Origin of the sequence: Microbacterium sp. LMC-P-041 (genome assembly GCF_030209555.1) — a bacterium.
GTDB lineage: Bacteria > Actinomycetota > Actinomycetes > Actinomycetales > Microbacteriaceae > Microbacterium.
Genome location: NZ_JARVRV010000004.1, coordinates 55,686 through 166,789, shown reverse-complemented (window position 1 = coordinate 166,789; position 111,104 = coordinate 55,686). Strand labels below are relative to the sequence as shown.

The 111,104-nt window shown below is 68.8% G+C and carries 116 protein-coding genes (2 of these 116 cut by a window edge); 73 read left to right on the top strand and 43 right to left on the bottom strand.

The genetic code is table 11. The annotated features are described in order from the left end of the window. Both QRN21_RS07195 and QRN21_RS07190 read right to left on the bottom strand, forming a co-directional pair. Window positions 1-1,394, bottom strand: partial view of a catalase gene (locus QRN21_RS07195; RefSeq protein ID WP_053098174.1) — the 5' portion only. The gene continues 58 nt to the left of window position 1, outside the view; the window shows 1,394 of its 1,452 coding nt (coding positions 1-1,394); the start codon lies at window positions 1,392-1,394; its stop codon lies beyond the left edge, outside the window. Between the two features lie 63 nt (window positions 1,395-1,457). Continuing rightward, window positions 1,458-1,880, bottom strand: coding sequence for a Fur family transcriptional regulator (locus QRN21_RS07190; protein WP_053098173.1), 423 nt, complete (start codon window positions 1,878-1,880; stop codon window positions 1,458-1,460). A gap of 94 nt (window positions 1,881-1,974) precedes the next feature. On the opposite strand from QRN21_RS07190, the gene QRN21_RS07185 reads away from it, so the two are divergent. Next, a complete protein-coding gene (locus QRN21_RS07185; RefSeq protein WP_072592121.1) occupies window positions 1,975-2,505 on the top strand; it encodes a hypothetical protein in 531 nt (176 codons plus the stop codon). A gap of 30 nt (window positions 2,506-2,535) precedes the next feature. On the opposite strand, the gene QRN21_RS07180 is transcribed toward QRN21_RS07185, so the two are convergent. From QRN21_RS07180 to cycA, 11 genes are all read right to left on the bottom strand, one after another. Next, a complete protein-coding gene (locus QRN21_RS07180; protein ID WP_082298058.1) occupies window positions 2,536-3,201 on the bottom strand; it encodes a histidine phosphatase family protein in 666 nt (221 codons plus the stop codon). A gap of 47 nt (window positions 3,202-3,248) precedes the next feature. Further along, window positions 3,249-5,288, bottom strand: a complete 2,040-nt coding sequence (locus QRN21_RS07175; RefSeq protein ID WP_285363521.1) for a hypothetical protein — start codon at window positions 5,286-5,288, stop codon at window positions 3,249-3,251. Between the two features lie 4 nt (window positions 5,289-5,292). Continuing rightward, window positions 5,293-6,276, bottom strand: a complete 984-nt coding sequence (locus QRN21_RS07170; protein WP_285363520.1) for a glycoside hydrolase family 130 protein — start codon at window positions 6,274-6,276, stop codon at window positions 5,293-5,295. Between the two features lie 15 nt (window positions 6,277-6,291). Next, window positions 6,292-7,131 (bottom strand): carbohydrate ABC transporter permease, encoded by an 840-nt coding sequence (locus tag QRN21_RS07165; RefSeq protein ID WP_053098169.1) that lies wholly within the window; start codon window positions 7,129-7,131, stop codon window positions 6,292-6,294. 2 nt (window positions 7,132-7,133) lie between these two features. Continuing rightward, on the bottom strand, window positions 7,134-8,099 hold the full coding sequence (locus tag QRN21_RS07160) for a carbohydrate ABC transporter permease (RefSeq protein WP_082586444.1): 966 nt from the start codon (window positions 8,097-8,099) through the stop codon (window positions 7,134-7,136). A gap of 10 nt (window positions 8,100-8,109) precedes the next feature. Continuing rightward, window positions 8,110-9,378: an extracellular solute-binding protein gene (locus tag QRN21_RS07155; RefSeq protein WP_285363519.1), complete on the bottom strand. Its 1,269-nt coding sequence runs from the start codon at window positions 9,376-9,378 to the stop codon at window positions 8,110-8,112. 35 nt (window positions 9,379-9,413) lie between these two features. Continuing rightward, the gene (locus QRN21_RS07150) at window positions 9,414-10,406 is read right to left on the bottom strand and encodes a LacI family DNA-binding transcriptional regulator (RefSeq protein WP_053098166.1); all 993 of its coding nucleotides are present in this window, start codon (window positions 10,404-10,406) and stop codon (window positions 9,414-9,416) included. Between the two features lie 150 nt (window positions 10,407-10,556). After that, window positions 10,557-11,486 (bottom strand): J domain-containing protein, encoded by a 930-nt coding sequence (locus tag QRN21_RS07145; protein ID WP_053098165.1) that lies wholly within the window; start codon window positions 11,484-11,486, stop codon window positions 10,557-10,559. 51 nt (window positions 11,487-11,537) lie between these two features. Continuing rightward, entirely contained in the window at window positions 11,538-12,191 is a 654-nt protein-coding gene (locus tag QRN21_RS07140; RefSeq protein ID WP_187249197.1) for an IMPACT family protein, read from the bottom strand. A gap of 31 nt (window positions 12,192-12,222) precedes the next feature. Then, the gene (locus tag QRN21_RS07135) at window positions 12,223-13,209 is read right to left on the bottom strand and encodes an aldo/keto reductase (protein ID WP_285363518.1); all 987 of its coding nucleotides are present in this window, start codon (window positions 13,207-13,209) and stop codon (window positions 12,223-12,225) included. 184 nt (window positions 13,210-13,393) lie between these two features. Further along, window positions 13,394-14,854 (bottom strand): D-serine/D-alanine/glycine transporter, encoded by a 1,461-nt coding sequence (cycA, locus tag QRN21_RS07130; RefSeq protein ID WP_053098162.1) that lies wholly within the window; start codon window positions 14,852-14,854, stop codon window positions 13,394-13,396. Window positions 14,855-15,000: 146 nt separating this feature from the next. On the opposite strand from cycA, the gene QRN21_RS07125 reads away from it, so the two are divergent. Both QRN21_RS07125 and QRN21_RS07120 read left to right on the top strand, forming a co-directional pair. Next, window positions 15,001-16,473 (top strand): MATE family efflux transporter, encoded by a 1,473-nt coding sequence (locus tag QRN21_RS07125; protein WP_072592114.1) that lies wholly within the window; start codon window positions 15,001-15,003, stop codon window positions 16,471-16,473. Window positions 16,474-16,592: 119 nt separating this feature from the next. Beyond that, window positions 16,593-16,985, top strand: a complete 393-nt coding sequence (locus tag QRN21_RS07120; RefSeq protein ID WP_150115131.1) for a hypothetical protein — start codon at window positions 16,593-16,595, stop codon at window positions 16,983-16,985. A gap of 7 nt (window positions 16,986-16,992) precedes the next feature. Here the strand turns inward: QRN21_RS07120 and QRN21_RS07115 are convergent, their stop codons facing one another. Then, complete coding sequence (locus tag QRN21_RS07115; RefSeq protein ID WP_285363515.1) at window positions 16,993-18,702, bottom strand: AMP-binding protein; 1,710 nt, start codon at window positions 18,700-18,702, stop codon at window positions 16,993-16,995. A 191-nt stretch (window positions 18,703-18,893) separates the two neighbouring features. Beyond that, window positions 18,894-19,361, bottom strand: coding sequence for an acyl-CoA thioesterase (locus QRN21_RS07110; protein WP_072592111.1), 468 nt, complete (start codon window positions 19,359-19,361; stop codon window positions 18,894-18,896). A 169-nt stretch (window positions 19,362-19,530) separates the two neighbouring features. On the opposite strand from QRN21_RS07110, the gene QRN21_RS07105 reads away from it, so the two are divergent. Further along, window positions 19,531-20,145 (top strand): ClpP family protease, encoded by a 615-nt coding sequence (locus tag QRN21_RS07105; protein WP_285363513.1) that lies wholly within the window; start codon window positions 19,531-19,533, stop codon window positions 20,143-20,145. Further along, entirely contained in the window at window positions 20,142-20,735 is a 594-nt protein-coding gene (locus QRN21_RS07100; protein WP_056275458.1) for a ClpP family protease, read from the top strand. The genes QRN21_RS07105 and QRN21_RS07100 overlap by 4 nt, the downstream gene beginning before the upstream one ends. 161 nt (window positions 20,736-20,896) lie before the next feature. Here QRN21_RS07100 and QRN21_RS07095 read toward each other — a convergent pair whose 3' ends face one another. Beyond that, window positions 20,897-21,253: a helix-turn-helix domain-containing protein gene (locus QRN21_RS07095; RefSeq protein ID WP_053098156.1), complete on the bottom strand. Its 357-nt coding sequence runs from the start codon at window positions 21,251-21,253 to the stop codon at window positions 20,897-20,899. Between the two features lie 57 nt (window positions 21,254-21,310). Continuing rightward, the gene (locus QRN21_RS07090) at window positions 21,311-22,198 is read right to left on the bottom strand and encodes a helix-turn-helix transcriptional regulator (RefSeq protein WP_285363512.1); all 888 of its coding nucleotides are present in this window, start codon (window positions 22,196-22,198) and stop codon (window positions 21,311-21,313) included. A 92-nt stretch (window positions 22,199-22,290) separates the two neighbouring features. On the opposite strand from QRN21_RS07090, the gene QRN21_RS07085 reads away from it, so the two are divergent. Next, window positions 22,291-23,163: an aldo/keto reductase gene (locus QRN21_RS07085; protein WP_285363898.1), complete on the top strand. Its 873-nt coding sequence runs from the start codon at window positions 22,291-22,293 to the stop codon at window positions 23,161-23,163. A gap of 1 nt (window position 23,164) precedes the next feature. On the opposite strand, the gene QRN21_RS07080 is transcribed toward QRN21_RS07085, so the two are convergent. The 3 genes from QRN21_RS07080 to QRN21_RS07070 are packed head-to-tail and all read right to left on the bottom strand — an operon-like array spanning window position 23,165 to window position 25,229. Further along, complete coding sequence (locus QRN21_RS07080; RefSeq protein ID WP_053098153.1) at window positions 23,165-23,638, bottom strand: MarR family winged helix-turn-helix transcriptional regulator; 474 nt, start codon at window positions 23,636-23,638, stop codon at window positions 23,165-23,167. Further along, window positions 23,638-24,297 (bottom strand): GTP cyclohydrolase II, encoded by a 660-nt coding sequence (locus tag QRN21_RS07075; protein ID WP_285363511.1) that lies wholly within the window; start codon window positions 24,295-24,297, stop codon window positions 23,638-23,640. Before QRN21_RS07075 ends, QRN21_RS07080 begins: the two co-directional genes overlap by 1 nt. Window positions 24,298-24,341: 44 nt before the next feature. Continuing rightward, on the bottom strand, window positions 24,342-25,229 hold the full coding sequence (locus QRN21_RS07070; RefSeq protein WP_285363510.1) for a DMT family transporter: 888 nt from the start codon (window positions 25,227-25,229) through the stop codon (window positions 24,342-24,344). A gap of 134 nt (window positions 25,230-25,363) precedes the next feature. On the opposite strand from QRN21_RS07070, the gene QRN21_RS07065 reads away from it, so the two are divergent. Continuing rightward, window positions 25,364-26,200: a sulfurtransferase gene (locus QRN21_RS07065; protein ID WP_285363509.1), complete on the top strand. Its 837-nt coding sequence runs from the start codon at window positions 25,364-25,366 to the stop codon at window positions 26,198-26,200. A 33-nt stretch (window positions 26,201-26,233) separates the two neighbouring features. Here QRN21_RS07065 and QRN21_RS07060 read toward each other — a convergent pair whose 3' ends face one another. After that, window positions 26,234-27,142 (bottom strand): hypothetical protein, encoded by a 909-nt coding sequence (locus QRN21_RS07060; protein ID WP_056275446.1) that lies wholly within the window; start codon window positions 27,140-27,142, stop codon window positions 26,234-26,236. A 304-nt stretch (window positions 27,143-27,446) separates the two neighbouring features. Here QRN21_RS07060 and QRN21_RS07055 point away from each other — a divergent pair, with 304 nt between their 5' ends. The 3 genes from QRN21_RS07055 to QRN21_RS07045 all read left to right on the top strand — a co-directional run bounded on the left by QRN21_RS07055 (window position 27,447) and on the right by QRN21_RS07045 (window position 29,944). Next, window positions 27,447-28,097 carry a hypothetical protein gene (locus tag QRN21_RS07055; protein ID WP_053098148.1) on the top strand — a complete coding sequence of 217 codons (651 nt, stop codon included), beginning with the start codon at window positions 27,447-27,449 and terminating at the stop codon, window positions 28,095-28,097. After that, window positions 28,094-28,447 (top strand): hypothetical protein, encoded by a 354-nt coding sequence (locus QRN21_RS07050; RefSeq protein WP_053098147.1) that lies wholly within the window; start codon window positions 28,094-28,096, stop codon window positions 28,445-28,447. The genes QRN21_RS07055 and QRN21_RS07050 overlap by 4 nt, the downstream gene beginning before the upstream one ends. Before the next feature lie 63 nt (window positions 28,448-28,510). Continuing rightward, complete coding sequence (locus tag QRN21_RS07045; protein WP_187249206.1) at window positions 28,511-29,944, top strand: MFS transporter; 1,434 nt, start codon at window positions 28,511-28,513, stop codon at window positions 29,942-29,944. Between the two features lie 196 nt (window positions 29,945-30,140). Here QRN21_RS07045 and purB read toward each other — a convergent pair whose 3' ends face one another. Together purB and QRN21_RS07035 are read right to left on the bottom strand one after the other, a co-directional pair. Further along, window positions 30,141-31,523 carry an adenylosuccinate lyase gene (purB, locus tag QRN21_RS07040; RefSeq protein WP_056275439.1) on the bottom strand — a complete coding sequence of 461 codons (1,383 nt, stop codon included), beginning with the start codon at window positions 31,521-31,523 and terminating at the stop codon, window positions 30,141-30,143. Then, window positions 31,520-31,996: a low molecular weight protein-tyrosine-phosphatase gene (locus QRN21_RS07035; protein ID WP_230100954.1), complete on the bottom strand. Its 477-nt coding sequence runs from the start codon at window positions 31,994-31,996 to the stop codon at window positions 31,520-31,522. Before QRN21_RS07035 ends, purB begins: the two co-directional genes overlap by 4 nt. Before the next feature lie 230 nt (window positions 31,997-32,226). Between QRN21_RS07035 and QRN21_RS07030 the strand changes: the two genes are divergently transcribed. Both QRN21_RS07030 and QRN21_RS07025 read left to right on the top strand, forming a co-directional pair. Then, the gene (locus QRN21_RS07030; protein ID WP_072592106.1) at window positions 32,227-32,490 is read left to right on the top strand and encodes a hypothetical protein; all 264 of its coding nucleotides are present in this window, start codon (window positions 32,227-32,229) and stop codon (window positions 32,488-32,490) included. Beyond that, window positions 32,487-33,764, top strand: a complete 1,278-nt coding sequence (locus QRN21_RS07025; protein WP_230100913.1) for a hypothetical protein — start codon at window positions 32,487-32,489, stop codon at window positions 33,762-33,764. The genes QRN21_RS07030 and QRN21_RS07025 overlap by 4 nt, the downstream gene beginning before the upstream one ends. 27 nt (window positions 33,765-33,791) lie before the next feature. Here QRN21_RS07025 and QRN21_RS07020 read toward each other — a convergent pair whose 3' ends face one another. Then, complete coding sequence (locus QRN21_RS07020; RefSeq protein ID WP_053098140.1) at window positions 33,792-34,196, bottom strand: phage holin family protein; 405 nt, start codon at window positions 34,194-34,196, stop codon at window positions 33,792-33,794. A gap of 52 nt (window positions 34,197-34,248) precedes the next feature. Between QRN21_RS07020 and QRN21_RS07015 the strand changes: the two genes are divergently transcribed. The 5 genes from QRN21_RS07015 to QRN21_RS06995 all read left to right on the top strand — a co-directional run bounded on the left by QRN21_RS07015 (window position 34,249) and on the right by QRN21_RS06995 (window position 40,016). After that, window positions 34,249-35,322 (top strand): histidinol-phosphate transaminase, encoded by a 1,074-nt coding sequence (locus QRN21_RS07015; protein ID WP_171821958.1) that lies wholly within the window; start codon window positions 34,249-34,251, stop codon window positions 35,320-35,322. A gap of 96 nt (window positions 35,323-35,418) precedes the next feature. After that, complete coding sequence (gene pdhA, locus QRN21_RS07010; RefSeq protein ID WP_053099303.1) at window positions 35,419-36,546, top strand: pyruvate dehydrogenase (acetyl-transferring) E1 component subunit alpha; 1,128 nt, start codon at window positions 35,419-35,421, stop codon at window positions 36,544-36,546. A 115-nt stretch (window positions 36,547-36,661) separates the two neighbouring features. After that, window positions 36,662-37,642 carry an alpha-ketoacid dehydrogenase subunit beta gene (locus QRN21_RS07005; RefSeq protein ID WP_053099302.1) on the top strand — a complete coding sequence of 327 codons (981 nt, stop codon included), beginning with the start codon at window positions 36,662-36,664 and terminating at the stop codon, window positions 37,640-37,642. A gap of 36 nt (window positions 37,643-37,678) precedes the next feature. Next, a complete protein-coding gene (locus tag QRN21_RS07000; protein ID WP_285363508.1) occupies window positions 37,679-39,034 on the top strand; it encodes a dihydrolipoamide acetyltransferase family protein in 1,356 nt (451 codons plus the stop codon). 67 nt (window positions 39,035-39,101) lie between these two features. After that, window positions 39,102-40,016 (top strand): aldo/keto reductase, encoded by a 915-nt coding sequence (locus QRN21_RS06995; RefSeq protein WP_285363507.1) that lies wholly within the window; start codon window positions 39,102-39,104, stop codon window positions 40,014-40,016. On the opposite strand, the gene QRN21_RS06990 is transcribed toward QRN21_RS06995, so the two are convergent. Together QRN21_RS06990 and QRN21_RS06985 are read right to left on the bottom strand one after the other, a co-directional pair. Next, entirely contained in the window at window positions 40,007-40,546 is a 540-nt protein-coding gene (locus tag QRN21_RS06990) for a 2'-5' RNA ligase family protein (RefSeq protein ID WP_285363506.1), read from the bottom strand. The two genes, QRN21_RS06995 and QRN21_RS06990, sit on opposite strands and share 10 nt — an antisense overlap. Before the next feature lie 4 nt (window positions 40,547-40,550). Beyond that, window positions 40,551-41,771 (bottom strand): ROK family protein, encoded by a 1,221-nt coding sequence (locus QRN21_RS06985; protein WP_056275423.1) that lies wholly within the window; start codon window positions 41,769-41,771, stop codon window positions 40,551-40,553. A gap of 101 nt (window positions 41,772-41,872) precedes the next feature. Between QRN21_RS06985 and QRN21_RS06980 the strand changes: the two genes are divergently transcribed. The 12 genes from QRN21_RS06980 (at window position 41,873) to QRN21_RS06925 (ending at window position 54,556) form a co-directional block, all read left to right on the top strand. Continuing rightward, the gene (locus QRN21_RS06980; protein ID WP_083569407.1) at window positions 41,873-43,216 is read left to right on the top strand and encodes an ABC transporter substrate-binding protein; all 1,344 of its coding nucleotides are present in this window, start codon (window positions 41,873-41,875) and stop codon (window positions 43,214-43,216) included. Beyond that, window positions 43,213-44,214, top strand: a complete 1,002-nt coding sequence (locus QRN21_RS06975; RefSeq protein ID WP_230100920.1) for a carbohydrate ABC transporter permease — start codon at window positions 43,213-43,215, stop codon at window positions 44,212-44,214. The genes QRN21_RS06980 and QRN21_RS06975 overlap by 4 nt, the downstream gene beginning before the upstream one ends. Continuing rightward, the gene (locus tag QRN21_RS06970) at window positions 44,214-45,092 is read left to right on the top strand and encodes a carbohydrate ABC transporter permease (protein ID WP_053098134.1); all 879 of its coding nucleotides are present in this window, start codon (window positions 44,214-44,216) and stop codon (window positions 45,090-45,092) included. Before QRN21_RS06975 ends, QRN21_RS06970 begins: the two co-directional genes overlap by 1 nt. Before the next feature lie 45 nt (window positions 45,093-45,137). Continuing rightward, window positions 45,138-46,817, top strand: a complete 1,680-nt coding sequence (locus QRN21_RS06965; RefSeq protein ID WP_285363505.1) for a glycoside hydrolase family 13 protein — start codon at window positions 45,138-45,140, stop codon at window positions 46,815-46,817. Window positions 46,818-46,970: 153 nt separating this feature from the next. After that, window positions 46,971-47,966 carry a metal ABC transporter solute-binding protein, Zn/Mn family gene (locus QRN21_RS06960; protein ID WP_285363504.1) on the top strand — a complete coding sequence of 332 codons (996 nt, stop codon included), beginning with the start codon at window positions 46,971-46,973 and terminating at the stop codon, window positions 47,964-47,966. After that, window positions 47,963-48,817: a metal ABC transporter ATP-binding protein gene (locus tag QRN21_RS06955; protein WP_056275410.1), complete on the top strand. Its 855-nt coding sequence runs from the start codon at window positions 47,963-47,965 to the stop codon at window positions 48,815-48,817. The genes QRN21_RS06960 and QRN21_RS06955 overlap by 4 nt, the downstream gene beginning before the upstream one ends. After that, window positions 48,814-49,692 (top strand): metal ABC transporter permease, encoded by an 879-nt coding sequence (locus QRN21_RS06950; RefSeq protein ID WP_198032352.1) that lies wholly within the window; start codon window positions 48,814-48,816, stop codon window positions 49,690-49,692. Before QRN21_RS06955 ends, QRN21_RS06950 begins: the two co-directional genes overlap by 4 nt. A gap of 44 nt (window positions 49,693-49,736) precedes the next feature. Next, the gene (locus QRN21_RS06945; protein ID WP_042540517.1) at window positions 49,737-50,153 is read left to right on the top strand and encodes a Fur family transcriptional regulator; all 417 of its coding nucleotides are present in this window, start codon (window positions 49,737-49,739) and stop codon (window positions 50,151-50,153) included. Beyond that, window positions 50,150-51,184, top strand: coding sequence for a permease (locus QRN21_RS06940; protein ID WP_150115130.1), 1,035 nt, complete (start codon window positions 50,150-50,152; stop codon window positions 51,182-51,184). Before QRN21_RS06945 ends, QRN21_RS06940 begins: the two co-directional genes overlap by 4 nt. Then, a complete protein-coding gene (locus QRN21_RS06935; protein WP_285363503.1) occupies window positions 51,177-51,974 on the top strand; it encodes a TIGR03943 family putative permease subunit in 798 nt (265 codons plus the stop codon). Before QRN21_RS06940 ends, QRN21_RS06935 begins: the two co-directional genes overlap by 8 nt. Continuing rightward, window positions 51,964-53,823 (top strand): Ig-like domain-containing protein, encoded by a 1,860-nt coding sequence (locus QRN21_RS06930; protein WP_285363502.1) that lies wholly within the window; start codon window positions 51,964-51,966, stop codon window positions 53,821-53,823. The genes QRN21_RS06935 and QRN21_RS06930 overlap by 11 nt, the downstream gene beginning before the upstream one ends. Window positions 53,824-53,827: 4 nt before the next feature. Further along, a complete protein-coding gene (locus tag QRN21_RS06925) occupies window positions 53,828-54,556 on the top strand; it encodes a DNA-3-methyladenine glycosylase (RefSeq protein WP_285363501.1) in 729 nt (242 codons plus the stop codon). On the opposite strand, the gene QRN21_RS06920 is transcribed toward QRN21_RS06925, so the two are convergent. After that, entirely contained in the window at window positions 54,496-55,506 is a 1,011-nt protein-coding gene (locus QRN21_RS06920) for a LacI family DNA-binding transcriptional regulator (RefSeq protein ID WP_285363500.1), read from the bottom strand. The genes QRN21_RS06925 and QRN21_RS06920 overlap by 61 nt on opposite strands. A gap of 140 nt (window positions 55,507-55,646) precedes the next feature. Between QRN21_RS06920 and QRN21_RS06915 the strand changes: the two genes are divergently transcribed. The 9 genes from QRN21_RS06915 (at window position 55,647) to QRN21_RS06875 (ending at window position 65,036) form a co-directional block, all read left to right on the top strand. Continuing rightward, on the top strand, window positions 55,647-57,656 hold the full coding sequence (locus QRN21_RS06915; RefSeq protein ID WP_285363499.1) for a beta-galactosidase: 2,010 nt from the start codon (window positions 55,647-55,649) through the stop codon (window positions 57,654-57,656). Beyond that, complete coding sequence (locus QRN21_RS06910) at window positions 57,653-58,582, top strand: carbohydrate ABC transporter permease (RefSeq protein ID WP_053098126.1); 930 nt, start codon at window positions 57,653-57,655, stop codon at window positions 58,580-58,582. The genes QRN21_RS06915 and QRN21_RS06910 overlap by 4 nt, the downstream gene beginning before the upstream one ends. Continuing rightward, complete coding sequence (locus tag QRN21_RS06905) at window positions 58,579-59,484, top strand: carbohydrate ABC transporter permease (RefSeq protein ID WP_372984668.1); 906 nt, start codon at window positions 58,579-58,581, stop codon at window positions 59,482-59,484. The genes QRN21_RS06910 and QRN21_RS06905 overlap by 4 nt, the downstream gene beginning before the upstream one ends. An 88-nt stretch (window positions 59,485-59,572) precedes the next feature. Then, window positions 59,573-60,904 carry an ABC transporter substrate-binding protein gene (locus tag QRN21_RS06900; protein ID WP_056275394.1) on the top strand — a complete coding sequence of 444 codons (1,332 nt, stop codon included), beginning with the start codon at window positions 59,573-59,575 and terminating at the stop codon, window positions 60,902-60,904. Window positions 60,905-60,967: 63 nt separating this feature from the next. Beyond that, on the top strand, window positions 60,968-63,088 hold the full coding sequence (locus QRN21_RS06895; protein WP_285363498.1) for an alpha-galactosidase: 2,121 nt from the start codon (window positions 60,968-60,970) through the stop codon (window positions 63,086-63,088). 160 nt (window positions 63,089-63,248) lie between these two features. Further along, complete coding sequence (gene rpmB, locus QRN21_RS06890; RefSeq protein ID WP_042540533.1) at window positions 63,249-63,485, top strand: 50S ribosomal protein L28; 237 nt, start codon at window positions 63,249-63,251, stop codon at window positions 63,483-63,485. Further along, window positions 63,485-63,655 carry a 50S ribosomal protein L33 gene (gene rpmG, locus QRN21_RS06885; RefSeq protein ID WP_017203558.1) on the top strand — a complete coding sequence of 57 codons (171 nt, stop codon included), beginning with the start codon at window positions 63,485-63,487 and terminating at the stop codon, window positions 63,653-63,655. The genes rpmB and rpmG overlap by 1 nt, the downstream gene beginning before the upstream one ends. Window positions 63,656-63,658: 3 nt before the next feature. Continuing rightward, complete coding sequence (gene rpsN / locus QRN21_RS06880) at window positions 63,659-63,964, top strand: 30S ribosomal protein S14 (protein WP_042540535.1); 306 nt, start codon at window positions 63,659-63,661, stop codon at window positions 63,962-63,964. A gap of 247 nt (window positions 63,965-64,211) precedes the next feature. Then, window positions 64,212-65,036: an endonuclease domain-containing protein gene (locus QRN21_RS06875; RefSeq protein ID WP_285363497.1), complete on the top strand. Its 825-nt coding sequence runs from the start codon at window positions 64,212-64,214 to the stop codon at window positions 65,034-65,036. Window positions 65,037-65,177: 141 nt separating this feature from the next. On the opposite strand, the gene QRN21_RS06870 is transcribed toward QRN21_RS06875, so the two are convergent. Beyond that, a complete protein-coding gene (locus QRN21_RS06870) occupies window positions 65,178-66,005 on the bottom strand; it encodes an alpha/beta hydrolase (protein ID WP_072592093.1) in 828 nt (275 codons plus the stop codon). A gap of 125 nt (window positions 66,006-66,130) precedes the next feature. Here QRN21_RS06870 and QRN21_RS06865 point away from each other — a divergent pair, with 125 nt between their 5' ends. The 4 genes from QRN21_RS06865 to QRN21_RS06850 all read left to right on the top strand — a co-directional run bounded on the left by QRN21_RS06865 (window position 66,131) and on the right by QRN21_RS06850 (window position 70,101). Beyond that, entirely contained in the window at window positions 66,131-66,739 is a 609-nt protein-coding gene (locus QRN21_RS06865; protein WP_285363496.1) for a TetR/AcrR family transcriptional regulator, read from the top strand. Between the two features lie 111 nt (window positions 66,740-66,850). Continuing rightward, window positions 66,851-67,396: a helix-turn-helix domain-containing protein gene (locus tag QRN21_RS06860; protein ID WP_285363495.1), complete on the top strand. Its 546-nt coding sequence runs from the start codon at window positions 66,851-66,853 to the stop codon at window positions 67,394-67,396. Window positions 67,397-67,718: 322 nt separating this feature from the next. Continuing rightward, window positions 67,719-68,006 (top strand): HU family DNA-binding protein, encoded by a 288-nt coding sequence (locus tag QRN21_RS06855; RefSeq protein WP_042541574.1) that lies wholly within the window; start codon window positions 67,719-67,721, stop codon window positions 68,004-68,006. 85 nt (window positions 68,007-68,091) lie between these two features. After that, a complete protein-coding gene (locus QRN21_RS06850) occupies window positions 68,092-70,101 on the top strand; it encodes a bifunctional copper resistance protein CopD/cytochrome c oxidase assembly protein (protein ID WP_285363494.1) in 2,010 nt (669 codons plus the stop codon). 18 nt (window positions 70,102-70,119) lie between these two features. Here the strand turns inward: QRN21_RS06850 and QRN21_RS06845 are convergent, their stop codons facing one another. After that, a complete protein-coding gene (locus QRN21_RS06845) occupies window positions 70,120-71,193 on the bottom strand; it encodes a hypothetical protein (RefSeq protein ID WP_285363493.1) in 1,074 nt (357 codons plus the stop codon). Window positions 71,194-71,352: 159 nt separating this feature from the next. Between QRN21_RS06845 and QRN21_RS06840 the strand changes: the two genes are divergently transcribed. Continuing rightward, window positions 71,353-72,747 (top strand): ATP-dependent DNA helicase, encoded by a 1,395-nt coding sequence (locus QRN21_RS06840; protein WP_053098120.1) that lies wholly within the window; start codon window positions 71,353-71,355, stop codon window positions 72,745-72,747. Between the two features lie 12 nt (window positions 72,748-72,759). Here the strand turns inward: QRN21_RS06840 and QRN21_RS06835 are convergent, their stop codons facing one another. Then, window positions 72,760-73,407: a biliverdin-producing heme oxygenase gene (locus tag QRN21_RS06835; RefSeq protein ID WP_053098119.1), complete on the bottom strand. Its 648-nt coding sequence runs from the start codon at window positions 73,405-73,407 to the stop codon at window positions 72,760-72,762. Window positions 73,408-73,462: 55 nt separating this feature from the next. Beyond that, the gene (locus QRN21_RS06830; protein WP_056277548.1) at window positions 73,463-73,786 is read right to left on the bottom strand and encodes a DUF2470 domain-containing protein; all 324 of its coding nucleotides are present in this window, start codon (window positions 73,784-73,786) and stop codon (window positions 73,463-73,465) included. Window positions 73,787-73,876: 90 nt separating this feature from the next. Between QRN21_RS06830 and QRN21_RS06825 the strand changes: the two genes are divergently transcribed. From QRN21_RS06825 to QRN21_RS06775, 11 genes are all read left to right on the top strand, one after another. Continuing rightward, window positions 73,877-75,160 carry a serine hydrolase domain-containing protein gene (locus QRN21_RS06825; protein WP_285363492.1) on the top strand — a complete coding sequence of 428 codons (1,284 nt, stop codon included), beginning with the start codon at window positions 73,877-73,879 and terminating at the stop codon, window positions 75,158-75,160. Window positions 75,161-75,205: 45 nt separating this feature from the next. After that, window positions 75,206-76,222, top strand: coding sequence for a magnesium and cobalt transport protein CorA (locus QRN21_RS06820; RefSeq protein ID WP_285363491.1), 1,017 nt, complete (start codon window positions 75,206-75,208; stop codon window positions 76,220-76,222). A gap of 157 nt (window positions 76,223-76,379) precedes the next feature. Beyond that, window positions 76,380-77,726, top strand: a complete 1,347-nt coding sequence (locus QRN21_RS06815; RefSeq protein ID WP_053098116.1) for an ABC transporter substrate-binding protein — start codon at window positions 76,380-76,382, stop codon at window positions 77,724-77,726. Window positions 77,727-77,796: 70 nt separating this feature from the next. Further along, on the top strand, window positions 77,797-78,708 hold the full coding sequence (locus QRN21_RS06810) for a carbohydrate ABC transporter permease (protein ID WP_053098115.1): 912 nt from the start codon (window positions 77,797-77,799) through the stop codon (window positions 78,706-78,708). Further along, window positions 78,705-79,631, top strand: coding sequence for a carbohydrate ABC transporter permease (locus QRN21_RS06805; protein ID WP_233277259.1), 927 nt, complete (start codon window positions 78,705-78,707; stop codon window positions 79,629-79,631). The genes QRN21_RS06810 and QRN21_RS06805 overlap by 4 nt, the downstream gene beginning before the upstream one ends. Continuing rightward, window positions 79,628-80,323: a hypothetical protein gene (locus QRN21_RS06800; RefSeq protein WP_285363490.1), complete on the top strand. Its 696-nt coding sequence runs from the start codon at window positions 79,628-79,630 to the stop codon at window positions 80,321-80,323. The genes QRN21_RS06805 and QRN21_RS06800 overlap by 4 nt, the downstream gene beginning before the upstream one ends. After that, window positions 80,320-82,350 (top strand): glycoside hydrolase family 36 protein, encoded by a 2,031-nt coding sequence (locus tag QRN21_RS06795; protein ID WP_285363489.1) that lies wholly within the window; start codon window positions 80,320-80,322, stop codon window positions 82,348-82,350. The genes QRN21_RS06800 and QRN21_RS06795 overlap by 4 nt, the downstream gene beginning before the upstream one ends. After that, entirely contained in the window at window positions 82,347-83,240 is an 894-nt protein-coding gene (locus QRN21_RS06790) for a family 43 glycosylhydrolase (RefSeq protein WP_285363488.1), read from the top strand. The genes QRN21_RS06795 and QRN21_RS06790 overlap by 4 nt, the downstream gene beginning before the upstream one ends. Then, the gene (locus QRN21_RS06785; RefSeq protein WP_201778460.1) at window positions 83,237-84,238 is read left to right on the top strand and encodes a hydroxyacid dehydrogenase; all 1,002 of its coding nucleotides are present in this window, start codon (window positions 83,237-83,239) and stop codon (window positions 84,236-84,238) included. Before QRN21_RS06790 ends, QRN21_RS06785 begins: the two co-directional genes overlap by 4 nt. After that, on the top strand, window positions 84,238-85,836 hold the full coding sequence (locus QRN21_RS06780; protein ID WP_285363487.1) for a glycoside hydrolase family 43 protein: 1,599 nt from the start codon (window positions 84,238-84,240) through the stop codon (window positions 85,834-85,836). The genes QRN21_RS06785 and QRN21_RS06780 overlap by 1 nt, the downstream gene beginning before the upstream one ends. 90 nt (window positions 85,837-85,926) lie before the next feature. Beyond that, on the top strand, window positions 85,927-89,754 hold the full coding sequence (locus QRN21_RS06775) for a carbohydrate-binding protein (RefSeq protein ID WP_285363486.1): 3,828 nt from the start codon (window positions 85,927-85,929) through the stop codon (window positions 89,752-89,754). A 97-nt stretch (window positions 89,755-89,851) separates the two neighbouring features. On the opposite strand, the gene QRN21_RS06770 is transcribed toward QRN21_RS06775, so the two are convergent. From QRN21_RS06770 to QRN21_RS06755, 4 genes are all read right to left on the bottom strand, one after another. Then, window positions 89,852-90,943, bottom strand: a complete 1,092-nt coding sequence (locus QRN21_RS06770) for a LacI family DNA-binding transcriptional regulator (protein ID WP_285363485.1) — start codon at window positions 90,941-90,943, stop codon at window positions 89,852-89,854. Between the two features lie 272 nt (window positions 90,944-91,215). Next, complete coding sequence (locus QRN21_RS06765) at window positions 91,216-93,021, bottom strand: sigma-70 family RNA polymerase sigma factor (protein ID WP_285363484.1); 1,806 nt, start codon at window positions 93,019-93,021, stop codon at window positions 91,216-91,218. Window positions 93,022-93,192: 171 nt separating this feature from the next. Beyond that, window positions 93,193-93,417, bottom strand: a complete 225-nt coding sequence (locus QRN21_RS06760) for a hypothetical protein (protein WP_053098107.1) — start codon at window positions 93,415-93,417, stop codon at window positions 93,193-93,195. After that, a complete protein-coding gene (locus tag QRN21_RS06755; RefSeq protein WP_053098106.1) occupies window positions 93,404-94,786 on the bottom strand; it encodes an APC family permease in 1,383 nt (460 codons plus the stop codon). The genes QRN21_RS06760 and QRN21_RS06755 overlap by 14 nt, the downstream gene beginning before the upstream one ends. Window positions 94,787-94,997: 211 nt before the next feature. On the opposite strand from QRN21_RS06755, the gene QRN21_RS06750 reads away from it, so the two are divergent. Further along, window positions 94,998-95,642, top strand: coding sequence for an MIP/aquaporin family protein (locus QRN21_RS06750; RefSeq protein ID WP_053098105.1), 645 nt, complete (start codon window positions 94,998-95,000; stop codon window positions 95,640-95,642). A gap of 122 nt (window positions 95,643-95,764) precedes the next feature. After that, complete coding sequence (locus QRN21_RS06745; RefSeq protein ID WP_285363483.1) at window positions 95,765-96,436, top strand: GOLPH3/VPS74 family protein; 672 nt, start codon at window positions 95,765-95,767, stop codon at window positions 96,434-96,436. Window positions 96,437-96,442: 6 nt separating this feature from the next. Here the strand turns inward: QRN21_RS06745 and QRN21_RS06740 are convergent, their stop codons facing one another. Further along, the gene (locus QRN21_RS06740) at window positions 96,443-97,192 is read right to left on the bottom strand and encodes a DeoR/GlpR family DNA-binding transcription regulator (protein ID WP_056275362.1); all 750 of its coding nucleotides are present in this window, start codon (window positions 97,190-97,192) and stop codon (window positions 96,443-96,445) included. 67 nt (window positions 97,193-97,259) lie between these two features. Here QRN21_RS06740 and QRN21_RS06735 point away from each other — a divergent pair, with 67 nt between their 5' ends. Next, on the top strand, window positions 97,260-97,631 hold the full coding sequence (locus QRN21_RS06735; RefSeq protein ID WP_171821956.1) for a DUF4406 domain-containing protein: 372 nt from the start codon (window positions 97,260-97,262) through the stop codon (window positions 97,629-97,631). 52 nt (window positions 97,632-97,683) lie between these two features. Continuing rightward, a complete protein-coding gene (locus tag QRN21_RS06730) occupies window positions 97,684-98,049 on the top strand; it encodes a cupin domain-containing protein (protein WP_053098103.1) in 366 nt (121 codons plus the stop codon). A 15-nt stretch (window positions 98,050-98,064) separates the two neighbouring features. Here the strand turns inward: QRN21_RS06730 and QRN21_RS06725 are convergent, their stop codons facing one another. After that, window positions 98,065-98,967, bottom strand: coding sequence for an SDR family NAD(P)-dependent oxidoreductase (locus QRN21_RS06725; protein ID WP_285363482.1), 903 nt, complete (start codon window positions 98,965-98,967; stop codon window positions 98,065-98,067). Between the two features lie 10 nt (window positions 98,968-98,977). After that, window positions 98,978-99,553 carry an isochorismatase family protein gene (locus QRN21_RS06720; RefSeq protein WP_053098101.1) on the bottom strand — a complete coding sequence of 192 codons (576 nt, stop codon included), beginning with the start codon at window positions 99,551-99,553 and terminating at the stop codon, window positions 98,978-98,980. A gap of 222 nt (window positions 99,554-99,775) precedes the next feature. Between QRN21_RS06720 and QRN21_RS06715 the strand changes: the two genes are divergently transcribed. The 8 genes from QRN21_RS06715 to QRN21_RS06680 all read left to right on the top strand — a co-directional run bounded on the left by QRN21_RS06715 (window position 99,776) and on the right by QRN21_RS06680 (window position 103,398). Next, the gene (locus tag QRN21_RS06715; protein ID WP_053099288.1) at window positions 99,776-100,300 is read left to right on the top strand and encodes an Asp23/Gls24 family envelope stress response protein; all 525 of its coding nucleotides are present in this window, start codon (window positions 99,776-99,778) and stop codon (window positions 100,298-100,300) included. Beyond that, window positions 100,297-100,485, top strand: coding sequence for a DUF2273 domain-containing protein (locus tag QRN21_RS06710; protein ID WP_053098100.1), 189 nt, complete (start codon window positions 100,297-100,299; stop codon window positions 100,483-100,485). The genes QRN21_RS06715 and QRN21_RS06710 overlap by 4 nt, the downstream gene beginning before the upstream one ends. After that, window positions 100,485-100,880, top strand: a complete 396-nt coding sequence (locus QRN21_RS06705) for a hypothetical protein (RefSeq protein WP_056275353.1) — start codon at window positions 100,485-100,487, stop codon at window positions 100,878-100,880. Before QRN21_RS06710 ends, QRN21_RS06705 begins: the two co-directional genes overlap by 1 nt. Next, on the top strand, window positions 100,877-101,461 hold the full coding sequence (locus tag QRN21_RS06700; RefSeq protein ID WP_285363481.1) for a DUF6286 domain-containing protein: 585 nt from the start codon (window positions 100,877-100,879) through the stop codon (window positions 101,459-101,461). The genes QRN21_RS06705 and QRN21_RS06700 overlap by 4 nt, the downstream gene beginning before the upstream one ends. Then, entirely contained in the window at window positions 101,458-102,072 is a 615-nt protein-coding gene (locus QRN21_RS06695) for a hypothetical protein (protein ID WP_056275349.1), read from the top strand. Before QRN21_RS06700 ends, QRN21_RS06695 begins: the two co-directional genes overlap by 4 nt. Before the next feature lie 44 nt (window positions 102,073-102,116). Further along, window positions 102,117-102,329: a hypothetical protein gene (locus QRN21_RS06690; protein WP_053098096.1), complete on the top strand. Its 213-nt coding sequence runs from the start codon at window positions 102,117-102,119 to the stop codon at window positions 102,327-102,329. Between the two features lie 99 nt (window positions 102,330-102,428). Further along, the gene (locus QRN21_RS06685) at window positions 102,429-102,602 is read left to right on the top strand and encodes a CsbD family protein (protein ID WP_053098095.1); all 174 of its coding nucleotides are present in this window, start codon (window positions 102,429-102,431) and stop codon (window positions 102,600-102,602) included. Window positions 102,603-102,693: 91 nt separating this feature from the next. After that, window positions 102,694-103,398, top strand: a complete 705-nt coding sequence (locus QRN21_RS06680; protein WP_285363480.1) for a hypothetical protein — start codon at window positions 102,694-102,696, stop codon at window positions 103,396-103,398. Window positions 103,399-103,402: 4 nt separating this feature from the next. Here QRN21_RS06680 and QRN21_RS06675 read toward each other — a convergent pair whose 3' ends face one another. Next, window positions 103,403-103,897, bottom strand: coding sequence for an SDR family NAD(P)-dependent oxidoreductase (locus QRN21_RS06675; RefSeq protein WP_285363479.1), 495 nt, complete (start codon window positions 103,895-103,897; stop codon window positions 103,403-103,405). Here QRN21_RS06675 and QRN21_RS06670 point away from each other — a divergent pair. Next, window positions 103,892-104,239, top strand: coding sequence for an SbtR family transcriptional regulator (locus QRN21_RS06670; RefSeq protein ID WP_285363478.1), 348 nt, complete (start codon window positions 103,892-103,894; stop codon window positions 104,237-104,239). The two genes, QRN21_RS06675 and QRN21_RS06670, sit on opposite strands and share 6 nt — an antisense overlap. On the opposite strand, the gene QRN21_RS06665 is transcribed toward QRN21_RS06670, so the two are convergent. Continuing rightward, a complete protein-coding gene (locus QRN21_RS06665; protein WP_285363477.1) occupies window positions 104,236-104,937 on the bottom strand; it encodes a winged helix-turn-helix transcriptional regulator in 702 nt (233 codons plus the stop codon). The genes QRN21_RS06670 and QRN21_RS06665 overlap by 4 nt on opposite strands. Window positions 104,938-105,027: 90 nt before the next feature. Here QRN21_RS06665 and QRN21_RS06660 point away from each other — a divergent pair, with 90 nt between their 5' ends. Next, a complete protein-coding gene (locus QRN21_RS06660; RefSeq protein ID WP_285363476.1) occupies window positions 105,028-105,861 on the top strand; it encodes a class I SAM-dependent methyltransferase in 834 nt (277 codons plus the stop codon). Window positions 105,862-105,936: 75 nt separating this feature from the next. Here QRN21_RS06660 and hxlA read toward each other — a convergent pair whose 3' ends face one another. Next, window positions 105,937-106,560, bottom strand: a complete 624-nt coding sequence (hxlA, locus tag QRN21_RS06655; protein ID WP_053098088.1) for a 3-hexulose-6-phosphate synthase — start codon at window positions 106,558-106,560, stop codon at window positions 105,937-105,939. Window positions 106,561-106,606: 46 nt separating this feature from the next. After that, window positions 106,607-107,188 carry a 6-phospho-3-hexuloisomerase gene (gene hxlB / locus QRN21_RS06650; protein WP_053098087.1) on the bottom strand — a complete coding sequence of 194 codons (582 nt, stop codon included), beginning with the start codon at window positions 107,186-107,188 and terminating at the stop codon, window positions 106,607-106,609. A 94-nt stretch (window positions 107,189-107,282) separates the two neighbouring features. Here hxlB and QRN21_RS06645 point away from each other — a divergent pair, with 94 nt between their 5' ends. Both QRN21_RS06645 and QRN21_RS06640 read left to right on the top strand, forming a co-directional pair. Continuing rightward, complete coding sequence (locus tag QRN21_RS06645) at window positions 107,283-108,110, top strand: helix-turn-helix transcriptional regulator (RefSeq protein ID WP_053099285.1); 828 nt, start codon at window positions 107,283-107,285, stop codon at window positions 108,108-108,110. 102 nt (window positions 108,111-108,212) lie between these two features. Further along, window positions 108,213-108,530, top strand: a complete 318-nt coding sequence (locus tag QRN21_RS06640) for a DUF2277 domain-containing protein (protein WP_053098085.1) — start codon at window positions 108,213-108,215, stop codon at window positions 108,528-108,530. Between the two features lie 7 nt (window positions 108,531-108,537). Here QRN21_RS06640 and QRN21_RS06635 read toward each other — a convergent pair whose 3' ends face one another. Next, complete coding sequence (locus QRN21_RS06635) at window positions 108,538-109,140, bottom strand: TetR/AcrR family transcriptional regulator (protein ID WP_285363475.1); 603 nt, start codon at window positions 109,138-109,140, stop codon at window positions 108,538-108,540. 94 nt (window positions 109,141-109,234) lie between these two features. On the opposite strand from QRN21_RS06635, the gene QRN21_RS06630 reads away from it, so the two are divergent. The 3 genes from QRN21_RS06630 to QRN21_RS06620 form a co-directional block, all read left to right on the top strand. After that, window positions 109,235-109,861, top strand: coding sequence for a stage II sporulation protein M (locus QRN21_RS06630; RefSeq protein WP_157557453.1), 627 nt, complete (start codon window positions 109,235-109,237; stop codon window positions 109,859-109,861). Window positions 109,862-109,983: 122 nt separating this feature from the next. Then, complete coding sequence (locus tag QRN21_RS06625; protein ID WP_285363474.1) at window positions 109,984-110,811, top strand: DUF4397 domain-containing protein; 828 nt, start codon at window positions 109,984-109,986, stop codon at window positions 110,809-110,811. Further along, a protein-coding gene (locus tag QRN21_RS06620) for a class F sortase (protein WP_285363473.1) crosses the window boundary here: on the top strand, window positions 110,811-111,104 show its start. Its footprint extends 372 nt past the window's final position; the window shows 294 of its 666 coding nt (coding positions 1-294); it begins with the start codon at window positions 110,811-110,813; its stop codon lies beyond the right edge, outside the window. Before QRN21_RS06625 ends, QRN21_RS06620 begins: the two co-directional genes overlap by 1 nt.

The following is a 111,104-nucleotide window of genomic DNA, read 5'->3' as shown; positions in this document are numbered from 1 at the left end:
AAGAACCGCTCGCGGATCGCGTCGATCGTGATGCCCTGTCCCTGGCCGGTCAGCGTGTCGAGGAAGCGCGCGCGCTGCTCGTCGTCGAAGACCGTGCGGTAGAGCGTGCCCGCCTGACCGAAGTCGTCGTCGTCGAGGTGCAGGGTCGCGGCGGCGCGGATCAGCTCGCCGTCCGACTCCCAGCTCGCCTCGACACCGGCAGCGGGGTCAGCCGTGGGTCCGCCGGCGGGGCCGTAGGAGTTCGGCGTGTAGACGCGGTGCTCGGCCGGGTTGAACTTGTACTGCATCTGGCCTTCGTGCATGTAGTTGCGCACCTCGGCCGCGTGCGGCTGGTTGACCGGCAGCTGGTTGTAGTTCGCACCGATGCGGTAGCGCTGAGCATCCGAGTATGCGAACACGCGAGCCATGAGCATCTTGTCGGGCGAGATGCCCGTGCCGGGAACCTGGTTGCCGGGCGAGAAGGCGGCCTGCTCGATCTCGGCGAAGAAGTTCTGCGGGTTGCGGTCGAGCGTGAACGTGCCGACCTTGATGCGCGGGTAGTCCTTCTTCGACCAGGTCTTCGTCAGGTCGAACGGGTTGAAGCGGTAGGTCTTGCCCTCTTCGTAGGGCATGACCTGCACGTAGACGTCCCACGAGGGGGCGTCGCCGCGAGCGATCGCGTCGAACAGGTCGCGACGGTAGTAGTCGGCATCCGATCCGGCGAGCTTCTCGGCCTCTTCGGCGCTCATCGCCTCGACGCCCTGCTTCGACAGGAAGTGGTACTGCACCCAGAAGCGCTCGCCGGCGGCGTTGACCCACTGGTAGGTGTGCGATCCGTAGCCGTTCATGTGGCGCCAGCTGCGCGGCAGGCCGCGGTCACCCATGAGGTAGGTGACCTGGTGGGCGGACTCGGGGGAGAGGGTCCAGAAGTCCCACTGCATGTCGGCGTCGCGCAGACCCGAGTCGCCGAGACGCTTCTGCGAGTGGATGAAGTCGGGGAACTTCATGGCGTCGCGCAGGAAGAAGGTCGGAGTGTTGTTGCCGACGATGTCGAGGTTGCCCTCGGGCGTGTAGAAACGCAGCGCGAAACCGCGCACGTCGCGCCAGGTGTCGGGCGAACCCTGCTCGCCGGCGACCGACGAGAAACGCAGCAGCGTCTCGCTCTGAGCACCCGGCTGGAAGGCCGCGGCACGGGTGTAGGCCGACACGTCCTCGGTGACGGTGAACGTTCCGAAGGCTCCGCCGCCCTTGGCGTGGGGGTTGCGCTCCGGCACGCGCTCGCGGTTGAACGACGCGAGCTTCTCGACGAGGTAGCGATCGTGCAGAACGGTGGGGCCGTCAGCTCCGACGGTGAGCGAGTGCGCGTCGCTCGCGACGGGGGTGCCCGTCTGGGTGGTGGTCGATGGGTCGGTCATGTTCTTCTCCTTCTGCACGCAGACACGACGATCATCCCGGGTGCCCGGGAGCGGCGTCGGATGCTACTGCGCGGCGTTCTGGCAACTGGGGCACAGGCCCCAGAAGGTCACTTCGGCTGTCTGGACGGTGAATCCCCCCGCCGAAGACGGGGTGAGGCACGGCGCTTCGCCGACGACGCAGTCCACATCGCCGATCGCACCGCACTGGGTGCACACGATGTGGTGATGGTTGTCGTCGATGCGCCGCTCGTAGAGCGCCGCGGAGCCTGCCGGTTCGATCCGGCGGATGAGGCCCGCCGTCGTCAGGTCCGCGAGGATGTTGTGCACCGACTGGATCGACGTCGTCGGAAGCACGTCGGACACGGTGCGGAAGATCCGCTCCGCATCCGTGTGGGCCATGGATTCCAGTGCCTCGAGCACGGCGACGCGGCCCGCGGTCGCACGCAGCCCGGCACCGCGAAGTGCCGAGTCGAGTTCTGTCTCCATGGCCCCGACTCTACCGCTTATTTTGAGTAACTCAAAAGAATGGCGTGTCGGGCGCGGCGGTTGCATCATCCTGGCTCATCCGTAGCGTGGAGGGATGTTCAGGAAAAGAGCGGCGACGATCGGACTGGTCCTGATGGCGGGCATCGCGCTCGCCGGATGCACGGGAGAGCCGTCGGGGTCGGCGACCGGATCGACGTCTCCCTCGCCATCTCCGAGCGGCTCCGCGTCGACGGCGACTCCGGATGCCGACTCCGACGAGGCGCAGCTTCCGCTGCCCGTGGACGAGATCGCCGAGTGGGCGCAGACGGCGGTACCGGGGTCGGACTCGCCCGGATACGTCTTCGGCTTCTCCGGATGGATGAGCGAGAACAGCTCGGCCAACGACGTCACCAGCTTCACATCGCTCGAACCGGGGACCTATCAGGCGCAGTTCGCATGCCGAGGCGAGGGGACGATCGTGCTCACCGTCAGTGAACTCGATGAGGGATCGCCGTCGGAGCCGATCGCGTGCACGAACGAGACGATCGCGTTCGACGTCACGAATGCCCGGACCGGGGTGAGGTTCGAGCTCGCTCTCGACGGCGCTCCCACGATCAATGCGATCTCGCTCGTCACCGTGCCGTGAGTTTCCAGTGCTCTCGTTCCGCTGCGGGGGTCAGGACTCCGACGGTGCGAGGGGCAACTCGAGGCCGTAGTTCCACGTCAGGATCGCCGGCTGCTCGCGATAGAAGCTCAGCACCGACACCGATCCGGCATCCAGCGTGATCTGCGCGCCGAAGCGCGGAGCGAGGCGCAGGTAGACGGCGGTGAGGATGCGGAGGAAGTGGCCGTGCGCGACGAGTGCCACATCGCCCTCGGTCAGCGCCGGCAGCACCCGTGTGAGCACGCGGGACGCGCGGGCGGCGACCTCCTCCACGGTCTCGCCCGGCGTCGCGCCCCGGATCACACCGTGGGTGAAGGCGCTCCAGTCGTAGCCGAGCTCCTCGCGGATGTCCTTCGTCGTGCGACCCTCGTATCCGCCGTAGTCCCACTCGACGAGCAGCGGATCGACCTCGGCGTGAAGCCCCGCGAGCTCGGCCGTGCGCCGAGAGCGCTCGAGGGGTGACGACAGGACGAGCGAGAAGTCGTAGTCGGCGACCAGCCTCCCGGCAGCGCGAGCGAGGTCTTCACCCCGCGCTGTGAGCGGGATGTCGGTGAGGCCGGTGTGGCGGCCGGCCCTCGACCACTCCGTCTCGCCGTGGCGCAGGAGGACGAGCTTTCCCGAGGGATTGTCGGGGGCGGGGCGATCGGGCAGCGGGTCGTACTCGGGAAGCGCAGGCACACCGCAACCGTAGTCCGCACGCGTGCCGACGGCACAGCCCCGCACCCTCACCGCGTGATGGTGAAACCTCCGCCGCGCACGCGAACCCTGCCGCCCTGCACAGCCTGGCCACGCTGCGACCCGTCGGCCTCGTAGGCTCGGCCCGATCCCGCAGCGAGGGGCGAGACTCGCTGATCGCGCCGAGCGCCGTTCGCGTACAGCACCGCGGAACCGGATGCCATGGCATACACGGCCGTGGACACCGCCGGCTGGATGACGAGAGCGTCGAGCCGCAGATCGCCGGTGCTCGTGCACCGGACGGTCACCGCATCGGCGGGAAGATCGCCACCGAGCAGCTGGGGAACGAGCATCCCGTCGGCCTCCGTGAGGCCGCGATCGCCCGTTCCTCCGGCAGGGGTTCGCGTGCTCCAGAGCCGCCTGCCACCGCGGAACACCTCCCACACCGCCTCTCCGGCATCCGCCTTCTGTCTCCAGACGAGACCGTGCAGGATGCCGCCGGCCTCTGTCACATCGAACTCGACCGACTCGCCCGCGGGAACCCGCACATACGCGGCTCCCGAGAGGTTGCCCTCGCCGATCCACGCGCCGCCCTCTGGCCGCACGACCTCGCAGCCCGCCGAGAGCCGAGCGCCCTCGGCATCGATCACCCGAAGTCCCGAGAACGAGGACAGGCCGGTGATCGATGTCGCGATGCGTGCGATGTCGCGGTTCGCGTCGAGCAGCAGCATCGTGAGCAGCCCGTGGATCGTGGACTCAGCCCCCGAGTTACGATTCACGCGCCCGTCGGTCTCCACGCCGTCGAACGTCACGCCGGTGGCCGGGTCGTACACCGGGACGCCTGCGGTGTTCGCCCCGAAGAACCAGCTGGCAGTCAGCCCGGCGAGCACGCGCAGACCTTCTCCGCCGACGGACGCCGCCTGCACGGCGCCCGCGACGCGGCCGTGTGCGCCGTACGCGATCTGCGCCTCCGCGGGCAGTGGCGCCCAGGCGTTGTGCGGTCCGCCCGAGGCGAGCACCTGCGGGGTGAACGTCCCCGCGTCCGCCACGGCCGCGGCGGTCCATTCTCGGCGGCGCAGCAGCGCACCCGCGCGAGCCAGTGCCTCCGGTGCGGCAGCGCCCCAGGCATGCCAGAAACCGAGAGACCCGGTCCACGGCAGAACGGCGCCGAACGGCCATCCCTTCGCCGGGTCGGTGGCCATCGCGGCCACCCCTTCTCCGTAGGTCTGCAGAGCCTGACGGCTGCGCGCATCTCCGGCCTCGGTCGCCGCAGCGAGCCCGAGCATGGCCTCGGCCGTCGCATCCGCGCCGCCGGCGATCAGCCAGGCGGGCAGATCCCGTCCGTCGCTGCGCACCCAGTGACCGGCACGCGACAGAGACTCGCGACCGAGCGCGTCGAGAGCGAGATGCAGCCGTGCGAGCAGGAATGCCGCGAACTCGGAATCCTCCCGCCGGAACGCCGCATAGCCCTCGCCGAATGCCCAGACCGAACGAGCGAGCCAGTAGGACTCGGCGGAGTCCGACGGGTCGGGCAGTTCGACGGGGATCGCACTGGGGTTCAGGGTGCCGTCCTCCTGCTGCCACAGCACCACCCGGCCGGCATTCGGCCCGCTCGTCGTCTGCAGGAACGCCAGCGACCTCAGCACATCGCGTGCCTCGTCGCGGGCCTGCGCGTCGCCGGTCGCCTTCCACGCGCGCAGGAACACGATCGCCGCTCGCGCGATGTCATCCGCGTTGTAGGCGCCCTGCGTCCAGTACCCGGTCACGGCGTCGCGAGTGCCGCCACCCACCGGACGGAATCCGCCCGCACCGTCGGTGTCGGCATAGGTCCACGGTGCGAGCACGCGGGGTGAGGCGTCGATGCCGAACGTGGTGTGCGTGGTACTCGCCACCACGGGAACCTCGGCGAGCAGGAAGCGCAGGTGTGCGAGGTTCGTGAGCCGCGCGCCTCCACCCGCGCCGATCGGTCGAGATCCGAGCGGCAGTGCGGCGGGCGCCGAGGCGTGCGCTCCGGCAGGGTCGAGCGGAAGCAGCGCGAGTGCAGAGGTCGCGGCTGCGGCGGTCAGGAACGTGCGTCGGGAGATGGACATGCTCTCATTCCTCGTTCGTGTCTCTCAGTGCCCGGCCCCACGGCTGCGCGGGATCGTGGATGGCGACGGCCAGCGTCGTGTCGGACTGCCCGTAGTAGGCGAACCACTTGCCTCGGAACTTCACGAGTCCTTCGACGAACGTGACGTTCGAGACCAGGCCGTTCATGTCCTCGAATGTCTGCGGCCTCAGCCATGGCTCCTGCAGGCGGGCGATCACCTTCGTCGGCTCGTCGGGGTCGATCGCGATCTGCCCGCACCGGTAGTCGACGTCGACCGATCCGTCGTCATGCACGACCCTCGTCGCGCCGTTGGTGAGGAACACCAGCAGTCCGTTGTCGGCGAGCACGGGCGAGGTGCCGATCTCGACGAGCGCTTCGTCCCAGGTGCCCGGGGTCGGCGAGTACATCGGATCGGTGTCGGCCGTGCCCGGCGTCCAGTGGATGAGGTCGTCGCTGGTCGCCCAGTAGATCGCCCCCTCGCCGAAGTACATCCACCATTTGCCGTGCATCTTCTGCGGCACGATCACGCCGGCCTTCGACCAGTTGAACCCACGCGGATCCATGGTCTTGAACGTGTCGAAGTCGTCGAACAGCGGGCCGTGCTTGGTCCAGGTGCGCAGGTCGGTCGAGGTGGCGAGGCAGAGCTGGGCGCTGCGTCGGTCCCATCCCGTGTAGGTCAGATAGTAGGTGCCGTCGATCAGCGCGATGCGCGGGTCCTCGCATCCGAAGCGCTCGTAGTCCTCTGAGGGGGAGAGGATCGGCGCGTCCTCGCGGGCGAAGTTCACGCCGTCGCTCGATCGCGCGATGCCGATGTGCGAGACGATGTCGTCGGCGTGCGCCCGATAGAGCAGCACGACTTCGTCGCCGTCGACGATCGCGGCCGGGTTGTAGAGATTGGCCGACTCCCAGCTGTCGCCTTTCGGTCGAAGGATGGGATTGGCCTCGTAGGGGACGAAGGGGCCCAGGGGGAAGGTTGCTCCGGTGAACATGGGATGCCTTTCTGGCTAGCCTTTGACGGCGGCGCCGAGGTCGGTGGCTCGGAAGAACCGCTGGAAGACGATGAACAGGATGACGACGGGGAACGCGAGCGCCGTGGCGCCGGCGAGGATGGCCCCGTTGGGATTCGCCGTCGACTGCGCGACGTTGGAGATGTAGTTGGCGAGCGATACGGCGAGCGGCTGCAGCGACGCGTCCTTCGTGATGAGGAACGGCCAGAGGAACTCGTTCCAGGGGCCGATGAACGTGACGAGCACCACCGTGACGAGTACCGGCTTGATCAGCGGAATCGCGACGGACGTCAGCAGCCGGATCTCGCCGGCTCCGTCGATGCGCGCCGCCTCGAAGATCTCGACGGGCAGCGCCTTGAAGAACTGCACGAAGATGAACACCGCGGTCGTGTTGATGAGGAACGGCAGGATCATGCCCATGTATGAATCGCCGAGCCCGTAGTTGCGGGTGATCTGCACGTAGAGCGGGATCATCAGCAGCTGGAACGGCACCATCTGCACGAGCAGCATGAGCACCCAGATGACGCCACGGCCGCGGAAGTCGAGCCTCGCGATCGCATATCCGGCGAGCAGCCCGAACACCACGGTGCCCAGCAGCACACCCGCCGTGAAGATCAGCGAGTTGAGCAGGGAGCCCGCGAGGTCGATGCGGGAGTCGATCGCGAGGAAGTTGTCGACCGTCCACCCGCTCGTCGGGAAGAGCTCGCTGGGCGAGTTCGTCGGATTCTCCTGGAAGGCCCCGACCAGCATGAAGTAGAACGGGAAGGCGAAGCCGATGGCCGCGACCGTGAGCAGGATCAGGCTCAGGATGCGGGGCAGTGAACGCGTGCGTCTCATGGTCATCGCTCCCTGGTCGCGCGGTTGGCGGCGAGTGACAGCATCCCGACCAGGATCACGAGGATCATGCCGATCGCTGCCGCGGTGTCGGGGTTCTGCTGCTGGATGCCCAGCTGGTAGATCAGCAGCACGGGGGTCGACGAGGCGCCGTCGGGGCCACCGCCGTTGGTCAACAGGTAGGGCTCGGTGAAGAGGTTGGCTCCGGTGATGATCGACAGGATCAGCACGAGCGTGGTGGCGCTACGGACGCCGGGAACCGTGACGTTCCAGAATCGGGAGAATGCTCCCGCGCCGTCGGTCTCGGCCGATTCGTAGAGCTCCTTCGGCACGTTCTGCAGCGCCGCGAGATACAGCAGGATGTAGAAGCCCAGCTGCTTCCACGTGACGTAGAGCGCGATCATCGGCATCGCCAGCCCGCTGTTCACGAGCCACGACGGATCGGGGGCGAGCGGGCCGAGGATCGTGTTGATCAGACCGTTGCCCGAGAAGAGCAGCATCCACACGCCGACGAGCGAGACACTGGCCGTCAGATACGGCACGTAGAACGCCACGCGGTAGGCGGCGACCCAGCGGATGCCGGTGTTCAGCGCCGCGGCCAGCACGAGCGAGAGCACGGCGGTGAGCGGCACGTTGATGACGAGGAAGATCAGGGTGTTGCGGAACGAACCGAGCACTCTCGGGTCGGTGAGCACGGTCACGAAGTTGTCGAAGCCCACGAACGGTCGCTCGACCTCGACGTTGGGGGCGGTGAAGAAGTAGTCGTGGAAGGCGATGTAGACCGCGAATCCCAGCGGGAACGCGAAGATCGCCAGCACGAAGACCAGGTACGGCAGGGCGAACAGGCCGCCGATCGGTTGCGCACCCAGCAGTCGGGTGCGCAACCGCGCCCTCGGTGGCCGGCCCGCGGACGGGGCCGGGGCTGAAGTGCCCCCGGCCACGTCCGCGACGGCGTCGTCTCGGAGCGTCATCGCAGACTCATCACTCGGCGACGAGGTCGTCGATCTTCGTCGTGGCGTTCTTCAGGAAGTCGTCGATCGACTCCTTGCCGAAGATCACGGCGGCGGAGTACTCGTCGCGGAACGCCTGCCAGGCCTCCACGGAGTTCGGGATGCTGGGCACGTCGGCCGTCGCCTCGGCCTGCTCGGCGAACCCGACGTAGTTCGGGTTCGCATCGAAGTAGTCGGCGTAGGTCTCCGTGAGGTCGGTGCGCATCGGCATCTGACCGGTGGCCTCGAGCAGCTGTCCGTCGCTGTCGACGCTCGTCGAGAACTTCAGGAACTCCCACGCGGTGCCCTGGTTCTCGCACGCGGTGAACATCGAGACGCTCTTCGAGTCGGCGAAGGTCGTCGGGTTCTCGCGGCCGTCGCTGGTCGGGACCGGCATGAACCCGACGTCGACGGTCTCGGCGTACGAGGGGATCGCCCACGGACCGGCGAGCTGCATGGCGGTGGTGCCGGCGGACATCGCATCGTCGGTCGACGCCTCGTTCGGCGAGAGCTTCTCGTCATAGAACGTCTTCCAGAACTCGGCGACCTCGCGGCCGGCATCCGAGTCGACCGTCGCCTTGCCGTCTTCGACGAGCATGGTGCCGTCGGTCTCGGCGAGGTAGAGCGGGTAGAAGTCGAACCAGGGCTGGTAGAACTCGCTCGTCGGAGCCGGCCAGATGGCGCTCTGCACACCGGAGGCGACGATCGCCTTGGACCCCTCGAGGAACGCGTCGTACGTGTTCATCTGCGGGTCCTCGGGATCGATGCCCGCGGCCTGGAACAGCGCCTTGTTGTACATGACCATGACGGGGTTCGACTTCCAGGGCAGCTGGCAGAAGCTGCCGTCGGTCGAATACGAGTCGACCTCTCCTCCGCGCTCGGTGATGTAGTCGCTGCCGCCCTCCATGGTGCTGAGGTCGACGAGTCCGCCCTGCTTGACCCAGCCCGAGACGGCGGCCGGGGCCACGTTGTAGACGAGGCAGGGTGCGGTGCCGGCGGTGATCGCGGCGGTGATGGCCTCTTCCGACGACGAGCCCGCGGGGATCTCCTGAGCGTTGACCTTCTCGTCGGGGTGCTCGGCGTTCCAGGCGTCGACGACGGCGGTGCCCCAGGCGACCTCCTGCTCATTGTTCGACAGCCAGATGTCGATGGAGCCGGTGCCGTCGGCCGAGGCGTCGCCGCCCCCGCCTCCTGACGAGCATCCGGTGGCGACGAGTGCGACGGCTCCCAAGAGCGCTGCTGCGCGGATCTTCTTCTTCATGTTGTCCTCCTTGACGCGATGGTTCGGGTGATCGTCTAGCGGGTGGTGCTCTCCCGGAAGTGCACGACGTTGCAGTCGACGACCTCGGTGCGCGGTTCGGCGCCGAGGATGTCGGCCTGCAGCAGGCGGGCTGCCGCGCGGCCACGTGCGGCAGGACCCGACGAGACGCTCGTGAGCGCAGGGGAGAGGTGGGCCGAGAGGTGGTCGTCATCGAAGCCGGCGATCGCGAGATCGCGGGGGATGCTGAGTCCGCTCGAGCGGGCGTACGACAACCCGGCGATCGCCATCGTGTCGTTGGAGTAGAGGATCGCGGTCGGTCGCTCGGGAAGCGCGAGCAGCTCGGTGGTGCGCTCACGACCGCTGGATGCCGTGAAGTCGCCCTCGCGCAGCAGTGCGTCTCCGCCCACGGCGTCGATGTAGGCATCCGCCCGCACCCGCGAGTGCACGTAGTCGAGAGGACCGGCCACGTGCGCGATGCGCTCATGCCCCTCGGCGCGCAGGTGGGCGATGATCTCGCGCACCGGGGCGTCGTCATCGGTGCGTACGCACGAGAAGCGGGTCGGCTGCTCGTAGGCGCCGACCAGCACGGCCGGCAGGCCGAGTTCTTCGAGCAGCGGCACGCGCCAGTCGTCGTTCCGAAGATCGAGGAGCAGGGCGCCGTCGGCCCGCCCGTGGCTGAGCGAGCGATAGGCGCGTTCCTCTGCCGCCCGATCGGGAACCACCTGCAGGATCAGGGCGGTCTCGGTCTCGGCCAGCACGGACTCGACGCCGGCGATGAACGCGGGGAAGAACGAGTCGTTCGCGATGACCTCGGGATCGCGGGCCAGCACCACGGCGAGGGCATTGGCCTTCTGGGTGGCCAGCGCGCGGGCGCTCTGGCTCGGCACCCAGTTCAGCTTCTCCGCGGCGGCGAGCACTTTCGCCCTGGTGTCGTCGGAGATGGGGCGCTTGCCGCTCATCGCGTGAGAGACGGTGGCCTTGGTGACTCCCGCCTCGCGGGCGACGTCGGCGATCGTCGTGCGGCTCATGCCACCTCCTCGTGGAACATCGGGCTGATCGTCCGCATCTTCGCCAGGCGTCGGTTTAACCGGTTTGACAGTGCGGGTGCAGCGAGTGTAAACCGGTTTGACGACGCCCGTCAAGAGGGCCGGACGGATGCCGACAGGGCGCGACCAGGGTCAGACGAAGGTGACGGTCTGCTGCAGTCGGGTGCGGACGTCGAACAGTTCGTTGCCGCCGATCGCTCGTGCGCCGGGCACTCCCTGGCGCAGCACCATCGCCAGGGCGCTGCGCCGCACGACCACGACGGGCACCCCGCGACTGCTGCCCAGAGGCGTGACGGCCTGTGCCAGATCGTCGTCGGGGAGCACCATGATCAGACCGCCGAACTTCACCTTGGCGGCCTTCGCGACGGTGCGCATGCGGCCGAGCGCCGCGGTGACGGGCGCGCGTGTGCCGAGGCTCGGGCCGGTGATCTCGCCGCGGCGGAATCCGACGACGCCGCCGAAGTCCTCCGACATCACGCCGTAGAGACCCGACGGACTGAGCACGACGTGGTCGAGCTTGTCGTCGGGGTCGGCGCCGGTCGCGACGTCGTGCCAGACCGTGAATCCCATTCCGAGGGCGCTCACCGTGCGGGCGGTCGCCTCTTCTGCCAGGGCATCGGCGAGCAGCCGTCGCAGGTCTCGCGGCGCTGATCGCACGAGCGCCGGGTCGTAGGGATCGGGCACCTCGACGCCACGGCCGGCCCACTCACGGATGAGTGAGAGGTAGCGCTCTCGACGCCATCCGCCGGGGTGGCCGTACGACCGCGCCCGGGGACGCGTGTCGGTGCGGGTCGCCGACTGCGGCCGCCAGCCGTTCCACTCCGGTTCGGCGGGGATGCCGGGGTGGGCGCCGGAGCGACGGTCATAGGCGGCGCGGCCCTCGGGCGTGCCGACGAGTTCCCACGCGCGCTGCACCTGGATGAACACGGCCGCGTCCCCTCCGGTGTCGGGGTGGGTCTGGCGCAGTCGCAGACGATAGGCGCGCCGCAGCTCGCCGTCGTCGACGGTGGGGTCCACCCCGAGGATCTCGTAGGCGGAAGCCGAGAGCGGGCTGTCGAACATCGCTCTCCTTCCGAGATCGCGTCATCCAGAATATCCGGGCGCTGTTGTGGATCAGCCGGGGACGTCGACGATGCGCTCCACGCCGGTCACCGGCACGACGGAACCGGCGGATGCCGCCGCGATGTCCTCGACGAGACGGTCGACCTCGTCCGCTGGTGCCCACACCTCGAACGTCGCCAGCGCTGCATAGCGGGCGTCGCCGAGCGTCGCTCCGTGGTGCAGCACCCAGTCGCGCAGGAGGTTGTCGTAGCGCCCGGCATCCGCGTGCGAGACGTCGAACATCACCTGCGTCAGCGACTGCCGGTGCACCGGCGACGCGAGGTCGAGGGCCTCCGAGACCGCTGAGGAGTATGCCCGCACGAGGCCGCCGGCGCCGAGCTTGACCCCGCCGAAGTACCGCGTCACCACGGCCACCACGTCGGTCAGCTCTCGCCTGCGCAGCACCTCGAGCATCGGCACTCCCGCGGTGCCCGACGGCTCGCCGTCGTCCGACGAACGTGCCTGGTCTCCGAGGAGTCCGGTGACCATCGCGCTGCAGTTGTGCCGGGCATCCCACCACCGCTTCCGCAGCCGCGCGATCACGGCATCCGCCTCGTCGACTGAGGCGACCGGCTCGACAGTCGCGATGAATCGCGACTTCTTGATGACGAGCTCATGCTCCACAGGCGCGGCGATCGTCGCCGGGTAGCTGCGGGGCGGAGTCATCCGCCTCAGACTACCCAGCGCCGGCGCCGGCTCAACGGTCGACGAACGACATCTGCTGCGGGTTGTAGCGGTCGCCCTGCACCCCGACGCGAGCGGCGAGCTGGTCGAGATCCGCCATCTCGTCTGCCGAGAGCGCCACGGCCGCCGCTCCCGCGTTCTCGGCGATGCGCGAGGTGCGGCGGGTGCCGGGGATCGGCACGATCCACGGTTCGCGCGCGAGCAGCCAGGCCAGCGCGATCTGGCCGGACGATGCGTCCTTCGCCTCGGCGAGTGCCGTGACGTGACTCACGAGGGCCTGGTTCGCCGCCCGGTTCTCCTCGCTGAAGCGGGGGATCGTGCCGCGGATGTCTCCGTCTGCGAATGAGGTGGTCTGGTCGACGGTGCCGGTGAGGAACCCCTTGCCCAGAGGGCTGAAGGGTACGAAGCCGATGCCGAGCTCACCGAGCACCGGCAGCACCTCCGCTTCGGGATCGCGGGTCCACAACGAGTACTCGCTCTGCAGCGCGGTGACCGGCTGCACGGCATGCGCGCGTCGGATGGTGGATGCCGAGGCCTCGGAGAGCCCGAAATGACGCACCTTGCCTTCGGCGATCAGCTCCGACACCGTGCCCGCGACGTCTTCGATCGGCACGTCCGGGTCGACGCGGTGCTGGTAGAAGAGGTCGATCACGTCGGTGCGCAGGCGCCGCAGCGATGCCTCCGCGACGCGGCGGATCTGCTCGGGGCGGCTGTCGAGCCCGACGCTCTTGCCGTCTTCGATGCGCCACCCGAACTTCGTCGCGATGGCGACCTGGTCGCGGATCGGCTCGAGCGCCTCGCCGACGAGCTCTTCGTTGACATAGGGCCCGTACACCTCCGCGGTGTCGAAGAACGTGACGCCGAGGTCGAGAGCCGACCGCAGCACGCCGATCATCTCGTCGCGGCTGCCGGGGTTGGGTCCGTAGCTCTGCGACATCCCCATGCAGCCGAGTCCGACTGCCGAGACCTCGAGGCCCTGTCCGAGTGTGCGAGTGTGCATGTCGAGTCCTTTCGTCAGGGCCGACGCTACGCGCGCTGACGGCCCCGAGGGAGGGCCTGTCGGAACCTCCCACAGGCAGCCGCCGTTCACGATTCAGCATGAGCAGTCCCGGACACAGCAGAACCGGCCGATTCGTCAGGAATCGGCCGGCTCATGCTGAATTGTGAACGCCGAGCCGTCGCGACTACTCCGCCGAGTCGTCGCGCAGGTAGGCGATGTGCGCGGCGTGCCGGGTCAGGTGGTTCTGCGACTTCCGCACGAACAGCCACGCGACGAGCAGCAGCACGAACCAGATCGGGGTCACGAGCAGCGCGGTCAGCGTGTCGGGCTGGGTCGTCAACGCCCACAGGATGAACACGAAGAACGCGAGCACGACGTAGACCATGAAGATGCCGCCCGGCATCCGGAACCTCGATGCGGCGACCTTCTCGGGCCGCCGGCGCCGGTAGACGAGGTAGCTGCACAGGAAGATCGTCCAGACGAACATGAAGCACACCGCCGAGACCGTGGTGACCATGTCGAACGCGGTGCCGATGTCCTTGCCGGCGTAGAGCAGCACGACACCCGACAGCAGCAGGATGCACGACAGGAACAGCGCGTTCTGCGGCACGCGGCGCTTCGAGAGGCGCCCGAACAGCCGGGGCGCGTCGCCGTCCTGTGCGAGCCCGAACACCATGCGCGAGGTCGAGTAGATGCCCGAGTTGGCGCTCGACATGGCCGAGGTCAGCACGACGAGGTTCACGACGGTGGCGGCGATGCCGAGGCCCGCGAGAGCGAACATCGCGATGAAGGGGCTCTCGCCCGCGACGTACTCGGTCCAGGGCGTGACGGCCATCAGGATGACGAGGGCGCCGACGTAGAAGAGCAGGATGCGGATCGGGATCGCGTTGATCGCCTTCGGCAGATTCTTCTCGGGGTCCTTCGTCTCGGCCGCGGCGGTGCCGACGAGCTCGACGCCGACGAACGCGAAGACAGCGATCTGGAACCCGGCGACGAAGCCCATGAACCCGTGCGGGAACATGCCGCCGTGATCCCACAGATTCGCGAAGCTCGCCGTGCCCGCATCGTGCTGGAAGCCGGTGAAGATCATCACGAGACCCGTGATGATGAGCGCCACGATCGCCACGATCTTGATGAGAGCGAACCAGAACTCCATCTCGCCGAAGGCGGCGACGGTGGGCAGGTTCAGCGCGAGCAGGATGACGATCACCAGCACGCCGGGGATCCACAACGGGATGCCGGGGAACAGCGCATCCGTGTAGCCGGCGATCGCGATCACGTCGGCGACTCCGGTGACGACCCAGCAGAACCAGTACGTCCATCCGGTGAAGAACCCCGCCCACGGGCCGAGCAGGTCGCTGGCGAAGTCGCTGAACGACTTGTACTTGAGGTTCGAGAGCAGCAGCTCGCCCATCGCCCGCATGACGAAGAACAGCATGAAGCCGATGATCATGTAGACGAAGATGACCGAGGGGCCCGCGACCGAGATGGTCTTGCCGCTGCCCATGAACAGGCCGGTGCCGATCGCGCCGCCGATCGCGAGCAGCTGGATGTGCCGGTTGCTCAGTGCCCGCTTCAGGTGCTGCTCGTCGCCGTCGGCCGACCCGTCCACCCCGACGGATCCGCCTGTCTTCTCTGTCGTCATCGCTCGAACCTCCGGTGTTCCGTGCCGCGTCCCGCTGCGGCATCCTTCCGACCGTACTTGGCGATCGGGGATGGCATCCAACCGAATCGATTCGATATCCTGGTACGACCCCCGATCATCCCCCAGTTCTGCGAGCCTCTTCTCTCATGGCCACCTCTCTGACCACGGGCCGTCCGTGGCGTGTCATCCTGTCGTTCTCCATTCCCCTGCTGCTCGGAAACGTCGTGCAGCAGATGTACCAGTTCGCCGACGCCGTCGTCGTCGGCCGGCACCTCGGCGTCGAGTCCCTCGCAGCCGTCGGCGCCACCGGCAGCCTGCTGTTCCTGCTCATCGGCTTCGCCTGGGGTCTGACCAGCGGTTTCGCGATCCCCATCGCGCAGGCGTTCGGAGCGGGTGACGGTGCCGCCGTGCGCCGCTCGGTCGCGACCGGCGTGATCCTGACCGGAATCACGAGCGTGGTGCTCACGATCGTCGCGCCCCTGATCGCCCGACCCGTGCTCGAGCTGCTGCAGACGCCGGCCGAGCTCATGCCCGAGGCGACGGTCTTCACCCAGATCAGCTTCATCGGCGCGAGCGCGACGATGTTCTTCAACTACCTCTCGGCGATCATCCGGGCGATCGGCGACTCGCGCACACCGCTCATCTTCCTGACCGTCTCGTGCGCGCTCAACGTCGGCCTCGTGATCCTGATGGTCGGTCCGCTCGAGTGGGGAGTCGGCGGCGCAGCCCTCGCGACCGTCGTGGCCCAGGCCGTCTCCGTCGCACTGTGCCTCGAGTTCGTGCGCCGTCGCCTGCCGATGCTGCACCTGCGTCGCGCCGACTGGCGAGTCACCCGCGACGACTTCAGGGAGCACCTGCGCCTCGGTCTGCCGATGGGATTCCAGGCATCGATCATCGCGATCGGCACGCTCACCGTGCAGGTGGCGCTGAACACGCTCGGCTCGGATGCCGTCGCGGCCTACACGACGGCATCCCGCGTCGACGGCCTCGCGGTCGCCTTCCTCTCGTCGCTGGGCCTCGCGTCGTCGATGTACACGGCGCAGAACCTGGGCGGGCGCCGCCCCGACCGCATCCGTCGAGGGGTCGTCGAGGGCACCTGGATGGCGATCGCCGCCGGCATCGCACTCGGCGTCATCATCATCGCGTTCGGCACGCCGATGGTGCGCCTGTTCGTCGGCGAGGGGTCCGACGAGGTCGTGCGACTCGCGCACCTCATGCTGATCATCAACGGATGCGGGTACTGGGCCCTCGGTGTGCTGTTCGTGCTCCGCGGTGCGCTGCAGGGCCTCGGCCACACACTCATCCCCACCGTCACGGGCGTGATCGAGCTGGTGATGCGCGTGGGAGCGGCCGTCGTGCTCGGCGCGCTCATCGGATTCGAGGGCGTCGCGCTCAGCAACCCTCTCGCCTGGCTCGGCGCGATCGTGCTGCTGGTGCCCGCGTACGTGCGCGCTCACCGGTCGCTCGCCCGCATGCCGGTCGACCCGATCGAGTCCACCGAGACGTCGGCGATGGCGATCATCGGTCCGACCGACGGCTCGATGGTCGTCGACGCGGTCGTCACCCAGCCGGTGCGAGTGGTCAAGAGGTCCCGGTTCGCACGGTTGAAGCGCCGCTGAACAACGCGTCACGGTTGAGGAACATCATCCTTCAGATGGATGCCCAGAATGCCGACACTTCGTAATGTTGGTGATGCGGAGGTTCCGCGGACCGGGGGGTCGTGATGACATCGTCAAGGGTGGCAAGCGAACTGGCATCGATACTGGTGCCGATCGGAGTGGTGGGGGCAGTGCTCGCGGCACTGTGCGCGATCGTGGCGGGAGTCGCGATCATGCGCGGAGCGGCGGGTCTCGCCGGCGGAGCGGTAGGACTGTGGATCCCGAGCGCGATGCTCAGCACCACGGCATCGTTCGCGAATCAGTGGACGCCGCTGCTCGTGTCCGGCATCGTGCTCGTCGCGATGCTGGTGATCGGAGCCGTCGCACGCGGGATCGTCAACGCGGGCGAGCCTGCCCGTGAGGTCGCCCGCGCCGCGCGGATCCAGGCTGTCGTCGACGCGCCCGAGCCGACGGTCCCGGCGCGCTCCACGAAAGCGCCGAGCACCGGCAGTCAGCCCGCGCTCGCAGGCTGAGCCGCACTCAGCGGTAGTCGCGATCCCGGTGCTGCGCGGCCTCGTCCCCTGAGGCCACGCGCTCGGCCTCTCGGGCGCGCAGTTCGACCCGGCGGATCTTGCCGGAGATCGTCTTGGGCAGCTCGGGCACGAACTCGATGATCCGCACCCAGAGGTGCGAGGACAGCCGGTCGTGGGCGTAGGCGAAGATCGATCGCGCGGCCTCGGCGTCGGATCCGGCCGCGTCGGGGCGCAGGCACACGTACGCCTTCGGGACTGCGAGCCGCGTCGGATCGGGGCTCGGGATCACCGCCGCCTCGATCACGAGGTCGTGCTCCAGCAGCACCGACTCGAGCTCGAACGGCGAGATCTTGTAGTCGGACGCCTTGAACACGTCGTCCGCCCGGCCGATGTAGGTCAGATAGCCGTCGGCATCCCGCTGGGCGATGTCGCCCGTGTGGTGGTATCCGCCGACGCGCGACTCGGCCGTCTTCTCGGGGTCGTCGTAGTACCCGGCCATGAGCCCCACCGGAGGATGCGCCAGGTCGAGCGCGATCTCGCCCTCGTGCTCGGCGAGCTCACCGGTCGCGGGGTCGAGCAGCACGACGGGGTATCCGGGCAGGGGTCGTCCCATCGATCCGATCTTGACGACCTGACCGGGGGAGTTGCCTACGCAGGCCGTCATCTCGGTCTGGCCGAAGCCGTCGCGGATCGTGCCTCTCCACGCCTCCTGCACCCGGTCGATGACCTCGGGGTTCAGCGGTTCGCCGGCTCCGACGAGCTCGCGCGGCGGGTGGGTCAAGCGCCCGAGGTCGGCCTGGATCAGCATCCGCCACACGGTGGGCGGCGCGCAGAACGTCGAGACATGATGCGTGTCCATGACCTGCATGAGGGTGTTCGCGTCGAAGCGGTCGTAGTTGTAGACGAACACGGTCGCCTCGGCGAGAAAGGGCGAGTAGAAGCTCGACCACGCGTGCTTCGCCCAACCCGGCGACGAGATGTTCAGGTGCACGTCGTCAGGGCGCACACCGAGCCACCACATGGTCGACAGATGCCCGATCGGGTACGACACGTGGGTGTGCTGCACGAGCTTCGGACGGTTGGTCGTGCCGCTCGTGAAGTAGAGCAGAGCCGTGTCATCGGCGGGGGTCGCGGCGTCGGGCTCGAAGGTCGTCGGAGCGTCGGCGGAGTCGTCGAAGCGCGTCCACCCGGCCGGAATGCCCTCGCCCACCCCGATGCGCAGGACGTCGCCGTCGATGTCGGTGATGCGCTCGGCCAGGCCGCCGAGCGTCACGATGGCGCGGGCGCGTCCGTGGTCGACGCGGTAGGCCAGGTCGGATGCCGAGAGCAGCGTCGAGGTGGGGATCGACACCGCGCCGACCTTGGTGATGGCGAGCATCACCTCCCAGAGTTCGATGGTGTTGCCGAGCATCACGATGACGTGGTCGCCGCGCCCGATGCCGAGTCCTGTGAGCCAGGCGGCGACCTGGTCGGAGCGGTTCGACAGCTCTCCGTAGGTCCACGACTCGAGGCTGAGGTCGGCTGACACGATCTGCACCGCCGGGCGGTCGGGCGACTCGCCGGCGATCACGTCGAACCATTCGAGCGCGAAGTTGAACTCAGCGGGCGCAGGCCAGGCGAACCCCTCGCGTGCCGCGGCGTAGTCCGTCGCGTTCGCGAACAGGAAGTCGCGCATCTCTCTGATCGCGGTCGTGGCTGCGGTGGCGCTGCGGCTCATTCTGGGCTCCTTTGCTCGGCAGACGTGTTCCATCCTCGCACCGAGCGCAGACGCCGGCCTCTGACCCCCGCACCTGCGGAAGGAGATCCCTCGCTCAGAAGGACCGAATCCACTGCCTGGTCCTTCGGTGCGAGGGATCTCCTCCTGAACGGAGGCCCGCACACGGGCGGACGAGCGGGCGGGAGCCGCGGCTAGGGCAGACGGATCGTCCCCGTGGCGATGCGCTCGGTCGGCATCCGATCGCGGTTGTACGTGATCTCGTCGTATCCGTGCGGCGTCGGCATCCCGTCGTCGTCCAGGCTCACGAACACGATCTTCTCGATCGTGAGGATGCGCTTGCGCGTGATCATGTTGCGGGCGACGGCGCGCATGGTCAGAGACGTGGTGCCGAAGTGCGTGGCCTGCAGGCCGATCTCGATCAGGTCGCCCTGCACGGCTGAGGCCTCGAAGTTGATCTCGGAGATGTGCTTCGTCACGGCCCGATAATTGCCCAGCTGCACGATCGCGTAGATCGCGGCCTCTTCGTCGATCCACTTCAGCAGGCTGCCGCCGAACAGCGATCCGTTCGCGTTGAGGTCTTCCGGCTTCACCCATTTGCGGGTGCGGAAGTTGATGCCGTCTTCGGACCACTGCCACTCGGGTGTCTTCTGCTTCGCCATGCTTCGAGGGTAGGAGTCGCGTGAGTCGGGGGTGTTACGCGAGGATGCCGAACCGATCTGCACGGGTGGATCTGCTGGGGCCGATCTTTTCTGGGCCTATCTGCTCTGGGCCGATCTGCCGCGAGCGGATACTCGCCCGCACTCCGACACGGCGGCGGATGCTGGGGCCATGAGCGAAGACAACCCCATCCCGCAGTTCGGCCCCGAGGCCCGCCGGGCACTGTTCCACGAACGGGTGCTCGTGCTCGACGGCGCCCTTGACGACGACAACGGCACGCTGCTCATGACGCAGCTGCTCACCCTCTCGGCGGAGGATCCGACGACCGACATCGCCCTGTGGATCCATTCGCCCGGTGGTTCCGTGCCGTCGATGCTCGCGATCCGCGACCTCATGACCCTCGTGCCGAACGACGTGTCGACCCTCGCACTCGGGCTCGCGTGCAGCGCCGGGCAGTTCCTCCTCTCAGCCGGGGCGAGGGGCAAGCGCAGGGCGCTCCCGCACGCGCGCATCCTCATGCATCAGGGCTCGGCGGGGATCGGGGGCTCGGCGGGCGAGCTCGAGACGCAGGCCGACGACCTGAGGCACATGCGCGACACCGTGCTCGGGCTGATCGCGGCCGACACCGGACAGCCCGTGGAGCGCATCTTCGAGGACTCGCTGCACGACCGCTGGTACACGGCGGAGCAGGCGAAGGACTATGGCTTCATCGACGAGATCGTCGCCTCGCTCGCGGATCTCATGCCGCGTCGTCGGGCCCGGGTCGGGCTGGGGGCGGGCGCATGAGCGGCTACACGATCCCCAACGTCATCGCGCAGCATCCGCGCGGTGAACGCGTCATGGACGTCTACTCGCACCTGCTCGCCGAGCGGGTCATCTATCTCGGCACCGGCGTCGACGCCGGAGTCGCCAACGCGTTGATCGCGCAGCTGCTGCACCTCGATGCCGACAGCCAGGATTCCGGCATCCAGTTCTACATCAACAGCGAAGGTGGCGACCCGGGGGCGGCGCTCGCGATCTACGACACCATGCAGCACGTGCGTCCGGCGATCGCGACGACGTGTGTGGGTCAGGCGATCGGGCCGGCGGCGCTGCTGGTCGCGGCAGGGGCTCCGGGACAGCGGGCAGCTCTCGCGCACGCCCGCATCGTGCTGCATCAGCCGGCGGGCCAGTCGCGGGGAGCGATCCCCGACCTCATCCTCGCGGCGGACGAGGTCGTGCGGGTGCGTTCCGACATGGAGTCGATCCTCGCCAGGCACAGCGGACGCTCGCTGAGCGAGCTGCGCGCCGACACCGACCGGGATCGCGTCTTCACGGCATCCGCCGCCCGGGACTACGGTCTGGTCGACACCGTGCTGGGGGAGCGGGCGGACTGAGCGGCCACGGCGTTCGTCTGCAGGATCGGGGCACGGATGCAGGATGATTCTGCCGTTCTGGTCCTGCATCCGTGCCGAAGTCCTGCAGACGGACGGACCTGCAGACGGACGGACCTGCAGACGGACGGACCTGCAGACGGACGGGCAGACGAGACGAGCCGTCAGGCGGCGAGGGCGAAGGCCCCGCGGGTGGCGGACACCGCAGCGGATGCCGGAGCCATCGTCGCCTGGCGCAGCTCGTCGGCCACGGCGCTCGTCAGTTCGATCAGCGAGGTGTCGAGGGCCCCGGCGATCGCCGCGATCATCTCGCTCGACGGCTCCTTGAGTCCCCGTTCGACCTCGGAGAGGTATTGCGGCGAGACTCCGGCGTTCCCTGCCGTCTCGGTCAGGGTCTCGTCCCGGTCGTGTCGTCGACGGCGCAGCTGATCGCCGACCATCTGGCGCCATAGGGGCTCGGGCTCACTGGGACGAGGGCGGGCAGAGCGAGGTGCGCGAGGGAACGGGACGAGGTCGGCCATGCCTCACGATAATCCGCCGTCAGCGCACGATTCGAGCGGTTCTGCTCAGAGCAGAAATCAGGCCTCGGTGCGCTCTGAAGGCGCATCGATGGTCCCATCGGCAGCGTCGGTCGCCGCCCAGCTCGCGAGCATCCGCAGTTTGTCGGCGGATGCCGTTCCCGGCTCCGCCGTGTACGTCGACATCTGCAGGCCCGGGTCGGCCGGCAGCTCGAACGCCTCGTAGGTGAGTTCCATCTCGCCGACGACCGGGTGGTTGATGCGCTTGACACCGCTGCGGTGAAAGCGCACGTTGTGCGCCGCCCACAGGGTGCGGAACCGCTCACTGCGCGTCGTCAGCTCGCCCACGAGATCGGTGAGCTTGCGGTCGAACGGATTGCGCCCGGCTTCGCCGCGCATCGCGGCCACGAGCTCCTGGGTGTTTCGCTCCCATTCGGGGTAGAACGTCTGTGCGGCCGGGTCGAGGAAGGCGAAGCGGGCGCTGTTCGGCACCGGGGTCGTGAACAGGGGCGCATAGAGCGCGCGGCCGAGCGCGTTCGCCGCGAGGTAGTCGAAGTAGTTGTTGCGCACGATCGCCGGCGCCTCGGTCATCGCGTCGAGCAGGCGCAGGATGCTGGGGCGCAGCGTCTCGACCTTCTTGCGCGGCTTGCGGGCGACGGGTGAGGCGTTCGCGGTGCGGGCGAGATCGAACAGATGCGCGGTCTCGGCCTCGTCGAGCTGAAGAGCACGGGCGAGCGCATCGAGCACGCTGTCGGAGACGCCGGACAGATCGCCCCGTTCGAGTCGGGTGTAATAGTCGACGCTGACGCCGGCGAGCAGCGACACCTCTTCACGGCGCAGCCCCGGCACACGCCGGTTGCCGCCGAATGCGGGGAGGCCGGCCTGGTCGGGGGTGATGCGGTCGCGCCTCGACGAGAGGAATTCGCGCACCTCGCTGCGGGTGTCCATGTATGCGACGGTACGCCCCCTGTCGCGACGAAGGGAGGTACTGGTGGACTCTCCCTCGCGTGTGAGCGGACGCGCACACTGGAGGTATGACGATGAACATCACGCTCAACACCGGCATCGAGATGCCCGCCCTCGGCTTCGGAGTGTTCCAGGCCGCTCCGGACGAGACGGTCGATGCCGTCAGCACCGCTCTCGAGACCGGCTACCGCCTGATCGACACCGCCGCTGCGTACGGCAACGAGCGCGAGGTGGGCGAGGCGATCCGCCGCACCGGTATCGCGCGCGACGAGGTCTTCATCGAGACCAAGGTCTGGATCAGCGATTTCGGCTACGACGAGACCCTGCACGCGTTCGAGAAGTCGACGGGCAAGCTCGGGGTCGATCAGCTCGACCTGCTGATCCTGCACCAGGCCCTGCCGACCCGCTTCGACCTCACCCTGGGTGCCTATAAGGCGCTCGAGACCCTGCTCGCCGACGGTCGGGTGCGCGCCATCGGCGTCAGCAACTTCATGGTGGAGCACCTCGACAAGCTGGCGGCGGAGACGAGCATCGTCCCCGCGCTCAACCAGATCGAGGTGCACCCCTACTTCCAGCAGCGCGAGGTGCAGCAGGCGGATGCCGCGGCCGGCATCGTCACCCAGGCGTGGTCGCCCATCGGCGGCATCACGGCCTACCGCCCCAACGGCGCATCCGTCTTCGACGACGAGACGCTCACGGCCATCGCCGCAGAGCACGGCAAGTCGCCGGCACAGGTGATGCTGCGCTGGCACCTGCAGCAGGGCCGCTCCGCGCTGCCGAAGTCGGTGCGTCCCGCCCGCATCGCCGAGAACTTCGACGTCTTCGACTTCGAGCTCACCGCCGACCAGCTCGACGCGATCGATGCGCTCGACACCAGTGTGCGCCGTGGCCCTGAGCCCGAGGACGTCACGCTCGAGACCTTCGGCCGCGAGATCCCCGAGGCGTGACCTAGAGAGCGGCGGCGACGCCGGGGAGCAGCTTGGCCGAGATCGTGCCGAGCTGCTCCCTCTCCTCTGCGGTCAGAGGGTCGAGGATCAGTTCGCGGATCTGCGCCACATGAACGGGCGCCGCCGCCCGCAGCAGGTCACGACCGGCATCCGTCAGCGCAGCGGTCAGCGTGCGCTTGTCGCTGCTGCACGAGGTGCGCGTCACCCAGCCGCGGTCTTCGAGCGAGTCGATCGCGTGGCTGAGTCGTGAGCGGCTGAGCCCGGCGATCTGCGCGAGCTCGGTCATCGGGATCGCGCGATCACCCTGACCTGCGAGGGTCACCAGGATCGCGTAGTGCGAGTGCTTGAGCCCGGTCTCGGCCTTGAGCGTGCGATCGAGCACCTGCGGCAGCAGCTGCACGAACCGGATGGTCGGCAGCCACGTCTGCATCTCCGCATCGTCGAGCCTCCGCTCGCTCGCCAGCTGCGCGTTCATCAGGCGGCTGACAGGTCGAGCGTGTGCGAGGTGTGGTCGCGCTTGGCCTCGAGGTAGCGGTGGTTCGCGTCCGACAGGTGCACGCCGGTGCGCACCTGCTCGGTGACGCCGATGCCGAGGGCGTCGAGCTGTGCCGCCTTGTCGGGGTTGTTGCTCAGCAGACGGATGCTGTCGACGCCCACCGCCTGCAGCATCTGCGCGGCGATCGTGTAGTCGCGTTCGTCTTCTCCGCGGCCGAGTGCGACGTTCGCCTCGTACGTGTCGAGGCCGGCATCCTGCAGCGCGTACGCGTCGAGCTTGGCGTAGAGGCCGATGCCCCGACCCTCCTGGCGCAGGTAGAGCAGGAACCCGCCGTCTTCGGCGATGCGCTCGACGGCTTCACGCAGCTGCGGGCCGCAGTCGCAGCGCTCAGAACCGAACACGTCACCGGTCAGGCATTCGCTGTGCGGACGCGCGAGGGGTGCGTCGCCGCCGTCGGCCGCGCGCTCCAGGGCGGCCCGCCAGTCGCCGAGCCCGAGCAGCAGGTGCTCGCGGCCGTCGATCAGTCCGTCGAACGTGACGACATCCGCCGTGGTCGAGAACCCGTCGGCGAAGCGCATCGGCACGCGCACCCGCGTCCGCTCTGTGGCGACCGGAAAGACGGTTGAAGTTTCAATCATGTCGGGTGCAACGCGCCGACGCCCGCGATATTCCCGCTGGCGCACTACTCCGCGGAACGACGACGCACGGGCTTGAGCTCGCTGGCGAGGATGCCGAGCACCACGAGCGCTCCGCCGATCAGCGCGGCGACAGGCAGGCGCTCACCGGCGATGCGCCCGATCACGGCCGCCCAGACCGGCTCGCCCGCATAGATGATCGTCGCGCGGGTCGGGGACACGGACTTCTGGGCCCAGTTCATCGTGAGCTGGATGACGCAGCTCGCCACTCCGAGTCCGACTGCGCAGCCGACCCAGATCCACGAGAACTCGGGCAGGCCCTCGCCGACGACCGGCATGGTGAGGATGCCGAGCACTCCGGCGGTGAGGAGCTGGATGATCGTGATCCTGCCGAGGTCGATCCGGCCGGCGAACACGCTGATCAGGATGATCTCGGCCGCGATGGGCAGGGTGCTGATGAGCGTCAGGATCTCGCCCGCCCCGAGGGTCAGGGCGAACGCATCGGGTCCCGCGATGAGCAGCAGTCCGAGGAAAGCGAGCGCGGCGCCCACGAACGCCATGGCCGGTGGGCGCTTGCGGAAGACGGCCCACTGCGCGAGCGGCACGAGAGGGATGTACATCGCGGTGATGAACGCCGAGGTGCTCGAATCGATGGTCTGCAGCCCGACGGTCTGCAATCCGTATCCGAGATAGATCGTCACGCCGATCGCGACCCCGGCGCCGATGTCGCGCCAGCGGATGCCGCGCAGCGCCCGGCGGAAGATGACGATGCTGATCGCGCCGGCGACCAGGAAGCGGATGCCGACGAAGAACCACGGCCCCGAGTGCTGCATCGCCCAGTGCACCAGGAGGAATGTGCTGCCCCAGACCGCCGTCACGGCGATGAGGGCGACCTCCTGTCGGCGCAGGCTCATGATGCGGAATCGAGTGGACATGCTGTCCTTTCTCGACGCGGCCGGGACGAGCCTAGCGCCGCGCCGACCGCCGTCTCGAATCGCCGATCGGCCCGATATGTCGACGGAATACGGCCGGGTGCGCGATCCGGACGGCGTCTCGCTAGCCTCGGATCATGAGCAACTTCGTGAGCGCCACCGAACTGCACGATCTGCTGACGTCCGAGGCCCCCGTGCGTGTGATCGACGTGCGCTGGCGACTCGACCGGCCCGACGGCCGGGAGGACTACCTCGCGGGCCACATCCCGGGGGCGGTCTTCGTGCCGCTCGCGACCGAGCTCGCCACCCACGGCGAGCCCTCGGACGGCCGGCACCCCCTGCCCTCCACGGCGACGCTCCAGGATGCCGCCCGGCGGTGGGGTGTGAACCGGGGTGACGTCGTCGTCGCCTATGACGACGCCAAGGGAGTCAGCGCGTCACGAGCATGGTGGCTGCTGCGTCAGGGCGGTGTCGACGTGCGCGTCCTCGACGGCGGCATCCGCGCGTGGACGGCCGCCGGCCTTCCGGTCGCCGACGATGACGTGCAGGCCGAGCCCGGCGACGTCGTCCTCGACGAGATCGGCGGCGATGCGATCTCGATCGACGAGGCCGCCTCGTTCGTCGACACCGGTGTGCTGCTCGACGCGCGCGCGCCGGATCGCTATCGGGGAGAGCACGAGCCTTTCGATCCGATCGCCGGGCACATTCCGGGCGCGCTCAACGTCCCGATGGCCGCCCATCTGGATGCCGAGGGCCGGATCCTCGACACTCATACCCTTCAGGCGACCTTCGCCGCCCTCGGGGTGACCGAGGGGACGCCCGTCGCGGCCTACTGCGGCTCGGGCATCACGGCGGCGCACACCGCGCTGGTGCTGGATGAGATCGGCATCGAGGCGAAGGTCTTCCCCGGCTCGTGGAGCCAGTGGTCGAACGCTCCGGGGCGTCCGGTCGCGGTCGGCGATCAGCCCGGGTGAGTCGGTCGACTCTGAGCCCGCGAACGGGCGCGGTCAGCGCCCGTCGGCGTAGCTCCAGGCGACGCCGAGCAGTCCGGGTCCGAATGCGCGTCGCACCTGGTGCACCGAATTGCGGCCCTCGAGCGACAGCTCCGTGATCTTCGAGCCGTCCGGCGTCTCGACGCGCTCTTCGATCCGGTCGGGCAGCGCGTCGGGGTGGAATCGCGTCCACACCAGCAGCTCCCTGGTCTGCCGGGCGACGGCATGACCCGTCTCGCGCTGGGGCGGATAGTCCGGGGGGTAGGCGACCGACCACTCGACCATCGCGGTGCTCGGAGCGGTCAGAGGAACGTCGAGTTCGAACAGGACGCCGTGCACCTCGCCGTTCGGGTGCGAGTACCGGGCAGCGATGCGTCCTCCCGCCACCGCCTCGATGAACGGGGCGGGAGTGCTGATGCCCGGTGTCATCTCGAGGAACGGGATCGACGCGACGGTGCCGACGGTCGACTGCACGATGCTGCGCGTGATCGAGTACGAGACGTTGCCCGCGGCATCCACGTCCGTCACCGAGTGGGTCGTGAGTTCGCGCGACGTGTCGGGGTACTCCGCGCCGAGAGCGGCGAACGCCTCTTTGACGGCGTCCTCGAGCTCCTGCTCGTCGAGCGGGAAGAGGTTGGGTCCGAGCGGACCGGTGCGGTTCGTGGTGCCGAGCAGGGCGGTGAGAGAGCCGGGCTCGAGGTGCAGCAGCTGCTCGATGTCGCCGAGCGCGGCCATCGACTGGGCACCCTCGGGGCGCCGAGCTCCGGACCGCCAGTAGCTGAGCGTCGCCATGGACACGCTGTTGCCGCGGGCGCGCAGCTGCTCGTGCAGCCGCGCCAGAGTCAATCCACGCGCATTGATCGCGTCGCGAAAGGACGCTGCGAATACATCGGCATATCGGCGCAGACCACTTTCCATGCTCATCACAGCACCCCCTCCGGTATGTGAAGAATCGAGCCCTAGAGTGAGCATACGACCACACCAGCATCGCGTAGGGGACGAGGTGCTATTTCTGGGGTCTATCGGCTGAGCAGTCGTGAGCAGGGTGCCCGACCTCGCGACCACTCGGCCTGACGCAGTGTCGCCCCCGTCGCTGCGTTCTGTCGCGGGGCCTGATGATCGATCTGGGGAGATCCATCGGGCCCCGCGAACACCTCTCCGGTGTCGGCGCCCACTCAGCGCCCCCGCGTAGACTGGGGGGAACACCCCCGGAGGACCCTCGATCTTCATGTCTGCCACCGCCCGCGCGTTCACCGTGCGTCACCTCCAGTTGCTGCGCGCGCTCTTCGCCGCCGCCGCTGCAGTGATGATCACCTTCTCGCCCGATCACTCGGCGGCCGTCGGTCTCTCCGTCTTCAGCGGCTTCGTGCTCACCACCGGCCTCGTGATGATCGTCGCCGCGTGGCTCGTCTACCCGGCCGGTCAGCGCTGGCCGTCCGTCGTGTTCGCCCTGCTGAGCTTCGTCGCCGGGATGACCGCCGGTGTGCCCGCATGGCGTACCGAAGACCTCTTCTTCGTCGTCGTGATCGCCTGGGCGGTCTCGACCGGCATCCTCGAGCTCGTCGTCGGACTCCGTGCGCGCAAAGCCGGCGACGCGACCGCACGGGACTCGATCACCCTCGGCGCCTTCGGCCTGCTGCTGGCCGTGCTCCTGATCGCGATCCCGGCGGGCTTCGTGCAGCCGTACGCCATCGAGGGAGCCGGTGCGTTCGAGCTCACCGGCATCATCCTCGGCGTCGGGATGTTCGGCGGATACGCGGCCATCGTCGCGGTCTTCCTCGGCATCGCCGGTCTGACCCCGAAGCGAGCGGATGCTGTCGCCGCCGGGACCACGATCGAGAACGACCCCGCCCCCGCCGGGCACGGAGGAGAGCGATGAGCGACGAGAAGCCCACCCGACGCGACATTCTGCGCCCGCTGCACCTGCTGGGAATCGCTCTCGGCTGCGGTGTCTTCGCCGCGGTGGTGACGCTCGTGTCGACCGGCGCCTTCACCGCCCGGGTGAACAACGCCATCGCGAACGGCACCTACGACGGCCTCACGCCGATCGCTCTCGGCCTGGTGGTCGGCGGCGGCGCATTCATCGTCACGCTGCTGTTCCTCGCCATGCTGATCCTCGTGGTCGACCCGGCCGAGGTCACCAAGAAGGTCGACCGCCCCGTGCTGTTCGACCCCGAGACTCCCGACGAGCCGGGCGCCGACAAGCCGGGCCGCACGTCCTCCTCCTGACCGGATCGCAAGGTTCGCCATCGCGACCGGAATAGTCCCGGGCTGCGAAGGCTTGTCCCTGTAGTGACTGCCTCGATCGACCGCGCCTCCATCGGACTCAGGTCGGAACGAGGCCCGGTGCTCGGGGCCCTCATGCTCGCCACGGGGCTGATCGCGATCGACGCGACGATCCTCGCGACCGCGGTGCCCAGCATCGTGCGCGATCTGGGCAGCTACCAGCAGTTCCCCTGGCTCTTCTCGGTCTATCTGCTCGCACAGGCGGTCAGCGTGCCGATCTACTCGCGCTTCGCCGATACCGTCGGCCGCAAGCCGATCATCCTGCTCGGCATCGCCCTGTTCCTGCTCGGGTCGGTCCTCTCCGGCTTCGCCTGGAGCATGACCGCCCTGATCGTGTTCCGCATCATCCAGGGCCTCGGCGCCGGTGCCGTCGCGCCGATGTCGATGACGATCGTCGGCGACATCTACACGGTCGCCGAGCGCGCCAAGGTGCAGGGGTACATCGCCTCGGTGTGGGCGATCTCCTCTGTCGTCGGGCCGGCGCTCGGCGGCATCTTCGCCCAGCTCGACGCCTGGCGGTGGATCTTCTGGGTCAACATCCCGCTGTGTCTGATCGCGGGATGGATGCTGCTGCGGCGGTACCACGAAGAGAAGCAGACGCAGCGTCATCGCATCGACTACGCCGGTGCCGTGCTGCTCACGGTCGGACTCACGGGCCTGATCCTCGGGATGCTGGAGGGCGGCAACGCCTGGGCGTGGCTGTCGATCCCCAGTGCCGTCTGCTTCGGACTCGGCGCCGCGGCGCTCGTGGCCTTCGGCCTCGTCGAGCGTCGCGCAGCCGAGCCGATCGTGGACCTGCGCCTGGCGGCGCGGCCGCTGATCCTCACGACGACGATCGTCTCCCTGGGCATCGGCGCCCTGATGACCGGCGTGACGAGCTTCGCACCCGCATATCTGGAAGGGTCCATCGGCATCGCGCCGCTGCTGTCGGGGTTGGCCGTCGCGGCGCTCACCCTCGGCTGGCCGCTCGCCGCCGCGAACGCGGGCCGGCTGTACATGCGGATCGGTTTCCGACGCACAGCGCTCACCGGCATGTCGATCACCGCGGTCGCGGCGATCGCTCTGGCGGTGGTCTCTCCCTGGCCCAATCCGTTCTCGATCGCCGCCGTGGCATTCGTCCTGGGCTTCGGCCTCGGCTGGAGCGCCGCCCCGACGCTGATCGCGGCTCAGGCCTCGGTCGGCTGGGGCGAGCGGGGTGCCGTGACCGGCATGAACGCCTTCGCCCGCTCGGCGGGCAGCGCGCTCGGGGTGGCCGTGTTCGGCGCGATCTCGAACTCGGTGATCGCGCAGGGCGCGGGGCCCGAGGACCCGGCGACCATCATCTCGGCATCCGTCTGGGTGTTCATCGCTGCCGCCGTCGTGGCCGTGCTCACCCTGATCGCCGCGGCGTTCATGCCGCGGGATCCGGCGGGCGCGCACTCCGGAGAGCCCCGCCCCTAGCCCGCACGTCGTTCGTGACCCGGCGCCGGGTCAGATTCGTGCGGGGTCGCTTCGCTGCGGGTCGCTTCGCTGCGGGGTCACTTTCGCATCCGATTCGGCCGATTGCGGTGCGTTTCTGGCCCCGCATCGCGCGTGCGGTGCGTTTCTGGCCCCGCACCGAACGAGCGGATGCCTCAGCGGCACCCGCTCGTTCGCGCTACTTCGCGAGCTGCTCGGCGATGCCGGTGTACGAGGCGGGGGTGAGGGCGAGCAGACGCTGCTTCGCGGCATCCCCGATCTCGAGTCCCTCGACGAACTCCGCCAGGTCCGCGGCGCCCACGCGGTGACCGCGGGTGAGCTCCTTCAGCAGCGCGTAGGGGTCGCTGATCGACGAGCGGCCGGCGACGACCTCCGCGCGGATGACGGTCTGGATTGCTTCGGCGAGGACTTCCCAGTTCACGTCGAGGTCGGCGAGCAGCACGTCGCGCGAGAGCGAGATGGCGTTCAGACCGCGACGCAGGTTGTCGATCGCGAGCAGCGAGTGGCCGAACGCGACGCCGATGTTGCGCTGCGTCGTCGAGTCGGTGAGGTCGCGCTGCAGTCGGCTGGTGACGAGGGTCTGTCCGAGGGATGCCAGCAGGGCGCCGGAGATCTCGAGGTTGGCCTCGGCGTTCTCGAACCGGATCGGGTTGATCTTGTGCGGCATCGTCGACGATCCGGTCGCGCCCGCGACGGGGATCTGCGCGAAGTAGCCGAGCGAGATGTACGTCCAGATGTCGGTGGCGAGATTGTGCAGGATCCCGCCGGCGTGACGCACGCGATCGTAGAGCTCGACCTGCCAGTCGTGCGACTCGATCTGCGTCGTCAGCAGGTTGAAGCCCAGACCCAGGCCCTCGATGTACTCGCGCGAGATGGTGGGCCAGTCGGCGTCGGGGTCGGCGGCGATGTGCGCCGACCAGGTGCCGGTCGCGCCCGAGAACTTGGCGAGGTAGTCGGATGCTGCGATCTGCGCGCGCACGCGCTCGAGACGCCACGCGAAGACGGCGAGCTCCTTGCCCATGGTCGACGGAGTGGCCGGCTGACCGTGGGTGCGGGAGAGCATCGCGGCGTCGGCGTGCTCGGCGGCCAGCTCGCGGAGCTTCGCGATCACGACGTCGAGACCCGGCAGCCAGACCTCCTCGACCGCGCGCTTGACGGTCAGGGCGTAGGACGCGGAGTTGATGTCCTCGCTTGTGCAGGCGAAGTGGGTGAGCTCGGCGATCGCGTCGAGGCCGAGGGCCGACAGTCGGTCGCGCACGAGGTACTCGATCGCCTTCACGTCGTGCTGCGTGACGGCTTCCTTCTCGGCGAGCCAGTCGATCTCGGCCTGGCCGAAGTCGCGGTAGAGGGCGCGCAGGCGCTCCTTGTCGGCATCCGACAGGGGGCTCGTCTCGAAGAGCGAGCGGTCGGTGAGCGCGATCAGCCACTCCACCTCTACCTCGACACGGGCGCGGTTGAGGCCGGCCTCCGAGAGGAAGTCGGCGAGGCCGGTGACGGCGCCGCGGTAGCGACCGTCGAGGGGGCTCAGCGGCTGGGGCGGGAGCGAAGGCTGGAAAGTCAGGGGAGTCCTCCTGATCGGGCCCCGGGAGTGCGGGGCGTGCGGGGCTGGCGGAGAGCCGGCTCGAGCTGGCGGAACAGCCCGCGAGTCGCGGTCTCAATCATACCGAGCACCGAATCGAACATCTCGGCGCCGGCGTAGTAGGGGTCGGGGACATCCTGGCTGTGCGCGTCGGGGTCGAAGGCGAGCAGCAGGGTGACCTTGCCCTCCTCGTCCTCGTTGGCGGCCCACTCGCGCAGGATGCGCTCATGAGTGCGGTCGAGGGCGACGACGAGGTCGTTCTCCGAGAAGGAGGAGAAGGTGAACTGCTTCGCGCGGTGGAGTGAGCCGTCGTAGCCGCGGCGGCTGAGGGAATCGAGAGTGCGGTGGTCGGCCCGTTCGCCGAGGTGCCAATCTCCTGTTCCCGCGCTGCGGGAGACGATCCGCGAGCCGAGACCCTGACGTTCCGCGAGATCGCGGAACACCACCTCCGCCATCGGAGAACGGCAGATGTTCCCCGTGCACACGAAGATCACGCGGAAGGGATCCGGGGATGTCACCGTCCTATTCTGCCGGTCGCAGCCCGATCGCGCGATGCCGGAGATCCCGGGCCGGGCGGGCGCACCCGTTCTGCACCGGTGCCGCGACCGAGCCAACTGCTCACGAGGCCCGAGATCCGAGGGGCGTCCGCACATCGCAGCGGCAGTGGATCGCGGATGCTGGGCGCATGTACTCCTTCGCACTCGCACAGACCGGCGCCGCAGACACCGCCTGGGCCCAGTCCCGCGCCGTGGCAGCGCTTCGCAGCGCCGTCGAGGCGCTCGACGACGTGCGCGCATCGCTCGCCGTCCTCACCGCCGACACCGACTGGCACTCCGACGGGGTGCGCGCGATGCAGCACTCGCTCGACGATCTCCGACGGAGGACACGCGTCGAGGCATCCGAGATGCGCAGCCGTGAGTCAGAGGCCGAACGGATCGACGTCTCATGACAGGGCTGACGATCGACCACGGGGGAGCGATCGCCGTCGACCCCGACGTGCTGCGCGATGTCGCTCACCGCATCGATGCCGTCGCCTCCCGTTATGACGATGCGCGTTCGGCCATCATGCGAGCGCATCGGATCATCGTCGACTCTCCTGGCTTCAGCGAGCACGTCGACACGGTGGGGCTGTGGGCGTCGGGCGAGCACGTAGCTCGACTCCGCTCCGAGTGCCAGGAGACCGCCGAGTCCACCCTTCTCATGGCCGATGCCTACGAATACGTCGAGCTGCGAGCGGAGGCGGAGATGCTCGCGCAGACCGATCCGAGCACGGCGCAGCGGCTGACACGACGAGCCGATCGTCTTGCTGCGTCGGACGAACGCATCTCGAAGATGGCCGACGACCTCGTCGCTCAGTGGCGCGCCAGACGATTCGAAGGCCTCACGGGCAACCTCGTGACGCCCGCCCTGTACGACCACGTCTTCGGGACCGCGGCGCTCGTCGGGGCGTTCTCGGGGTTCGGCAAGGTGCTCCCCGGCGAGAGGCTGCAGGGCACGGCCGACCCCGTCACGGTCTCGCCGGTGAAGACGTCCTCGCCCCAGGGGGCGCCCTCGGGCCTGGCCGGAGCCTTGAGGCGCATGCCGGTCGCCGTCGGAGCGCAGGTCGCCGTCGAGAAGTACTCCTTCGCCGACGGCACCACGAAGTTCGTCGCCTACCTGGAAGGAACGCAGAGCGTCGCGTGGGGAGGTGCGCAGCCGTGGGACTCCAAGTCCAACGCCGAGCTCTACACCGGGAAGAGATCCGCGTCGTATCAGGCGACGATCGAGGCGCTCGAGGCGGCGGGGGCGCAGCCGGGCGATGAGGTCGATGTCGTCGCCCATTCGCAATCGGCCATGGTCGCCGCTCACCTCGCGATGGAGAGTCCGTTCGACGTGCAGATGCAGATCACGGCGGGAAGCCCGGTCGAGCCGACCCTGGATGACGACCAGACCATCATCCAGCTGCGTCATTCCGACGACGTGGTCTCCGGGCTGGCCGGCGGAGGATCGCCCGAGGGGACCGGGTCGGATGACAGCATCACCCTGCTCACTGAAGGAACCCCGCAGGACACCCTCGGGGACCTGACGGTCGACGCGCACCACCTCGACACGTACATCGACACCGCGGAGATGGCCGATGAGCTCAGCGACCTGCGAATCGATGCGATGCACGAGTTCTGGCGCGAGCTCGACACCGCCGAGGTGGTCGAGCGCACCGAGTATCAGGCCGAGCGTGTCGGATGACGGCCGCGCGAGGTGCGCAGGCAGGCGTCAGTCCCGACGCTGCTTCTTGCTCTGCGGACGCAGGATGAAGCCGAAGACACCGTTGATCAGCGAGATGATGAGCGCGGCGAGCACGCCCCACCAGAAGCTGCCGACCGTGAGACCCCAGCCGAACCCGCTCGTGATCCACGCCGTGAGCCACAGCAGGAAGCCGTTGATCACGAAGCCGATCAGTCCGAGGGTGATGATGTACAGCGGGAACGCGACGATCTTCACCACCGTGCCGATGACGGTGTTCACGAGCGCGAAGATCGCGGCCACCGCGAGCAGGGTCAGCACGAGCTGCAGGGTCTCGCCCGGCGCGAACGCCCTGATCTGCACCTGCAGGGCGGGGATCAGCGTCACGACCCAGAGGGCGAACGCGTTGACGACGACTCGGATGATGAAGCGCATAGTCCGTCCAGTCTTCCATGTGGGGCGCGGGAGCGCCGCGGAATCTAGACTCATGACTGTGACCGACCCGATCCTTCCGCGCATCCGTCCCGCCATCGCCGCCCTGGCGCCGTACCGACAGGGCAAGCAGGCGGGCCCCGACGCATTCAAGCTCTCGAGCAACGAGAACCCGTTCGAGCCGCTTCCGTCGGTCGCCGCGGCGCTGCAGCACACGACGCCCATCAACCGATACCCGGATGCCACCGCCGGCCGCCTCCGCGTACGACTCGGTGCACGGTACGCCGTCGAGCCCGACCAGGTGCACGTGGCTGCGGGCAGCGTCTCGATCCTCCACCAGCTGATCCTCGCGACCGCCTCCGTAGGTGACGAGGTCGTCTACGCCTGGCGCTCGTTCGAGGCCTATCCGAGTCTGCCGCTCGTCGCGGGCGCGACCGGGGTGCAGGTGCCTCTCACGCCCGACTCCCGTCACGACCTCGACGCGATGGCTGAGGCGGTCACCGAGCGCACGCGTGCCGTCATCCTCTGCACCCCGAACAATCCGACCGGTCCGATCATCACGAGCGACGAGTTCGCGACGTTCGTCGAGCGCGTCCCCGCCGATGTGCTGATCGTCCTCGACGAGGCCTACGCCGAGTTCGTGACGGTGCCCGGGGCGGTCGACGGTCTCGCCGAGCGGGTGTTCGAGCGGCATCCGAACGTCGTCGTGCTGCGCACCTTCTCGAAGGCCTACGGACTCGCGGGCCTGCGCATCGGATACGCGATCGGCAACGAGAAGGTCCTCGATGCCGCGCGCACCACCGGCATCCCGCTCTCTGTCACGTCGGCAGCCGAGAACGCCGCGATCGCGAGCCTCGACGCCGAGTCCGAGCTGCTCGAGCGCGTCGCGGTGATCGTCGAGCGCCGCACGCGCCTGCTCGAGGGGCTGCGTCGGCAGGGCTGGGACGTGCCCGACTCGCAGGCCAACTTCATCTGGCTGCCCACCGGCGAGCGCACCGACGAGGTCGCCGCCGCATTCGTCGCCGCCGACCTCATCGTGCGCCCGTTCCCGGGTGACGGCATCCGCATCTCCGTGGGCGAGGAGGCGTCCGTGGCGCGCGTGCTCGAGGTCGCATCGTCACTGCGCTGATCCGCGCCGTTCCGCCGTTTCTCCGGGTTCCCGGCAGATGCGAGGACGTCCTAGGTATGCGTGACCGGGCATGCGCGCGCGGGTAGCGTGGGGGTCGTGACCTCGTCAGAGACTGAACTCGTCCGCGTCCTGGATCAGGATGGCCGCTTCACGCCGAGTCCGGCTGCTGAGCAGTATCTGTCGTTGATCGAGGCGATCAGCGACGCCGAGCTCGAGCAGTTCTACCGGGACATGGTGGTCATCCGCGCGATCGACACCCAGGCGACCAACCTGCAGCGACAGGGACAGCTGGCGCTGTGGCCGCCGAGTCGTGGGCAGGAGGCCGCCCAGGTCGGGTCCGCCCGCGCCGCCCGCGCCCAGGACACACTCTTCCCGTCGTACCGCGAGCACGCCGTGACGCGCATCCGCGGCGTCGACCCCGTCGACATCATCAAGCTGATGCGCGGTGTCTCGCACGGCGGCTGGGATCCGACCGACCCCAAGAACGGCAACACCCGCCTCTACACCCTGGTTCTCGGCTCGCAGGTGCTGCATGCAGCCGGCTACGCGATGGCGTTGAACTTCGACGGTCGATCCGGCACCGGCGACGTCGACAAGGACGAAGCCGTCATCGTCTACTACGGCGACGGGGCGTCGAGCCAGGGCGACGTGCACGAGGCGATGGTCTTCGCCGCGAGCTACCAGGCTCCCACCGTCTTCTTCCTGCAGAACAACCACTGGGCGATCTCGGTGCCGGTCGCGACGCAGTCGCGGGTGCCGCTGGTCGAGCGCAGCGCCGGCTACGGCATCCCCAGCGTCCGCGTCGACGGCAACGACGTCCTCGCCAGCTACGCCGTGTCGCGCGTCGCTCTCGACGAAGCCCGCAGCGGCCAGGGTCCCCGGGCGATCGAGGCGGTCACGTACCGTCTCGGCGCGCACACCACCAGCGACGACCCCACGAAGTACCGCGGCTCCGACGAAGAGCAGTCGTGGGCGCTGCGAGACCCGATCGACCGCATGCGCGCCTTCCTCGAGAACAGGGGAGCGGCGGGGCAGTTCTTCGCCGACGTGGATGCCGAGGCGGCCGACGCCGCCGAGGACCTGCGTTCACGCAGCGTCGAGCTCGGATCGCCGACCGCAGACAAGATCTTCGATCACGTGTACAGCGACCCGCATCCGCTCGTGGCGGAGCAGAAGGCCTGGCACACGCGCTACGAGGCATCGTTCGAAGGAGACGGCAAGTGATGGACTGCCTTCAGGATTCTCGGCCAGGAGCGACTTTCGCGGCCCGCGCTGCGCGCAGTGGCCGCCGAACGTGCGTATGGCCGCAGAAGTTCACGACGTCGAGGACGGTGCACGCATGACCCTCGAGACGATGCCCCTCAGCAAGGCGCTGAACTCAGGCCTGCGCCGGGCGCTCGAAGACGACTCCAAGGTCCTGCTCATGGGCGAGGACATCGGCAAGCTCGGCGGTGTCTTCCGGGTCACCGAGCACCTGCAGCGCGACTTCGGCGACCGCCGCGTGCTCGACACCCCCCTCGCGGAGTCGGGGATCGTCGGCACCGCGATCGGGCTCGCGATGGCCGGGTTCCGTCCGGTGATCGAGATCCAGTTCGACGGGTTCGTGTTCCCCGCGTTCGACCAGATCACGACCCAGCTCGCCAAGCTCACGAACCGCCACGAGGGCAGGATCAGCCTGCCCATCGTGATCCGCATCCCCTACGGCGGGCACATCGGAGCGGTCGAGCACCACCAGGAGAGCCCCGAGGCCTACTTCGCGCACACCCCCGGCCTGCGGGTGGTGTCGCCGTCGACGCCGAACGATGCGTACTGGATGATCCAGGAGGCCATCGCGTCGAACGACCCGGTGATCTTCATGGAGCCGAAGAGTCGCTACTGGCAGAAGGGCGAGGTCGAGCTCGACGCGTCCGCCGCCCCGCTGCACTCGTCTCGCGTCGTGCGCACCGGATCCGACGTCACGCTCGTCGGACACGGAGCCATGGTCACGACCCTGCTGCAGGCGGCCGCGCTCGCCGAGGCCGAGGGCACCAGCTGCGAGGTCGTCGACGTGCGGTCGCTGTCTCCGGTCGACTACGAGCCCATCCTGAGCTCGGTACGCAAGACCGGACGCATGGTCTACGCCCAGGAGGCCCAGGGCTTCGTCAGCATCGGCAGCGAGATCGCCGCGACCGTCATGGAGCGCGCCTTCTATGCGCTCGAAGCTCCCGTGCTCCGCGTCTCGGGATACGACACTCCGTTCCCGCCCGCGAAGCTCGAGGGAACCTACCTCCCCGACGCCGACCGCATCCTCGAGGCCGTCGACCGTTCGCTCGCCTACTGATCTCACCCTGATCTCACCGTTCCGAAAGGACCGCACATGAGCACGCAGAACTTCAACCTCCCCGATGTGGGCGAGGGCCTGACCGAGGCCGAGATCGTGGCATGGAAGGTCGCGCCGGGTGACTCCGTCGCCATCAACGACGTCATCTGCGAGATCGAGACCGCCAAGTCGCTCGTCGAGCTGCCGTCGCCGCACGCCGGAGTCGTCGGCGAGCTGCTCGCCGCCGAGGGCGCGACCGTCGAGGTCGGCTCGCCGATCATCACCTTCGTGACCGATGCGCGCGACGACGCCGGACCCGGCAAGATCGCCACCGCGGAGGCCCCCGCGCCGGAAGAGGGCGGCGGGTCGGTTCTCGTCGGCTACGGCACGGGCGGCGGTGCGACGTCGCGGCGCAAGCGTCCGGCAGAGCGCCCGGTGCGCTCGTCGGTCGGCGTGATCGCCAAGCCCCCGATCCGCAAGCTCGCCCGCGACCTGGGCGTCGATCTGACGACCGTCACGCCGACCGGCGCAGACGGCGAGGTCACCCGCGACGACGTCGTGACCCATGCCTCGCAGGCGAGTGTCTTCCGCAACATCGAGACGCCGGAGTGGGGAGCCGTGCGCGAAGAGACGGTTCCCGCGCCGCAGAGCACGCCGGCTGGCCTCGCCCGTGGAGTGTCGGCAGCGCCGGCATCCGCCCCGGTGTCCGACGACCGCACGGAGTCGATCCCGGTCAAGGGGGTGCGCAAGGCCACGTCGTCGGCGATGGTGCAGAGCGCCTACTCCGCCCCGCACGTCACCGTGTGGAAGGAGATCGACGCGAGCCGCACGATGGAGCTCGTGAAGCGGCTCAAGGCATCACCCGACTACGCCGACATCCGCGTCTCGCCGCTGCTGATCATGGCTCGCGCCGTCATCTGGGCCGCCCGTCGCACGCCGATGGTGAACGCCGCGTGGATCGAGACCGAGGGCGGCGCCGAGATCTCGGTGCGCCACTACGTGAACCTCGGCATCGCGGCGGCCACTCCGCGCGGCCTGCTCGTGCCGAACATCAAGGACGCGCAGGACCTCAGCATGAAGGACCTCGCTCGCGCGCTGAACCGCCTCACGCTCACCGCCCGCGAGGGCAAGACGAGCCCCGCCGACCAGCAGGGCGGCACGATCACGATCACCAACATCGGCGTGTTCGGGATGGATGCCGGTACGCCGATCATCAACCCCGGCGAGGCGGGCATCGTGGCCATGGGCACGATCAGCCAGAAGCCGTGGGTCGTCGACGGCGAGGTGCGCCCCCGCTGGGTCACCACGGTCGCAGGTTCGTTCGACCACCGCGTGATCGACGGCGACGGCATGAGCCGCTTCATCGCCGACGTGGCATCGGTTCTCGAGGAGCCCGCGCTGCTCGTCGAGTGAGGCGGACAGCGGGGATACAGTGGCGGAGAACCGTGATGACCGCCCCGACAGAACGGACTCAACGCGGATGAGGATCGAACCGACTGCCATCACCCTCGGAACCTCCGGCCTCGGCCGGCATTCGGAGCCGGGATCCGCCGAGGAGAGAGCGGCCGTCGATGTCGCCATCGACCTGCTCACGAGCAGGCACGGGTTCGTGGACACGTCGAACAACTACTCGGCCGGTCGATCCGAAGCCGTCATCGGCATCGCGCTGCGCGAGCTGGGGATGGACGGTTCGCGAGTCATCTCGAAGGTGGATCAGGACCCTGAGACGGGCGTGTTCGACCGAGACCGCGTCCTCCGCTCGTTCGAGGAGACGACCGCGCGGCTCGGGGTCGACCGGCTTCCACTGTTGCACCTGCACGACCCGTATTCGGTGTCGTTCGAGGACACGATCTCGATCGGCGGCGCGGTGCAGGGGCTCATCGAACTGCGGAGCGCCGGCGTGGTGGACGCGATCGGTGTGGCGGCGGCTCCGGTCCCGCTGATGGCGAAGTACGTCGAGACGGGGGTGTTCGACGCCGTGCTGATCCACAACCGATTCACGCTCGTGGATCACTCGGCTGAGAGTGTGTTCGCCGACGCCAAGGCACGCGGCATGGCCGTGTTCAACGCTGCGCCCTTCGGTTCGGGACTGCTCGTCAAGGGGCCGCATTCCGGTGCGCAGTACGCCTATCGACCTGCCGGCGAGGAGCTGCTGAGGTGGACCGAGCGTCTGCAGCGCGTCTGCGCCGATCATGGAACGTCGATGGCTGCCGCAGCGCTGCACTACTCGCTGCGGTCCCCGCTGGTCGACTCCACAGTCGTCGGGGTGTCGAGACCGCATCGTCGTGAGCAGCTCGACGAGCTGGAGCATGCGGAGGTCCCGGAGGCGCTGTGGGGCGCCATCGAGAGCCTGGGGTCGTCGCCTTCCCCGGTGGACGACGGCGACTACGCCTGACGCAGCTCCGCGAGAGCAGTGATCTGCGCGGCGCCGGGGTCCCAGTGCCGCACACTGCGCGCGTGAGCGTGGATGTCGCCGCCGATGAGATCCAGCGCGTCGGCCAGATCGGTGATCCGCAACCGGCGGGCGAGGGCGACGTGCGGCATCCACTCGCCCGGCGCGGTATGCGGGGCATCGTCACCCGGCCCGACGGCGGCGAGGATCGTCTCGCGGAGGTGGATCAACTCCGCACGGGGAACGATGCTCCGCGCCAGCACACGGCGATCTCCGGAGCCGAAGAGCAGGGGAGCGCCCAGCGTGATCGGGAACGACGGGATGCCGGCGAAGACATCTGGTCCGGGCGGTGACAGGTCGACGCGTGCGACCAGCGTGATGTGAGGGCGGTTGCTCGCCGACGTGTGCCCCGCGAGGCTCGACAGGCCGCGCGCCGCGAGAGCATTCCATTCGGCCCGGACCGCGGCCTCGGCCCCTGCGTCGAGGAGCAGTTCGATCGATGACGGGGAGCGCTGCGGCTCTGGTTCTCGCACGACGTCAGCTCACCGCGCTGAGCCGCCGCTCCGCGAGCAGCGGCACGGCCACCTCGCGCGCCGCCCTGCGCGCGGTCGCGACGGCGCCGATCGAGACGACCTCGGCGCCCAGCGTCGAGGCGAGGATCTCGGGTGCCGGCAGGTGCAGCTGGGCAGGCAGCACCTCGCGCGCAGCCGTGAGAACGGGGGCGATGCTCTCGGCCACCGCCCCGCACACGATCACGCGGGAGGGGTCGTACATGCTGCCGAGCACGCCGACCACACGGGCGAGCGTCGCGCCGACGCGGGAGGTGGCCAGGAGCGCATCGGCATCGCCGGCCGCCGCCGCCGTCAGCACGGCGCGGGGGTCGATGCGCTCCTCGCGTGCGAGCCGCCCGATCGGGGATTCGGAGGAGATCTCGCCGCTCTCGACCGCCGCCCGCACCTGATCCTGCAGGGCGTAGCGCAGACCGAAAGCCGAGCCGACGCCGATGATGTGGTCGAACACGACACCCTCGCCGACTCCACCGTGAGCGCCGTGCAGCACGTGGCCGTCGACCACGACGCCGCCGCCGAAGCGTTCGCTCGCGAGCAGGGCGACGTAGTCACGGCATCCGATGGCTGCGCCGGCCGAGCCCTCGGCGATCGCGGCGAGCTGTGCGTCGTTCTTGATCTCCACGACGGGGGCCCAGTCGGCGAGCGCCTCGGCGAGACCGGGGTTCGTGCGCTCCCAGAAGCCCTCGGGATGCGGCGGAGAGATGCCCGCCCGGTCGACGGGCGCGGCGACGCCGACGCAGATCGCGAGCACCGCCTCGCGCGAGACCTCGGCCTCGGCGAGCGCGTGCTGCATCTGGTCGAGGATCGTGGCACGGCGTGCTGCCGCGGTCTGCGTCGGGTCGAGGTCGGTGCGGTGGTGCACGAGAGTGTGGTCGGTGGGGTCGGCGACGGTCACCGCGAGGTGGGTGTCTCCGGCATCCACCCCGATGACGACGCCCAGGTCGGATGCCAGCACGAAACGTCGCGCCGGGCGTCCTGCGCGGTAGCTTCCGGCGGCGCGGGCGTTGGGCAGCTCGCGCAGCACCCCGGCATCGACGAGGGTGTCGATCCCGTCGATCGCTGTGGAACGGGTCAGCGAGGTGCTCGCCATCGCCTCGGTCGCGGTGAACTCCCCGGCCGCCCAGGCGAAGTCGAGGATGGCGCCGACGCTGGCTCGTCCGGTGCCGAGACCTGCGGAGACTTCTGTCACGGGCCTTGACCTCACTCTCGTCCAGATGAGAGAGTACCGTTCATCGAAGTAAATTCGCTCACTAGATTTAGTCTGCGGATCTACAGGACGAAAGGACGACGGTGTCTGTGAAACCCCCACGCCCGGCGCAGCTGGTGGCCGGTGCGGCCGCGCTCGCCCTGGTCGGAGCGGCTCTGACCGGCTGCTCGACGGCCGGCGGAACCGAGACCATCCGCTTCACGTTCAGCAAACGCGAGGCGATCGAGTTCATGACAGAGCTCGTCGCCGAGTACAACTCCTCGCAGGACAAGGTGCGCGTCGAGATCGACACCTCGGGTGTCGACGTCGTGTCGGCGAGCTTCGTGCGCGGCAACCCGCCGGACATCATGCTGGCCAACTACAACTACGAGATCGCCCGGTTCGTGCAGCGCTGCGCGCTTACGGATCTCTCCGACACCGAGGCCGCCTCGACCATCCGCGACGACCTGCAGCCGCTCATGGAGCAGTACGGCTCGTGCGAGGGGCGCACGAGCGCGCTGCCGTACTCGGTGATGGGCGCGTCGGTCATCTACAACAAGCAGATCTTCGACGAGCAGGGCCTCGAGGTCCCGCAGACGTGGGACGAGCTGCTCGCCGTGTGCGATCAGCTGAAGCAGGCGGGGATCGACCCCTTCTACGCCACCTTCAAGGACGACTGGACCGTCGCGCAGGGCTGGTACGACTACACCGCCGGCGGCTCGGTCGACGTGATCGACTTCTTCGACACCCTCGCGGAGGAGGGTACCGAGGTCGGTCCCGACTCCGAGGTGTCGTTCGAGAAGGACTTCGCCGAGCCCATGGACCGCATGATGACCCTCGCGACCGAGTACACCAACGCGGATGCCGCGAGCCGCGGATACGGCGACGGCAATCTCGCATTCGGCAAGGGCGAGGCGGCGATGTACCTGCAGGGGCCGTGGGCGTTCAGCGAGATCGAGAAGACGGCTCCCGACCTCGACCTCGGCACCTTCCCGCTGCCGATGACCGACGATCCCGCCGACCTCGGCGTGCGCGTCAACATGGACCTCGCCGCGATGATCCCCGAGGGGTCGCAGCACCAGGAGGCAGCAGGTGACTTCCTCGAGTACCTGTTCCAGCCCGAGAACATCGAGGCCTACAACGCGTCGCAGCTCGGGTTCACCCCGACGAAGGACGCACCGGCCCCGGACGACCCTCGGATCGAGGGAATGATCGAGTACTACGACAACGGCCAGATCTATCAGGGACCCTCGGTGCTCGTGCCCCGAACCCTGCCGGTCTTCAACTACGCGCAGGCGATGGTGCTGGGCGCGTCCCCGACCTCCACGTTGCGCACCATGGATGCCGACTGGGCGAGGATCGCGTTCCGCGCTCCCATCCCGTCGACCCAGGACAACGCCTCCGGTGAGGACTCAGCATCCGGCGAGACAGAGGAGTCCACGCCATGACGAACACCGCTCTGCCCAACCCTGCAGCCCCCAACCCCTCGTCGTCGAGGCCGACGGCGGGCACGATCACGAAGCCCAACACCCCCACGACCGACACCACGGCGATCATCACGGGAGGCACCCGCAAGCTCGGTCGCCGCACCCGCAAGGTCGAGCCGATCTACTACCTGTTCCTGCTGCCGACGCTGGTCATCTTCACGCTCGCGATCACCGTGCCCGGCATCATGGGCATCTTCTTCAGCTTCACCGACTCGATCGGCATCGGCGAGTGGAGCTTCAACGGGCTGACCAACTACATCGCGATGTTCAGCGACCCGGCCATCCTGCAGAGCTACCTGTTCACGTTCGGTTTCTCGATCGCCACGGTGATCGTCGTCAACGTGATCGCGTTCCTGCTGGCGGTCGGGCTGACCTCCCGCATCCGGTTCAAGACGGGGCTGCGCACGATCTTCGTGATCCCCATGGTGATCTCGGGCATCATCATCGCCTACGTCTTCAACTTCCTGTTCTCGAACTCGATCCCTGCCGCGGGCGCCGCCACCGGCATCCCGTGGCTCTCGACCAGTCTGCTCGCGAATCCCGATCTCGCGTGGGTGGCGATCGTCATCGTCACCGCGTGGCAGGCGGTTCCGGGCACACTGCTCATCTACATCGCCGGCCTGCTCTCGGTGCCGGGCGAGGTCTACGAGGCAGCCAGCATCGACGGAGCGAACAAGAGGCAGCAGCTCTTCCGCATCACGCTTCCGCTCGTCGCGGGGTACGTGGTGATCAACGTCATCCTGGGCTTCAAGGGCTTCCTCAACGCCTACGACATCATCGTCGGCCTCACCAACGGCGGTCCCGGCACCGCCACCCGCAGCGTCGCGATGACGATCATCGCGGGCTTCAACGGCGGCGACTACGCCTACCAGATGGCCAACGCGACGATCTTCTTCATCGTCGCCGTGCTCATCTCCCTGCTGCAGCTCTCGCTGACCCGCGGAAGGAACGCACTCTGATGTCGACGCAGACACTCACCACCATCCCCACCTCGGGCAAGAAGCCGCGCGTCCGCATGGAGCGCGTCAACTGGTCGGGCACGATCATCCTGATCCTGTGTGCCGTCACCGTGCTGCTGCCGCTGTACGTCACGATCTCGATGGCGTTCAAGACCACGGGTCAGGCGGTCGACGGCAACGCGTTCTCGCTGCCGGCGCCCTTCAGCATCGACGGGTTCGTCGAGGCCTGGAATCTCACGAAGTTCCCGGTCGGCGCGGGCATCTCGCTGCTGGTCACGGCCGGCACCGTGATCGCGACGATCGTGCTCGCGGCCTTCGCGTCGTACGCGATCGTCCGCAACTGGGACCACCGCCTGTTCCGCTGGTCGTTCTTCTACCTGCTCGCCGCGATGTTCATCCCGTTCCCCGTGGTGGCGCTGCCGCAGATCCAGCTGACCGGCTGGGTGGGACTCGACAACCCGTTCGGCGTGATCATCCTCGCGACGATGTTCCAGCTGAGCTTCAGCGTGCTGCTGTTCACCGCGTTCCTGCGGTCGATCCCGATCGAGCTCGAAGAGAGCGCCCGCATCGACGGCGCCACCACCTGGCAGACGTTCTGGCAGCTGATCTTCCCGCTGCTGGCGCCGATGAGCGCGACGGTCGGCATCTTCGCCTTCCTCTACGCCTGGAACGACTTCATGATGCCGTCGCTGATCATCTCCGATCCCGCGCTGCAGACGCTGCCGGTGCGGCAGAACCTCTTCCAGACCCAGTTCAGCAACAACTACAACGTGTCGTTCGCCTCGTACCTCATGGCGATGGCCCCGGCGATCCTGGCCTACCTGTTCACGCAGCGCTTCGTCATGGAGGGCGTCACACAGGGCGCCGTCAAGGGCTGACACGTCGCACACCCCGGACCGCAACACGAAGGAGCAACACCCCTCATGACCGATGCGCTTCTCACCGAGACCCGCGACGACACGACGGCCGCATGGTGGCGCCAGGCCGCCGTCTACCAGATCTACCCCCGCAGCTTCGCCGATGCGAACGGCGACGGCCTCGGTGACATCCCTGGCATCGTCTCGCGGGCCGACTACCTGCGCGACCTCGGCATCGACGCCGTGTGGCTCAGCCCGTTCTATCCGTCGGCCCTGGCAGACGGGGGCTACGACGTGGCCGACTACCGCGACGTCGATCCGCGCCTGGGCACGCTCGACGACTTCGACGACATGGTCGCGGCGCTGCACGAGCGCGGCATCCGCGTCGTGGTCGACATCGTGCCGAACCATTCGTCCGACCTGCACGAGTGGTTCCAGGAGGCGCTCGCCGCAGGCCGCGGCTCGGCGGCCCGCGAGCGGTACATCTTCCGCGAGGGATCCGGTCCCGACGGCGCGGAGCCGCCGACCGACTGGACCGCCGCGTTCGGCGGATCGGCGTGGGAGCGGGTCGATGACGGCCAGTGGTACCTGCACAGCTTCGCCCCCGAACAGCCCGACTTCAACTGGGACCACCCGGAGGTGCGCGAGGACTTCCTGACGACGCTGCGCTTCTGGTCGGACCGCGGGGTCGACGGCTTCCGCATCGATGTCGCCCACATGCTGACGAAGGATCTGACCGAGCCCCTGCCCAGCACCGCCGATCTCGAGCTGCTCCCGCACGACGGCAACCATCCGCTGCACGACCGCGACGACGTGCACGAGATCTACGCCGAGTGGCGTCGGGTCTTCAACGACTACGACCCGCCCCGCACCGCCGTGGCCGAAGCCTGGGTCAGCACTCCCGAGCGCCGCGCACGGTATGCCTCGGCCGAGGGGCTCGGGCAGGCATTCAACTTCGACCTGCTGGTCGCCGACTTCGACGCGACGCAGTTCCGCACGATCATCACCGACAACCTCGCGCAGTCCGAGGCCACCGGGTCGTCGACGACGTGGGTGCTGTCGAACCATGACGTCACCCGCCACGCGACGCGCTACGGTCTCGCGCCGCTCAAGGGGCGCACCGGAGTGAAGCAAGGGGTCGAGTGGGTCGCGGCCGGCGGGCCGGAGGATCAGCTCGATCGCGAGGCGGGTCTTCGCCGAGCGCACGCCGCGACGCTGCTGCTGCTCGGCCTCCCCGGCAGCACCTACCTGTATCAGGGGGAGGAGCTCGGCCTCCACGAGGTCGCCGACGTCGCGCCCGAGCAGCGTCAGGACCCGGCGTTCTTCCGTGGTGCCGTCTTCGACGGACTGGGACGGGACGGATGCCGTGTGCCGCTGCCCTGGACCGCATCCGGACCGTCGTTCGGCTTCGGATCCGCTGAGGCGCACCTGCCGCAGCCCGCGTGGTTCGCCGAGTCCGCGGTCGATGTCGAGGCCGCCGATCCGTCGTCGACGCTCTCGCTCTACCGGGAGGCGCTGCGGCTGCGGCACGAGCTGCAGACCGAGGAGAGCCTGGAATGGATCGAGACCGGCCGGCCCGATGTGCTGCGCTTCGCTCGCCCGAACGGCTGGCAGATCGTGACGAACTTCGGCACCGAGCCGTTCGACCTCGGAGCGGATGCCGCCGATGTCGTCCTCGGCACGGTGGTCGACGGGGCGGTCCCGGAGGACTCGACCGTGTGGATCGCGCCGGGTCTCATCGGCTGACCGGATCCGATCGCAGGACGAAAGCACGGATGCAGGGCGAGAACACGGTTTCTCGTCCTGCATCCGTGCGACGACCCTGCAATCGGTCGTGAAGCGCGCCACCCCAGCCCACCGATTTGATAATGGTTCTCATTAGCGTTTAGAGTGGGGGACATGAAGAAGCCGTTCGTCGCCCTCGCCCTCGCATCCGTCGCCGCACTCTCGCTGGCCGGATGCTCGACCACCCCCGCTGCGGGAGAGGGCGGCGACGGCGGAGCGGTGACGGTCGTCGCGAGCACCAATGTCTACGGTTCGCTCGCCGAGCAGATCGGCGGCGACCGCGTCGACGTGACCTCGATCATCACCTCGGCCACGCAGGACCCGCACTCGTACGAGGCCTCGGCCCGTGACCGCCTGACGGTGCAGAAGGCCGACCTCGTGATCGAGAACGGCGGCGGCTACGACGGCTTCATCGACACCCTGCTGCAGGATGCCCAGGACCCGCACATCGTCACCGCCGTCGAGTTCTCGCACGACTTCCCGGGCAACGAGGGTCACTCTGATGAGGAGGGCGCGACCGAGGAAGAGCACGATCACGACCACGCCGAGGGTGAAGAGGGGCACGAGGGCCACAATCACATCGAAGGCTTCAACGAGCACGTCTGGTTCGACCCGCACACGATGATCCACGTGGTCGAGGCGATCGCCGATGAGCTTGCCGCGATCGACCCCGACGGCGAGGCGGAGTTCACCGCCAACGCCGAGGACATCGTCGCCGACCTCGAGGGCTTCGAAGCCGACCTCGAGGCCCTCAAGACGGATGCCGCCGGCGCCGATGTGATCATCACCGAGCCGCTGCCCGGCTACATCGCCACCGCCGCCGGACTCACCGATGTGACCCCCGAGGGATTCGCGGAGTCGGTCGAGGAGGGCAGCGATGTCGCCCCCGCGAGCCTGCTCGAGACCCTGAACGTCGTCGACAGCGGCGACGTGGCAGCCGTGCTCACCAATGCGCAGACCGGCGGGGCCGAGACGCAGCGCGTCGAGGATGCCGCGACCGCCGCCGGCATCCCTCTCGTCGCGTTCACGGAGCTGCTGCCCGAAGGATCGTCGTACTCTGAGTGGATGAGTGACGCGATCCAGAGCCTCGCCGACGCGCTCCAGTCGTGAGCGCCGCCGCCGACGCGCGGGCAGGAGCCGAGAAGTCGAACCCCGTGCTCGAGGTGCGGGGAGCCGCCCTCCAGCGCGGCGACCGGGAACTGTGGTCGGGCCTCGACCTGACCGTCGAGCCCGGGGAGTTCATCGCCGTGCTCGGACCGTCTGGTTCGGGAAAGACCACGCTGCTGCGCAGCATCCTGGGCCTGCAGCCGCTGTCGGCCGGCGAGATCTCGGTCGCCGGCGGGCCGGTGCGCAAGGGCAATCCGCGCATCGGATACATCCCGCAGCAGCGCTCGCTGGCTCCCGACACGAGCATGCGGGCCCGCGACCTCGTGGCGCTCGGTGTGCAGGGCAGCCGCTTCGGCTTCCCGATCCCGCACCGCGGCGACAAGGCCAAGGTCGATCAGCTGCTCGCCTCGGTCGGAGCCGCGCACTACGCCGACCGCCGGGTCGGCCTCCTGTCGGGCGGTGAGCAGCAGCGACTGCGCGTCGGTCAGGCGCTCGCCGACGAACCCGCCCTGCTGCTGTGCGACGAGCCGCTGTCGAACCTCGATCTCGCGAACCAGGTCGCGATCACCGACATCATCGACCGCCAGCGTCGCGATCGCCGCGCCGCTGTGCTGTTCGTCACCCACGACATCAACCCGATCCTCGGCCGCGTCGATCGCATCCTCTACATCGCCGGCGGTCGCTTCGTGCTCGGCACCCCCGAAGAGGTGCTGCAGACCCGAGTGCTCACCGAGCTCTACGGCACCCCGGTGTTCGTGCTGCGCGCCGGCGACCGACTCGTCGTCGTCGGGGTGCCGGATGCCGAGCCCCACCACCTGCACGACCACGACCACGACCACGGAGGTGCCGCATGAAGGTCATCACCGGCATCGTGCCTGCGGTCGACTGGAGTGACGTGTTCTCGTTCCAGGACTACGGCGAGCTCGTCGCCCTGCTCGCGAACTCGATCATCGCGGGTGCGGTGCTCGGCATCGTCGGCGGACTGATCGGCGTCTTCGTGATGCAGCGCGACCTCGCGTTCGCGGTGCACGGCGTCAGCGAGCTCTCGTTCGCGGGTGCCGCCGCAGCGCTGCTCTTCGGGGGCAGCGTGGTCGTCGGATCCCTCGGCGGTGCGCTCGTGGCGGCGATCCTGATCGGCGTCCTGGGGGCCAAGGCCCGAGATCGCAATTCGATCGTCGGGGTGCTCATGCCGTTCGGCCTCGGCCTCGGCATCCTCTTCCTGTCGCTCTACGACGGGCGCAGCGCCAACCGCTTCAGTCTGCTGACCGGACAGATCGTCTCGGTCTCGAGCCCCGACCTCGGCTGGCTGCTCGGCATCAGCATCGTCGTGCTGCTCGGGCTGCTGCTCATGTGGAACCCGCTGCGCTTCGACTCGCTCGACCCCGAGTCGGCCGCGGCCCGCGGTGTGCCGACCCGCGCGGTGAGCCTGCTCTTCATGGTGCTGCTCGGTCTGATCGTCGCGGTCAGCGTGCACATCATCGGCGCCCTGCTCGTGATGGCGCTGCTCGTGACTCCCGCGGCGGCCGCCATGCGCGTCTCGGCAGGGCCGGTCGCGGTGCCTCTGCTCGCGGCGCTCTTCGGGTTCGTGTCGGCCGTCGGCGGCATCCTGCTCGCCCTCGCGGGCACGCTGCCGGTGAGTCCGTACATCACGACCCTGTCGTTCACGATCTACGTCGTGTGCTGGATCATCCAGCGCGCCCGAGGCGGCGTGCGCCGCGTGCGGGCCTGACGTTCCCAGGGCCCGGCAAGGGCGGCGCGCCTAGAATCGTGGGTATGGCTCAGCGGAACACCTGGCAGCGCGATCGCGTGCGCGAAGCCCTCGCCGACGCGCGAGGATTCGTCAGCGCGCAGAATCTGCATGCCTCGCTCCGCGACGACAACACCGGCATCGGCCTCGCCACGGTCTATCGGGCCCTGGCCGGACTCGCCGCAGCCGGCGACGCCGACTCGCTGCAGAGCCCCGAAGGCGAGGCGCTCTACCGCGCCTGCACGACGCAGGGCCACCACCACCACCTGATCTGTCGCAACTGCGGACTCACGGTCGAGATCGAGGCGACCGACGTCGAGCAGTGGGCGCACCGCACCGCGGCCCTCCACGGCTTCACGGATGCCGCGCACGTGGTCGACATCTTCGGGCTGTGCGCCTCCTGCACCAACAAGCGGGACGCCGAAGAGGCAGCGAACGCGTGACCACCCAGGCCGCTCCACGGACGGTGCACTCGCACCGGCCCTCCCGATCGCCGCGCTCGCCGTGGATCGGGGTCGGCCTCGGCGCCGCGATCGTGCTCGCGCTCTTCCTGATCGACCGGTTCCTTCCGTCGCTCTTCACCGCGAGCCTGCCCAGCAGGGCTCAGGACGGCCTGACCCTCGCCCTGAGCGTGCTCATCGAGGCGCTGCCGTTCGTGATCCTCGGCGTGCTGCTGTCGATCGTCGTCCAGGTGTGGCTGCCCGCCGACGTCATCCACCGCTGGCTGCCGAAGCGCGCATGGGCCCGGCGTGCGGTGCTGTCGCTGCTCGGCATGCTCATCCCGGTGTGCGAGTGCGGCAACGTGCCCTTCGCCCGCGGTCTCATGATGCGCGGGCTCGCACCGGCCGAGGCGCTGACGTTCCTGATCGCCGCCCCGATCGTGAACCCGATCGTGATCCTGACCACGCACGCGGCATTCGGCTTCGATGACGGCATCCTGGTGGCCCGTCTCATCGGCGGATACCTGATCGCCAACCTCATCGGCTGGATCTACAGCCGCCACCCCTCGCCCGACTCGCTGCTCACCCAGCGGTTCATCGACACCTGCGACCGCGTCACGCACGAGCACGGCACACCGGTGCGCCGCAGCCTCACGCAGTTCCTCGTCGAGCTGCGCGCCGTGATGCCCGCGCTCGTGATCGGATCGGCGCTCGCCGGAGCGGTGCAGGTGCTGATCCCGCGCGAGGTGCTGCTGGCGATCGGCTCGAACCCGGTGCTGTCCATCCTGGCGATGATGGCCCTCGCGATGACCGTCGCGATCTGCTCGAACGTCGACGCCTTCTTCGCCCTGTCGTTCGCCTCCACCTTCTCGTCGGGCGCGCTCGTGGCGTTCCTGCTCGTCGGCCCGCTCGTCGACGTGAAGATGCTCGCTCTCATGCGCACGACCTTCACCACCCGCACCCTCGTCGGGATCGTCGGCGTGGTGCTGTTCGCCGCCTTCGCGATCGGGATCGGGGTGAACGTCCTTGTCTGATCACGCGCACCCCACGCAGGCCCGCTCGCGCGCCCGTGCCCTGGGCACCCGCTGGCTCGGCATCGGTCTCGCCACGGTGATCTCGGTCGTCACGCTCGGACTCGGCCTGACCGGTCGCCTGAATCTCTACATCAGCCCCGAGTCGGTGTGGTTCGCCTGCGCCGCGGCCGTCGTGACTCTTGCCGGAGCGATCTGGTCGTGCACCCTGCCGCTCGGCGAAGAAGGCGACCACGGACACGATCACGGACACGGCACGGATGCGGATGCGGATGCCGAGCCGTCGCCTCGCCGCAGCCTCGCCCTCGTGGGCACGGTCACCGGAGGTGTCGTCGCCTCGGGTGTCGTCATCGCAGCACTCGTGCTGCCGCCCGCATCGCTGTCGGTCGAGCTGGCGATGTCGCGGGTCGGAGAGCAGACCGCGCTGTTCGCCGGGGCCGACGATGTGACCCTCGGGGTCGCCGACACCGCGACCTTCGGGGTGGGCGACTGGGCGAGCGTGTTCGCGACGGCGACCAACACCGCCGCCTACGACGGCAAGACGGTCACGCTGACCGGCTTCGTCACCCCCACGGATGCCGACGGCGTCAACCTCACGCGCCTCGTCATCACGCACTGCGTGATCGACGCGCAGCCGGCGACGCTACCGGTGACGATCGATGCGGGAGAGTTCGACACCGGCCAGTGGGTCGAGGTCGAGGGCACGGTCAAGGCGGATGCCGACGGCTCGCTGCACGTCGAGCCCACCACCGTCACCGCGATCGACGAGCCTCAGGACCCGTATGAGTACTGACGACGAGCGCCCCGACCTCCCGGCGGTGCCGCGCACGCGCGCCGAGCTGCGCGCCGCCCGCGAGGCGGAAGCGGCCGCTGCTGCCGCGGATTCCCCGTCGCCGTCGGTGAGCGACGCCGGCGCAGCCGAACCCACCGCCGAATCGCCGGACGAGGGCGGCGGGGCAGAGCGAGCCGGAACGTCTCCTGCGACCGACACGCCTGTCGTCTCGCCTGCGGCTCGCGGGGCTCGCGGGGCCGGCGGCGAACGGCCGACGCGTTCGACCTTCGTCCCGCCTGATGCGGAGTCCACGACGTCGTTCGCGGCTCACTCCACGACCGACTACGCGCCCCCGGCGCCGGTGCAGCCGAAGGCCGAGAAGAAGCCGAAGGCCGAGAAGAAGCCCAAGCCGGCGAAGGCCGCCAAGCCCGCAAAGGCCGCCAGGCCCGAGAAGCCCGCCAAGCCGGAGAGGCCCGCGAAGCCCGAGAAGTCCGACACCCCGAGCGACCGCCGGTTCCTGCTGGCGCTCGGCGCTGTGCTCGGCGTCCTCGTGCTGGTGGGGGCGGGACTCGGCGTCGTCAGCCTCACCCAGGGACCCCGCATCACCGAGGTGCAGGTCGACCCGACCGAGGCCATCGAGACCTCGGGCAGCCGGGTCATCCTCACCGCGAACCAGTCCCTCGCCGCGATCGACGAATCGCAGGTGACGGTCGACCCCGCCGTGCCCTTCACCCTCGACGCCGCGGGCCGCGGCATCGGCATCCGCTTCACCGTGCCGCTCGACGATGACACCGAGTACACGGTGAAGGTCGCCGATGCGGTCGGCGCCGGAGGCGGCCCGAGCGCCACGCTGTCGACGAGCTTCTCGACTCCGGCATCCCACATCTTCCTGCTGCGCCGAGACCCCGACGGGAACGACCAGATCTTCCGCACCGACCTGTCGGGTGAGAAGGCACAGCCCGTGTTCGCCGCCGACAGGATCAACGACTTCCGCGCGACGTCGTCGCAGCTCGTGGTCTCGGTCGAGGAGGACGAGGGCTCGAAGCTGCTCGTGATGGACCGCGACGGCACGGATCAGCGCGAGCTCGAGCTGCCCGGTGTCGGATACGTCGGGGCGATCCAGGTCTCCGACCGCGGGGGTCTGGTCGGCTACAGCTACTCCGACAAGGAGCTCAGCGATACAGAGGGGCGCGCCAGCGTGCTCGTCACCCAATCGCTGAGCGGCGACGACGAACCGGTGGTGACAGAGGTCGGGGGCAAGGAGGCGAACATCTTCGTCTGGCAGTTCGTGCCGGACAGCTCCGCCGTGCTCTTCATCGACTTCGACGGTGCGCTCTCGCTGGTCGACCGCTCGACCGATGCGGGAGTGCAGTCCCTCGGACTCGCGACGACCATCCAGGGCATCTCGCGGGGCACGTACACGGCGATCGTCGAGCGACTCGACGGCACGGTGGTCGAGCTGAACCTCGCTGACGGGTCGGAGGTGCCGCTCGAAGCATCGACTCCCGACTACGGCACCGCGATCACGATCACGCCGTACCCCGGCGGCACCCTCCGCCACGTGGTGTCGCGCGACGAGAACGGTCTGCCCGTCGGTCAGGCGGTCATCCGGGTCAACGACGAGGGCGCGGCGACACCGCTCGTCGAGGTCGATTCGACCGACTCGATCCTGCAGGCCTGCGCGTCGCCCAGCGGTCAGTACGCCGCGGTCGTCATAGCGCCGGAGCTCGCCGACAACCCCTACGACCAGATGCTGCTGCCGCTGCCCGAGAACCTCGAGACGCACCTGCTCGACCTGCGCACGGGTGACGAGATCGTGGCGCTCACCGGCTTCGACGCCTCGTGGTGCCAGACGGCCCCCCAGTTCTGAGCCCATGCCGACGGATGCCCTGCACCGAGCGACCCGCGCCGAGCTGAGCGGGCTGCCGGTCGAGGTCGCTCCGCTGCTGCTCGGCGGCGAGCTGCGCACCGTCGTGGCCGGCTCCGAGGTGCGACTCCGACTCACCGAGGTCGAGGCCTATCACGGGCAGGGCACGGGACCGGCGGCCGACCCCGGGTCGCACGCGCGCATGGGGCGCACCGCACGCAACGCGACGATGTGGGGCGCGCCGGGGCACCTGTACGTCTATCTGAGTCACGGCATCCACTCGTGCGTGAACGTCGTCTCGGGCCTCGAGGGTCAGGCGGGCGGGATCCTGCTGCGTGCGGGCGAGGTGGTGCACGGGGCGGATGCCGTCGCGGTGCGCCGCCGTGCGACGCCCCCTCTGACGGCGACTGCGCTGCGCGACCTCGCGCGGGGGCCCGGTCGATTCGGCCAGTCGGCGGGCCTGCGGCATCCGATCCACGACGGCATCGACGCGATCACCGGAGCGGAGTTCGCGGGCGCCCGCGCCGAGCTGTGGCTGCGTGACGAACCGGTGACCGATGTGGCGACCGGGCCGAGGGTCGGTGTGGCCGGCATCGCCGGGACCGCGGCATTCCCCTGGCGCTTCTGGATCTCCGGCGACCCGACGGTCTCGCCGTTCCGCTGGGGGAGGGGCGCTCAGGCCGAGTCTCTCCATACCACGGGCGTCGGCAGCATGATCCCTTCGCGCGGACGCTGATCGTCGCGCAGCTGCGCGAGGACGGATGCCGCGGCCGCGGCCCCGAGACCTTCGGCCGGCTGGTCGACGGTCGAGAGCAGCGGGGTGGTGCGCGTCGCCCACGTGCTGTTGTCGAAGCCGACCACGCCGACGTCATCCGGCACACGCCGTCCCGCTTCGCGCAGCGCCCACATCGCTCCGGCGGCCACCGCGTCGGACGCGGCGAAGACTCCGTCGATGTCGGGTGCTCGGTCGAGCAGTCGCTTCATGGCGGCGGCTCCGTCGGCGTAGGAGTACAGCGGCACCTCTTCGACGAGGTCCGGATCGAAGTCGTCGCCGAGAGCGTCGGTGAATCCGGCGAGTCGATCGGTGCCCGAGTCGCGGTCGAGGGCGGCGGCGATCATGCCGACCCTCGTGCGACCGGTCGCCAGCAGACGTGAGGTGACGGCCTGCGCGGCGCCGCGGTTGTCGACGCCGACCCAGGCGGCATCGACGTCGGGTGGGTGGCCGACGTAGGCGACAGGCAGGTCGAGTCGCATCACGGCCTTGGTGATCGGATCCTGCGCTCGGGCCGAGACGATCACAGCGCCGTCGACGAACCCGCCGTTGAGGTAGCGGGCGACGCGTTCGGTGTCTCGCACCGAGTCGACCACGAGGCAGACCATCTGGTAGTCCGCCTCGGAGAGAGTCTCGTTCGTGCCGAGCATGATCGCGCCGATGTTGGGGTCTTCGAGGAACAGCGCGTGCGGCTCGTGCACGATGAATGCGATGGCCTGGGTGCGCTGTCGCACGAGGTTCTGGGCGGCGGTGTTCGGCACGTAGCCGACCTCGCGGATCGCCTCTTCGATCGCGGTGCGCGCGGCGTCCGACACGTAGCCGCCGTTGATCACGCGGCTGACGGTTCCCCTGGAGACTCCGGCGACGCGCGCGACATCGTGCACGGTGCTGCGACGACGGGCCGAAGTGCTCATGATCGACAGCCTAGCGACCCGGACTTGACGGGATTCGCCACGACATGCGACGATGTGTGCACGTTCACAGAAATCCCGATCGCTGTTTCGACGCAGCGGACTGTGCACGTGCACATATGATCCGCAAAGGAGCGTCACCGATGGCCGCCGCTGTGTCCGACCGCATCGCCACCCTCTCCGCAGGGCGCGGCCTCGTCTTCGGATGCGACTACAACCCGGAGCAGTGGGACCGCAGCGTCTGGCCCGACGACGTGCGGCTCATGCAGCAGGCAGGCGTGGGTCTCGTGGCGATCAACATCTTCGGCTGGTCGTCGATCAACCCCGCCAGGGGAGTGTGGGACTTCGCGGCGCTCGACGAGATCATCGCGCTGCTGCACGCCGCGGACATCCGCATCAACCTCGGCACCGGCACGGCCTCGCCCGCACCGTGGCTCACCGCGCAGCATCCCGAGATCCTGCCGGTCGGCGAAGACGGGACCGTCTTCCAGCAGGGCGGTCGTCAGGGGTACTGCCCGAGCTCGCCCCTCTTCCGCGCGTACGCCGCCGAGGTCGTCACCCGTGTCGTCGAACGCTACGGCGACCACCCGGCCGTCGCGCTCTGGCACGTGTCGAACGAGCTGGGCTGCCACAACGCGCTCTGCTACTGCGACACGAGCGCCGAGGCCTTCCGTGGCTGGCTGCGCGAGCGGTACGCCGACATCGACGCGCTGAACCGCGCGTGGGGCACGACATTCTGGAGCCAGCGCTACAGCGACTTCGACGACGTGCGGGTGCCCGCTCAGGCCCTCTCGCTGCGCAACCCGGGGCAGATCCTCGACTTCCAGCGCTTCAGTTCCGACGAGCAGCTCGCGCTCTACCGCGCCGAAGCCGCGATCCTGCGCGAGCGGAGCGACGTGCCGGTGACGACCAACTTCATGGTCACCGCGCACATCCGCAATCTCGACTACTGGTCGTGGGCGGGCGAGATGGATCTGATCGCCAACGACCACTACCTCGACCGTCGCCTCGACGACGCGCGAGGCGAGCTCTCGTTCGCCGCCGACCTCACCCGCGGCCTCGCCCAGGGTGCGCCGTGGCTGCTCATGGAGACCTCGACCGGCGCAGTGAACTGGCAGCCCTACAACCTCGCCAAGGCTCCCGGTGAGCTGCAGCGCAACATCGCCGCCCACATCGCGCGCGGCGCCGACGGCATCTGCTTCTTCCAGTGGCGGGCGTCGACCCAGGGCGCCGAGAAGTACCACACGGCACTCGTGCCGCACGCGGGCGAGGACTCCGACCAGTGGCGCGAGGTCGTCGCGCTCGGCGGACTCCTCGATCGCCTGGGCGAGGTCGCCGGGACGCGCGTCGTCGCCGACGCCGCACTGTTCTTCTCCTGGGAGAGCTGGTGGGCCGCCGAGAACGAGGGCCGTCCGAGCGAGGCGCTGACCTACCTCGGCCAGGTGCATGCCGCGCATGCCGCGCTGGCGGATGCCGGCATCACGACAGACGTCGTACGCCCCGGCGGCGACCTCGACGGCCACCGCCTGCTGATCGTTCCCGCGCTGCACCTCATCGGCGATGCGGATGCCGCGGCGATCGCCCGCGCGGTCGAGAACGGCGCGACAGCACTGATCACCTTCTTCAGCGGCATCGTCGACGAAGAAGACAGAGTGCGCACCGGCGGCTATCCCGGCGCGTTCCGCGACCTGCTCGGCATCCGCTCGGAGGAGTTCACGCCCCTGCGTCCCGACGAGACCGTCACCCTGACCGACGGCACGACCGCGACAGTGTGGAGCGAGCGCCTGAAGGCCACGGATGCCGAGGTCGTCGCGTCGTTCGTCGACGGCCCCGCCGCCGGACGCCCCGCGATCACGCGGCGCGCGGCGGGAGCGGGCGAGGCCTGGTTCCTCGGCACCCAGCCCGCTCGCGAGGACTACCGCGCACTGATCGCACGGCTCGCCGCATCCGCGGGTGTCGCGCCCGTCCCCGGCGCCGGACCCGACGTCGAGATCGTGCGCCGCACCGGCGATGCCGGCTCGTTCCTGTTCGTCATCAACCACGGATCCACGGATGCCGAGGTCGCGGCCGCAGGTCACGACCTCGTCACCGACGCCCCCGCCACCGGCCCGGTGCCGGCCGGTGCGGTCCGCATCATCAAGGAGGATGTATGACCACCACGCTCGCCGCTCCGGCGGTCGCCTCAGCACCGAAGGCGCCGGGCCGCCGCCGACGGATCCCGCACAAGGGCGCCATCGCGTTCCTCATCGTGCCCTTCGGCGTGCTGTTCGCGCTGTTCTACGTCGTCCCCATCGCCTACGCGTTCTGGCAGTCCCTGCTCGTGGTCGAGCGCGACGGCACCTTCGGCAAGGCCGAGCAGGTGTTCGGCGGCTTCACGCAGTACGTGCTCGTCTTCCAGAACGAGGCCTTCTGGGCATCGATGGGGCGGATGCTGACCTTCGGCGTCGTGCAGGTGCCGGTCATGCTCGGCCTGGCCCTGCTGTTCGCGCTGCTGCTGGACTCGCCGCTCGTCCGCGGCAAGCGCTTCTTCCGCCTCGCGTTCTTCGTGCCGTATGCGGTGCCCGGTGTCATCGCCGCGATCATGTGGGGCTCGCTGTTCTCGCCGAACCTCTCGCCGTTCACCGCGATCACCAAGAACATCGACTTCCTCGGGGCAGACCTCGTGCTGTGGTCGATCGCGAACGTCGTGACGTGGGTCTACGTCGGCTACAACATGCTGATCATCTACTCGGCGCTGCTCTCGATCCCGCAGGAGCTCTACGAGGCGGCCATCCTCGACGGCGCCGGACAGTGGCGCATCGCCTGGTCGATCAAGATCCCGCTGGTGCGCCCGGCGATCGTGATGACCGCGATCTTCTCGATCATCGGCACGCTGCAGCTGCTCGCCGAACCACAGGTCTTCCGTTCGTTCAGCTCGGCGGTCACGAGCACGTTCACCCCGAACATGACCGTCTACGCCACGGCATCCATCCCGAACACCAACCTCGCGGCCGCGTTCTCGGTCGTGCTGGCCGTGACGACGTTCGTGCTGTCGTTCGGATTCATGAAGTACATGCAGCGCAAGGAGCAGAACGCATGAGCACCATGACGATCGTCGCCCCCGGTCGGGGCTCGCGCGCACAGGCCCCGCGCGGAAAGGGTGCTCGCGAGTCGGGCATCTCCCGCACCGGCGCCATGCTGATCATGGCCGTGTTCACGGTCTACTTCCTGCTGCCGCTGTGGTGGCTGCTCGTCGCGTCGAGCAAGGAGACCGGCGACATCCTGACCACCGCCCCGCTGTGGTTCGCCGACTTCCACCTGCTCGACAACATCGCCGAGCTGTTCGCCTACCGCGACGGCGTCTACCTGCGCTGGCTGCTGAACTCGGTGCTCTACGCCGCGCTCGGCGGTGCCATCGCGACCCTGCTCGCCGCCATGGCCGGCTACGCCCTCGCGAAGTACCGGTTCCCGGGCCGCGACCTGATGTTCGACATCGTGCTCGGCGGAGTGCTGGTTCCGGCCACGGCCCTCGCGCTGCCGCTGTTCCTCATCTTCAGCCAGGCGCAGCTGACCAACACGTTCTGGTCGGTGTTCCTGCCGTCGATCGTGAGTCCGTTCGGCGTCTACCTGGCGCGGATCTTCGCGGCCTCCTCCGTTCCCGACGAACTGCTCGAGGCGAGTCGGCTCGACGGCGCGGGGGAGATCCGCACGTTCTTCACGGTCAGCATCCGACTGATGACGCCCGCGCTGGTGACGATGTTCCTCTTCCAGTTCGTCGCCATCTGGAACAACTTCTTCCTGCCGATGATCATGCTGCGATCCGAAGACCTCTTCCCGGTCGTCTTCGGTCTCTACAACTGGAACAACCAGCTGAACCAGCTGCCGGAACTCCGTGGTCTCGTGCTGATCGGCGCTCTGCTGTCGGTCATCCCGCTGATCGTCACCTTCCTCCTGCTCCAGCGCTTCTGGCGCAACGGACTGGGCGCCGGCGCCCTGAAGTGAGCAGGCGGCCGCCCGGACCGACCGGACGGCCCGCACCACCGCACCATCCCTACCGCACCACCCCCATCGCATCCACGAAAGGATCGAAATGCAGCATTCGAAGATGAAGGCAGCCGCTGTCATCGCCATCTCGGCACTCGCGCTCGCCGGTTGCTCGGCGTCCGGCGGAGACAGCTCCGGCACCGGCGGCGAAGCCGCCGCGTGCACCCCGGCGGACGGCGACGTCACGCTCGAGTTCACCTCCTGGATCCCCGGCATCGAAGACGTCGTCGAGATCTGGAACGAGGCTAACCCCGAGATCCAGGTCGACGTGCAGACCGGCCCGAACGGCAACGGCGGCACGTACCAGAACTTCTTCAACCAGATCAAGGCCGGCGATGCGCCCGACCTCGGTCAGATCGAGTACGACGCGCTGCCGAACTTCCTCGTGCAGGACGGCCTCGAAGACCTCAGCGGCTGTGAAGACGTCGTCGCCGCGGAGGACCAGTTCGTCGACTGGGCCTGGGGACAGGTCACCCTCGGCACCGAGGGCGTCTACGGCGTTCCGCAGGACACCGGCCCCATGGCGCTGTTCTACCGCGCCGACCTGTTCGAGCAGAACGGCATCGCGATCCCCACCACGTGGGACGAGTACCGCGAGGCGGCCGTGAAGATCCGTGACCTCGGCGGATACATCACCAACTTCTCGCAGTCGGACATCAACCAGTTCGCCGGCTTCGCCTGGCAGGACGGCGCTCAGTGGTTCTCGAGCGACGACGAGGGCTGGACGGTGTCGCTGGCCGACGACGCGACCACCACGGTCGCCGACTTCTGGCAGAGCATGCTCGACGACGACCTCGTCGCCACGGTTCCCGCCTGGACCGACGAGTGGAACAACGCCTACAACTCCGGTCAGGTCTGGACCTGGAACTCCGCCGTCTGGGGCGCCAACTCGATCTCCAGCGGAGCCCCCGACACCGCCGGCTCCTGGGCTGTCGCACCGCTGCCGCAGTGGGAGGCCGGCGGCACCGCGGCCGGCAACTGGGGCGGGTCGTCGACCGCTGTCCTCAAGGGCAGCGAGCACGTCTACGAGGCGACGAAGTTCGCGCTGTGGCTCAACACGTCGGATGAGGCGCTGACCGCGCTCGCCGAGGCCGCCAACCTCTACCCGGCCACGACAGCCGGTCTCGAGCTGCCGGTCTACGCCGAGGGCGTCGAGTTCTACGGCGGACAGAAGATCTACGACGTCTTCGCCGACGCCGCCACCCAGGTCTCGCCCGACTTCGCGTGGGGCCCGACCATGACCCAGACCTACTCGGACGTGTCCGACGGCTTCAAGGCCGCGGTCTCGGGCAACGGCACTCTGCTCGACGCGATCGAGAAGGGCCAGACGGCGACCATCGACGCGCTCAAGGCCGCATCGATCCCCGTCACGGAGTAACACCTCTCGGAGGCCCGCCCGTATGCTCACGGGCGGGCCTCCCCCTTTTCGTCTGGAGCGGCAATGAGCGAACTCGTCCACCTGACCTCGGCCGGCGTCAGCGTCGTCATCGACACGACGAGTGCGCGACTGCTGCACTGGGGCGCGGCGCTCGACATCGCCGATCTCGACGCACTCGCGGTGTCGTCGACCGGAGCTGTGACGTTCAGCTCGTTCGACGCCGCGCGCACCTTCCCGCTGCTGGCCGTCGAAGCCGACGGATGGTCCGGCGCCCCGGCGCTCGCCTGGCACCGCGGCGGGCTGCACAGCGCTCCGCTGCTGCGCTCGACCGGGTGGAAGGCGACGGAGTCATCGCTGCGCGGGGAGTTCGCGGATCCCGCGGCCGGCGCATCCGTCGTCCTCGATCTCGAGCTGGATGCCGTCGGCGTGCTCACCGCCCAGGTGTCGGTGACGAGCACGGCGGATGCTGCCGAGCCGCTCGACCTGCTCGCCGCGCGCATCCTGCTGCCGATCCCCGCGCATGCGACAGAGGTGCTCGATCACACCGGACGCTGGACGGGCGAGCGGCGACCACAGCGAGGCGACTTGCGCCACGGAGCGCACCTGCGTCAGGTGCGCCGCGGTCGCGGTGGCCACGACGCCCCGTACCTGACCGCGATCGGCACCGACGGGTTCGGCTTCCGCCGAGGGGAACTGTGGACCGCGCACGTCGCGTGGAGCGGGGACCTCGAAGTCGGCGTCGAGAGGCTCCCCGAGGGCGCCGGCGTTCACGGGGCGGTGCTCGGCGGGGGAGAACTGCTGCTGCCCGGCGAGATCCGGCTCGGCGCGGGGGAGACCTACGTCTCGCCGCAGGTGTTCCTCGCCTACGGCGAGAGCGGGCTCGACTCCGTGTCGGCCCGCCTGCATCAGAACGTCCGCGCGTTCTCCGCACACCCCACGACGCCGCGCCCTCTCGTGCTCAACACCTGGGAGGCCGTGTACTTCGACCACGACCCCGCGAAGATCATCGAGCTGGCCGAGGCTGCTGCATCCGTCGGCGTCGAGCGGTTCGTGCTCGACGACGGATGGTTCCGCGGACGGCCCGACGACCGATCAGGACTCGGCGACTGGTTCATCGACGACGCCAAGTGGCCGGAGGGGCTGCGGCCGCTCGCTGATCAGGTGCACGGTCTCGGGATGCAGTTCGGTCTCTGGTTCGAGCCCGAGATGGTGAACCCGGTCTCCGACCTCGCCGCGCAGCATCCGGACTGGGTGCTGCAGGCCGCGCCCGACGCGCCCACCTGGCGGCATCAGAAGGTGCTCGACCTGGCGAACCCGGATGCCGCGGCCCACCTGCTGGAGCGCATCGACGCCCTGGTCTCCGAGATCGGCATCGACTTCATCAAGTGGGACCACAACCGCGACCTGCACGCCGCGGTGTCGCCGCACACCGGCCGCGCGTCCGTGCATGCTCAGACGGCCGCCTTCTACGCCCTGCTCGACGCGCTGCGCGAGCGGCATCCCTCTCTCGAGATCGAGTCGTGCGCGAGCGGCGGAGCCCGCGTCGACCTCGGGGTGCTCCAGCGCACCCAGCGCGTCTGGGGCTCGGACTCGAACGATCCGATCGAACGGCAGCAGATCCAGCGCTGGACAGGCACTCTCGTGCCCCCGGAGGTCGTGGGGTCTCACGTCGGTCCGCCGGTCGCCGAGACGACGCATCGCGCGGCATCCTTGCCGTTCCGCATGGCCACCGCGCTGTTCGGGCACGCCGGCATCGAGTGGGACATCACGCGGTGCACGGATGACGAGCGGGAGGCGCTGACCCGCTGGACGGCGCTCTATCGCGAGCTGCGGCCGCTGCTGCACTCCGGGGTCACCGTGCGCAGCGACGAGGTCGACGACGAGACGCTGCTGCACGGCGTCGTCGCGGTCGACGGCTCGCGCGGTGTGTTCGCGTGGGTGCGGCAGGGTGCGTCGGTCGACGCGTTCACGCCGCGCACCCGCATCCCCGGACTGCAGCCCGGCGGGCGCTACCGGCTGCGGGTGCGGGACGAGCTGGGAACCGCGACGCGGCATCAGGTCTCGGACCCCGCCTGGCTGGATGCCGGGATCGAGGCGACCGGCGCGTTCTTCGAGACGGTCGGGGTGCCCCTGCCCCTGCTCGCGCCGGGGGCGGCGCTGCTGCTCGAGGTCGTTCGGGTCTGACTCGGGGTCGTGCTAAACTGACTCTTTGTCTGCGCACACTCCTGTGCGTAGTTCGCGTGCTTCCCCTTCTTCGGCCGAGAGATCGGCGATGCGGGGTGGCGCGCAGACAAGGGATCTTGGGTGAGACCGTCCGGTCTCACGGTATAGAAGGAGTCACATCATGGCAGCAGTGTGCCAGGTGACAGGAGCTGTTCCCGGCTTCGGTCACAACGTCTCGCACTCGCACCGCCGGACGAAGCGTCGCTTCGACCCGAACGTGCAGAAGAAGACCTATTTCGTCGCTTCGCTCGGTCGTAAGATCACGCTCAACGTGTCCGCCAAGGGCATCAAGGTGATCGACGTCCGCGGCATCGAGAACGTGGTCAAGGACCTCCAGGCGAAGGGTGTGAAGCTCTAATGGCCAAGAAGGCTCAGGACGTACGTCCGATCATCAAGCTGCGCTCCACGGCAGGTACGGGCTACACGTACGTGACCAAGAAGAACCGCCGCAACACCCCCGACCGCCTCGTGCTCAAGAAGTACGACCCGGTCATCCGTCAGCACGTCGAATTCCGAGAGGAGCGTTGATCAATGGCTAAGAAGAGCAAGATCGCTCGCAACGAGCAGCGCAAGGTCATCGTCGAGCGTTACGCAGAGCGTCGCGCCGAGCTGAAGAAGACCCTGGTCGACCCGAACGCCACCGACGAGGCCCGCGAGGCCGCACGCGTCGGCCTGCAGAAGCTGCCGCGCAACGCGTCGCCGGCTCGCGTGCGTTCGCGCGACGTCATCGACGGCCGCCCCCGCGGTGTCCTCACGAAGTTCGGCGTCTCGCGCGTCCGCTTCCGTGACATGGCACACCGTGGCGAGCTGCCCGGTGTCACCAAGTCCAGCTGGTAAGTCTCAGCAGACAAGCCGAAAGGGGCGAGGATCTTCGGATCCTCGCCCCTTTCGCTATGCCCGGGCCTGCGGCGCTCGCTGCGAAGGGGATCTCTCGCTGAGAAGGGGATGCTGCGCCATTCGCTCCTTCGTTGCATGAGATCTCCTTCGCAGCAGTCGCTCTGCACCGAGGGGCCGAGTTCACGGTTCTCTACAGGGGCCGGGTGCGCGGCCTCCTCGGAAGCCGACCACGGGGGAGTATCGCCTGATGGATGCGGTCACCGAGCTCGAACGTCAGGGTGGGGTCGCGCGCGTCGAGCGACTTCGGTCACTCGGGGTGAGCGCTCACACACTGCGCCGTGCGAAGGAGCTCGGTGCGGTGAGATCGATCCGTCGAGGATGGATTGCGCTGCCCGACGCCGACCCAATCGTCGTGGGCGCCGCGACTCGCGGGGTCGTCATCACCTGCGTCACCGCAGCCGAGCGCATGGGGTTGTGGGTGCCGAACGCATCGTCTGTCCACGTGGCTGCCCGCCCGAATGCCGCCCGCGTGCGGGTGCCGTCGCAGGTCGTCGTCCACTGGTCGCGCCCGGCGGTTCAGCGCGACCCCGACTCCACCGTCGACGGGCTCGTCAACACCCTCGCCGTGGTGGCGCGCTGCCAGCCGAGAGAGACCGCCCTGGTGATCTGGGAGTCGGCTCTGAACAAGGGGCTCGTCGACGAGCGTGTGCTGTCGCGATTCGAGCTGCCGCCCGCCGCCCGGGAGCTGCTCGAATCCGCCAGGCCGTTCTCGGACTCGGGTCTCGAGACGATCTTCGTGTCGAGGCTGCGGTGGTTGGGTCTTGCGATGGTGCAGCAGGCGTGGCTGCACGGACACCGTGTCGACCTCCTGATCGGCGAGCGCCTGGTGATTCAGATCGACGGAGCGACACACGTCGGAGCGCAGCGGACGACGGACATCGAGCATGACGCACGGCTCATGCTCCGTGGCTATCACGTGCTGCGGTTCGGATACGAGCAGATCATGGCTCGCTGGCCAGAAGTGCAGGCGATCATCATGGATGCTGTCGCTCAGGGCAGGCATCTCGGCTGATGTCCTCGCTTGCAGAGAAGGAGATCTCACCCAGCGAAGGACCGAATGCCTCATCCAGTCCTTCGCTGCGCGAGATCTCCTTCGCGCACCGAGGCGCTCTCCGTATCGCGGATGCGCTCCGAGGCGCCGCAGCGCCCCGCATCAGGCGACGGATGCTGTCGCGTGCTCCACCGCCCAGGTGAGCGCGTAGTCGGCGATCTCCTCCCAGCCGTCCTGGCTGACGAGACGGTGGGTGCGGCCCGCATACTCCTTGTACTCGACGATGGCGGTGCTGCCGGACGAGTGGTACTTCTTCACGATCGCGCGTCCGATGGCCGGGGGCACGACGTGGTCGATCTCGCCGGTGATGACGAGCAGCGGGGCGCGGTCGGCGCGTGCGTAGTCGACGTGGGTGACTCCGCCCTTCTCGTTGAGCACCGAGGTCACGCCCTCGAAGAAGACCTTGTTGTAGGAGTTCACGGCGTACTCCTCCCAGAGGGCGTCGGATGCTGCGCGGGGGAGGTCGTTGCCGAACGTGAAGTGGAAGTGGCGCTTCGACAGCGGTTTGGCTCCGTTGATGCCGAAGGGGTTGGAGAGGATCGGCGTTCCGGTCCACAGGGTCGAGAGGGGCAGTGCGGTGACGCCGGCGGTCTGTCCCGGGGCCACGCCCACGTAGGCGGCGCCGAGGCCGCGGTCGGCGAGCATCTGGGTGAGCACGCCGCCGAACGAGTGGCCCATGATGATCGGCTTGACCGGAAGCGCACGGATGATGCGCTCGTAGTTGTCGGCGATCTGCTTCAGGCCGATCCCCTTGAGGGCCGACGGGTCGCGGCGGATGTCCTCGACGGAGCGGTCATCGATCCCGGGCCATCCCGGGATGATCACCTCGTGGCCCTGCGCGCGGAACCGCTCGGCCCACGTGTCCCAGCTCTTCGGCGTCATCCAGAGTCCGTGGATCAGGACGATCGGGGTCTTGTCGGTGCTGTTCATCGTTTCTTCTCCTGTGTCTGCCCCGCCCGGTGCGAGTGCGTTACGCTGATAGTAGATCGAACGTTCTATCTAGCACAACCTATTCCCGAAAACCCGAATCGGATGACACGATGAGAGGGATCATCATGAAGACCACGACTTCCAGCTCCGCTCCGACGACGGCTCCGAAGCGGCCCAGCGCAGCCCGCACCCGGCTGATCGACACCGCCACCAGGCTCTTCTACGAAGAGGGGATCCATGCGGTCGGCGTCGACCGCATCATCGATGAGGCCGCGGTCACCAGGGCGACGCTCTACAACCAGTTCGGCGGCAAGGAGAACCTCGTCCTCGCGTACCTGCGCAACGAAGACGAGATGCTCCGCGCGATGTTCGCCGACGCGGGCAAGGCGGTGACGGATCCTGCGCAGCTGGTCGACGCCGTGATCGACGGCATCGCCGCCGACATCCGCCTCCGACACACGCGTGGCTGCCCGTTCATCAACGCGGCAGCGGAGTATCCGGATGCCGACGGTGCCGTCCGTCTGCTGATCGACGAGCACCGGGAGTGGTTCCGCTCGACGCTCCAGGCCGTCGCCGAGCAGGCCGGCCTCGAGAGCCCCGTCGATGTCGCGGCGTCCCTCGTGCTGCTGCGCGACGCCGCGCTCGTCGGCGGGTACCTCGACGGAGACGAGCGGGTCACGCCGGCGTTCGAGCGCACCGCACGCTCGGTGGTCGCCGCCCACCGCCCGCTCTGACGCGGCGACGGCGACGGCGACGGGGCGGCGGGTCGATGGCGGCAAGCTGGCGGCTGACTGGCGGCTCGGTGGCGTGGCGGCGGATCGGGGCCGCTGGAGAGCATGGAGAACATGAACACGACACGAATCACGGAACTGCGCCAGGCGCAGGGGTGGACTCAGGAACGACTGGCGACCGAGAGCGGCGTGGGACTCAGAACCGTGCAGCGCCTGGAAGCCGGACAGGATGCGAGCCTGGAGACGCTGTCTCTGGTCGCGGATGCGCTGCAGGTCCCGGTGCGGGACCTCTTCGCCACGATCGACGATGAGGCACTCAGCAGCCGGGTCGATTCGCTGCAGCAGCGCACGGATGACCAGCAGGCCGCGCGTGATCGCATCGCCCACGCCTGGACCTGGCTCTATGTCGGCATCGGCATCGTGTGCACGCTGCTGAGCTTCACGTTCTCGTATGGACTCGTGCTGTTCCTGTCCTACTGGGTGGGCGGGTATGTGATCCTCACTGCGCTGCGTCGGATCGTCCTCGAGCCCCGGCTGGACGCCCGGTATCCGTTGTCGAAGGAGACCCGCACCCGTCGTGCGAAGCGCCGCGCCGCGATGGCCTCCGCCGCGGCCGACGACGCATCCCCGACCGCCACGACGATGGCCGAACCGACCTGAGACGCGTCGTCGCCCGAGCTGATCTTCGCGCGCCGAGCGAAGGAGATCTCTCTCACGCAAGGGTCCGAACGGTGATTCCGCCCCTTCGCGGCAAGAGATCGCCTTCCCACGATGAGGCCGACGGGCGCGCTGAAATCGATGCCCCACGAGTCACATTCGTCACTTCTGCCCCACGACACGCCGCCGAAAAGCCCAAAACCCGCGAAATGACGCGGAAATGTGGGTGGTGGTTGGTACATTCAAGGCGGTCACTCGACCAACGGAGGGCAGCAGCCCTCTGAACCACAACGATGCGACGGGAACCTCGTCGCTGGAGGATGACATGGCTGACAAGTCCATCACCAAGACCGAGCTCGTCGCGAGCATCGCTTCTGCCACCGGCCAGAGCCAGGCCACCGTCTCGGGTGTCCTCGACGCGCTGTTCTCCTCGGTCTCCGACGCTGTTGCCAAGGGCAGCAAGGTCTCGATCCCGGGCTGGATCTCGTTCGAGCAGGTCGCGACCGCAGCTCGCACGGGCCGCAACCCGCAGACCGGCGCCGAGATCAAGATCCCGGCCGGCCACCGCGTCAAGGTGACCGCTGGTTCCAAGCTCAAGGCTGCCGTCAAGTAAGACCGCACCTCTTCGAAGGCCGCTCCCGATCCGTCGGGGGCGGCCTTCGTGCGTCCTCCCCGGATCCGCGGCTTAGGCTGGAGGGGTGAGTGCCCGCGCCGTGCAGACCCCGACCCGCTCCGCGTATCGCGCGGCCGGAATCGGCATCCTGCTCGCGACCGGACTGATCGGCGTGATCTTCGCCCTCGTGATCGGCGGAGGCGCGGCTCCGCTGCTTCTGCAGGATCCGGGTCCCTTCGTGCGCTGGGCCACCCCCATCGTCAAGCTCGTGATGAACATCGCGGCCGCGGCGATGCTGGGCTCGCTCGTGCTGGCGCTGTTCGCCCTGCGCAGCGAGGAGAAGTCATTCGACACGGCGCTCAACACGGCCTCGGCCGGCGCTGCCGTCCTCACGGTCACCGCCGGCATCAGCGGATTCTTCACCTTCATGGCGGCCTTCAACCCGCAGCTGAGCGCCGAGCGCGAGTTCGGTGAGCAGCTCGGACGATTCCTGCTGCAGCTGCCGCTCGGTCAGTCCTGGCTGATCACCACGATCATGGGCTCGGTGATCACCGTGCTCGCGTTCGCGTGGCGCACGTGGACGCCGACGCTCATCACGGCGATCCTCGCCGCGGCATCCTTCCTTCCGCTGGCGACGCAGGGTCACTCCGGGGAGCTCGCCGGTCACAACATCGCGGTGAACTCGATCCTGCTGCACACGATCGGCGCGGCGGTGTGGCTCGGCGGCCTGCTGCTCGTCGTGATCCTGCGCGACCGCTCGGGCGTGGGCACGGCGCAGCTGGTGAGCCGCTATTCGAGTCTCGCGATCGCCGCGTTCGCCGTCGTCGCGATCTCGGGTCTCGCCCGCTCCGTCGTCTCGTTCGGGGACATCTCGCAGCTCTGGACGCCGTACGGCACCATCCTGCTCGCGAAGGTCGTGCTCCTCGTCGGTATGGGAATGCTGGGCGCCTGGTATCGCACCCGCCTGATCCCTCGGCTCGAGGACGACGGAGCCGCGCGCTGGTTCTGGATGCTGGTGCTGTGCGAGGTCGCTCTGATGGGTCTGGCCTCGGGAGCTGCCGCCGCGCTCGCGCGCACGCCCCCGCCCACCGGCGAGGAGGCGGCGTTCGTGCAGACCCCCGCCGAGAACCTCACCCGCTCCCCGCTGCCGCCGGAGTTCACGATCGACCGCTGGTTCACGGCGTGGGACATCGACGTGCTCTGGCTGGTGGCCGCCGGGTTCGGCCTCTTCCTCTACCTCGCCGGCGTGCGCCGACTGCGGCTCCGCGGCGACCGCTGGCCGATCCACCGCACCGTGTTCTGGGTGCTGGGAATGCTGATGCTGCTCTGGGTCACGGGCGGCCCGATCAACGCGTATCAGGAGTATCTCTTCAGCGTGCACATGCTGGGGCACATGATGCTGTCGATGGCGATCCCGCTGCTGCTGGTCTCGGGGGCGCCGGTCACGCTGGCCCTTCGAGCGATCCACAAGCGCGACGACGGCACCCGCGGTGGTCGCGAATGGATCATGTGGGCCGTGCACTCGCCGTTCTCGAAGGTCGTCACCCACCCGTTCGTGGCGGCGGGCATCTTCATCCTGTCGCTGTGGGCGTTCTACTTCACCGACCTGGTGCGCTGGTCGATGTTCGAGCACCTCGGCCACGAGTGGATGGTCGCGCATTTCCTCATCTCCGGCTACCTGTTCGTGCTGAGCCTGGTCGGCGCCGACCCGGTGCCCTACCGTCTGCCCTACCCGGGACGCCTCATCACCCTGATCGCCATCATGGCCATGCACGCCTTCTTCGGCGTCGCGATCATGATGCAGGAGGGGCTGATGGTCGCCGACTGGTTCGGGTCGATGGGGCGCACCTGGGGCCCGACGCCCATCGAGGATCAGTACATCGGCGGCGGCATCGCGTGGTCTATCGGAGAGATCCCGACTCTGATCCTCGCGATCACCGTGGCGATCCAGTGGAGCCGCAGCGACACCAAGCTGCAGAAGCGCCGCGACCGTCATGCAGACCGCACGGGCGAGGCGGAGCTCGAGGAGTACAACCAGAAGCTCGCGGCTCTCGCCGAGCGCGACCTGCGTCAGGCGGAGCGCGACGCGCGGTGACCGTGCTCCCGGCGGGCGTCAGCCCGTGGACTCCTCGTCGGGGGATCCGACCCGGATCGACACCTTGCCGTCGGGGAGGATCGTGATCGATCCGTTCACCTGGAACGGGACGTCTTCCGACCGCTCCTGAACCGAGCCGTCGAAGAGCGAGCGGATCTCGACGTCGACGTGCGCGACGGCATCCGTCGGAGGGATCTTCCAGTGTCCGCCGTCGGGCACGACGCTCACCTGCGGTTGTGCGGCGATCGACCACTTCGGCAGCGAGGCGAGGCGGTTGGAGACCTCGAGGCCGAACGGGCAGGCGGTCGGCTGCAGCACCTCCTGCGTCGTGCAGGCGGTGAGGAACTCCTCGACCCGCTGCTGCACCACCGCGACGAAGTCCGAGGTGGGCTCGGTCTGCACGTCGACGGGCGTGGTGGCGAGCGGGGTGTCGGCGAGGACGCCGATGCCCTCGGACTCCGCGATCGCAGTGTCGACGGTGACCGAGTACAGCCCCGGCGTGAAGACCAGCAGGGGAAGGGGATCGAGGGGTGCGGCCTCCGCCCCGGCGGGTGAGACCTGGCGGCGATCCATCTCGAAGCCGTTGACGGCGAACTGATCGGCACCGCGCACCGTGAGCTCGACCACGGCCAGCGGGCTCGTCGTGAAGCGCCAGTTGGGGGTGACCCCCGCCCAGCCGTCCTGCTCGACGGTGAAGGTGGTGGTGCCGGCGTGCCCGCTCGCCTCGTACGACACGGTCACCTCGGTCTTGCCGGACTCGTCGGCCTGTTCCGACTGCACCTCGACGTCGGTGAGCGGCGCGAGTGCCGAGTGACGCAGCAGCGCCTCCGACGCGGTGGCTCCGATGCCGGCGATCTCGAGGGTCTCCCGATCGATCGCGACGCCGGGCACGCGCAGAGCGTCAGCCGCTCGTCCTTCCGAGAGCAGCTCGAGGTAGCGCACGACGAACGCCGACGGCCCGTAGAACTGCTGGTACAGGGTGGCTCCACCTGCACCGAGAGCGGCGACGAGCACGAGGCCGATGACCGCGAGGAGCGCGAGATCGGCAGCGAGGCGCGAGCGCCGGGGCGCCTTCGTCTCGACCTGCTGCATGGCGTCAGTCTAGAAGCGTGGCCTGGGACGACGCCGTGCGTGAGTCGGTGTGCGTCGGCCGCGATCGCTGTGTTCCTCGGATGCCGGGCGGCGCCGCCACGTAGCATGGGGAGGCACGGTCTCGCCGTGCATTCCCGCCTCCGTCCGTGTGAGAGAACCGTGTCGCTTCCCGCCCTGTCCGAAGAGCAGCAAGAGCTGTTCCGGTTGATCGAGGACACCAGCGAGCACGTCTTCATCACCGGTCGAGCGGGCACCGGCAAGTCGACGCTGCTGCAGTACTTCTCGTGGAACACGAAGAAGCAGATCGCCATCTGCGCGCCGACCGGCGTCGCCGCGCTCAACGTCGAGGGTCAGACGATCCACTCCCTGTTCCGGCTGCCGATCGGACTGATCGGCGACTCGGACATCGATCAGAACGACAACACGCGACGGATCCTCAATGCGATCGAGACGCTCGTGATCGACGAGATCTCGATGGTCAACGCCGACCTGATGGATGCGATCGACCGTTCGCTCCGTCAGGCGCGGGGCAAGCGGGGCATCCCGTTCGGCGGAGTGCAGATCGTGATGTTCGGCGATCCGTATCAGCTGGCTCCCGTGCCGCCGCGCGGCGACGAGCTGCGCTACGTCAAGGACCACTACCGTTCGTTCTGGTTCTTCGATGCCAAGGTCTGGGCGGGTCCGGCCGGCGGTGAGGGTGACGATGACGACGGGGGACTGTTCGCCGTCGACACCCGGGCCGAGCTGCACGTGCGCGAGCTCGTGCAGATCCACCGGCAGTCGGATGACGGTTTCAAGGCGATGCTGAACGCGGTGCGGTACGGGCGGGTCACCGCGGAGATCGCGGGAGTGCTGAACACGCAGGGCGCGCGCACACCACCGGACCCGGAGCCGGGAGAGGTGCCGATGATCACCCTCGCCACCCGCAACGACATCGTGAACACCATCAACAGCCGCCACCTCGCAGCGCTGCCCGGCAAGGAGCAGACCGCGCGTGCCGAGGTCAGCGGCGAGTTCGGGAAGGGCGAGGCGTCGCTGCCGGCCGAGTCGGAGCTCAAGCTCAAGATCGGCGCGCAGGTGATGTTCCTCCGCAACGACACCTCGATGTCGGGCGAGCCGCCGCGGTGGGTGAACGGCACGATCGGCACGGTCGTGCGGATCCTCGGAGAGACCGTGCGCGTCGAGATCGACGGCGAAGAGGTCGATGTCGAGCCCGCGGTCTGGGAGCGGTTCCGATACTCCTACGAGCCGAGCACCAAGAAGCTGAGCCGTGACGTCGTGGCTGAGTTCACCCAGTTCCCGCTGCGCCTCGCGTGGGCGGTCACGATCCACAAGTCGCAGGGCAAGACCTACGACCGCGCGATCATCGACCTCGGCTCAGGCGCCTTCGCTCCAGGGCAGACCTATGTGGCGCTGTCTCGGCTCACGTCCCTCGACGGGCTCTACCTGTCGAGGGCGCTGCGCCCGAGCGACATCCGCGTCGACGAGGATGTGCGCCGCTTCATGCGTGACGCGTGGCTCGCGGCATCCACTCCCGAGGTCGGGAAGGGCTGAGCCCGTTCGTGGTCAGGCGGCGACGCGTGCGCGGTCGAGGTCTTCGAAGAGCTCGGTGTTGAACCGGTAGGCGAGCAGGACCTCGTCGATCACGCGCTCGCGCTCGGCGTCGTCCCAGGGGGCGGAGTCGAGCTGCTCGCGGTAGACGTCCTTGAACGCCGACGGGTCGGCGATGTCGTCGAACAGATAGAAGCCGATGCCGTTGGTCTCGAAGCCGAAGCGGCGTGCCATGACGCGTCCGATGAAGATGCCGCCCGACAGATCGCCGAGGTAGCGCGTGTAGTGATGCGCGACGAAGCCACCGGCCCAGGTCGCCCCGACCTGGCGGATGCGCTCGACGTAGCGCTGCGTGGTCGGCAGCGCGACGATCACATCGCGCCAGTGCGCCCCGAGGAGGAACTCGAGGTCGGCCTCGAGCGCGGGCAGGCGGGTCAGCTTGTCGCTGAGGAAGACGGATGCCACGGGGTCCTGGCGCATGCGCTCGCCCGCGCCCTCGAGGGCTTCGTAGATGAAGTAGTGCTGCGCGACGAGCGCGATGTAGTCCTCGCGCGATCCTTCGCCCTTGAGCAGGTCGGACATGAAGCCGGCACCCTCGCTGCGCGAGTGCGAACCGGAGGAGCGCTCACGGAGGGCTGCGGAGAAGGAGAGGATCTCGGACATGTGCCCAGTGTAAGGGTCGCCTAACCTGAAAGGAAACCCCTCGGTGAGCCGAGCGTCATGCGTGCGGACGCGGCTCGACCCCGAGCTTCTCGCAGGCGAGATCATAGAGCGCGACGACCTCGCGGCGCACGGCGGGGCGCTCCGTGATCGGACCGGAGGGCCAGGGGATGCGAAGCTCTGAGGCCTCGCCGGAGCGGGTGACCTTCCAGACTCCGCCGTCGCCGTCGAGGTCCGTCATCACGGCGTCGGTGATCTCGTCCGACTGAGACCCTCCGGCCGGCGCGAAGGCGCGCGTGATGAGCAGATTGTCATCGGTGTGGTCGCCGTTCATGTGGCGGAGGATCGCGGAGACGACGTCGGCATCGAACGTGTGGGGCATGGTGATCACCCTAAACGGCGTTCGGTGATGCCTTTCTTTCAGGATGGGCGTTCTAGACTCGGGAGACACGTCTTCCGGGGGTCCCCTTTCATGCAGCTTCTCTCGTCGCGCACGTTCCGCGCAGCAGTGGCCGGCGCAGCCGCGCTCGGGCTCTTCCTCACCGGCTGTACGGCCGAACCGGAGTTCAGCTACCAGCCTCCGTCCCAGGTCGACGGTCCTCTGCCCGACGACACGGTCGCCGCCATGGAGGCGGCCGTCACCAACGCGCTCGCCGCATCGGGTGCCTCGGGCGCCGTCGTGGGGGTGTGGGCTCCGTGGAGCGGCAGCTGGGTCGCCGGCCTCGGCACCCAGACCCCCGGCGGCGACGAAGAGATCAGCACCGACATGTCCTTCCGGATCGCGGACATGACGCGTCTCATGACGTGCGACGTGCTCTACGGTCTGGCCGATGACGGCGTGGTCGATCTCGACGACCCCGTGCCCGACCACGTCTCGGGCGTCGCTGACATGAAGGACATCACGCTGCTCGACCTGTGCAACAGCACGAGCGGCGTCGGCTCGTCCGAGGCGACCGCGCAGGCCGCATGGCTCACCACCCCCGAGCGCGTGTGGGCACCCCTCGAGCTCGCGGCGTACGGCCTCGGCGCCCCGCGCACCACTCCGAAGACGACCTACACGAACTCGGATGCCGGCTACCTGCTGCTCGGACTCGCACTCGAGCGGGCGTCCGGCCGCACGGCGTCCGAGCTGATCGCCGAGTACGTGACCCAGCCGCTCGGTCTCTCGGCGACGTCGCTGCCTTCGCCGGCCCCGGCGCCGCCCTCTGACGGACCGGTCATGAACGGGCACTACCTGACACCCGTCGAAGGCGGGTACGACTGTGCGGCCCCGGTCGACATCACCACGCTCTCGTCGAGCACCGGCTACACCGACTCCGGCGTCGTGTCGACGATCGAGGATCTCGGTCGGTACGCCCAGGCCGAAGCCGCGCAGAAGCTGCGCACGAAGGACGAGCCGAACCGCTTCGGAGCTCCCCTGCCGCAGGGCCCCCAGGCTCCCTCCTGGCTCCAGGCCACGGGCGGGGCTCTGCTCGTCGGCTCGATGGTCGGACAGGCGGGCTGGACTCCCGGGTATCAGACGTCGGCGTTCTCCGACCCCGAGACGGGCTTCACGGTCGCAGTGTCGCTGAACAACTCGACGACCGGCGCGACGACCGCGATGTACCTGGCGTGGGAGCTCGCGGCGATCGCCTCCAAGGTGCCTGCGGCCGCGGGTGAGACCGCTCCCGAGTTCGGGCTTCCGTTCACGGCCGAGCAGTATCACCAGGCCATCACGGACTCGGCGGTCGCCTGCGTCGCACCGCCGGCCGCCTAGGGCCCGGCGCACGACCGCCGCGGCATACCGACGAAGGGAACGCCGATGGCGATCATCGACAACGCGATCTACGTCGACGGGGTCCGCACCGAGAATCCGCGGAGCCTCAGTGAGACGTTCGAGGTGCTGCGCGAACGCGGCGGCATGAGCTGGATAGGTCTGTACCGGCCGAGCGAAGCCGAGATCCGCGAGGTCGCCGACGAGTTCGGCATCCACGCTCTCGTCGTCGAGGATGCGCTCTCGGGTCACCAGCGGTCGAAGCTCGAGCGGTACGGAGACGTGCTGTTCATGGTGCTGCGATCCGCCCGGTACCTGGATGCCGCGGAGGAGGTCGAGTTCGGCGAGATCCATGTGCTCGTGGGGCCCGACTTCGTGGTGACGATCCGCCACGCGGAGTCTCCCGACCTGGCGAGGGTGCGACGCCGACTCGAAGACGACCCCGGTCTGCTGAAGCTCGGTCCGGAGGCGGTGCTCTATGCGATCCTCGACGAGGTCGTCGACGAGTACGCACCCGTGCTGTCGGGACTCGAGAACGACATAGACGAGATCGAGAGCCAGCTCTTCGAGGACGAGGTCGACGCGACGCAGCGCATCTACGAACTCGGTCGTGAGGTGATCGACTTCCAGCGCGCGGTGCAGCCTCTCGCGGGCATGCTCGACTCGCTGCTGCGAGGTTCGACGAAGTACGAGGTCGACGAGGAACTGCAGCGGTACCTGCGCGACGTGCTCGACCACACCCTGCGCGTGTCGGAGCGCGCGAACACCTTCCGCACGGTGCTCGACAACGCGCTGACCGTCGAGTCCACGATCGTGGCGCGGCGGCAGAACGAGGAGATGCGGCGGATGACCGAGTTGAGCATCCGCCAGAACGACGAGGTCAAGAAGATCTCGGGCTGGGCGGCGATCCTGTTCGCCCCGACGCTCGTCGGCACGGTGTACGGCATGAACTTCGACCACATGCCCGAGCTGCATTGGACGCTCGGATACCCCATGGCGGTCGCTCTGATGCTGGCGATGGGCGTCGGGCTCTACTGGGCGTTCAAGCGCAAGGGCTGGCTGTAGGCCCCTGACCGCGGGCACGCCGAACGTCGACGTGGTCGATTGTTCCGCATTCGCCACCGAAGTGCAACTAGTTACAAAAAGTGCTTGGAAACCGCTATCCGGTCGGCTAGCGTCGAGATGGCCGACGAGAGTCCGGCACAGAATCAAGGGAGATCACATGCACAACGCAACGACGCGCGCCGCACGCAGCCGCCTCCTGCTGGTGACCGCCGGTGTCGCGGCCTCCGCTCTCGCGCTCACCGGGTGCGGCGGGGGCTCAGGCGACTCGACGGCATCTGCAGACAAGACCACGATCCGATTCCTCTACGCCACGGGAGACGAGACCTGGAACGCTGTCGTCGACCAGGTCGTCACGGCCTTCAACGAGCAGAGCGACACGACGGAGGTCAAGCTCGACCCGCTCCCCGCCGGCTCGGACTACGCCACGGCGCTCAAGACCGTCGATGCGACAGGCAACTGGCCGGCCGTCGTCGACATGCGCGACACGCTCACCTATGTCAATGCGGGCAAGCTCGCGGGCATCCCCGATGAGGTCACGGCCTTGCTCGAGCCCGATGCATACGCTCCCGCAGCGGACGGCGAGGTCTACACCGTGCCGTACAGCGCGCTCAACGGCGAACTCGGCATGAACATCGTCTACAACAAGGCTTACTTCGAAGAGCACGACCTCGAGGTCCCCGAGACCTATGACGACTTCATCGACCTGCTCGATGAGATCAAGTCGAACGGCGACGTCCCGCTGGCGACGGCCGCCGCTGAGGTGTGGCCGTCGGATCAGCTCTGGAAGCCCCTGGCCGCGCCGACGTTCGCAGAGTTCAGCGACGACGGCGGCTTCTGGAACGTGGCCGCCGAGGGCGGCGCCTCGGTGGCCGACCTGAAGGCTCCGCTCGAGGAGCTGAAGATGATCATGGACAACTACGTGCTCGAGGGGTGGCAGTCCACCGCCGACGCCCAGACCACGACCCTCCTCGTCAACGAGCAGGCCGTCATGGCCACGTCCTCGGCCGGCCTCGGACGCCTGATGGACATCAACAAGGTCGATCCGGAGTTCGATGCGGGGCTGTTCATCATCCCCGACGAGGACGGCAAGATCAACGTGCTCAAGAACAGCGTCGTCGGTGACACCGCCGGCGGACTGGCGATCTCGTCGCAGGCGGCGGAGAACGAGGACGAGTACGCCTCGGCGGTCGAGTTCCTCACCTACTTCTACTCGGTGGATGCGGCGAATCTGATGGAGGCGAGCGGCTGGATCTCGCCGAACATCCTGAAGTCCGACGAGGTCGAGCGCAACGACACGATCCCCGGTGCGGAGGACTTCTTCGCACTGCTCGAGAACCCGGACCTCGTCTGGTACGAGAACGCACCGACGCTCAGCACCTTCAGCTCGGTCAACACGTTCTTCCGGCAGTCGCGCATCGAGATGCAGGACGGCCAGACCACGATCGACGAGACGATCGCGAAGGTCCAGGCCGAACTCGAGGCGCAGGTCGCCGCAGCCGGTTGATCCGGCCCGAGGGCGCGGGCCCGACCGCGCCCTCGGCACCCGGCAGACGGCGATCGATCAAGGAGAGAACATGAGTGCACACACCGCGGTTCGCGTGCGGCCCCGATTCGGACGAGGGCGTCTGGCCATGCTGGGCTTCGTCGTCCCGGCCCTGGTGATCTACCTCCTGATGGTGATCGTCCCGTCACTGCAGACCCTGCAGCTGAGCCTGACCGACTGGGACGGCATCAGCGACGGCTACGACTACGTCGGCATCAAGAACTACGAGGACATCGTCGCGAGCACTCGCTTCTGGAACGCGGTGCGCAACACCCTGATCCTGGGACTCGGCTCGGCGCTGATCATCAACGTGATCTCGCTCGCCGTCGCACTGATGCTCGACAAGCTCGACCATGCACAGGGCTTCTTCCGCACGGCCGTGTACCTGCCGGCCCTGGTCAGCGCCTTCATCATGGCGACGATCTGGAAGTACCTGCTCAACTACAACTTCGGCTCCGTCAACACGGTGCTGCGTGACATGGGGCTTCCCGAGTGGGCCCGCGACTGGCTGGGTGACAGCAGCATCGTGATCTGGGTGATCCTCTTCATCACCTGCTTCACCCTGGGCGGCAACACCACCCTCATCTATCTCGCCAACTTGCAGTCCGTTCCGCAGGAGCTCATCGAGGCGGCCCGCATCGACGGGGCCAGCGGAGCGAAGGTCTTCTGGAACGTGACCTGGCCGATGATCGCGGGTGCGGTGACTGTCAACATGACGCTCGCGATGATCGCCGGCTGGGTGATCTTCGACCAGGTGCTCGTGCTCACATCCGGTGGGCCCGGGTTCGTGAGCGAGACCATGGCGTTCTTCATCTACAAGGTCGGCTTCGGCGAATACCGTGCCGGCTTCGGGTCGGCGGCCGCCGTCGTGCTCTTCATCGTGGTGATCGTGAGCACCGTCGCCGCGAACGCCTACATGCGCAAGAGGGAGATCCAGGCATGACCGAGACGATGACCCAGGTCACCATGAAGATCGAGCCCGAGCAGCGTCCGTCGGGCCTGGCCCGCATCCCCCGTCCACCGCGTCAGCGGCGGGAGAGGAAGAAGTGGTCGCTCGGGGAGATCATCGTGATGGTCGTGCTCAGCGTCCTGGTGCTGATCGTCGCCTCGCCGGTGATCTACGCCCTGCTGAACTCGTTCCGCTCATACGCCGAGATCACGAAGGATCCGATGGGGCTCCCCACCTCGTTCGCCTTCGACAACTACGTCGCCCTGTTCCAGCAGACCGACTTCCTCGAGGCGGTGCTGAACACACTCATCATCACGGTGGGCACCGTCGTGATGCTGATCATCATCGTGCCGATGGCCGCCTACGGCATCGAGCGGATCGGCGGACGCACCTCGCGCTTCCTCTACGTGCTGTTCATCGCCGGGCTCATGATCCCGTTCCAGGTGCGCATGATCCCGCTGGTGAAGGGCTTCGACGACGTCGGGCTCTACAGCACGCTGCTCTCGGTGATCCTCGTGCATCTGGGAGGAGCCGCGAGCTTCGGCATCCTGCTCTACTGCAGCTTCATCAAGGGCATCCCGATCGAGGTCGAGGAGGCGGCGCACGTAGACGGCGCGGGCCGCCTGCGCACCTTCTGGCTCATCGTCTTCCCGATGCTCCTTCCAGTGACATCCGCCTTCGTGATCATCCAGGCGCTCGGTCTCTGGAACGACTTCTTCATCCCGCTGGTCTTCCTCGATTCCTCGTCGGCGGGCACCATCAACGTGGCGATCAACCGCATGGTGGGACTCCTCACCTCGCAGTGGCAGCTGATCTACACCGGAGCGATCCTCGCGATCGTCCCGTCGGTGGCGATCTTCGCGGCCTTCCAGCGGTACTTCATCAAGGGCATGTCGGTCGGGGCGGTCAAGGGATGAGCGCCGTCGCCACCACCCGACTCGGACGCCTGCTCGGCTACGACGGCATCATCGCGACGCTGCTGCTGGGCGCCTTCCGATACTTCCTCGTGTCGCTCTCCTTCGTGTGCTGCCTCGTGCCGATGCTCGCGTTCCAGGCGCTGGTCGGCTGGCAGGCGACCCACACCGCGCTCTGGCTCGGCGCCGCGGCCGTGCTGACGGTCGCACCCGCTCTGCACGGTCTGACGCAGGCTGCTGCCGGCCTGCTCGACGGCGAGCCGCACGTCGCCCGGATCTTCTGGGCCGCCTTCGCCGGTGCCGTGCGCCACCGCTGGGGTTCCGCGCTCGTGCTGAGCGGCGCAGTGCTGGTGCTCGGATACGACGTGGCGCTTCTCGGAGCGGATGCGAACGTGCTGCTCGGTGCCGTCGCCGTCGCGGCCGTCATCGCCATGGTCGTTGTCGCGGCCGCGTTCCTCACGGACTCGCCGCTGCGCGGTGCAAGCTTCGCGATCGCCGCCGCGCGGATCGTCCTGCAGCGCCCGCACCTCGCCCTCGTGTGGCTGCTGGTGGGCGCCTTGGCTGCGCTCGCGACCACTCTGCCCGTGGTCGGCGCGGTCGGCTGGCTCTCCGCCCCGGCCCTCGCCGCCGTCGCGGCGACGATCTGCAATCGCGCACTCGGCTTCGGCCGCTCGCGTCAGCGGGTGGGAGCATGATCGCCCGGATCGCCGGCTTCACGATCGCGTGGAGTGCGGATGCGCCCGCGACCCTGGCCGTGGACGACGGGCATCCGGCGCCTCTCGTCGAGATCTTCACCGCGGCCGAACAGCGTGCGCGCACCAGTCAGGCATACGTGCGCTCGGCGCTGGGCGCCCGCCTGCGTTCGACGCGAACGGAGACGGCGAGCGACGCCGTCACGCTCGTGCAGCGGGATCCGCGCACCGGGCTCGAGGTCACGAGCGTGCTGTCGCTGTCGGGTTCTGCTCTGCGTGTGCAGCACACTCTTCGCGCCACGGCGCCGGGCCAGGTCACGGTCACGGCCGTCAGCTCGGCGAGCGTCGGGCTCGGCGCCGGCCCGAACGCGGGCGAGGACTACGACATCCTCACCGCGCGCAGCGAGTGGCTGGCAGAGAACCGCTGGCACCGTCGTGCTCTCTCGGACGAGCTGCCCCCGCTCTCCCTCCCGATCCACGCGCAGGACGGCCGCGGTCACGCCACACTGACCAGCCATGGGGCATGGTCGACCGGTGAGCATCTTCCTGTCGGCGCGCTGCTGCGCCGCGACGGCGCCGCCGTCGTCTGGCAGATCGAGAGCGGAGCCGGATGGCATGTCGACCTCAGCCAGGGCCTCGACGGTCTGACGCTGTCTCTGCTCGGCCCCACGGATCTCGAGCATCAGTTCGCCCACACGCTCGGTGAGGGCGACGAGTTCACCAGTGTCCCGGTCGTGCTCGCGGCCTCCCCACGAGGTCTCGACGCGGCGATCGCCGGCCTCACCTCTCACCGCCGTGCGATCAGACGCGTCGACGGACCCGACCTCCCGATCGTCTACAACGACTTCATGAACACACTCATGGGCCAGCCGTCGTCCGAGGCGCTGCGCCCGCTGATCCGGGGTGCCGCAGAAGCGGGCGTCGAGGTGTTCTGCATCGATGCCGGCTGGTTCGCCGACCCCGCCATCGGCGACTGGTGGGACACGGTGGGCGAATGGCAGGAGGCCGTCGACCGGTTCGACGAGTCGGGCCTGCGAGGCATCATCGGCGAGATCCACGCCGCAGGGATGAGGTCGGGGCTGTGGCTCGAACCCGAGGTCGTCGGTGTCAACAGCCCCGTCGCCGAGGCGCTGCCGGACGACGCCTTCTTCCGACGCTTCGGTGTGCGGGTCACCGAACACGATCGCCATCACCTCGACTTCCGGCACCCCGCGGCCCGCGCCCATCTCGACGAGACCGTCGACCGGATCGTGCGCGACTACGGCGTCAGCTTTCTGAAGCTCGACTACAACATCAACCCCGGTGCCGGCACCGACTGGCAGGCGGCGGCCGCCGGCGACGGTCTGCTCGGGCACATCCGCGCGTTCGGGGACTGGCTCGACGACGTGCAGCGCCGGCATCCCGCACTGCTGATCGAGAACTGCTCGTCCGGTGCGATGAGGGCGGACTATGCGCTGCTGGCGCGAACGCACATGCAGTCCACGAGCGACCAGCAGGACTTCCGGCTGTATCCGCCGATCGCCGCATCCGCGCCCGCGTCGATCCTTCCCGAGCAGGCGGGCAACTGGGCCTATCCCGCGGTCGGGATGTCGGATGCCGAGACAGCGTTCACGCTCGTCACCGGGCTCAGCGGACGGCTGTACCTGTCGGGCTTCCTGGCCGAGCTGCGCGAATCGCAGCGCGCGCTCGTGGCCGAGGCCGTCGCGGTGCACAAGACCCTCCGCACGCAGCTTGCGATGAGCGACCCGTTCTGGCCGCTCGGTCTGCCGGGATGGGAGGACGACCTCATCTGTCTGGGTCTTCGCGCCGAGGGGCGCACCCTGCTCTTCGTCTGGGACCGCTCCGACGAACCGCGAGCGGTGACCATCCCCGGTGTCCATACGGCCGAGACGATCTTTCCGGCGGGTCTGCCGGCGGTCGGCATGGCAGATGACTCGTGGCGCCTCGAGGATGTCGACGGCGGCATCCGGATCGAGACGGGCGACGGCATCGGCGCTCGCGTTCTCCGCGTCGGCGAGGGCCACGCATGACCGGCCGGATCCGGCCCGGCGAGGTGCTCGTCGATGATCGCGGGAGCATCGCGCAGCTGCACGGCATCGGCGTTCAGCGGGTGGGCGGTCACTGGTACGCCTGGGGCGAGGACAAGACCGCGGGAGACCGCTTCACGGCCGTGGCCTGCTACCGCTCCACCGACCTCGCGAGTTGGGAGTACGTCGGCGATGCGCTCGCCGCGGGCGGGGGAGATCTCGCCCCCGATCGGATCGTCGAGAGGCCGAAGGCGCTGCAGCGCCCCGACGGACGCTGGGTGCTGATCATGCACATCGACAGCGCCGACTACTCCGATGCGAAGGTCGGCTATGCCGTCGGCGACGCCCCTGAAGGTCCGTTCGACTACCGAGGGAGCGAGCGCCCTCTGGGCAACCTCAGCCGGGACATCGGGGTGTATCAGGAGGACGGCATCGGCTACCTCCTGTCCGAGGACCGCGAGCACGGACTGCGCATCTATCGCCTGCGGCCGGACCACTGCGGCGTCGAGTCCGTCGTCGCGACGCTGCGCCAGCAGGATCGCCCGGAGATCGGCTACGAGTCGCCGACGCTCATCCGCCATGAGGGCACCTACTACCTCTTCGGCTCCGACCTCACCGGGTGGGACCTCAACGACAACAAGTACTCGACCGCTCGGTCGCTCGAGGGTCCGTGGTCGCCGTGGCAGGATTTCGCTCCGGCGGGGACTCGCACCTTCGATTCTCAGGTGAGCGTCGTGCTGCCCGTCGAGGGAGCGCATGTGTACATCGGCGACCGCTGGAATCGAGACGACCTCGCATCCTCTGCGCCCGTCTGGCTGCCCCTGCACGTCGAGGAGGGTCGCGCCGAACTGATCTGGCGCGACGACTGGAGCATCGAGGAGCTGAAGAAGTGAACGCCCGACCCCGCGCGATCGTCGCGATGAATCCACCGGCGCTGGCCGAGAACCTGTTCGGCCCGCACCGGGCACGGCTGAACGATCTGGTCGACGTCAGCGCCGAGGTGATCACCGAATTCGACGGCGACCTCGCGTCGCACCTGATGGCCGACGTCGAGATCCTGCTGGCCGGGTGGGGATGCCCGCACATCGACCACGATCTGCTCGATCGGATGCCGGGCCTGCGCGCCGTCGTGTTCGCAGGCGGCACCGCGAGCTCGATCCTCGACACGGTGGAGGCGACCCGCCGCGGCATCGTCTTCACGAACGCCGGTGAGGGCAACGCCCAGGCGGTCGCGGAGTACACCGCGGCCACGATCCTGCTCGCCGGTAAGCGGGCGAAGTACGCCGAGCAGATCTATCGGGAGGGGCGCGCCTTCGTCGACCGCGAGGCCGACCTGATCGACAGCGGCAATTTCGGGCGAACCGTCGGACTCGTCGGGGCGTCGCGGATCGGGCGCCGGGTCGCACAGCTGCTGCAGCCGACCGACCTGCGGGTGCTGATCTACGACCCCTACGCGTCCGAGGAGGAGATCGTCTCGCTGGGCGGGCTCAAGGTCGAGCTCGACGACCTGCTCGCGACCTCCGACATCGTCTCGCTGCACGCCCCGGCGACTCCCGAGACCGAGCACATGCTGGCGGCGCGCGAGCTGGCGATGATGCGCGACGGCGCTGTGCTGATCAACACGGCGCGTGGCTCGCTCATCGACCACGACGCTCTGCGTCGGCATCTCCGGACGGGGAGGCTGGACGCGATCCTCGATGTCACCGAACCCGAGCCGCTCGCTGCGGACGACGAGCTGTGGACGCTGCCCAACGTGACGCTCACGCCGCACATCGCCGGTGCCACCGGCAATGAGCTGCACCGTCTGGGGCGTGACGTCGTCGACGAGGTCGCGCGGTACATCGCGGGTGACGCCTTCGTCGGCTTCGAGCGCGTGCCGGGGGTCGTGTGATGGGCGTGGTGCGCAATCCGATCCTGCGCGGATTCAACCCCGACCCGTCGATCCTCAGAGTCGGCGACGACTACTTCATCGCCACGAGCACGTTCGAGTTCCACCCGGCGGTGCGCATCCACCATTCCACGGATCTCGTCGACTGGACGGTCCGAGGCCATGCGCTCGACGAGGGGTTCGACCTCCGTGGCATCCCGGACTCCGGCGGGGTGTGGGCGCCGAGCCTGTCCTACGCCGACGGCCGGTTCTGGCTCGCGTACTCGGTCGTGCGATCGATGGACGGCGACGACAAGGACATCGACAACTACCTCGTCACTGCCGAGAGCATCGACGGCCCGTGGAGCGAGCCGGTGCATCTGGGCTCACGCGGCTTCGACTTCTCGTTCTTCCACGACAGCGACGGAACACATTGGATCGTGGGCGTGCAGTGGGATCAGCGGCCCGAGCATCCGTCGTTCGGGGGACTCGTTCTCGAACAGTATCTGCCCCACGAGCAGCGCACCTCCGGCGAGGCGCGCGTGATCCATCAGGAGCCCACGCTCGTCGAGGGTCCCAACCTCTATCGGATCGGCGACTGGTACCACCTCCTGATCGCCGCCGGCGGCACGGGCTGGAACCATGCCATCACGGTCGCGCGGTCCCGCGACCGCTTCGGACCCTACGAGCGCGACCGGCAGCCGTTCGTGCTGACGAGCCGCGACGCACCCGGTGTCCCCCTGCAGAAAGCGGGGCACGGTGAGCTCGTGCAGACGCCGGACGGCGAGTGGATGCTGGTGCACCTGGCCAGTCGGCCCACGCTGCATCTCGGTGAGCGGTTCAGCACTCTCGGGCGCGAGACGTGCCTGCAGCGCGTGGTCGTCGACGGCGACGGCTGGCTGCGACTCGCCCAGGGCGGCCATCACGCCGCTCTCGAGGTCGAGGTCGCCGGTGCGCAGGTCGGTCGCGCTGTCGCGAGCGGCTTCACCGACCGCTTCGATGCGGCGCACCTCGACAGCCGCCGCTGGTCGACTGTCCGTGCCGCACTCGACCGCGACACCGCCGACCTGACCGCCCGACCGGGGTGGCTGCGTCTGCGCGGTGGTCACTCGGCGGCATCCGTCTTCGATCAGGCGATGATCCTCACGCGGGTCGAAGAGCATCACGCGATCCTCGAGGCCACCGTCGATGCGGAGCCGACGAGCACGCGTGAGCTCGCGGGCCTGATCGCCTGGTACGACCGCAACGGCTGGATCGGGCTGCAGCTCACCTGGGATGCCGAGAACGGGCGGCATCTGCGCGTCGTGAGTCGCGACGGGTCGCGCACCACACGCTCTGCGCCGATCGCCGTGCCGCCCGGGCCGGTGCGGATGCGGATGGCCCTCGACGGCCCCGACCTCCGCTTCGCGGTCGCCTCGGTCGACGACGCTCGCTGGAGAGATGTGCCCGGCGTGCACCCCGCATGGACGCTGTCCGACGATCACGGTGATCGCCTGCGGTTCACCGGGATGTTCTTCGGCATCCGTGCCGACGATCTCGACGGGCGCGGCTGGTCGGCCGACGTCTCCGATGCCTCGCTGCGGTATGCGGCTCGCGGTGCCGACCTGGCGGGGGAGGGCTGACCCTCACCCGAGCCTGCAGATCACCGCGACGTTCCCCTCCTGCATGCCCTCCCGCCGTCACTCGACGGCGCAGTCACGGAAGAGAGATCGATGAAGATCGAACACCGCAGTATCCGACGTACGATCGGCGCTCTGACAGCGGGCGTGATCGCTCTCAGCGGCGCGCTTCTGGTCGCACCGCCCGCCGCCGCAGCATCCGCTGCACCCGCCTCCTCGCTTCTCGAAGCCGCGGTGCAGGCGCCGCTGCCCGAGATCGAGCAGACCGTCAGCGATGCCGGGTTCGCGCATCCCGGCATCGGCTTCTCGGCCGACCACCTCGAGAACATGCGCACCCAGGTGCGGGCCGGGGTCGATCCGTGGGCGAGCTACTACGACGCGATGGTGGCGACGCGCTACGCCTCGCGCGACTTCCGCGCCGAGAACGCCCAGCCGGGCACCGACGTCCCGAAGAACGACGCCTACGCGAGCGCCGGCATGAGGTCGATGGCGCTGAAGGACAGCATCGGCGCGATGACCCAGGCGCTCGAGTACGCGGTGACGGGTGACGAGCAGTATCGTGCGAACGCTCTGCACGTGCTGCGCACCTGGAGCAGCCTCGACCCAGCGAAGTACCAATATTTCGGTGACGCGCACATCCACACGGGCGTACCGCTGTACTACATGCTGATCGCGGCCGAAGTGATCCGCAGCACGGAACCCGTGAACGAGAGCCTCGACGGATACGACCTGCGGTGGACGGATGCCGACGAGCAGCGCATCGAGGACAACCTGGTCCGACCGGTGCTCGACACGTTCCTCTTCTCGAACAACCGGCTGTGGAACCAGCACCTCTACGGCGTGATCGGCATGGTCTCCGCGGCGATCTTCCTCGATGACGCCGAGCTCTACGCCGAGCGCGTGGAGTGGTTCACGGTCAACTCGGAATACGAGAGCGAGCACGATCTGTACGGCGGCAACGTCAACGGATCGCTCGCACAGCTGTTCCGCGAGATCCCGGCCGACGCTCCCGGCAACACCACGGGCGAGCCGTTCGTGCAGCACATGGAGATGCTGCGCGATCAGGCGCACGGTCAGGGAGACGTCGACATATTCGTGGCGCTCGCCCGCATCGTCGACGCGCAGGGGACCAGACTCGATCCGGTCGCCGGCACCGTGTCGAGTGCGTCGGATGCGGTCTCGCCCTACCGGTTCCTCGACGATCGCATCCTCGACGGTGCCGACACGTTCTACGCCTTCATGATGGGCGAGGAGGTGCCGTACGTTCCGGCGAACGAGGGGGGCGCGATCTCGCAGGCCTACCGTGGTCGACTGCAGGATCCGCTGAGCGAGGCGTACCTGCAGTACCGCTACGTCGCTGACGTCGATGTGGCCGACGCTGCGCCCCATGTCGCCGACCTCTACGAGCAGAGGGACGGCCCGCTCTACTACTACGGCAGTGGCGTGCAGAACTTCTGGAACGATCGCGGCTCGGACTACACCGGCGCCGAGTACTGGGTCGCATTCCCGCAAGAACTCGCCGAGGTCGACGACCCGGTCGCTCCACTCACTCCGAGCGCCGAGCTGTCGGTCACGACATTCGGCACCCCGCTCGGCGACGGCGCCGAGCGGGAGGCCGATGCCGACGGCACCTCCTTCATCCGTCTCGATGCCGGTGCGGATGACGCGAACCTCGCGATCCGGCGCGCGATATGGGGCGACCGTGCGTCGCAGTCCCTGGTCGGGGTGAAGGTACGCAGCGACGGCACCGCCCGGCTGCAGGCCTCCCGCACGGCGGACGGGGCCCCGTTCACCGATGTCGTGATCCCGGACACCGGCGGCGACTGGCGCTACGTGTGGTTCGACCTGGCGCTCGCGGCGACCCCCGGTGCGGTGGGAGAGAACATCGTCTTCCTTCGCGCGACCGGCTCGGATGCTCGGGTCGACGTGGCGGGGCTCCTGGCTCAGGCGAACGGCGTGCTCACGCCGCCGCGGTTCACGGATGCGCCCGCACTCGACGTGGTGCTGGTGGCAGGAGAGCCGTGGACGCGCGGAATCGGGACGACCGATGCCGCCGGCGAGACCGTCACCCTCGCACTGCACGACGCGCCCGCCGGTGCGGTGCTGCAGGGCGACGAGCTCAGCTGGTCGCCCGACCAGGCAGGCGATGCCGCGATGACCCTCGCGGCGTCCGACGGGACCACCGTGACCGCGCTGCCCGTGACCGTCACGATCGCCGATGACCGCACGGGGGCGATCGCCGAACTCGTCGCCCGCGTCGGTGAGAGCGCGGAGTACACCTCGGCGAGCTGGGCGCGGATGACCGAGGCGCGAAGCGCCGCGGACGATGGAGTCGCATCGGCGGATGCTGCCGCATTCGGCATCCTTCTCGAAGCGCTCGGCGACGCCGTGTCGAACCTCGTGACGCTCACCCCGGTGCTGCCGGACGGCACGCTCGACTACCGCTCCCTCGTGTCGGCCCCGCCCCTCACGGCTGCCCAGTTGACGGCGCTCGCCGACGGCGACAACCAGTCGACCTGGGGTGACCAGCGGGTTCCGAGCATCGTGTTCGACTTCGGTTCGGGTTTCCGTCTCGACGCAGAGCGCTTCGGCCTGCAGGCCAGAGACACCTTCGCCAATCGCGCGGAGGGCACGAACGTCTACGGTTCGAACGACGGTGCCACCTGGACGCTGCTCACCGCGCATCCGAACGTGGGCACGGATGCCACGATCGAGTGGATCGATGTGCGCAGCGAGGTGCGCGATTCGACATTCCGGTTCGTGAAGCTCCAGGTCGATGAGCCCGGTGTGCCGTCGGATCCCGCGTATCCGGGAATCTGGAGCATCGCCGAGCTGCGCATCGACGGCGCCAGGAGCGAAGCCGTCGGGTCGATGGATGCGGTCTCGATCGCGTCGTCCGATGCGGTCGCGGGTCGAGTGGTCGCCGGCGACAGCGTCGATGTGACGCTGACCGGACCCGCCGACAACGCGGGCGTCGCGGTCACCGTGCTCGGAGCCCCGGCCGAGGTGACGTCGCCGTCGCCCGGGACCTGGATCGCCAGTGCGACCATCCCCGCGGGCGAGGCGCAGTCGGGCCGAGTCGGATTCACCGTCGACTTCACCACGGCCGACGGTCGTCGCGCCGACACGATCCACGCCACGACCGACGGCTCGGTGCTGTACCTGTCGAGCGACGGCGGACGCATCGACTCGGCATTCCGCGATGCCGCGGTGCTGCGACCCGACGGGGTGGCGGACGCCTCGTGGACCCAGTACACGGCGCGAATGCTCGACGGCGACCCCGCGACGCACTCCGACACCCGACTCAACTCCGGTCTCTACGGCAACGTGTGGGACTTCGGCCCCGACGCGACCGTGTCGTTGTCCGGTGCCGAACTGCTCGTGCGGCAGGACGGCTACGGCACCTCGCGCATCTCGGACATGCGGCTGGAGGGGTCGAACGATCTGACCACGTGGGCGCGCCTCACCCCGTCAGTGCCGGCGAAGACCCTCGATTGGCAGACGTGGTCCGTAGCGGATGACACGGCCTTCCGGTACGTGCGTCTCGTGAACGGCCAGATTCTGAACGTCGCCGAGCTGATCCTGTTCGGAGTCGTGACGACCGCGCCCGCGATCGAGGCGTGGGATCCGGTCGCCGTCTACGACGCCGGCGACGAGGTCTCGCACCAGGGCGCGACCTACACGGCGCAGTGGTGGACGAAGGGCGACGCCCCCGACAGCTCGGCGACAGGTTCGTGGATGGAGCAGGGAGCGCTCATTCCGGCGGCCGGCGACGGCGTGCGGGCCTGGACGTCGTCGTACGTCTACATGGGCGGAGAGGTGATCGCCCACCAAGGGCACGCCTTCCGGGCCCGGTGGTGGACGCGTGACCAGGCGCCAGGCGATGCGAACGGGCCATGGGAGGATCTCGGCGCCTTCTGATCCGTTCTCCGGGCGGTGCGGCCGGGCTCTCCGGCGGTGCCGCCCCTCCTGACGGGATCGACAGCCGTGAGCGGATGCGGATGTGGCCGCGGTGCGCTCAGTCCGAGCGCACGGGTCCCGTCGATCCGCGGACGATCAGCTCACCGGCCAGCACGACCGGGCCGTCGTAGGCTCCCCCGACGGCGATGCGTCCGGCCAGCTCTCCCACATCGTGGAACGGCGCCCGCACTGTGGTCAGCGAGGGCGTCAGGTCGGCGACCAGCTGCATGTCGTCGAAGCCGACGACCGAGATCCGCTCGGGAATCGCGATGCCTTCTGCGTGCAGCGCCCGGCACACCCCCACCGCCATGATGTCGGTCTGGCACACGATCGCGGTGACGTCAGGGTCGCGGCCGAGCAGATCGAGAGTGGCCGCGGCGGCGTCGTCCGAAGTGTTGCTGCTTCGCACCGCGAGCGCGGGGTCGAACGCGATGCCGGCGTCGTGGAGACCGTCCTGGTAGCCGAGGAAGCGCTGATGCGGAGTGGTCATGTCATCGAGTGAGCCGAGGAACGCGATGCGTCGGTGGCCGAGAGTGACCAGATGCTCGACTCCTGTGCGGACTCCGCCGCGGTGGTCGTAGTCGATCGAGGCGATGTGAGGGTGGTGGGGGAGCGCCGCTCGACCGCACAGGATCAGCTGCGCCCCGACCCGTGCGAGGGTGGCCGAGTATCGTTGCGCCCGCGCCTCGAACTCCTCGGTGGCCGGAGTGGAGCCCACGAGCAGGACGGCAGCCACTCGCTGCTCGCTCAGGGTCTCGATCAGGGCGGCTTCGCGCTCGACGTCCCCGCCGGTCGTGCACATCGTGAAGAGGTGGCCGTTGGCGGTCGCGACGTCTTCGGCGCCGCCGGCCATGGAGGCGAACGTGGGCCCGACCATGATGCTGGACACGAACGCGATGCTGCGCCGCCCGACGCCCATCATCGAGCGAGCGAGACCGTTCACGACATAGCCGAGCTCTTCTGCGGCAGCGAGCACTCTGGCGTGGCTCGCAGACTTGCCTGCGGCGCGGCCGGCCAGCACGCGCGAGGCGGTCGCGCGTGAGACGCCCGCGGCCTGGGCCACTTCGGCGAGAGTCGGGCCGCCACCGCGTTCGGGCCCGGGCGTCGCATTGCGACGTGCGGGCGAGCCGTCATCGATCGTGGTGGTCACACTGGGAATCTATCGCGGCGACCGCGTCGCGGCGCGCAGACCCGCAACTAGTTCCGGTCTCGCGTTCTCGGTCCCACGGGTGCGAAAGGGAATGCGGGTGGGACTGGGGAGCAGCCCCACCCGCGAGTGCCGCGTCCGTAGGGGAACGCGAGCTCTCGGACACGAAGTCGACTCAGGTCCCCAGGGCCGGCTTCTCGTCCCACTATCAAGACGCTGACGACGCCCGTTCCTGACGCCGCAACCAATATTCCGGTCGGATCCGTGCCCGGACGTCACTTGCCGCCCGGGGTGACGACGACCGCGTAGTCGGCTCCAGGACCGGTGACGCCCGACTCCGCATCGATGTATCGCAGGGTGAGCAGGTGGAATCCGAGATGGATGTCGGTGATGTAGTCGTCGGAGGTCACCTCGTCGATGGCGATGAGGTGGGGCACCACGACGCCGTCGACGGCGACCTGCACCCAGCCGCCCGGGATGCCCTCGAGAGTGACGAGCGCGTCGTCCTGCTCGCCGTCGGCGTCAGCATCCCCCCGCTCGAGGTGGGGGCGGGGCTGATCACCGGAGATGACCGGCACGGGGAATGCGAGGGGGCCGACCGGCTCGCTGAGGTCCACGTCGCCGGAGGGTGAGGTGTGCTGGGCTGTGAGCGTCATGCCCTGCCTCAGTTCGCCTCCCGCGACGGAGAGCGTGAACTCACCGTCGCCGTCGACCGTCGCCTGGGCGAGGACGGAGCCGAGCTCGTCGATGACGGCGACCGTGCTGCCGGGGATGCCGGTGCCGCTCACCGAGACAGCGAGGGGACTGCTGGTGTCCCACCCGTCCGGACCGATCGCGAACACGGGCGGGGTCTCGACCGGCGGGACCTCGACCGGCGGGGTCGCCACGGGGGGTCTGGTCGCCGGAGGGCCCGCCGCCGGCGGTGCGACCACCGGGGCGCTCGGCGGCTCCGGAACGGCGCGCACAGGTGTGTCCTGCCGAGTCGTGTCGACGACCGGCTGCACTGGCGGCTCCACCGGAGCAGGAATGAGCGGTGCGACAGGTGGGGGCGCCGGTGACGTGTCGTCGTCCGTCGCGGGTGTGGCATCGGGAGTCGGGGCGATAGGGCGGGCGGCGGGCCCGGACGCCTCACCACGGTCGCCGTCTGCCGCCGGTTGCGACCAAGGGCCGACCATCGCCACGGCGACCGTCGCCGCAAGGGCGACCGCGCTTCCCGCGGCGATCCCGATGGTGAGCACGCGGCGGGTCCGCAGGGCGGCGGACGGTCCGATGACGGAGGCGCTCGCTGCCGCGCCGGGCTCGAGAGCGGCGTAGGCGGCGGCGCCGGCACTGCCGAGTGCGAGGGGCAGCAGCACGGCTCGCAGCTTCGACGAGGCCGTGTCGATGTCTCGCGCGATGATCGTGCAGCCGGCGCACCCTTCGAGATGGGATTCGAGGCGGGGGCGCTCGTGCCGACTCACCGGGCGGCGAGAGCGGCGCACGAGCCGCCCGCACGCCCAGCGACACTCCTCGGGACGGGAAGGGTCGGCGATGAGCGCATCCAGCCAGGCATGGCGGAATCCGTCGCGAGCGCGGAGAGCCAGCGCCGACACGGCATTCGGAGTCAGTCCCATCAGCGGAGCGATCTCGCGCGGCTTCATGCCCTCGACCTCGAGGTACCAGAGCAGGGTGCGGTGGTTCTCGGGCAGATTCTTGAACGCCGCCGCGAGCATCGTCTTGTCCGACAGCTGCTCGATCGCGTCGGGGGCCTCATCGGGGATCTCCTCGATGAACTCGATCGGGATGTCCTTCTGCTTGCCGCCCCACGTCGCGGCGGCGTTGCGGATGGCGGCGTAGAGATACGCCCGGAAGCCATCGGTCGGTCCGCCGCCGTTCTGCATCGCGCTGAACGTCTTCGTGAAGGCCTCGCTGACGAGGTCGTCAGGGTCGATGGAACGCGTCACTGCCCGGGCCGCGCGGAGCCCCGCCTCGGAATGGCGCTGCCACAGCACGGCGAACGCTCGGGCGTCTCCGCTGCGCGTCGCGTCGGCGAGCTCGGCATCCGACCGCGTGTCGGTGCTCGGATCTGTGGTGATGCTCATGGCGTCCCCCCGATCGTGGTGACGGGGTCCGGGTCACCGACTCCGAGACCGCGGAGGCGGTCTCGGAGTCAGCATACGCTCAGAGCTTGCTTTCGAGGGGTGAGTCGTGATATATCGGAACGCTGAAGTATCGCGGGGGCGATCCCGCGCGCGTTCTCGCCGCCGCTCCGGCTACTGCTCGGGCTCGTCGTCGACCTCGACCCCGGGTCCGGGTCCCGGCCGCACGGCGGCATCGGGGAGGATGTCGATGCGGGTGTTCCCGTCGTGCTCCGAGACCTCGATGCGCGGGGCGGCATCGGCCTCGGTGGCATCAGGGGCCGCGGTCAGCTGGTCGTGGCGCTTCTCCTCGCTCGTCATGGCGTCGTCGGCGTCGGGGGTGAGATCAGGCGTGCTCATCGTTCTCCTTCGTGGTGGTGGATGACGGGGCTCCGTCGTGGTCGCGACGGTCGGAGCGGTTGCGGCCCCAGCGGGCGAGCAGGTACAGCACGGCGCCGACCGCCAGCAGGATCGCGCCGAACAGCCAGACGACCCCTCGCTGCTGGGTGAGCAGCAGGATGCACGAGGCGATGCCCAGCACCGGGATGACCGTCCAGATGCGGAAGTGATCGTGCTCGACGCGGTCACGTCGCAGCACCAGCACCGAGACGTTGACGCTGAGGAAGACGAAGAGCAGCAACAGCACGACGGTCTCGGCGAGCGTCGCCAGATCGCCGACGAGCGTGAGTCCCATCGCGACGAGGGTCGTGGTGAGGATCGCCACCCACGGGGTCTTTCGATTCGGCAGCACGCGGCCGAGCACGGCGGGCAGCAGGTTCTGCTCGGCCATCCCGTAGGTCAGGCGGCTCACCATGATCATCGTGAGCAGTGCACCGTTCGCCACCGCGATCAGGGCGATCAGGCTGAACAGCCAGGAGGGGATGCTGGCACCCGCGGCCTCGACGACCGACAGCAGCGGTCCGCTCGACTCCTGCAACTCGGACGCCGGCAGTGCGATGGAACTCGCGACCCCCACGAGCACGTACACCGCACCGGCGGTGAAGAGCGCGCCGAAGAGGGCTCGCGGATAGGTGCGCCGCGGATTCTTGACCTCTTCGATCATGTTCGCCGAGGTCTCGAAGCCGACGAAGGAGTAGTAGGCGATCACCGCTCCCGACAGGACCGCCAGGGCGACGGGCGTCCCCTCGGGCGTCTGAGTCAGCCGCGAGGCGTCGCCGCCGCCGCCGACCACGAACATCCCGACCACGACGATCACGATCACGAGACCGCTCAGCTCGATCGCCGTCATCACCAGATTCGCGCCGAGCGACTCACGGATGCCGCGGGCGTTGAGTGCTCCGACGATCGCGAGGAAGACGATCGCGACGGGAATGGTCGGCAGGTCGAAGAACGTGCCGAGGTAGTCGCCGGCGAACGCGATCGCCAGGCCCGCGGCGCTCGTCACGCCGGCCGCGAGCATGCTGAACCCGACCAGGAACGAGACGACGGGGCTGTGGAAGGCGCGCTCCGCGAAGACGGATGCCCCGCCGGCGCGCGGATACTTGGTGACCAGCTCGGCGTACGACCCCGCGGTCAGCAGCGCGAGGAGGAGAGCGAGAAGCAGCGGTGCCCACAGCATCCCGCCGACCTTCTCGGACAGCACACCCATCAGGGCGTAGATGCCGGCGCCGAGCACGTCGCCCAGGATGAAGGCGAACAGCAGGGGGCCGGTGATGGCGCGACGCAGGCGAGTGGGCTCCTCCGGCGTCGTGGCGGTGTCGGAAGTCATCCCGGAACAGTACGGACAAGCGTGCCGATGTGGCGACGGGGTTGACATGCCGTCGCATCGCATTCAGGTATTTCACAGGCGCCAGCGCGGCGTACGCCCGGACTCCGACTGCCGTCGCTAGATTCGGGGGCGTTATCGGAGGGTGCGTCGGCTGGAGTGCGCAGGCGGACGGGGGTCGCCTTCCCTCACCTCTCAGAAAAGAGCACTTCTCATGTCAGGTACTCCCCGAAAGGCGCTCGCCGAAGCGATCGCCACGTTCCTCTTCGTCCTCACGATCATCGCGGCGATCAACAGCGAGAGCCCGCTGACTCCGCTCGCGATCGGCTTCACGCTCGCCGTGCTCGTCTTCTCGACCGGCCACATCTCGGGCGCTCACCTCAACCCGGCGGTCTCCGTCGGCGTCTTCATCCGTGGCGGCCTCAGCGTCGTCGACTTCATCGCCTACCTCGTGGCGCAGTTCGTCGGTGGCGCGCTCGCCGCGCTGGTCAGCTTCGCCGTGTGGCCCGCCGGTGGCGAGGCTCTGGTCGTCGAGGTAGGACCCGCCTTCTTCGTCGAGGCGCTGTTCACGCTGATCCTCGTCTGGGTCGTGCTCAACACCGCGACCTCGAAGGACACCGAGGGCAACTCGTTCTACGGCCTCGCGATCGGGGCGACGGTGTTCGTCGGCGCAGCGACCGTCGGTTCGATCTCGGGCGGCGGCTTCAACCCGGCGGTGGCCCTCGGCCTCTCGGTCGGCGGGTACTTCGACTGGGCCTCGCTGTGGCTCTACATCGTCGCCCCCGTGGTCGGCGCGGTCATCGCGGCTCTGCTCTTCCGCGTGCTCAACGCGGACGATGCCAAGAAGATCGGCGCGTAACCACTCTTCATCGAACGCCGCGGCCTCTCCGGAGGGCGCGGCGTTCGTGCGTGTGGGGGGGTGTTCCGGAATCATCCGTCCGGGGGATGCCGTCGTGAGGTGGCCCGTCATAGCGTGGATGCATGCTGATCGTCGAGGAACTCCACATGCTGCTTCTCCGGCCTGATGGCCGCGTCGAGAGCGCGGTGAGCGTGAACCGCCTGTACGGCGAGGTCGCGGCCGTGATCGTCGACCTCGCCCTGCACGGACGCATCGCGGTGTCGGACGAGAAGAACCCGGTCATCGAGATCGTGTCGACCGACCCGACGGGCAACCCGATCCTCGATACGACACTGAAGCGCCTCGTGCCGTTGCGCGGCAAGCGGCTGCAGTCGCTCGTGGTGCGCCCCAAGCTCGATCCGCTCGAGATCGTGGTCGAGTCGCTCATCGTGCAGGGCGTGCTCGTCAAAGGGGAGCGCGGATTCTTCGGCTGGGGGTCGGCACGCACTCCCGAATCCGATTCGACGCCCGAGCAGGCGCTGAGGGCGCGGCTCGCCGCGGTGCTCGCCGGAACGGGTGCTCCGACGCAGGCCGACCTGGCGCTGCTTGCGATCCTGCAGAACCTCAACGCGGCGCACGCGATCCTGCGCGAGGAGTGCGGCGGGCTGTCCTCGCGCGACCTCAAGAAGCGGATCGAGCAGCTCACGGCAGGATCGCGGGCAGGGGATGCCGTCGCCAAGGCGGTCAACGATGCGATCACGGCCGCGATGGTGGCGATCATGACGCCGACGATCGTGGCGGCGACCATCACCTGATACCGGTCAGCGCAGCACCGGCATGCCCTCTGCGAGATCGCCGATGACCGGGTTCGCGTCCTGAGGGTCGACCACGAGACCGGTGATGGCGTCGACGTTCAGAACCGGGAAGCGCGAGATGGCGCCGATCTTCTCCTCGCTGCCCAGGACGTAGGTCTGCGCACAGCGCGCGGCGATCGCGCGTTTGGTGGCGGCGTCGTCGAGGTTGCCGGTGGTCAGGCCGTGGACGGGATCGACGCCCGTCACGCCCAGGAAGAACAGGTCTGCGGCGAGATGCTGCACGGCCTCCATGGCGAGGGGGCCGCTCGCGACCATCGAGAAGCGGGCGAGTTCGCCGCCGATGATCACGACGCGGGCGTCGGAGTGCTCGGCGACGGCGAGGGCGATCGCCGGGCTGGGGGTGATGACGGTCAGGTCGGCGCCGTACGGCAGCATGCGGGCCATCGCGAGCGTCGTGGTTCCGGCATCCAGCACGATCGTCGAGCCCGGCAGGATCAGCTCGACGGCGCGGCGGGCGACCCGCTCCTTGCTCTCGGTGGCCAGCGACGAGCGCTCGTCGACGGGCCGATCGGCCGGCGGAACCGGCAGAGCGCCGCCATAGACGCGGACGAGTTCGCCCGTGTCGGCGAGCTCGCGCAGATCGCGACGGATCGAGTCCTCGGAGACGCCGAGATCGGTGGCGACGTCCTTCGCCACCACGCGACCGTCTCTGCGCAGGATCTCGCGCAGATGATCCTTTCGTTGCGCACTCAGCATCCGAAACTCCATCCCGTTCATTCACGAAGTTGCACGTTACTGCACGGTTAACGTTACAGTCTTCTCCATGAACACACCACTGCTGATTCTCATCGCCGGCCCCTACCGCTCCGGCACGGGCGGCGACCCCGCCCTGATCGCCCGCAACCTCGAGGTCCTCGAAGAGGTCGCGGCCCCCATCCACCGTCTCGGCCATGTGCCGATGATCGGCGAATGGGTCGCCCTGCCGATCCTCCGAGGCATGGACGAGACGGATGCCGCCGAGGGCGACGTCATGTACGAGACGGCCCACCGACTGCTGCAGCACTGCGACGCGGTGCTGCGCCTGCCGGGAGACTCCGCCGGCGCCGACAAGGACGTCGAGATCGCGCTCGAGCGCGGGCTGCCCGTGTATCGATCGATCGACGAGATCCCGTCGAGGGATGCCGAAGCCGCCTGAGCGCGGCTCATCGGGAGGGGGCCGTGGCCAGCCGGTGGCTAGGCTCGTGAGCATGACAGACGATGTGCGCAACGTCCACGACGCCCTCTCGGCGATCACCGAGCACTGGCAGCCGCACCGGCTCACCAGCGTCAACGACTACGACGTCAAGGTCGTCAAGCTCCAGGGCGAATTCGTCTGGCACACCCACCCCGACACCGATGAGCTGTTCATGGTGGTGAGCGGCCAGCTCACCATCCAGCTCCGCGACCGCGACGTGATTCTGCACCCGAACGACGTCTTCGTCGTGCCGCGCGGGGTCGAGCACTGCCCGAAGGCGACGGACGAGGTGCACGCGATCCTGTTCGAGCCGAAGGGAACGGTCAACACCGGGGACGCCGGAGGCGACATGACCGCGACACTCCAGGAGCTCGCCTGATCCGCCGTCAGATCGTCAGATCGTGAAGCGCACGCCCGAGAGGTGCTCGGCGACCGACCACAGTTCCGCGCCGACGTCGACCGACCGCACCTGGGCGCTCGCGGCGACCCGCTTCGGCGCCCCGCGGAACTCGAGCAGCCCGCCCGGACCCCAATAATCGCCGCCGGTGGCATCGGCCGCGACGGCAGCATGCAGGATCGGCGCGGCCCCGGCATCCTTGCCCTGCACGAGCGGGCGGCTGACCGACGCGAGGGCGCGCGTCAGAGGTGAGACCGCGGCGAGTCCGTCGCGGTGCGGAGTCAGCGGATCGACGGCGTAACCGGGGTGAGCACACAGCGCAGACCGCGCCGTGCCCCGCCACCGGCGGTTCAGCTCGAAGGCGAGGGCCATCAGGGCGGCCTTCGAGCGGCCGTACTGACGCAGCGACGCACCCGTCCACGGCTGAGAGAGTGTGCCGGGGTCGATCTCGGCGAAGCGATGCGCCAGCGATCCGACGGCCACGACCCGAGCGTCGTCGGCGAGCAGACGGTCGAGCTGGGCGACCAGGGCGAAGTGTCCGATCGCGTTGGTGCCGACCATGAGGTCCAGTCCGTCCGCGGTGCGGGCGCTGCGATCCGCCGCCTTGACCCCGGCATTGCAGATCACCGCATCGAGCCGCTCGTCGAGCGATGCCGTCGCCGAGGCGACGCTCGCCAACGACCCGAGATCGACCGGCACGATGTCGAGGTCGGCACCCGGAACCTGCGCGCGGATCGACGACACGGCCACCTGTGCGCGCTCTGCCGACCGGCATCCGAGCAGCACCCTGGCACCCTGCGTGGCCAGGATCTCCGCGCACCAGTATCCGATGCCCGCGTTCGCCCCGGTGACGAGGATCGTGCGGCCGGTGAGGTCGGGGAGCGCGAGCGGCGAGGGCATGTCCTCCAACCTAGGCGGAGACACCCACCCGGTCGGCCGTGCGGACGATCGTCGCGAATCCGCGCGCCGCCAGGATGCTCTCGGTCCGCTGCATGATCTCGTCACCCGAGACGGCCGCGAGCCCGTCCGTCGCCTCGATCGCCGAGGTCGTCGTCGCATCCGTCACGAACTCCACCGTGAAGCCGAGGTCGGCCGCCATCCGGGCCGTCGTCTCGCAGCACTGCTCGGTGCGGATGCCGCAGACGACCACTCGGCCGACGCCGCGGCGCCGGAGCTGATCTTCGAGATCGGTCGATGTGAACGCGTTGACGGTGGTCTTCGTCACGGCGATCTCGTCGCTCTGCGGGTCGAGGTCGGAGACCACCCGGACGAAGCCGTTGGCCGGATCGAAGACTCCTCCGCTGCCCGGCTCGGAGTGCGTGACCCACACGACGGCGTCTCCCGACCGACGCGCGTACGCGACGAGCTGGGAGATGTTGTCGATGACGCCCGGGTTGGCGGTGGCCGCCCACTCGTCGGGTCGCTGGCGGAAGGATTCCTGCGCGTCGATCACGAGCAGGGCGGTGGCGGGGGAGTCGTGGCTCATCCGATCATCCTCGCGGTCCCGGCCCGCGACGGCCAGTGCCTGCACGGCCAGCGACCGCGTGTTCTCTGCCGTCGATCGCCGCTCGGGCGCTGTCTCGCAGATTCTCCCGACGAATCTGTGACGAATCCCGCTCGGCGCTCGTCCTATCTGTGAGCGACCCACACACGCTCCCGGCGAAGCCACCACGGCCCGGCCGGCACATCGTGAGACGAAGGAATGGTCATGGCAACTCAGGATCAGAACACCCCCACCAGCCCCGCCGACAAGGAGCTCGCTCAGACGTCGACCGCGCCGAAGCCGGCTGCCTCGGGTTCGCGCGTCGACCGCACGTCGGCCTTCTCGACGTCGCGCGTCCCCGCCGACTCGGATGCCGCGGGCAAGACGGTCATCGCCGACGGCGTCGTCGCCAAGGTCGCCGGCATCGCCGCCCGTGAGGTCGCCGGTGTCTACGCGCTCGGTGGTGGCGGAGCACGTGCCTTCGGCGCCATCCGTGACGCCGTCAACGCCACCGACCTGACGCAGGGCGTCAAGGTCGAGGTCGGCGAGACGCAGGCCGCCGCAGACCTGACCATCGTCGTCGAGTACCCCGCCCCGATCCAGGAGGTCGCGAGCAACGTGCGCGCCGCCGTCGCCGGTGCGATCAGCCGCCTGGTCGGTCTCGAGGTCGTCGAGGTCAACGTCGAGGTCAACGACGTGCACGTCCCCGGTGACGACAACCAGGAGAACGAGGAGTCGCGAGTCTCATGACCCCCACCACCACAGGCGCCCTGATCGGCGCACTCCTGGCCCTGGCCGCTCTGCTGTTCGGGTTCTGGGGATTCCTCCTCATGGCCCTGTTCGCCGGCGTCGGAGCCGTCATCGGCCGGATCGCCTCCGGCAAGCTCGACGTCCGCGGTCTCGCCGACGCCTTCACAGGGCGGCGCACCTCCTGATGCGCGTCGACCAGCACCTCGTCGCCGGTGGCGGCCCCGCGCGGGCCGCCACCGCAGAGGCCACCGTCCCTGGGCGCATCGACGTGAAGGAACGCGTCTACCGCACGGTCACCGAGAAGGCGTCCGCAACCCTGATCGGTGTGCCGCGCGGTGACGTGAAGGTCGACGTCGCCGAGCACCCGGGCGGGATCGCCGTGCGCATAGCGACCCCGCTTCCCGTCCCCGATCTCGACGACACCGTCGCGATCTCCCAGAGCGTCCCCGTCCTCGACCGAGCTCGTCAGCTGCAGGAGCAGCTGCAGGAGAGTCTCAGCGGTCTTCTCGGACGTGACGTGACCCGCATCACCCTCACCATCACCGGTGCCACCATCCCAGAGAGGAGACGAGTGCGATGAGCACCCTGGTTCTTCGTCGCGTCGTCCGACGCGAGACGCATTCGCCGCGCACCGTCGCGATGTTCGTCGCGGTCATCCTCCTCATCCTCGCCCTCGCCTACATCGGGCTCGAGATCGTGCTGAGCCTCGCGGCGCAGCCCGCTCTCCTGCTGGGTCCCGCCGCGGCGGGCGGATGGCTGGTCGGCCTGCCCACGGCACAGCCGGCCGGACTCGTGATCGCGGGCAGCGTCGTGCTCGCCCTGATCGGCGTCGTGCTCGTCGTGCTGGCCGTCACTCCGGGTCGCCTGTCACGGCACACCCTCGAGGCGGGCGACAGGGCGGTCGTCGTCGACAACGGCGTGATCGCCAGCGCGCTCGCCCAGCACCTCTCGGAGGAGACGGGCCTGGCTCGCGAGAGCATCACCGTCGGAGTCGGCCACCGCAGTGTCGACGTCACCGTGCGCCCCGGCGCCGGCATCCCCCTCGACAAAGGCGCCGTGCAGTCGGCCACGGAGGCAGAGCTGCAGACCTACCGGCTGACCCGCAGCGTCCGCACCCGCGTGCGCATCGAGCGCCCCCACGAGAAGGAAGACGAGCTGTGAACAACACCAACCGTGCGCTGAACCGCACCCTGCTGCTCATCATCGGTCTGCTCTTCCTCGGACTGGGCGCTCTCGGCATCGCCATCATGAGCTGGCCGACCGCCACCGACATCTGGACGTCGGCCGGCACGGACGCCCGCTCATGGCTCGACCAGGCGATCGCCGCCACGGCCATCGCCGGCGGCAGCCTCTCGTGGATCGGCATCGGCGCAGTGGCCGCGATCGTCATCGTGATCGTGCTGCTGATCGTCGCCCTCACCAGCATCTCGGGCCGCCGGTCGAAGACCGCCTTCCGCTCGAGCGGAGCACAGAACCCGCTCGGACGTGTCACGGTCACCGAGTCGTTCGTGTCGGATGCCGTCAAGAACTCCCTCGCCGGGAGAGCGGAGATCCTGTCGTCGCAGGTCACCGCGAACGACATCCGTCGAGAGCCGGTGCTGCATGTGGCCGTCACGCCCCGGCAGAACACCGATCCGCGTGAGCTGGTCGACCACATCGACAAGCTGCTCACCAACCTCGCCACCCTGACCGGCCGCGAGAGCGCGACCTTCGTCTCGATCCACACCGGCCTCCGGGCGCGGCTCGCGCACGATCAGCGACGTCTGTCGTGAACGTCGGACCTCGCCCCCACCACCCCAGGAAGCAGGACATCACCATGCGAAACAAGATCCTCCTCATCGGCGCCATCGCCTTCGTCGCCTACGTCGTGGGCAGTCGGGCAGCGACCGTGCAGGTGAACAAGGGCGAGTCCGTGCGGCACCAGCTGGTGCGCATGTGGAACGACCCGAAGGCGAAGAAGGAACGCGCCAAGGCAGCCAAGAAGGCGGCGAAGGCGGCCGAGAAGGCACTCGACAAGGTCCGCCGCTGACACCCCTCCACAGACTTATCGTCGGTCGCGACACGCAACGGCGATAAGACGACGGGAATCCTCCCGCCGTCACGATCACCCTCACGAAAGGAGCTCCTCATGGGACTCGATGACAAGATCAAGAACGCCGCTCAGGACATCGCCGGCAAGGCGAAGGAAGCGATCGGCAACGCGACCGACAACGACAAGCTCGCCGCCGAAGGCAAGGCCGACCAGGTCAAGGCCGACGCGAAGAAGGCCGGCGAGAACGTCAAGGACGCATTCAAGAAGTAAGACCCCCGGCGCGGGCGGATGGAGCGGTGTCACGCTCCATCCGCCCGTTGCTGTGCGCGGCGAGGATGCCGTGAGACGATGCCGGGGATGGATGCTGCCGCTGCCCGTTCTGGACTCCGTTGCCGACTCGGAGCGCGCCGAGCTGCGGGTGGTGCATCCCTCGGCCGATGCATCGCGCGAGAGCGGTGACCTGCTCGACCGACTGGACGACGAGTCCACGTGGGACGAGCCGGTCGCGCCCGCGGCGTCGCACGAGGTGACCGGGTGGCCGGGGCGCCTGGCGAGGTGGCGAGCACCGCTGTGGGTGGCCTCCGTGGCAGCGTCGGCCGCGCTCGCGGCGTCGATCGCCTACGCCTTCGCCGTGGTACCGCCCGTGTCGTCGTCTGCGGGTGCGCCGCAGATCGAGACGCTCGAGCTCACGAGATCCGGAATGATCGCGCCGGGGTGGTTCGGCGCGGAGAAGGATGCGGCATCGGCCGAGTTCTCCGGCCTGACGGTCTTCCTGACGCCCGGGTGGTACGCCGACTCGGGAGAGCGTTCGTCGGAGAACGTCTGTCTCAATGTCGTCAGGAACGACCAGCTGCCCGATGTGCGTGACTTCACCGAGACGTCCTGGAGTTTCGAGGGCCAACGGTACGCGGCGTGCGGCGTGGGTGCATTCCCGCCGACCGTCGCGGTGCCGTTCGACTCCGAGACCCCCGACGAGCTCGCCGAGCGCTTCCCGTCAGGCGTGGCGCTGCAGTTCGTGCTCGACGGCGGCCGTGTCGGAGTATTCCTCGACAGCGGCGAGGAGTAGCGGGTCAACGCCGGATCGGCAGCGACAAGTGGACGCCCGCGAGTTCTTCGAGCTGGTCCCATACGCTCTGCGCGAGTTCAGCAGGAGGGGTGTGGGTGCGGGCGAGCGGCTCGACTCGCAGGGGAAGTCCGCGAAGCCGCCCCGCGGGCGCGTAGTACTCGCCGCCCTGCGCGGCGGGATCCGCGAGCGCGCGCACCGCAGCCCAGGCGGCGGTGTCCTTTCCCTGAGCCCAGGGCGTGTAGGGGTTGCGCCGGTACGGGGTCGAGGCGTCGTGGATGCCGGTGCGCTCGGGCGTCTTGGCGTCGACGCCCACTCCGGGACGCACCACGAGCGAGGCGACGGGAAGGTCAGCGGCGCGCAGGCGGCGGTCGAGCTCGAAGGCGAACACCTCGGTCACCGTCTTGGCCTTCGTGTAGGCCGCGATGGCGCTGCGCGGGGTCGCCCTGACGTCATCCACGTCGAGCCGGAACTGCGACACGAAGCCGGTCGACGTGTGCACGATGCCCGGGCTGCGGCCGAGGACTCGGACACGGAAAGCGCTCTGGCCACGTTCCTCGGCGAAGCACTGGCGCTGCAGCTGCAGGATGGCGGCCTTCAGGCAGTACTGCTCTCACCCGACGATGAGGAACAGTCCGTGCGCGACATGAAGATCGAGATCTTCGCCGCATTCGACGGGGTGCTTCAGAGGGCGCGCGACGAGAAGATCATCCGACCCGATCTGTCCATCGTGCAGATCGAGCATCTCGTGTGCGGAATCGAGCACGCGGTGCGCATCGGGGAGGCGGGAGACAGGCAGCTCTTCCTCGACATCATGCTCGCCGGCATCCGTCCGACCGTCTAGACCCGGCCCGCCCCCACCGGAACACCCACCCGCGGCACCGCGGCATATCCCGGGCGCATGAACCACGACGGCAGCGCTCGCCGCAGGTCGCTCGGGCCGGTCGCGGTGGCGTCTTCGGCGAGCAGCAGCGTCGTCCATTCGATGTCCCCGCGCCAGAACCGGGTCAGCGCTCGGAGCGTGCAGCGCACCTCGACCGACACGTCGTACCCGGGGTCGGCGTCGCACACGTCGGCCTCGCCGTCGTGGATCACCAGCCACCACCGGCGCTGCGCCGGACTCGCGTCCGTGAAGTGCAGTGCGATCACCGTGCGCGCATCGGGGACGCTGCCGTGATCGACATTGCGGTGCATGTCCCACAGCAGCAGCTTGGGGTCGAGGTCGGCGTCTCCGAGCTCGCCGATCCAGCGCACCCCCCACGCCGAGAGCTGTTCGACGACCGGACGCAGTTCGGCACCCGCGACGGTGAGCACGTAGCGGACGTCAGCACCCTGGGTGATCCGCTCGATGAGGCCGGCACGCTGCAGCTGGTCGAGTCGATGGGACAGCAGCGTCGGCGACATGCGGGGGAGGCCGCGGCGCAGCTCGTTGAAGTGTTCGGTGCCGAGCAGAAGCTCACGCAGCAGGAGCATCGTCCACCGCTCGTCCAGCAGCTCCATCGCCTTGGCGACGGGGCAGAACTGATAGTAGGGGGCGCCCACGGACCTCACGATAGACCCGGTACAGATCGGATACTAGAGCGGTCTGCGCGGGGTTCGTAGCGTGAGGATCACAAGGCAGAGGAGCCCACCATGAACACCACCACCACCGACCTCCAGGCCGACGCCGACCGCGCGCTGAAGGCGAAGCACAGAGTCGTCTGGGCGCTCGGCGACTATTCGGCCGTCGCGCGCGAAGTGATCCCCGAACTCGGTCGCGTGCTCGTCGCCGAGAGCCGCATCGGGCCGGGCGATCGCGTGCTCGACGTCGCCGCCGGCACCGGCAACGCGTCGATCGAAGCTGCGCGCACCGGCGCATCCGTGGTCGCGAGCGACCTCACGCCCGAGCTGCTCGAGATCGGCAGGCAGGATGCTGCACGGCAGGGCGTCGAACTCGCCTTCGAGGAGGCGGATGCCGAGGCGCTGCCCTATGCAGACGACTCTTTCGATGCCGTGCTCTCGTGCGTCGGCGTCATGTTCGCGCCGCATCACGAGGTGGCGGCCGGCGAGCTGACGCGGGTGGTGCGCGCCGATGGACGGCTGGCGTTGATCAACTGGACGCCCGAGGGGTTCGTCGGACAGTTGTTCGCCACGCTCAAGCAGTTCGTCCCCGCGCCGCCTGCCGGTGTGCAGCCGCCGCCGCTCTGGGGTGACGAGGAGCACGTGCGCGCCCTCCTCGGAGACCGCGTAGCCGAGCTGTCGACGCAGCGTCGGCAGCTGTCGGTCGACAGGTTCGCGTCGGGTGCGGAGTTCCGGGACTTCTTCCGGGACTTCTACGGCCCGACCGCGGCGGCGTACCGAGGTATCGGCGACGACCAACAGCGGCGAGCAGAGCTGGATGATGCGCTCGCCGACCTCGGCGATCGTCACCTCGAGGACGGTCGGATGCCGTGGGAGTACCTGCTCGTGACGGCCCGCGTCGTCTAGAGCGGCGCCGTCGGGGCGTTCGACGCACGAAGGGGCCGACCGGGCATCGCCGGTCGGCCCCTCTCTGTGCGGTCGTCAGCTGATCGCGGCGCGCAGCTCGGCGGCGGCGTCTCCGACGTTCTCGGCGCTGTAGATCGCGCTGCCCGCGACGGCGACCTGCGCCCCGGATGCCTGGACGGCGGCGATGCTCGAGGCGTTGACGCCGCCCGCGACGGAGAAGGCGACGCCGGATGCGGTGCCGTCGGTGAGCAGGCTGTCGAGCGAGTAGCCGTCCTGCGCCTGCTCGTCGAGACCCGCGTGCATCTCGACGAACTCGGCACCGAGGCCGATGACCTGCTGCGCGCGGGCGGGCTTGTCGGCGACGCCGATCAGATCCACGACGATGCCCTTGCCGTGCTTCTTCGCGGCCTTCACCGCGCCGGTGATCGTGCTGTCGTCGGCCACGCCGAGCACCGTCACGAGATCCGCCCCCGCGCCGAAGGCGATGTCGGCCTCGAGTTCACCGGCATCCATGGTCTTGAGGTCGGCGAAGATCACCTTGTCGGGGTGGGCGCTCTTCAGGGCGGTGATCGCCGAGAGGCCTTCGCTCTTGATCAGCGGGGTGCCGAGCTCGAGGATGTCGACGTGCGCGGCCGCGGCGGCGGCGAGCTCGAGGGCTTTCTCGGTGCTGAGCGTGTCGATGGCGAACTGCAGTTTCATGGGTGTTCCGTTCGTTCTGCGGGGTGGATGGTGGGGCGGCAGCCGCTCATTCGAGGTTCGCGTGGCGCGGCCAGAGGTCGTCGGCGCTGGTGCCCTGGCGCTGCCAGAGGGCGTGGAAGAGCCCGTCGCCGATGACGACGACCGCCTGCTCGAACAGGCTCGCGGCGTACTGGTGCGAGGCATCGGCCGTGCGGTCCAGCTTCTGGGCGGCAGGCACCCGCACGACGACGTCGGCGAGCTCTGACAGGGGCGACGTCGCTGCGGTCGTGAGCGCGCCGATGCGCGCCCCGACCGACGAGGCGCGCTGCGCGGCTCGCACGATCGATTCCGTCGTTCCCGACCCGCTCGCCGTCAGCAGCAGGTCGTCGGCCTCGATTGCCGGAGTGGTGGTGTCGCCCACCACATGCACGTCGAGTCCCAGGTGCATGAGGCGCATCGCGGTCATTCGCAGGGCGAGCCCTGAGCGGCCGGCTCCGAGCACGAAGACGCGCCGGGCATCTACGACGAGGTCTGCCAGATCGATGAGCTGATGCGCGTTCGCGACGCTCGTGCGCTCCGCGACGCGGAGCAGCTCGTTGGCGATGAGGGAGATGGCGGCGCCGGGCGACATCGTGGCGGTGAGAGGCATGTCTCCACTCTTGCGATCGCGCGACCTTCGGGCGCTCCCGCCTCGGGACCGTTCCACCTACCCGAAGGGAGAGGGGCGAATAGAGTAGGTGATCATGAGCATCGAAGAGCATGCTGGGCCGGCGGGATCACGCCGACTGGCCGCAGACCACGCGCTCGCCCTCGCCGAGCAGCGGGACCGCTACGCCCTCACCCTCGAATCCCTGCTCGCGACGCTGCGCTCGCAGCGGCTCGACGACCGGGCGGCACGCACGATCGCGGTCGATGTCGCGGCCGGTGCACTGGTCGGACTGCGGACGCACAACGATGAGCAGGGAGCAGGACTCGAGCCGGTGACGGGCGCCTTCGAGCGTCTGCGCGGCGATCTGCGCCCGCTCGTGCGATACAGCGAACTCGACGTGCAGTTCGTCGAGCCCCCGGCCAACGGTCGCGCGCTCCCCGGGGTGATCGCCCACTCTGCGCGCTCGATCGTGAGAAGCACCGTGCTGGCGATCGTCGACCGCGGAGAGACGCGACGCGTGCGCATCCAATGGGACTGCGACGGATTGAACCTGCTGATCGCGATCCGCGACGACGGCCGAGGAGACCTGACGACGCACGACGACGCACTTCGCCCGATCGCCGAGCAGGTCTCTGCACTGTCAGGCGACCTGTCGGTGGCCTCGACACCCGGATGGGGGTCGGAGGTCGGCATCCGCCTTCCTCTCGATCCACCGGCCGAGCCGGGCGATCTGCCGGATGCGATCGACGCCAGCCCGCGAGAGCGCGATGTGCTGCGACTGGTGTCGGCGGGGCGCCGCAACCGCGAGATCGCCGAGACGCTGAACGTGAGCGAGAACACGGTGAAGTTCCACGTGTCGAACCTGCTGCGCAAATCCGGGGCGGCGTCACGCGCCGAGCTCGCGGCCATCGTGCGCGGCTGACCACCCCTTCGGGTGGGGCTGTGCCTGCTCGGAAGGATAGGTGGGGAAGTCGTCGGTCCGATGCCTCTTGACTCCGGCGCTCAGCGCTCTACCCTGGCAGGCATGTGCCGCAACATCGTTCCTCTGAACAACCTCGCCCCACCGGCCACCGATGACGAATGCCATGAGGCCGCAGTGCAGTTCGTGCGCAAGATCTCGGGTGCCAACGCCCCCTCCCGCGCCAACAGGGAGGTGTTCGACCGTGCTGTCGCTGAGATCGAGAAGTCGGTGCGACATCTGCTCGATGACCTCGTCACGACCGCACCCCCGAAGGACCGCGACGAGCAGCGCGAGAAGCGACAGGCTCGCTCAGCCGAGCGGTACGAGGCGATCCGGGTCTTCCAAGAGGCCAAGCGCGCGGCGAAGGCGGCAGCGGACTGAGCCCTCGCTAGTCTTCGCGGAACACGGCATCGACCGCCATCGTGAGCGTGTTCGTCTCGGATTCGAGGATCGACTCGTCCGAGGGGAGCGCCCGTTCGAGGGCCAGGCCGGCGAGGACGGAGTTGAGGAAACGCGCGCGCGTGGCGTTGTCTCCGGCCGGGAGCGAGCCTTCGTCTTCGAGGACGGACAGCCAGTGCTCGACCCTCCGCTGCCCTTCGCGCTCGATGGCCAGGTAGGCATCACGGAGTTCGTCCGTGAGCTCGGGTTCGATGAAGGTCCGGTGCAGGATCGTGGCTGCCTCGCGTGCCTGCGCCCCGACGCCTGACGGAGCGAGCACCTGCCTCAGACATGCGAGGAGCCGCCCCTTCGCCGTCAGCGACTCGTCATGGATCGGGTCGTCCGGTGCGATCACCTCGTAGACCACGCGGAGGACCTCGTCGAGCAGCGCCCGCTGCGTCGGGAAATGGAACCGCAACGACCCGGTGCTCACACCGGCCCGCGCTGCGACCGCGCGGACGCTGAGCTTCGCGCCGCGTGATTCGCCGAACATCGTGAGTGCCGCGTGCAGGATGCGGTCCTTCGTCGGCAGCATGCTCGGGTCGGCGGTCATCATCCCATTCTCCACGACCCCCGGTGACACAGTGTGTTAGCGTGGCGTGCGTCCCTTACTAACACACCGTGTTAGTCCATCGACGGGAGCACCCATGACACTCATCCGCAGGCCTTTCCAGATCATCCGCTCGAACCTCCGCGTCTACGCGCTTCTCAATGCGCTCGCCTACGGCACCTTCGCGATCGGATTCATCCTCGGGCTGCTCTTCCCCGACCTGGTCGCCGGCCGCGCCCAGGCGCTGGAGGACGACGGCACAGCGAGCCTCGTCACCTCTCTGCTCAGCAGCCCCTGGCTCTTCGCGCTGACGATCCTGGCGGTCAACACCCTGCGGCTCGGCGCCCTCACGATCCTGCTGCCCTCGCTCGTCGTGCCGTTCCTCGGACTCGCGACGTTCGCGGTCTGGTCGGTGACGACCGGAGTGACCCTCGTGCCGACGACGCCGGAGGGGTGGGTCGCGCTGATCCCGCATTCGCTGACTCTCGTGATCGAGCTGCAGGCCTACATCCTTCTGCTGCTGGGCGCGTTCCTGCTGGGCCGGTACTGGGTTCGCCCACAGGCGATCGGTGCGCGGAATCGACGCGCGGCCTACCTGCGCGGACTCCAGCACATCGGCTGGCTGAGCCTGCCCGCCCTCGCGCTGCTCATCATCGGGGCGCTCTACGAGGCCTTCTCGTTGCTCTACTTCGTGTATCCGTTGCAGCAGTGGCTGCTCGGATAGCCGGAACGGAGATCGACACGGCGATCTGAGAAATCTTCATCCAGGTGCATCCAAACCCGGCGCTCCCGGAGAACAACTCCTATGAAGGGCCGCACAGGGCGGTCCGGGTACAGGAGGAACAGATGCGCAAGACAGTCGCCGCCGGCCTCGCCGTCGGAATGATCACCGCTCTCGGTCTGGCCGTGCCGGCCGGCGCCGCCACCACCCAGGCCGCACAGCTCTCGGTGCTGCACGCGATCCCCGACACCCCCGTCGACGTGTACGTGAACGGCGAGCTCACCCTCGACGACTTCGCGCCGGGAGACCTCGCCGGACCGCTCGAGCTGCCCGCCGGTTCGTACGAGGTGGCGCTCACCGCTCCCGATGCCGCCGACGCCAGCGCGCCCATCCTCGGCCCGGCGACCCTCGCTCTCGAAGCGGGCGGGAACTACACCGCCGTAGCCCACCTGACCGAAGCGGGCGAACCCGGTCTCAACCTCTTCACCAACGACATCTCGCAGACGGCTCCCGGCCAGGGGCGACTCACCGTGCGTCACACCGCCGCGGCGCCCGCGGTCGACATCCTCGCGGGCGGATCGCCCGTGATCGAGAACCTCACGAACCCGAACGAGGCCAAGCTCGACCTCCCCGCGGGCACCGTGTCGGCCGCCGTCGCTCTGACCGGCACGACCGACCCGGTCATCGGTCCGGCAGACGTCGCGATCGAAGAGGGCGTCAACACGATCGTCTACGCGTGGGGCAGTGCCGAAGACGGCAACCTCGCGATCGCCGCTCAGACGATCTCGGGACTCCACTCGAACCCCGACGGAGTGCCCTCCGGCACCGCGGGCTACCTCGCTGAGCAGGATGCCTCGGCGAACGCCCTCCTCTCGGCGGGTCTCGTCGCCCTCGCGATCGCGACCGCCGTGGGTGCGGGCCTGATCGTCCGTCGCCGCCAGACGGTGCGCTGATGCTCCGAGGCACGCTGCGGACGGCCCGTCTGCGCCGCGTCATCATGACGCTCGGCGCCCTGGTCACCGCGGCGTGCCTCGTGGCATGCACACCGGGAGGGGCGGGCGCGGATCTCCCTCCTTCCACGGAGTCGCCCCCCACGACTCCATCGCCCGTCCCTCCCACTCCCGCGAGAGACGTCGCCGTGCGGCCGGGTGCTCTCCCCACCCCGACCGCATCCGTCGCTCCCGTGGGTCTGGCCATCCCGTCGCTCGCCATCGACATGCCGGTGACGGACGTCGGGGTGGCCGAC

Coding starts and splice junctions, on each gene's coding strand:
- QRN21_RS07055 (WP_053098148.1), top strand. CDS start 27,447: ATGTCTGCCACCGCCCGCGCGTTCACCGTGCGTCACCTCCAGTTGCTG.
- QRN21_RS06685 (WP_053098095.1), top strand. CDS start 102,429: ATGGGACTCGATGACAAGATCAAGAACGCCGCTCAGGACATCGCCGGC.
- QRN21_RS06735 (WP_171821956.1), top strand. CDS start 97,260: ATGAACACACCACTGCTGATTCTCATCGCCGGCCCCTACCGCTCCGGC.
- QRN21_RS07170 (WP_285363520.1), bottom strand. CDS start 6,276: ATGTTCACCGGAGCAACCTTCCCCCTGGGCCCCTTCGTCCCCTACGAG.
- QRN21_RS06745 (WP_285363483.1), top strand. CDS start 95,765: ATGCTGATCGTCGAGGAACTCCACATGCTGCTTCTCCGGCCTGATGGC.
- QRN21_RS06995 (WP_285363507.1), top strand. CDS start 39,102: ATGAGGATCGAACCGACTGCCATCACCCTCGGAACCTCCGGCCTCGGC.
- rpmG (WP_017203558.1), top strand. CDS start 63,485: ATGGCCAAGAAGGCTCAGGACGTACGTCCGATCATCAAGCTGCGCTCC.
- QRN21_RS06780 (WP_285363487.1), top strand. CDS start 84,238: ATGGGCGTGGTGCGCAATCCGATCCTGCGCGGATTCAACCCCGACCCG.
- cycA (WP_053098162.1), bottom strand. CDS start 14,854: ATGACGACAGAGAAGACAGGCGGATCCGTCGGGGTGGACGGGTCGGCC.
- QRN21_RS06750 (WP_053098105.1), top strand. CDS start 94,998: ATGTCAGGTACTCCCCGAAAGGCGCTCGCCGAAGCGATCGCCACGTTC.
- QRN21_RS06700 (WP_285363481.1), top strand. CDS start 100,877: ATGAGCACCCTGGTTCTTCGTCGCGTCGTCCGACGCGAGACGCATTCG.
- QRN21_RS06755 (WP_053098106.1), bottom strand. CDS start 94,786: ATGACTTCCGACACCGCCACGACGCCGGAGGAGCCCACTCGCCTGCGT.
- QRN21_RS07160 (WP_082586444.1), bottom strand. CDS start 8,099: ATGACGCTCCGAGACGACGCCGTCGCGGACGTGGCCGGGGGCACTTCA.
- QRN21_RS06810 (WP_053098115.1), top strand. CDS start 77,797: ATGAGTGCACACACCGCGGTTCGCGTGCGGCCCCGATTCGGACGAGGG.
- QRN21_RS06950 (WP_198032352.1), top strand. CDS start 48,814: ATGAAGGTCATCACCGGCATCGTGCCTGCGGTCGACTGGAGTGACGTG.
- QRN21_RS06720 (WP_053098101.1), bottom strand. CDS start 99,553: ATGAGCCACGACTCCCCCGCCACCGCCCTGCTCGTGATCGACGCGCAG.
- QRN21_RS06975 (WP_230100920.1), top strand. CDS start 43,213: ATGACGAACACCGCTCTGCCCAACCCTGCAGCCCCCAACCCCTCGTCG.
- QRN21_RS07030 (WP_072592106.1), top strand. CDS start 32,227: ATGTACTCCTTCGCACTCGCACAGACCGGCGCCGCAGACACCGCCTGG.
- QRN21_RS06900 (WP_056275394.1), top strand. CDS start 59,573: ATGCAGCATTCGAAGATGAAGGCAGCCGCTGTCATCGCCATCTCGGCA.
- QRN21_RS07100 (WP_056275458.1), top strand. CDS start 20,142: ATGAGCGGCTACACGATCCCCAACGTCATCGCGCAGCATCCGCGCGGT.
- QRN21_RS06925 (WP_285363501.1), top strand. CDS start 53,828: ATGCCGACGGATGCCCTGCACCGAGCGACCCGCGCCGAGCTGAGCGGG.
- QRN21_RS06930 (WP_285363502.1), top strand. CDS start 51,964: ATGAGTACTGACGACGAGCGCCCCGACCTCCCGGCGGTGCCGCGCACG.
- QRN21_RS07000 (WP_285363508.1), top strand. CDS start 37,679: ATGAGCACGCAGAACTTCAACCTCCCCGATGTGGGCGAGGGCCTGACC.
- QRN21_RS07065 (WP_285363509.1), top strand. CDS start 25,364: ATGAGCAACTTCGTGAGCGCCACCGAACTGCACGATCTGCTGACGTCC.
- QRN21_RS06870 (WP_072592093.1), bottom strand. CDS start 66,005: ATGAACAGCACCGACAAGACCCCGATCGTCCTGATCCACGGACTCTGG.
- QRN21_RS07070 (WP_285363510.1), bottom strand. CDS start 25,229: ATGTCCACTCGATTCCGCATCATGAGCCTGCGCCGACAGGAGGTCGCC.
- QRN21_RS06760 (WP_053098107.1), bottom strand. CDS start 93,417: ATGAGCACGCCTGATCTCACCCCCGACGCCGACGACGCCATGACGAGC.
- QRN21_RS06635 (WP_285363475.1), bottom strand. CDS start 109,140: ATGACCGCCGACCCGAGCATGCTGCCGACGAAGGACCGCATCCTGCAC.
- QRN21_RS06865 (WP_285363496.1), top strand. CDS start 66,131: ATGAAGACCACGACTTCCAGCTCCGCTCCGACGACGGCTCCGAAGCGG.
- QRN21_RS06860 (WP_285363495.1), top strand. CDS start 66,851: ATGAACACGACACGAATCACGGAACTGCGCCAGGCGCAGGGGTGGACT.
- QRN21_RS06945 (WP_042540517.1), top strand. CDS start 49,737: ATGGCTCAGCGGAACACCTGGCAGCGCGATCGCGTGCGCGAAGCCCTC.
- QRN21_RS06705 (WP_056275353.1), top strand. CDS start 100,485: ATGCGCGTCGACCAGCACCTCGTCGCCGGTGGCGGCCCCGCGCGGGCC.
- QRN21_RS07090 (WP_285363512.1), bottom strand. CDS start 22,198: ATGGACACCCGCAGCGAGGTGCGCGAATTCCTCTCGTCGAGGCGCGAC.
- QRN21_RS06820 (WP_285363491.1), top strand. CDS start 75,206: ATGGCGATCATCGACAACGCGATCTACGTCGACGGGGTCCGCACCGAG.
- QRN21_RS06895 (WP_285363498.1), top strand. CDS start 60,968: ATGAGCGAACTCGTCCACCTGACCTCGGCCGGCGTCAGCGTCGTCATC.
- QRN21_RS07155 (WP_285363519.1), bottom strand. CDS start 9,378: ATGAAGAAGAAGATCCGCGCAGCAGCGCTCTTGGGAGCCGTCGCACTC.
- QRN21_RS07080 (WP_053098153.1), bottom strand. CDS start 23,638: ATGAACGCGCAGCTGGCGAGCGAGCGGAGGCTCGACGATGCGGAGATG.
- QRN21_RS06625 (WP_285363474.1), top strand. CDS start 109,984: ATGCGCAAGACAGTCGCCGCCGGCCTCGCCGTCGGAATGATCACCGCT.
- QRN21_RS06855 (WP_042541574.1), top strand. CDS start 67,719: ATGGCTGACAAGTCCATCACCAAGACCGAGCTCGTCGCGAGCATCGCT.
- QRN21_RS06640 (WP_053098085.1), top strand. CDS start 108,213: ATGTGCCGCAACATCGTTCCTCTGAACAACCTCGCCCCACCGGCCACC.
- QRN21_RS07035 (WP_230100954.1), bottom strand. CDS start 31,996: ATGGCGGAGGTGGTGTTCCGCGATCTCGCGGAACGTCAGGGTCTCGGC.
- QRN21_RS06730 (WP_053098103.1), top strand. CDS start 97,684: ATGACAGACGATGTGCGCAACGTCCACGACGCCCTCTCGGCGATCACC.
- QRN21_RS06710 (WP_053098100.1), top strand. CDS start 100,297: ATGACCCCCACCACCACAGGCGCCCTGATCGGCGCACTCCTGGCCCTG.
- QRN21_RS06825 (WP_285363492.1), top strand. CDS start 73,877: ATGCAGCTTCTCTCGTCGCGCACGTTCCGCGCAGCAGTGGCCGGCGCA.
- QRN21_RS06800 (WP_285363490.1), top strand. CDS start 79,628: ATGAGCGCCGTCGCCACCACCCGACTCGGACGCCTGCTCGGCTACGAC.
- rpsN (WP_042540535.1), top strand. CDS start 63,659: ATGGCTAAGAAGAGCAAGATCGCTCGCAACGAGCAGCGCAAGGTCATC.
- QRN21_RS07190 (WP_053098173.1), bottom strand. CDS start 1,880: ATGGAGACAGAACTCGACTCGGCACTTCGCGGTGCCGGGCTGCGTGCG.
- QRN21_RS06680 (WP_285363480.1), top strand. CDS start 102,694: ATGCTGCCGCTGCCCGTTCTGGACTCCGTTGCCGACTCGGAGCGCGCC.
- QRN21_RS07060 (WP_056275446.1), bottom strand. CDS start 27,142: ATGAGCATGGAAAGTGGTCTGCGCCGATATGCCGATGTATTCGCAGCG.
- QRN21_RS06875 (WP_285363497.1), top strand. CDS start 64,212: ATGGATGCGGTCACCGAGCTCGAACGTCAGGGTGGGGTCGCGCGCGTC.
- QRN21_RS06805 (WP_233277259.1), top strand. CDS start 78,705: ATGACCGAGACGATGACCCAGGTCACCATGAAGATCGAGCCCGAGCAG.
- QRN21_RS07115 (WP_285363515.1), bottom strand. CDS start 18,702: ATGAGCCGCAGCGCCACCGCAGCCACGACCGCGATCAGAGAGATGCGC.
- QRN21_RS06835 (WP_053098119.1), bottom strand. CDS start 73,407: ATGTCCGAGATCCTCTCCTTCTCCGCAGCCCTCCGTGAGCGCTCCTCC.
- QRN21_RS07085 (WP_285363898.1), top strand. CDS start 22,291: ATGAACATCACGCTCAACACCGGCATCGAGATGCCCGCCCTCGGCTTC.
- QRN21_RS06920 (WP_285363500.1), bottom strand. CDS start 55,506: ATGAGCACTTCGGCCCGTCGTCGCAGCACCGTGCACGATGTCGCGCGC.
- QRN21_RS06645 (WP_053099285.1), top strand. CDS start 107,283: ATGAGCATCGAAGAGCATGCTGGGCCGGCGGGATCACGCCGACTGGCC.
- QRN21_RS07145 (WP_053098165.1), bottom strand. CDS start 11,486: ATGTTCGACAGCCCGCTCTCGGCTTCCGCCTACGAGATCCTCGGGGTG.
- QRN21_RS07125 (WP_072592114.1), top strand. CDS start 15,001: ATGGCCACCTCTCTGACCACGGGCCGTCCGTGGCGTGTCATCCTGTCG.
- QRN21_RS06715 (WP_053099288.1), top strand. CDS start 99,776: ATGGCAACTCAGGATCAGAACACCCCCACCAGCCCCGCCGACAAGGAG.
- QRN21_RS06725 (WP_285363482.1), bottom strand. CDS start 98,967: ATGCCCTCGCCGCTCGCGCTCCCCGACCTCACCGGCCGCACGATCCTC.
- QRN21_RS06845 (WP_285363493.1), bottom strand. CDS start 71,193: ATGCAGCAGGTCGAGACGAAGGCGCCCCGGCGCTCGCGCCTCGCTGCC.
- QRN21_RS07135 (WP_285363518.1), bottom strand. CDS start 13,209: ATGCACACTCGCACACTCGGACAGGGCCTCGAGGTCTCGGCAGTCGGA.
- QRN21_RS07110 (WP_072592111.1), bottom strand. CDS start 19,361: ATGGCGAAGCAGAAGACACCCGAGTGGCAGTGGTCCGAAGACGGCATC.
- QRN21_RS07105 (WP_285363513.1), top strand. CDS start 19,531: ATGAGCGAAGACAACCCCATCCCGCAGTTCGGCCCCGAGGCCCGCCGG.
- QRN21_RS06910 (WP_053098126.1), top strand. CDS start 57,653: ATGACCACCACGCTCGCCGCTCCGGCGGTCGCCTCAGCACCGAAGGCG.
- QRN21_RS07095 (WP_053098156.1), bottom strand. CDS start 21,253: ATGGCCGACCTCGTCCCGTTCCCTCGCGCACCTCGCTCTGCCCGCCCT.
- rpmB (WP_042540533.1), top strand. CDS start 63,249: ATGGCAGCAGTGTGCCAGGTGACAGGAGCTGTTCCCGGCTTCGGTCAC.
- QRN21_RS07015 (WP_171821958.1), top strand. CDS start 34,249: ATGACTGTGACCGACCCGATCCTTCCGCGCATCCGTCCCGCCATCGCC.
- QRN21_RS06915 (WP_285363499.1), top strand. CDS start 55,647: ATGGCCGCCGCTGTGTCCGACCGCATCGCCACCCTCTCCGCAGGGCGC.
- QRN21_RS06905 (WP_372984668.1), top strand. CDS start 58,579: ATGAGCACCATGACGATCGTCGCCCCCGGTCGGGGCTCGCGCGCACAG.
- hxlA (WP_053098088.1), bottom strand. CDS start 106,560: ATGAAACTGCAGTTCGCCATCGACACGCTCAGCACCGAGAAAGCCCTC.
- QRN21_RS07020 (WP_053098140.1), bottom strand. CDS start 34,196: ATGCGCTTCATCATCCGAGTCGTCGTCAACGCGTTCGCCCTCTGGGTC.
- QRN21_RS06965 (WP_285363505.1), top strand. CDS start 45,138: ATGACCGATGCGCTTCTCACCGAGACCCGCGACGACACGACGGCCGCA.
- QRN21_RS06765 (WP_285363484.1), bottom strand. CDS start 93,021: ATGAGCATCACCACAGATCCGAGCACCGACACGCGGTCGGATGCCGAG.
- QRN21_RS06795 (WP_285363489.1), top strand. CDS start 80,320: ATGATCGCCCGGATCGCCGGCTTCACGATCGCGTGGAGTGCGGATGCG.
- QRN21_RS06960 (WP_285363504.1), top strand. CDS start 46,971: ATGAAGAAGCCGTTCGTCGCCCTCGCCCTCGCATCCGTCGCCGCACTC.
- hxlB (WP_053098087.1), bottom strand. CDS start 107,188: ATGCCTCTCACCGCCACGATGTCGCCCGGCGCCGCCATCTCCCTCATC.
- QRN21_RS07140 (WP_187249197.1), bottom strand. CDS start 12,191: ATGACTCCGCCCCGCAGCTACCCGGCGACGATCGCCGCGCCTGTGGAG.
- QRN21_RS07050 (WP_053098147.1), top strand. CDS start 28,094: ATGAGCGACGAGAAGCCCACCCGACGCGACATTCTGCGCCCGCTGCAC.
- QRN21_RS06630 (WP_157557453.1), top strand. CDS start 109,235: ATGACACTCATCCGCAGGCCTTTCCAGATCATCCGCTCGAACCTCCGC.
- QRN21_RS07025 (WP_230100913.1), top strand. CDS start 32,487: ATGACAGGGCTGACGATCGACCACGGGGGAGCGATCGCCGTCGACCCC.
- QRN21_RS07005 (WP_053099302.1), top strand. CDS start 36,662: ATGACCCTCGAGACGATGCCCCTCAGCAAGGCGCTGAACTCAGGCCTG.
- QRN21_RS06790 (WP_285363488.1), top strand. CDS start 82,347: ATGACCGGCCGGATCCGGCCCGGCGAGGTGCTCGTCGATGATCGCGGG.
- QRN21_RS07075 (WP_285363511.1), bottom strand. CDS start 24,297: ATGATTGAAACTTCAACCGTCTTTCCGGTCGCCACAGAGCGGACGCGG.
- QRN21_RS07185 (WP_072592121.1), top strand. CDS start 1,975: ATGTTCAGGAAAAGAGCGGCGACGATCGGACTGGTCCTGATGGCGGGC.
- QRN21_RS06970 (WP_053098134.1), top strand. CDS start 44,214: ATGTCGACGCAGACACTCACCACCATCCCCACCTCGGGCAAGAAGCCG.
- QRN21_RS06690 (WP_053098096.1), top strand. CDS start 102,117: ATGCGAAACAAGATCCTCCTCATCGGCGCCATCGCCTTCGTCGCCTAC.
- QRN21_RS06660 (WP_285363476.1), top strand. CDS start 105,028: ATGAACACCACCACCACCGACCTCCAGGCCGACGCCGACCGCGCGCTG.
- QRN21_RS06830 (WP_056277548.1), bottom strand. CDS start 73,786: ATGCCCCACACGTTCGATGCCGACGTCGTCTCCGCGATCCTCCGCCAC.
- QRN21_RS07175 (WP_285363521.1), bottom strand. CDS start 5,288: ATGTCCATCTCCCGACGCACGTTCCTGACCGCCGCAGCCGCGACCTCT.
- QRN21_RS07165 (WP_053098169.1), bottom strand. CDS start 7,131: ATGAGACGCACGCGTTCACTGCCCCGCATCCTGAGCCTGATCCTGCTC.
- QRN21_RS06775 (WP_285363486.1), top strand. CDS start 85,927: ATGAAGATCGAACACCGCAGTATCCGACGTACGATCGGCGCTCTGACA.
- QRN21_RS06740 (WP_056275362.1), bottom strand. CDS start 97,192: ATGCTGAGTGCGCAACGAAAGGATCATCTGCGCGAGATCCTGCGCAGA.
- QRN21_RS07150 (WP_053098166.1), bottom strand. CDS start 10,406: ATGAGCCGCACGACGATCGCCGACGTCGCCCGCGAGGCGGGAGTCACC.
- QRN21_RS06815 (WP_053098116.1), top strand. CDS start 76,380: ATGCACAACGCAACGACGCGCGCCGCACGCAGCCGCCTCCTGCTGGTG.